Source organism: Delftia sp. BGA-UO-ETr-SB1, assembly GCF_059567865.1.
This window is the reverse complement of the sequence record NZ_JCAQOW010000005.1, coordinates 504046-614452: the sequence shown is the minus strand read 5'-3', so window position 1 is coordinate 614452 and position 110407 is coordinate 504046. Positions and strand designations below refer to the sequence as shown.

The 110407-nt window shown below is 68.1% G+C and carries 104 protein-coding genes and 3 tRNA genes (2 of these 107 running past the window's edge); 46 read left to right on the top strand and 61 right to left on the bottom strand.

Annotation, left to right across the window (positions count from 1 at the left end; translation table 11 throughout):
• The 5 genes from AC57B5_RS12900 to AC57B5_RS12880 all read left to right on the top strand — a co-directional run.
• Positions 1-39 carry the end of a DUF3311 domain-containing protein gene (locus AC57B5_RS12900; protein WP_012203908.1) on the top strand. Its footprint begins 168 nt before the window's first position, so the window shows 39 of its 207 coding nt (coding positions 169-207); its start codon lies beyond the left edge, outside the window; it ends in the stop codon at positions 37-39.
• Between the two features lie 13 nt (positions 40-52).
• Positions 53-1435 carry a sodium:solute symporter family protein gene (locus AC57B5_RS12895; protein WP_013803838.1) on the top strand — a complete coding sequence of 461 codons (1383 nt, stop codon included), beginning with the start codon at positions 53-55 and terminating at the stop codon, positions 1433-1435.
• Between the two features lie 13 nt (positions 1436-1448).
• Positions 1449-3113 (top strand): amidohydrolase, encoded by a 1665-nt coding sequence (locus AC57B5_RS12890; protein WP_496399681.1) that lies wholly within the window; start codon positions 1449-1451, stop codon positions 3111-3113.
• The gene (locus AC57B5_RS12885; RefSeq protein ID WP_496399680.1) at positions 3110-4120 is read left to right on the top strand and encodes a CobW family GTP-binding protein; all 1011 of its coding nucleotides are present in this window, start codon (positions 3110-3112) and stop codon (positions 4118-4120) included. The genes AC57B5_RS12890 and AC57B5_RS12885 overlap by 4 nt, the downstream gene beginning before the upstream one ends.
• 76 nt (positions 4121-4196) lie before the next feature.
• Positions 4197-4273, top strand: a tRNA-Gln gene (locus AC57B5_RS12880).
• Between the two features lie 46 nt (positions 4274-4319).
• Here the strand turns inward: AC57B5_RS12880 and AC57B5_RS12875 are convergent.
• Positions 4320-5306, bottom strand: a complete 987-nt coding sequence (locus AC57B5_RS12875) for an NAD-dependent epimerase/dehydratase family protein (RefSeq protein ID WP_496399679.1) — start codon at positions 5304-5306, stop codon at positions 4320-4322.
• 101 nt (positions 5307-5407) lie between these two features.
• Here AC57B5_RS12875 and AC57B5_RS12870 point away from each other — a divergent pair, with 101 nt between their 5' ends.
• Positions 5408-6301 carry a LysR family transcriptional regulator gene (locus tag AC57B5_RS12870; RefSeq protein ID WP_496399678.1) on the top strand — a complete coding sequence of 298 codons (894 nt, stop codon included), beginning with the start codon at positions 5408-5410 and terminating at the stop codon, positions 6299-6301.
• Positions 6302-6320: 19 nt separating this feature from the next.
• On the opposite strand, the gene AC57B5_RS12865 is transcribed toward AC57B5_RS12870, so the two are convergent.
• The 4 genes from AC57B5_RS12865 to xsc form a co-directional block, all read right to left on the bottom strand.
• Positions 6321-6530, bottom strand: a complete 210-nt coding sequence (locus AC57B5_RS12865) for a hypothetical protein (protein ID WP_012203914.1) — start codon at positions 6528-6530, stop codon at positions 6321-6323.
• A 242-nt stretch (positions 6531-6772) separates the two neighbouring features.
• Positions 6773-7819 (bottom strand): YeiH family protein, encoded by a 1047-nt coding sequence (locus AC57B5_RS12860; RefSeq protein ID WP_013803832.1) that lies wholly within the window; start codon positions 7817-7819, stop codon positions 6773-6775.
• Positions 7816-8790, bottom strand: a complete 975-nt coding sequence (locus AC57B5_RS12855; RefSeq protein WP_065346921.1) for a bifunctional enoyl-CoA hydratase/phosphate acetyltransferase — start codon at positions 8788-8790, stop codon at positions 7816-7818. Before AC57B5_RS12855 ends, AC57B5_RS12860 begins: the two co-directional genes overlap by 4 nt.
• A 224-nt stretch (positions 8791-9014) precedes the next feature.
• Positions 9015-10826, bottom strand: a complete 1812-nt coding sequence (xsc, locus tag AC57B5_RS12850; RefSeq protein WP_034390943.1) for a sulfoacetaldehyde acetyltransferase — start codon at positions 10824-10826, stop codon at positions 9015-9017.
• Positions 10827-10957: 131 nt separating this feature from the next.
• On the opposite strand from xsc, the gene AC57B5_RS12845 reads away from it, so the two are divergent.
• From AC57B5_RS12845 to AC57B5_RS12835, 3 genes are read left to right on the top strand one after another with little or no spacing between them, the layout of a single operon-like run.
• A complete protein-coding gene (locus AC57B5_RS12845) occupies positions 10958-11785 on the top strand; it encodes an IclR family transcriptional regulator (protein ID WP_012203918.1) in 828 nt (275 codons plus the stop codon).
• Positions 11778-12755: an AAA family ATPase gene (locus AC57B5_RS12840; protein ID WP_496399677.1), complete on the top strand. Its 978-nt coding sequence runs from the start codon at positions 11778-11780 to the stop codon at positions 12753-12755. Before AC57B5_RS12845 ends, AC57B5_RS12840 begins: the two co-directional genes overlap by 8 nt.
• On the top strand, positions 12745-14436 hold the full coding sequence (locus tag AC57B5_RS12835; protein WP_496399676.1) for a cobaltochelatase CobT-related protein: 1692 nt from the start codon (positions 12745-12747) through the stop codon (positions 14434-14436). Before AC57B5_RS12840 ends, AC57B5_RS12835 begins: the two co-directional genes overlap by 11 nt.
• 94 nt (positions 14437-14530) lie before the next feature.
• Here the strand turns inward: AC57B5_RS12835 and AC57B5_RS12830 are convergent, their stop codons facing one another.
• The gene (locus tag AC57B5_RS12830; RefSeq protein ID WP_496399675.1) at positions 14531-15295 is read right to left on the bottom strand and encodes an alpha/beta fold hydrolase; all 765 of its coding nucleotides are present in this window, start codon (positions 15293-15295) and stop codon (positions 14531-14533) included.
• Between the two features lie 103 nt (positions 15296-15398).
• Between AC57B5_RS12830 and AC57B5_RS12825 the strand changes: the two genes are divergently transcribed.
• The 4 genes from AC57B5_RS12825 (at position 15399) to AC57B5_RS12810 (ending at position 20575) form a co-directional block, all read left to right on the top strand.
• Positions 15399-15767, top strand: coding sequence for a DUF2946 family protein (locus AC57B5_RS12825; RefSeq protein WP_012203922.1), 369 nt, complete (start codon positions 15399-15401; stop codon positions 15765-15767).
• A gap of 124 nt (positions 15768-15891) precedes the next feature.
• Complete coding sequence (locus tag AC57B5_RS12820) at positions 15892-16557, top strand: SCO family protein (protein WP_496399674.1); 666 nt, start codon at positions 15892-15894, stop codon at positions 16555-16557.
• Positions 16554-18596, top strand: a complete 2043-nt coding sequence (locus AC57B5_RS12815) for a TonB-dependent receptor family protein (protein ID WP_496399673.1) — start codon at positions 16554-16556, stop codon at positions 18594-18596. Before AC57B5_RS12820 ends, AC57B5_RS12815 begins: the two co-directional genes overlap by 4 nt.
• A 140-nt stretch (positions 18597-18736) precedes the next feature.
• A complete protein-coding gene (locus AC57B5_RS12810) occupies positions 18737-20575 on the top strand; it encodes a sensor domain-containing diguanylate cyclase (protein ID WP_496399672.1) in 1839 nt (612 codons plus the stop codon).
• 181 nt (positions 20576-20756) lie between these two features.
• Here AC57B5_RS12810 and AC57B5_RS12805 read toward each other — a convergent pair whose 3' ends face one another.
• The 3 genes from AC57B5_RS12805 to AC57B5_RS12795 form a co-directional block, all read right to left on the bottom strand.
• Positions 20757-21353, bottom strand: a complete 597-nt coding sequence (locus tag AC57B5_RS12805; RefSeq protein WP_249320784.1) for a hypothetical protein — start codon at positions 21351-21353, stop codon at positions 20757-20759.
• A 348-nt stretch (positions 21354-21701) separates the two neighbouring features.
• A complete protein-coding gene (locus tag AC57B5_RS12800; protein ID WP_496399671.1) occupies positions 21702-22475 on the bottom strand; it encodes a hypothetical protein in 774 nt (257 codons plus the stop codon).
• Between the two features lie 16 nt (positions 22476-22491).
• A complete protein-coding gene (locus AC57B5_RS12795) occupies positions 22492-23019 on the bottom strand; it encodes an arsenate reductase/protein-tyrosine-phosphatase family protein (protein ID WP_492804770.1) in 528 nt (175 codons plus the stop codon).
• Between AC57B5_RS12795 and AC57B5_RS12790 the strand changes: the two genes are divergently transcribed.
• Both AC57B5_RS12790 and AC57B5_RS12785 read left to right on the top strand, forming a co-directional pair.
• Entirely contained in the window at positions 22955-23290 is a 336-nt protein-coding gene (locus AC57B5_RS12790) for a hypothetical protein (RefSeq protein ID WP_496400123.1), read from the top strand. The genes AC57B5_RS12795 and AC57B5_RS12790 overlap by 65 nt on opposite strands.
• 314 nt (positions 23291-23604) lie before the next feature.
• Positions 23605-24342, top strand: coding sequence for a hypothetical protein (locus tag AC57B5_RS12785; RefSeq protein ID WP_496399670.1), 738 nt, complete (start codon positions 23605-23607; stop codon positions 24340-24342).
• Positions 24343-24383: 41 nt separating this feature from the next.
• On the opposite strand, the gene nirD is transcribed toward AC57B5_RS12785, so the two are convergent.
• The 3 genes from nirD to AC57B5_RS12770 form a co-directional block, all read right to left on the bottom strand.
• Positions 24384-24725, bottom strand: a complete 342-nt coding sequence (gene nirD, locus AC57B5_RS12780; protein WP_013803814.1) for a nitrite reductase small subunit NirD — start codon at positions 24723-24725, stop codon at positions 24384-24386.
• A gap of 48 nt (positions 24726-24773) precedes the next feature.
• Entirely contained in the window at positions 24774-27290 is a 2517-nt protein-coding gene (gene nirB, locus AC57B5_RS12775; protein WP_496399669.1) for a nitrite reductase large subunit NirB, read from the bottom strand.
• Positions 27291-27541: 251 nt separating this feature from the next.
• Positions 27542-28549, bottom strand: coding sequence for an AraC family transcriptional regulator (locus AC57B5_RS12770; RefSeq protein WP_252653122.1), 1008 nt, complete (start codon positions 28547-28549; stop codon positions 27542-27544).
• A 162-nt stretch (positions 28550-28711) separates the two neighbouring features.
• Between AC57B5_RS12770 and AC57B5_RS12765 the strand changes: the two genes are divergently transcribed.
• The 5 genes from AC57B5_RS12765 to AC57B5_RS12745 are packed head-to-tail and all read left to right on the top strand — an operon-like array spanning position 28712 to position 33737.
• On the top strand, positions 28712-29560 hold the full coding sequence (locus tag AC57B5_RS12765) for a TauD/TfdA dioxygenase family protein (protein ID WP_016454322.1): 849 nt from the start codon (positions 28712-28714) through the stop codon (positions 29558-29560).
• A gap of 29 nt (positions 29561-29589) precedes the next feature.
• Entirely contained in the window at positions 29590-30648 is a 1059-nt protein-coding gene (locus AC57B5_RS12760) for a beta-keto acid cleavage family enzyme (RefSeq protein WP_012203932.1), read from the top strand.
• A gap of 14 nt (positions 30649-30662) precedes the next feature.
• A complete protein-coding gene (locus AC57B5_RS12755; RefSeq protein ID WP_496399668.1) occupies positions 30663-31631 on the top strand; it encodes a Bug family tripartite tricarboxylate transporter substrate binding protein in 969 nt (322 codons plus the stop codon).
• A gap of 39 nt (positions 31632-31670) precedes the next feature.
• Positions 31671-32642 carry a quinone oxidoreductase family protein gene (locus AC57B5_RS12750; protein WP_496399667.1) on the top strand — a complete coding sequence of 324 codons (972 nt, stop codon included), beginning with the start codon at positions 31671-31673 and terminating at the stop codon, positions 32640-32642.
• 12 nt (positions 32643-32654) lie between these two features.
• Positions 32655-33737: an AraC family transcriptional regulator gene (locus AC57B5_RS12745; protein ID WP_496399666.1), complete on the top strand. Its 1083-nt coding sequence runs from the start codon at positions 32655-32657 to the stop codon at positions 33735-33737.
• 4 nt (positions 33738-33741) lie between these two features.
• Here the strand turns inward: AC57B5_RS12745 and AC57B5_RS12740 are convergent, their stop codons facing one another.
• From AC57B5_RS12740 to AC57B5_RS12730, 3 genes are all read right to left on the bottom strand, one after another.
• The gene (locus tag AC57B5_RS12740; RefSeq protein ID WP_496399665.1) at positions 33742-34800 is read right to left on the bottom strand and encodes a beta-keto acid cleavage family enzyme; all 1059 of its coding nucleotides are present in this window, start codon (positions 34798-34800) and stop codon (positions 33742-33744) included.
• A 68-nt stretch (positions 34801-34868) separates the two neighbouring features.
• Positions 34869-35714 (bottom strand): TauD/TfdA dioxygenase family protein, encoded by an 846-nt coding sequence (locus AC57B5_RS12735; RefSeq protein ID WP_016450763.1) that lies wholly within the window; start codon positions 35712-35714, stop codon positions 34869-34871.
• Positions 35715-35734: 20 nt separating this feature from the next.
• The gene (locus tag AC57B5_RS12730; RefSeq protein WP_496399664.1) at positions 35735-36703 is read right to left on the bottom strand and encodes a Bug family tripartite tricarboxylate transporter substrate binding protein; all 969 of its coding nucleotides are present in this window, start codon (positions 36701-36703) and stop codon (positions 35735-35737) included.
• A 246-nt stretch (positions 36704-36949) separates the two neighbouring features.
• Here AC57B5_RS12730 and AC57B5_RS12725 point away from each other — a divergent pair, with 246 nt between their 5' ends.
• Both AC57B5_RS12725 and AC57B5_RS12720 read left to right on the top strand, forming a co-directional pair.
• Positions 36950-38170, top strand: coding sequence for a porin (locus AC57B5_RS12725; RefSeq protein ID WP_496399663.1), 1221 nt, complete (start codon positions 36950-36952; stop codon positions 38168-38170).
• 84 nt (positions 38171-38254) lie between these two features.
• Entirely contained in the window at positions 38255-40789 is a 2535-nt protein-coding gene (locus AC57B5_RS12720; RefSeq protein WP_496399662.1) for an ABC transporter permease, read from the top strand.
• A 422-nt stretch (positions 40790-41211) separates the two neighbouring features.
• Here the strand turns inward: AC57B5_RS12720 and AC57B5_RS12715 are convergent, their stop codons facing one another.
• Both AC57B5_RS12715 and AC57B5_RS12710 read right to left on the bottom strand, forming a co-directional pair.
• Entirely contained in the window at positions 41212-41520 is a 309-nt protein-coding gene (locus AC57B5_RS12715; RefSeq protein WP_496399661.1) for a hypothetical protein, read from the bottom strand.
• Between the two features lie 702 nt (positions 41521-42222).
• Complete coding sequence (locus AC57B5_RS12710; RefSeq protein ID WP_016450758.1) at positions 42223-43104, bottom strand: LysR family transcriptional regulator; 882 nt, start codon at positions 43102-43104, stop codon at positions 42223-42225.
• A 205-nt stretch (positions 43105-43309) separates the two neighbouring features.
• Between AC57B5_RS12710 and AC57B5_RS12705 the strand changes: the two genes are divergently transcribed.
• Positions 43310-44842 (top strand): MFS transporter, encoded by a 1533-nt coding sequence (locus tag AC57B5_RS12705; RefSeq protein WP_496400112.1) that lies wholly within the window; start codon positions 43310-43312, stop codon positions 44840-44842.
• Between the two features lie 39 nt (positions 44843-44881).
• Positions 44882-45283, top strand: coding sequence for a group II truncated hemoglobin (locus AC57B5_RS12700; RefSeq protein WP_047325961.1), 402 nt, complete (start codon positions 44882-44884; stop codon positions 45281-45283).
• Between the two features lie 80 nt (positions 45284-45363).
• On the opposite strand, the gene AC57B5_RS12695 is transcribed toward AC57B5_RS12700, so the two are convergent.
• Positions 45364-46791 (bottom strand): NAD(P)/FAD-dependent oxidoreductase, encoded by a 1428-nt coding sequence (locus AC57B5_RS12695; protein ID WP_496399660.1) that lies wholly within the window; start codon positions 46789-46791, stop codon positions 45364-45366.
• 335 nt (positions 46792-47126) lie between these two features.
• Here AC57B5_RS12695 and AC57B5_RS12690 point away from each other — a divergent pair, with 335 nt between their 5' ends.
• Entirely contained in the window at positions 47127-47525 is a 399-nt protein-coding gene (locus tag AC57B5_RS12690; protein WP_013803799.1) for a nuclear transport factor 2 family protein, read from the top strand.
• 124 nt (positions 47526-47649) lie between these two features.
• Positions 47650-49092, top strand: a complete 1443-nt coding sequence (locus tag AC57B5_RS12685) for an amino acid permease (RefSeq protein WP_012203946.1) — start codon at positions 47650-47652, stop codon at positions 49090-49092.
• Positions 49093-49138: 46 nt separating this feature from the next.
• Here AC57B5_RS12685 and pdxR read toward each other — a convergent pair whose 3' ends face one another.
• On the bottom strand, positions 49139-50668 hold the full coding sequence (gene pdxR, locus AC57B5_RS12680) for a MocR-like pyridoxine biosynthesis transcription factor PdxR (RefSeq protein WP_199962530.1): 1530 nt from the start codon (positions 50666-50668) through the stop codon (positions 49139-49141).
• 182 nt (positions 50669-50850) lie between these two features.
• On the opposite strand from pdxR, the gene AC57B5_RS12675 reads away from it, so the two are divergent.
• From AC57B5_RS12675 to greB, 3 genes are all read left to right on the top strand, one after another.
• Positions 50851-50927 (top strand) — tRNA-Arg (locus AC57B5_RS12675).
• A gap of 169 nt (positions 50928-51096) precedes the next feature.
• Positions 51097-51173 (top strand) — tRNA-Arg (locus AC57B5_RS12670).
• A 118-nt stretch (positions 51174-51291) separates the two neighbouring features.
• Positions 51292-51858: a transcription elongation factor GreB gene (greB, locus tag AC57B5_RS12665; RefSeq protein WP_013803797.1), complete on the top strand. Its 567-nt coding sequence runs from the start codon at positions 51292-51294 to the stop codon at positions 51856-51858.
• A 4-nt stretch (positions 51859-51862) separates the two neighbouring features.
• Here the strand turns inward: greB and AC57B5_RS12660 are convergent, their stop codons facing one another.
• Entirely contained in the window at positions 51863-53236 is a 1374-nt protein-coding gene (locus AC57B5_RS12660) for a lytic murein transglycosylase (protein WP_486302644.1), read from the bottom strand.
• 86 nt (positions 53237-53322) lie between these two features.
• Here AC57B5_RS12660 and AC57B5_RS12655 point away from each other — a divergent pair, with 86 nt between their 5' ends.
• Positions 53323-54189, top strand: a complete 867-nt coding sequence (locus AC57B5_RS12655) for an NAD-dependent protein deacetylase (RefSeq protein ID WP_496399659.1) — start codon at positions 53323-53325, stop codon at positions 54187-54189.
• A gap of 27 nt (positions 54190-54216) precedes the next feature.
• Here AC57B5_RS12655 and AC57B5_RS12650 read toward each other — a convergent pair whose 3' ends face one another.
• The 4 genes from AC57B5_RS12650 to AC57B5_RS12635 all read right to left on the bottom strand — a co-directional run bounded on the left by AC57B5_RS12650 (position 54217) and on the right by AC57B5_RS12635 (position 58375).
• On the bottom strand, positions 54217-56484 hold the full coding sequence (locus tag AC57B5_RS12650) for a RelA/SpoT family protein (RefSeq protein ID WP_207444592.1): 2268 nt from the start codon (positions 56482-56484) through the stop codon (positions 54217-54219).
• Positions 56485-56585: 101 nt separating this feature from the next.
• Positions 56586-56789 carry a DNA-directed RNA polymerase subunit omega gene (rpoZ, locus tag AC57B5_RS12645; RefSeq protein ID WP_012203952.1) on the bottom strand — a complete coding sequence of 68 codons (204 nt, stop codon included), beginning with the start codon at positions 56787-56789 and terminating at the stop codon, positions 56586-56588.
• 18 nt (positions 56790-56807) lie between these two features.
• A complete protein-coding gene (gene gmk / locus AC57B5_RS12640; protein ID WP_496399658.1) occupies positions 56808-57437 on the bottom strand; it encodes a guanylate kinase in 630 nt (209 codons plus the stop codon).
• Positions 57438-57481: 44 nt separating this feature from the next.
• Positions 57482-58375, bottom strand: coding sequence for a YicC/YloC family endoribonuclease (locus AC57B5_RS12635; protein ID WP_071954590.1), 894 nt, complete (start codon positions 58373-58375; stop codon positions 57482-57484).
• An 89-nt stretch (positions 58376-58464) separates the two neighbouring features.
• Here AC57B5_RS12635 and AC57B5_RS12630 point away from each other — a divergent pair, with 89 nt between their 5' ends.
• The 4 genes from AC57B5_RS12630 (at position 58465) to hemW (ending at position 62341) form a co-directional block, all read left to right on the top strand.
• The gene (locus AC57B5_RS12630; protein ID WP_012203955.1) at positions 58465-59496 is read left to right on the top strand and encodes a serine/threonine protein kinase; all 1032 of its coding nucleotides are present in this window, start codon (positions 58465-58467) and stop codon (positions 59494-59496) included.
• Positions 59493-60398 carry a PP2C family protein-serine/threonine phosphatase gene (locus AC57B5_RS12625; RefSeq protein WP_012203956.1) on the top strand — a complete coding sequence of 302 codons (906 nt, stop codon included), beginning with the start codon at positions 59493-59495 and terminating at the stop codon, positions 60396-60398. The genes AC57B5_RS12630 and AC57B5_RS12625 overlap by 4 nt, the downstream gene beginning before the upstream one ends.
• A 99-nt stretch (positions 60399-60497) precedes the next feature.
• Positions 60498-61100 carry a non-canonical purine NTP pyrophosphatase gene (locus tag AC57B5_RS12620; RefSeq protein ID WP_496399657.1) on the top strand — a complete coding sequence of 201 codons (603 nt, stop codon included), beginning with the start codon at positions 60498-60500 and terminating at the stop codon, positions 61098-61100.
• Positions 61097-62341, top strand: a complete 1245-nt coding sequence (gene hemW, locus AC57B5_RS12615; RefSeq protein ID WP_199138552.1) for a radical SAM family heme chaperone HemW — start codon at positions 61097-61099, stop codon at positions 62339-62341. Before AC57B5_RS12620 ends, hemW begins: the two co-directional genes overlap by 4 nt.
• Positions 62342-62417: 76 nt before the next feature.
• Here hemW and AC57B5_RS12610 read toward each other — a convergent pair whose 3' ends face one another.
• The 5 genes from AC57B5_RS12610 to AC57B5_RS12590 form a co-directional block, all read right to left on the bottom strand.
• Entirely contained in the window at positions 62418-62768 is a 351-nt protein-coding gene (locus tag AC57B5_RS12610) for an I78 family peptidase inhibitor (protein ID WP_013803790.1), read from the bottom strand.
• 151 nt (positions 62769-62919) lie between these two features.
• On the bottom strand, positions 62920-64500 hold the full coding sequence (locus AC57B5_RS12605) for an SPOR domain-containing protein (protein WP_496399656.1): 1581 nt from the start codon (positions 64498-64500) through the stop codon (positions 62920-62922).
• A 137-nt stretch (positions 64501-64637) separates the two neighbouring features.
• Entirely contained in the window at positions 64638-65954 is a 1317-nt protein-coding gene (fahA, locus tag AC57B5_RS12600; protein WP_496399655.1) for a fumarylacetoacetase, read from the bottom strand.
• Between the two features lie 74 nt (positions 65955-66028).
• Positions 66029-66847 carry a 3-hydroxybutyrate dehydrogenase gene (locus AC57B5_RS12595; protein WP_496399654.1) on the bottom strand — a complete coding sequence of 273 codons (819 nt, stop codon included), beginning with the start codon at positions 66845-66847 and terminating at the stop codon, positions 66029-66031.
• Positions 66844-67587, bottom strand: a complete 744-nt coding sequence (locus AC57B5_RS12590; RefSeq protein ID WP_012203963.1) for a GntR family transcriptional regulator — start codon at positions 67585-67587, stop codon at positions 66844-66846. The genes AC57B5_RS12595 and AC57B5_RS12590 overlap by 4 nt, the downstream gene beginning before the upstream one ends.
• Before the next feature lie 189 nt (positions 67588-67776).
• On the opposite strand from AC57B5_RS12590, the gene AC57B5_RS12585 reads away from it, so the two are divergent.
• Positions 67777-70014 (top strand): hypothetical protein, encoded by a 2238-nt coding sequence (locus AC57B5_RS12585; protein ID WP_496399653.1) that lies wholly within the window; start codon positions 67777-67779, stop codon positions 70012-70014.
• A 72-nt stretch (positions 70015-70086) separates the two neighbouring features.
• On the top strand, positions 70087-71202 hold the full coding sequence (locus tag AC57B5_RS12580; protein WP_043825515.1) for a 3-deoxy-7-phosphoheptulonate synthase: 1116 nt from the start codon (positions 70087-70089) through the stop codon (positions 71200-71202).
• Positions 71203-71551: 349 nt separating this feature from the next.
• Here the strand turns inward: AC57B5_RS12580 and AC57B5_RS12575 are convergent, their stop codons facing one another.
• Genes AC57B5_RS12575 through AC57B5_RS12565 form a run of 3 tightly spaced genes read right to left on the bottom strand, consistent with a single transcriptional unit; the run spans position 71552 to position 73399 of the window.
• Complete coding sequence (locus AC57B5_RS12575; RefSeq protein WP_046240527.1) at positions 71552-72007, bottom strand: PaaI family thioesterase; 456 nt, start codon at positions 72005-72007, stop codon at positions 71552-71554.
• The gene (locus AC57B5_RS12570) at positions 72000-72467 is read right to left on the bottom strand and encodes a MerR family transcriptional regulator (protein WP_496399652.1); all 468 of its coding nucleotides are present in this window, start codon (positions 72465-72467) and stop codon (positions 72000-72002) included. Before AC57B5_RS12570 ends, AC57B5_RS12575 begins: the two co-directional genes overlap by 8 nt.
• Positions 72468-72496: 29 nt before the next feature.
• The gene (locus tag AC57B5_RS12565; protein WP_496399651.1) at positions 72497-73399 is read right to left on the bottom strand and encodes a LysR substrate-binding domain-containing protein; all 903 of its coding nucleotides are present in this window, start codon (positions 73397-73399) and stop codon (positions 72497-72499) included.
• Between the two features lie 117 nt (positions 73400-73516).
• Between AC57B5_RS12565 and AC57B5_RS12560 the strand changes: the two genes are divergently transcribed.
• Positions 73517-74140 carry a glutathione S-transferase family protein gene (locus AC57B5_RS12560; RefSeq protein WP_207476045.1) on the top strand — a complete coding sequence of 208 codons (624 nt, stop codon included), beginning with the start codon at positions 73517-73519 and terminating at the stop codon, positions 74138-74140.
• Between the two features lie 98 nt (positions 74141-74238).
• A complete protein-coding gene (locus AC57B5_RS12555; protein WP_496399650.1) occupies positions 74239-75198 on the top strand; it encodes an LLM class oxidoreductase in 960 nt (319 codons plus the stop codon).
• A 62-nt stretch (positions 75199-75260) separates the two neighbouring features.
• Here the strand turns inward: AC57B5_RS12555 and AC57B5_RS12550 are convergent, their stop codons facing one another.
• On the bottom strand, positions 75261-76043 hold the full coding sequence (locus tag AC57B5_RS12550) for an SDR family NAD(P)-dependent oxidoreductase (protein WP_207476043.1): 783 nt from the start codon (positions 76041-76043) through the stop codon (positions 75261-75263).
• A 66-nt stretch (positions 76044-76109) separates the two neighbouring features.
• On the opposite strand from AC57B5_RS12550, the gene AC57B5_RS12545 reads away from it, so the two are divergent.
• Together AC57B5_RS12545 and AC57B5_RS12540 are read left to right on the top strand one after the other, a co-directional pair.
• The gene (locus AC57B5_RS12545) at positions 76110-77057 is read left to right on the top strand and encodes a LysR family transcriptional regulator (protein WP_496399649.1); all 948 of its coding nucleotides are present in this window, start codon (positions 76110-76112) and stop codon (positions 77055-77057) included.
• On the top strand, positions 77054-77491 hold the full coding sequence (locus tag AC57B5_RS12540; protein ID WP_496399648.1) for a hypothetical protein: 438 nt from the start codon (positions 77054-77056) through the stop codon (positions 77489-77491). Before AC57B5_RS12545 ends, AC57B5_RS12540 begins: the two co-directional genes overlap by 4 nt.
• Positions 77492-77727: 236 nt before the next feature.
• Here AC57B5_RS12540 and AC57B5_RS12535 read toward each other — a convergent pair whose 3' ends face one another.
• The 3 genes from AC57B5_RS12535 to AC57B5_RS12525 all read right to left on the bottom strand — a co-directional run bounded on the left by AC57B5_RS12535 (position 77728) and on the right by AC57B5_RS12525 (position 78962).
• Complete coding sequence (locus AC57B5_RS12535) at positions 77728-77928, bottom strand: hypothetical protein (RefSeq protein ID WP_269197240.1); 201 nt, start codon at positions 77926-77928, stop codon at positions 77728-77730.
• 75 nt (positions 77929-78003) lie between these two features.
• On the bottom strand, positions 78004-78441 hold the full coding sequence (locus AC57B5_RS12530) for a DUF4279 domain-containing protein (protein WP_496399647.1): 438 nt from the start codon (positions 78439-78441) through the stop codon (positions 78004-78006).
• Between the two features lie 14 nt (positions 78442-78455).
• Complete coding sequence (locus tag AC57B5_RS12525; protein WP_141441648.1) at positions 78456-78962, bottom strand: hypothetical protein; 507 nt, start codon at positions 78960-78962, stop codon at positions 78456-78458.
• Positions 78963-79535: 573 nt separating this feature from the next.
• Between AC57B5_RS12525 and AC57B5_RS12520 the strand changes: the two genes are divergently transcribed.
• The 4 genes from AC57B5_RS12520 (at position 79536) to AC57B5_RS12505 (ending at position 81338) form a co-directional block, all read left to right on the top strand.
• Positions 79536-79937: a hypothetical protein gene (locus tag AC57B5_RS12520; RefSeq protein WP_496400111.1), complete on the top strand. Its 402-nt coding sequence runs from the start codon at positions 79536-79538 to the stop codon at positions 79935-79937.
• 25 nt (positions 79938-79962) lie between these two features.
• The gene (locus AC57B5_RS12515; RefSeq protein WP_207476033.1) at positions 79963-80277 is read left to right on the top strand and encodes an ArsR/SmtB family transcription factor; all 315 of its coding nucleotides are present in this window, start codon (positions 79963-79965) and stop codon (positions 80275-80277) included.
• Positions 80274-80630: an SRPBCC family protein gene (locus AC57B5_RS12510; protein WP_496399646.1), complete on the top strand. Its 357-nt coding sequence runs from the start codon at positions 80274-80276 to the stop codon at positions 80628-80630. Before AC57B5_RS12515 ends, AC57B5_RS12510 begins: the two co-directional genes overlap by 4 nt.
• A gap of 102 nt (positions 80631-80732) precedes the next feature.
• On the top strand, positions 80733-81338 hold the full coding sequence (locus AC57B5_RS12505) for an ATP-dependent Clp protease proteolytic subunit (RefSeq protein ID WP_034369490.1): 606 nt from the start codon (positions 80733-80735) through the stop codon (positions 81336-81338).
• Between the two features lie 378 nt (positions 81339-81716).
• Here the strand turns inward: AC57B5_RS12505 and AC57B5_RS12500 are convergent, their stop codons facing one another.
• From AC57B5_RS12500 to AC57B5_RS12475, 6 genes are all read right to left on the bottom strand, one after another.
• Positions 81717-82691 (bottom strand): DNA/RNA non-specific endonuclease, encoded by a 975-nt coding sequence (locus AC57B5_RS12500; RefSeq protein WP_496399645.1) that lies wholly within the window; start codon positions 82689-82691, stop codon positions 81717-81719.
• Positions 82692-82831: 140 nt separating this feature from the next.
• A complete protein-coding gene (locus tag AC57B5_RS12495) occupies positions 82832-84043 on the bottom strand; it encodes an MFS transporter (protein WP_207476023.1) in 1212 nt (403 codons plus the stop codon).
• An 11-nt stretch (positions 84044-84054) separates the two neighbouring features.
• Complete coding sequence (locus tag AC57B5_RS12490) at positions 84055-84402, bottom strand: DMT family protein (RefSeq protein WP_012203978.1); 348 nt, start codon at positions 84400-84402, stop codon at positions 84055-84057.
• A 97-nt stretch (positions 84403-84499) separates the two neighbouring features.
• Positions 84500-85195 (bottom strand): hypothetical protein, encoded by a 696-nt coding sequence (locus AC57B5_RS12485; RefSeq protein ID WP_207476022.1) that lies wholly within the window; start codon positions 85193-85195, stop codon positions 84500-84502.
• 191 nt (positions 85196-85386) lie between these two features.
• Entirely contained in the window at positions 85387-86733 is a 1347-nt protein-coding gene (locus AC57B5_RS12480) for a sigma-54-dependent transcriptional regulator (RefSeq protein WP_207476021.1), read from the bottom strand.
• Complete coding sequence (locus AC57B5_RS12475) at positions 86718-88130, bottom strand: sensor histidine kinase (protein ID WP_496399644.1); 1413 nt, start codon at positions 88128-88130, stop codon at positions 86718-86720. Before AC57B5_RS12475 ends, AC57B5_RS12480 begins: the two co-directional genes overlap by 16 nt.
• Before the next feature lie 300 nt (positions 88131-88430).
• On the opposite strand from AC57B5_RS12475, the gene AC57B5_RS12470 reads away from it, so the two are divergent.
• Together AC57B5_RS12470 and AC57B5_RS12465 are read left to right on the top strand one after the other, a co-directional pair.
• Positions 88431-88994: a hypothetical protein gene (locus AC57B5_RS12470; protein WP_496399643.1), complete on the top strand. Its 564-nt coding sequence runs from the start codon at positions 88431-88433 to the stop codon at positions 88992-88994.
• 15 nt (positions 88995-89009) lie between these two features.
• Complete coding sequence (locus tag AC57B5_RS12465; RefSeq protein ID WP_496399642.1) at positions 89010-90449, top strand: EAL domain-containing protein; 1440 nt, start codon at positions 89010-89012, stop codon at positions 90447-90449.
• A gap of 87 nt (positions 90450-90536) precedes the next feature.
• Here the strand turns inward: AC57B5_RS12465 and AC57B5_RS12460 are convergent, their stop codons facing one another.
• From AC57B5_RS12460 to AC57B5_RS12370, 19 genes are all read right to left on the bottom strand, one after another.
• On the bottom strand, positions 90537-91793 hold the full coding sequence (locus AC57B5_RS12460) for a glycosyltransferase (protein WP_034391032.1): 1257 nt from the start codon (positions 91791-91793) through the stop codon (positions 90537-90539).
• 53 nt (positions 91794-91846) lie between these two features.
• On the bottom strand, positions 91847-93241 hold the full coding sequence (locus AC57B5_RS12455) for a sigma 54-interacting transcriptional regulator (protein ID WP_013803762.1): 1395 nt from the start codon (positions 93239-93241) through the stop codon (positions 91847-91849).
• 50 nt (positions 93242-93291) lie between these two features.
• A complete protein-coding gene (locus AC57B5_RS12450; RefSeq protein WP_496399641.1) occupies positions 93292-95568 on the bottom strand; it encodes a TadG family pilus assembly protein in 2277 nt (758 codons plus the stop codon).
• A gap of 16 nt (positions 95569-95584) precedes the next feature.
• A complete protein-coding gene (locus AC57B5_RS12445) occupies positions 95585-96103 on the bottom strand; it encodes a TadE/TadG family type IV pilus assembly protein (protein ID WP_230590726.1) in 519 nt (172 codons plus the stop codon).
• Between the two features lie 113 nt (positions 96104-96216).
• A complete protein-coding gene (locus AC57B5_RS12440) occupies positions 96217-96732 on the bottom strand; it encodes a TadE/TadG family type IV pilus assembly protein (RefSeq protein WP_313237446.1) in 516 nt (171 codons plus the stop codon).
• A gap of 33 nt (positions 96733-96765) precedes the next feature.
• Complete coding sequence (locus AC57B5_RS12435; RefSeq protein WP_047325933.1) at positions 96766-97206, bottom strand: DUF3613 domain-containing protein; 441 nt, start codon at positions 97204-97206, stop codon at positions 96766-96768.
• 10 nt (positions 97207-97216) lie between these two features.
• A complete protein-coding gene (locus AC57B5_RS12430) occupies positions 97217-98254 on the bottom strand; it encodes a tetratricopeptide repeat protein (RefSeq protein WP_496399640.1) in 1038 nt (345 codons plus the stop codon).
• A gap of 2 nt (positions 98255-98256) precedes the next feature.
• Entirely contained in the window at positions 98257-99261 is a 1005-nt protein-coding gene (locus tag AC57B5_RS12425) for a type II secretion system F family protein (RefSeq protein WP_047218965.1), read from the bottom strand.
• A 48-nt stretch (positions 99262-99309) separates the two neighbouring features.
• The gene (locus tag AC57B5_RS12420; RefSeq protein WP_013803755.1) at positions 99310-100272 is read right to left on the bottom strand and encodes a type II secretion system F family protein; all 963 of its coding nucleotides are present in this window, start codon (positions 100270-100272) and stop codon (positions 99310-99312) included.
• Positions 100269-101591 carry a TadA family conjugal transfer-associated ATPase gene (locus AC57B5_RS12415; RefSeq protein WP_012203993.1) on the bottom strand — a complete coding sequence of 441 codons (1323 nt, stop codon included), beginning with the start codon at positions 101589-101591 and terminating at the stop codon, positions 100269-100271. The genes AC57B5_RS12420 and AC57B5_RS12415 overlap by 4 nt, the downstream gene beginning before the upstream one ends.
• 7 nt (positions 101592-101598) lie before the next feature.
• Complete coding sequence (locus tag AC57B5_RS12410) at positions 101599-103125, bottom strand: CpaE/TadZ family protein (RefSeq protein ID WP_496399639.1); 1527 nt, start codon at positions 103123-103125, stop codon at positions 101599-101601.
• 4 nt (positions 103126-103129) lie between these two features.
• Entirely contained in the window at positions 103130-104635 is a 1506-nt protein-coding gene (locus AC57B5_RS12405; protein ID WP_496399638.1) for a type II and III secretion system protein family protein, read from the bottom strand.
• A 25-nt stretch (positions 104636-104660) separates the two neighbouring features.
• A complete protein-coding gene (gene cpaB, locus AC57B5_RS12400) occupies positions 104661-105707 on the bottom strand; it encodes a Flp pilus assembly protein CpaB (RefSeq protein WP_065347615.1) in 1047 nt (348 codons plus the stop codon).
• 192 nt (positions 105708-105899) lie between these two features.
• A complete protein-coding gene (locus AC57B5_RS12395; protein WP_013803751.1) occupies positions 105900-106469 on the bottom strand; it encodes an A24 family peptidase in 570 nt (189 codons plus the stop codon).
• Between the two features lie 2 nt (positions 106470-106471).
• On the bottom strand, positions 106472-106648 hold the full coding sequence (locus tag AC57B5_RS12390; RefSeq protein WP_013803750.1) for a Flp family type IVb pilin: 177 nt from the start codon (positions 106646-106648) through the stop codon (positions 106472-106474).
• A 91-nt stretch (positions 106649-106739) separates the two neighbouring features.
• Positions 106740-106916: a Flp family type IVb pilin gene (locus AC57B5_RS12385; RefSeq protein ID WP_013803749.1), complete on the bottom strand. Its 177-nt coding sequence runs from the start codon at positions 106914-106916 to the stop codon at positions 106740-106742.
• 105 nt (positions 106917-107021) lie between these two features.
• Entirely contained in the window at positions 107022-108782 is a 1761-nt protein-coding gene (locus tag AC57B5_RS12380) for a TolC family protein (protein WP_496399637.1), read from the bottom strand.
• Complete coding sequence (locus tag AC57B5_RS12375) at positions 108782-110158, bottom strand: HlyD family type I secretion periplasmic adaptor subunit (RefSeq protein ID WP_043823924.1); 1377 nt, start codon at positions 110156-110158, stop codon at positions 108782-108784. The genes AC57B5_RS12380 and AC57B5_RS12375 overlap by 1 nt, the downstream gene beginning before the upstream one ends.
• A protein-coding gene (locus AC57B5_RS12370; protein WP_496399636.1) for a peptidase domain-containing ABC transporter crosses the window boundary here: on the bottom strand, positions 110155-110407 show its 3' portion. Its footprint extends 1610 nt past the window's final position; 253 of the gene's 1863 nt are visible here — the last part of the coding sequence; its start codon lies off the right edge, out of view; its stop codon occupies positions 110155-110157. The genes AC57B5_RS12375 and AC57B5_RS12370 overlap by 4 nt, the downstream gene beginning before the upstream one ends.

Sequence of the window (110407 nt, the reverse complement as noted above, 5' to 3'; positions counted from 1 at the left end):
TTCGACCGCCACGAAGCCGACGACGTGCAGTCGGCCTGAAGGGAGCACCGCCATGACCACCGCAGTCTTCCTGGGCTTCATCGCACTGTCCCTGTACCTGGCCATCCGCTCGCGCACGGGCAAGGGTGCGCAAAGCGTGCATGACTTCTTCGTCGCCTCGCGCCAGTTCGGCGCCTACCTGGTGTTCTTCCTCGCCGCCGGCGAGATCTACAGCATCGGCACCATGGTCGGCTTTCCGGGCGGCATCTACGCCAAGGGGCCGACCTATGGCGTCTGGTTCCTGGGCTACATCCTGCTGGCCTATCCGCTGGGCTACTTCCTCGGCCCCATGATCTGGAAGGCCGGCCTGCGCCACAACGCCATCACGCTGCCGGACCTGTTCAAGGGCCACTTCGGCAGCCGTGCGCTGGAGCTGATCGTGGCCGGCTCGGCCATCCTGTTCCTGCTGCCCTGGGGCCAGCTGCAGTTCACGGGGCTGGTGGCGGCGCTCAAGGGGCTGGGCTGGAACTTCCAGCCGCTGCACCTGCTGCTGATCTCGGCGGGCCTGGCCTTCACCTACATCGCCATCTCGGGCGTGCGTGCCTCGGCCTATATCGCCATCCTGAAGGACATCCTCATGGTGGTGGCCATCATCGCCACGGGCGTGGCCGTGGGCTGGCATGCCGGGGTGGGCGATGTGTTCGCCGCCGCCAGTGCCAAGGTCAGCAACCACATGACCGATACGCAGCTGCGCTTTTCCATGAGCACCATGCTGTTCCAGGCGCTGGGCTTCTACATGATGCCGTTCGCCGTGCAGAACTTCTTCACGGCCAAGAGTTCGCACACCATCCGCCGCACGCAGATCGCCATGCCGCTGTACATGCTGATGTACCCGTTCCTGGTGCTGGCCTCGTACTACGCCATCAGCCAGAACCTGGAACTGGCATCGCCCAACGAGGCTTTCTTCGCCGCTGCCGTGCGCCTGCTGCCCGACTGGCTGCTGGGCCTGGTCGCCGCAGGCGCCGCGCTGTCGGGCCTGCTGGTGCTGGCGGGCATCTGCCTGGCCATCGGCCCCATCGTGGCGCGCAACCTGCTGCCCGGCCTGCCCGAGGCCAAGCAAAAGCAGGGCGCCAAGGTGGTGATCGTCATCTACCTGCTGCTGTCCATCGTGATGACGCTGCTCACCCCCAACCTGATGCTGACCCTGATCAACACCACCTACTACGGCGTGACGCAGTTCTTCCCGGGAATGATGGCCATCCTGTTTGGCTGGCGCATCCGGCCTCTGGCCATTGCCCTGGGCATCGTCTGCGGGCAGGCGCTGGCCATCGTGCTGTACCTGCAGCAACCGGACTTCGGCGGCATCAACCTGGGCTTCATCAGCCTGGCGCTGAACCTGCTGGTCACGGCCATCGTCCACTGCCTGCCGCGTGCGGCACACGTCAAGACCGCCTGAGGGAAACATCCCCATGAACCAAGAAACCAGCGAGCGCGTGCGCATCTTCGCGGCGCGCACCATCCTCACCATGAACCCGGCCCAGCCACAGGCCACCCATGTGGCCGTGCGGGGCAGCACGGTGCTGGCGGTGGGCGGGGAGGCCGACATGGCCGCCTGGCCCGATGCCGAGCGAATCGACCACCTGCGCGGCAAGGTGCTCATGCCCGGCCTGATCGAGGCCCACAGCCACCTGATGGAAGGCGCCATGTGGGATGCGGTCTACCTGGGCTACTTTGACCGCCGCGATCCCGACGGGCGGCTGTGGCCCGGCCTGCGCACGCTGGACGCCGTGCTGGCCCGCCTGGCCGAGGCCGAGCGTGCCCTGCCCGACGCGCAGGCCACGCTGCTGGCCTGGGGGTTCGATCCCATCCTCTTTGGCAGCAGCCGGCTGTCGGTGCGCGAGCTGGACCGTGTCTCCGCCACGCGGCCCATCGTCATCCTGCACGCCAGCGTGCACCTGATGAATGTGAACTCGGCCATGCTGGCGCTGGCCGGCATCGACGAGGACACCGATATCGACGGCATCCACAAGGACGCCGAGGGCCAGCCCACGGGCGAACTCCAGGAATTCGCCGCCATGTATCCGGTGCAGAAGGTGATCGGCAGCGCGCTGTCGCTGGCCGCCGCCGAGCAGCGCGAGGCGATCTGGAAGTTTGGCCGCGTGGCCCAGCTCGCGGGCGTGACCACGGCCACTGACCTGGTCAGCGATCTCTCGCCCCAGGGCCTGGCCGCGCTGCGCGAGGTGACGGGCGACGCAGCCTATCCGCTGCGCATCGTCCCGGCCTTTGCGCCGCAGCGAAACCCGGAAGGCGGCGCCGCGCGCGTGCACGCCGCTGCCGCATCGTCGGCCAGCGACAAGCTGCAGTTCGGCCCCATCAAGTTCATCGTGGATGGCTCCATCCAGGGCTTCACCGCGCGGCTGCGCGCTCCCGGCTACGCGGGCGGGCAGCCCAACGGCCTGTGGCTGATTCCGCCGTCGCAGCTGCCCGCGCTGTTCGAGCCCTTCCACCTGGCCGGGCTGCAACTGCACATCCACACCAACGGAGACGAGGCCACCGAGGTGGTGCTGGATGTGATCGAGGACCTGCTGGCCAGGCACCCGCGCGCCGACCATCGCCACACCCTGCAGCACTGCCAGCTGGCCAGCAGCGCCCAGCTGCAGCGCGCCGCGCGCCTGGGAATGTGCGTCAACTTCTTCTCCAACCACCTCTATTACTGGGGCGATGCGCACGCCGGGCAGACCGTGGGTATCGAGTGGGCGTCGCGCATGAATGCGGCGGGCACGGCACGGCGCCTGGGCATGGACTTTTCCATGCACTCCGATGCGCCCATCACCCCCATCAACCCCTTGTTCACCGCCTGGTGCGCCGTGCAGCGCGAAACCGCGTCAGGCCGCGTGCTGGGCGAGGCCGAGCGCCTGTCGGTGGACGATGCCTTGCACGCCATCACCATGGGCGCGGCCCATACCCTCAAGCTGGAGCAGCGCGTGGGCAGCATCGAGCCCGGCAAGCTGGCGGACTTCGCCGTGCTGGAAGACGATCCCCGCGCGGTGGCGCCCGCCGCCCTCAAGGACGTGAAGGTCTGGGGCACCGTGCTGGGCGGCCGCATCTTCCCCGCGCCCGGGTCAGCGCCATGAGCACGCCGGCCGCCGCGGCGCAGCGGGCGCCCATTCCCATGGTCGTCGTGGGCGGCTATCTGGGCGCGGGCAAGACCACCTTGCTCAACCGGCTGCTGGAGCGCGCCGATGGCCTGCGCGTGGCCGTGCTGGTCAACGACTTCGGCGAGATCAACATCGACGCCGCCTTGATCCGCACACGCAGCAGCGACGTGCTGCAGCTGGAAAACGGCTGCATCTGCTGCTCCATCGGCGGGCGGCTGGCCGAGGCCCTGGCCGCCGTGGGCGCGCGGCCCGACCGCCCGGACCTGCTGGTCATCGAGGCCAGCGGCGTCTCCGACCCCGTGCGCATCGCCCAGGTCGGCATGCTCGACCCCGCGCTGCAGCTCAACGCCATCCTGGTGGCGGTGGATGTCCAGGACGTCGATGAGCAACTGCGCGACCCGCTGGTCGGCGACATGGTCCGCCGCCAGATCGCCGGCGCGACGGCGCTGGTGCTGACCAAGGCCGACCTGGCCAGCGCGCCGATGACCGGCAAGGCAAGGCAGCGCCTGGCCGAGATCGCCCCGCACACCATGGTGCTGACCGCACAGTGCGGCGAGATTCCCCTGGCCGTCTTCCTGGACGCTGTGCCCCTGCCACGCCAACCGCAGCACCCGCAGCGCCTGCTGGGTGCGCTTGCGGGTGAAGGTGGCGCCTGGAAGAGGGCCGTGGATGGCACGGCAGGTCTTGCCGGGATGGCAGGAATCACCAGTTTCTCGTACACCACGCACCGGCAATTCGACAAGCAGCGCCTCAGGCAGGCACTGCGCACCCTGCCGGTGCCGCTGCTGCGGGCCAAGGGCATCGTGCGGCTGCGGGGGCAGCAGCCTTTGCAGGAAATCCATGTGGTGGGAGGCCGGCTGCGCGTGGCGGATCTGGGCGCGGCGCAGGTGGCCGGGTCCGCCTTTGTCTTCATTGGCTGCTTCACGGCGGCGGGGCAGCAGGCGATTCGTGGCCAACTGGATGCCGCGTTGGCGCCGGAATGATTGAAGAACGTTTTGGACCAAATTTTCTGAATTTTGGATTTCGGCCCAAAAAAACGTATTAGAATTTACGTCTTCTAGGGGAGTCGCCAAGTTGGTAAAGGCACCGGATTTTGATTCCGGCATGCGAGGGTTCGAGTCCTTCCTCCCCTGCCAGATAGACAAAAGCCCTGACAGTTCTGCTGTCAGGGCTTTTTTGTTTTCAGGCCGTGGCCTGCTGCGGGCTGGAGTTCACAGCTGAGCCCGCACCTGCCCTGGCGGCATCCAGCGTGGCGCGTATGCCCTGGGCGTAGGGGGTCTTGGCAATGGGGCCCAGCAGGGCGTGCAGGGCCGAGTCGTCCATGATCAGCGGATCGGTCAGCAGGTAGTGCATCTCGGCCAGTTCGCGCATCAAGGGGCTGAACAGGCCGGCCAGGCGCAGCGCGGTCTTGCCTGCAACGCGCAGTTTCAACGGCCTGCCGCTCAGGCGTTCGATCTCCGAGACGATGTCGCGCTGCGTGGTCGCCCCCGCGCCAGCCAGGTGCCAGACCCTGCCGAATGCCTGCGGCGTGTCGATGAGGCGCGCCACGACGGGGCCCACATCAGGCACATAGACAAACTCGTGCGGACGGTCCAGCGGGCCGATCATGTCGGCCCGGCCGCCGTGGGCCGCCGCCTCGAAGGCGCCGTGCAGCAGGCTGTTGTGCACTCCGGGGCCGTAGAAGTCGGGCAGGCGCAGCACGGTGGCCTCGATGCGGCCCTGTGCATGGGCTTGCAGCAGCAGGTCCTCCTGGGCTTTGCGCATGCGGCCCTTGAAGGTATGGGGCTCGCGCGGATGGTCTTCCGCCACGGGCAGGGTGCGGGCCTTTCCGTAGGGATAGACGGTGCCGATCAGCACGATGCGGCGCACGCCCGCGGCAATGGCGCCTTCCAGCGTCTTGCGCATCAGCTCGGGATGCAATTGAAACTGCCAGTAGTTCACGCCCACCAGGTAGATCAGCGTGTCCACGCCGTGGGCGGCAGCCTCGATGGAGCCGGCGACATCCGGGTTCCAGGTGGCGATCTCGGCCAGGGGATCGGCGCCGAAGGTCTGGCGCAGGCTGGCTGCGTTGCGGCCGACCACGCGATAGGCGCGGCCCTGTTGTCTGAGCGCGGCGGCCAGGCTCTGGCCGATGGCGCCTGCGGCGCCGAAAAGTGCAATGGATGGCATGGTGCGGGTCCTGTGGTGACCACGCCAGTGTCCGCAACACGCCGCAAAAGGAAAATTGCCTAGAATCTTCTGGTGTCCATGCATAAATGAATGGATCAGTGATGTCGGAACCCCATTGGGAGTGGTATCGCAGCTTTTTGCAGGTGCTGGAGTCCGGGTCGCTGTCAGCGGCGGGCCGGGCCATGGGCTTGGCACAGCCAACCGTGGGCCGGCACATCGACGGGCTGGAGTCGGCGCTGGGCCTGCAACTGTTCACCCGTTCGTCCGATGGCTTCGCACCCACCGAAGCGGCCTATGAATTGCAGCCCTATGCGGCCAGCATGGCCGCGACGGCTGCCGCGCTGCGCCGCGTGGCGGCCAGCCATGGCGCGGGCGTGCGCGGCACGGTGCGCCTGACGGCCGGCGAGGTCGTGGGCGTGGAGCTGCTGCCGCCCGTGCTGGCGCAATTGCGCGCGGCCCATCCTGAACTGCGCATCGAACTGGTGCTGTCCAACGCGGTCGATGACCTGCTGCGCCGCGAGGCCGATGTGGCCGTGCGCATGTTCCGGCCGCAGCAGGAGGCGCTGGTGGCCCGCCATATCGGCGCCATCGAACTGGGGCTGCACGCCCATGAGAGCTATCTGGCCAGGCATGGCGTGCCGGCTTCGCTGCAGGAGCTGGCCGGGCACTCGCTGATCGGCTTTGACCATGAGAACGCCTTCATCCGCAGGTTTCAGCAGCAGTTTCCGATGTTCACGCGCGAGGCCATGGCGCTGAGCTCGGACAGCGACCTGGCGCAGCTGGGCGCCATCCGCGCTGGCTTTGGCATCGGCATCTGCCAGTCGGCGCTGGCGGCCAGGGACGCGGGCCTGGTGCGGGTGCTGCCGCAGGCATTCTCATGGAAGCTCGATACCTGGGTGGCCATGCATGAGGACCTGCGCAAGAGCGAGCGCTGCGCCGTGGTCTTCAAGGCGGTCGCGCAGGCGCTGACGGCCTATGCCAGCAGCGGTGCCTGACGACCCGGGCGCCTGTGTTTCATTGGGCGTGCAGCAGGCAGCAGCGCGCGAGATGGCGCAGCATGGATTTCCTGCGCTGGGATGCAACAAACGCCTGGCAGTTGTGGGCGATATAGCCCGCCATGACCCCGGTCAGGCCGGCGACCGCCCACAGCGGGATGGGCACCAGGGAGTCCAGCAGCACGGCGCAGCCGGCCAGCAGCAGCAGGCACGGAAGCAGCCGCAGCAAGGCAGCTTGCAGGGGTTGTTGCCTGCGCAGGAGGGCGAGGACCTGGATGGCAGTGCGTCTGCGGAATCTGCCGGCTTGCTTGCGAAGAACGTTCACGGCTCGTGTCGGGCGTTGATTTGCGTCAAAAAATTGTGTGCAAATGTATCACCTCAATGCGCGAACATCAAATGCGCCGGTTCCATGAGAAATGAAAAGGGCCCGCGCATGGCGGGCCCTGGAAAACTGCCGTATTGCGCCTGCGTTCACCGCATCTCGAACTCGATGGCGATCAGCACGAAGGCCGCCATCCACAGCGTCTCCACCACCAGCAGTGCAAAAGGCCGCCAGCCGGCCTGCGCCAGTTGCTGGAACGAGGTCTTCAGGCCCAGGGCCGCAATGGCCAGCACCAGGCAGTTGCGCGACAGGTCGCTCAACTGGTGCTGCAGGCCCGGCGGCACCCAGCCCAGCGAGTTGATGGCCACCAGCGCGACGAACACCCACAGGAACCAGGGCACCAGGCCCGGCTTCTTGCCGTGGTGCTGCTCGGCCGCAGCCTCGCGCTGGCGCTTGAACAGGGCCGAGACCATGACCACCACCACGGCCAGCATGGACACGCGGAACAGCTTGACGATGGTGGCGTAGTCCCCTGTGGCCTGGTCGATGGTGTAGCCCGCGCCCACCACCTGGGCCACGTCGTGGATGGTGCCGCCGATGAACAGGCCCGCCAGCTCGGGCGGCAGGTGCAGGGCGCGCGCCACCAGCGGGTACAGCACCATGGCGGCCGTGGACAGCACCGTGACCGTGACCACCACGGTCAGCGTGAAGCGGTCGCTGTCCTTGTCGCGCGGCAGCACCGACGAGATGGCCAGCGCCGCCGAGGCGCCGCAGATGGCCACCGCGCCGCCCGATAGCACGCCCTGCGGCCGCGTTAGGCCCAGGCGCCGGCCCAGCAGCGTGCCGCACAGCAGCGTGGTGACCACGGCGGCGATGACGATCAGCGCCGTGGTCCAGCCCAGGCCCGCGATCTGCGTGGCCGTGATGCGCGCGCCCAGCAGGCCCACGCCCAGGCGCAGCACGCCGCGTGCGCAGAACTCGATGCCCGGCTTGGCGCGCGCGTCCTGGCTCAGGAAGTGGAAGGCCACGCCGAAGAAAAGCGCGAACAGCAGCTGCGGCCCGCCATGCAGCGTGGAGACGAAGGTGGCTGCCAGCGCAATCACGCCCGACAGGCCTGTGCCGGGCAGGAGCTTCAGCCATTGCAGCATGCGCGGCACGGGCGGCTGCGCTGCCAACGGGGCTTGAACCTGGCTCATGGCTGCTCCTTGCCGCCCGCCGCATCCGCCAGCACGGCCAGCGCGCAGGAGGCGATGCGGCTGGCCACCGAGTCCGAACGGCTGGTCAGCACGATGGGCACGCGCATGCCCAGCACCAGGCCCGCGCATTCGGCATCGGCCATGTAGACCAGCTGCTTGTAGATCATGTTGCCGGCCTCCAGGCTGGGCACCAGCAGCACGTCGGGCTGGCCGGCCACATCGGAGACGATGCCCTTGTGATGCGCCGAGCGCAGCGAGATGGCGTTGTCGTAGGCCAGCGGCCCGTCGAGGATGGCGCCGCTGATCTGCCCCCGGTCGGCCATCTTGCACAGCGCGGCCGCGTCGATGGTGCCGGGAATGGCGGGGTTGACCGTCTCCACCGCCGAGAGCACGGCCACGCGCGGTCGGGCAATGCCGATGGCACGGGCCAGGTCGATGGCGTTCTGCGCAATGTCGCGCTTGTCCATCAGCGTGGGGAAGATGTTGACCACGCAGTCGGTCATCAGCAGTGGGCGCTCGAAGCCCGGCAGGTCCATCACGAACACATGGCTGGCGCGGCGGCTGCCGCGCAGGCCGGCCTCGCGCGCCACGGCAGCGCCCAGCAACTCGTCGCTGTGCAGGCTGCCCTTCATCAGCGCGCGGGCCTGGCCGCTGCCGCACAGCGCCGCCGCCTGGGCCGCCGCCGCGCGTGGATCGTCGGCTGTGGAATGGATGGACGCGCCCGCCAGGTCCAGCCCGGCCGACTGGGCCGATGCCCGGATGCGTGCCTCGGGGCCCACCAGCAGCGGCGTGATCAGGCCCGCCTGCGCGGCCTGCATGGCGGCCTGCAGCGAGCCCGCATCACAGGGATAGGCCACGGCCACCGGAATGGGGCCTTGCGCCTTGGCCTGGTCGAGCAAGTGCTGGAGATGGGGGCGGTGCGTGGCGGGCGCATCGTCGGCGGCCACGGCGAGTGAAAGTGGGGGGACCATGAAAGCTCCTGCGGGAAAGTACAGGGCCCGGCGCGAGCAACGCAGGGAATCTGGGAATCGGCTTTCGAGGGCCTTGCGCTTCACCCAGGCGCATGAAACCGGCGCGGCCCATCCCAGAGACACCGAGGAAGGGCCGCCCCGCACCGAGGGTGTCGTCCCCCTCCCTAAGCGCAGCGGGTAGAGAGGGGGAAGGCGCGCAGCGCCTCAGGGGGTGTCAGACGGCGTCAGACAAAGTCTTTGTACTTTTCGAGGAAGCGCACGGGCTTGGCCAGCGCATCGCGGCGGAACGGGTCGCCCAGTTCGCGCGTGCACATCACCTCGATCACGCAGGTCTTGCCGTGGTTCATCTGCAGGTCGATGGCCTTTTGCAGCGCCGGGCCCACGTCCTCGATCTGGTCGACCACGATGCTCTCGGCGCCCATGGCGCTGGCAATCGCTGCGAAGCTTTCGCTTTCCAGCTCGCCGGCCACGAAGCGGCGGTTGTAGAAGTCCACCTGGTTCTTCTTCTCGGCGCCCCACTGGCGGTTGTGGAAGACCACGGCCGTGACGGGAATGTCATGGCGCACGGCGGTCATGATCTCCACCATGCTCATGCCCCAGGCGCCGTCGCCGGCGTAGGCAATGGCCGGACGGTCGGGCGCTGCGCACTTGGCACCGATGATGGTGGGCAGGGCATAGCCGCAGTTGCCGAAGCTCATAGGCGCGAAGAAGCTGCGCGGCTCGTCGAAGCGCAGGTAGCTGTTGGCCACGGAGTTGATGTTGCCGATGTCGGTGGAGACCATCACGCGCGGCGGCATGGCCTTTTCCAGCTCGCGCAGCACCTGGCGCGGGTGCAGGTACTTGCCGCCCGTGGGCGTGCGCTCGCCCTTGGCCTCTTCGATCATGTCCAGGCTGTAGGGGTCGCGCTCATGCGTCCACTCGTCCAGCTCCTTCTCCCAGGCGGCCTTCTCGGTGGCAATGGTGTCGGCGCGCGCGGCCTTGGTGGCGTCGCAGGCCAGGGTCTGGCCCTGCAGGCGGCGGCCCAGCTCGCGTGCCACGGCCTTGGCGTCGCCGTGGATGCCCACCGAGATCTTCTTGACCAGGCCCAGGTTGGTGTGGTCGGCCTCGACCTGGATGATCTTGGCGTTCTTGGGCCAGTAGTCCATGCCGTGCTGGGGCAGGGTGCCGAAGGGGCCCATGCGCGAGCCCAGCGCGATCACCACGTCGGCCTGGGCGATGAGCTTCATCGCGGCCTTGGAGCCCTGGTAGCCCAGCGGGCCGGCCCACAGCGGGTGCTTGGCGGGGAAGGCGTCATTGCGCAGGTAGCCCGTGACCACGGGGGCGCCCAGGCGCTCGGCCAGCTGCCTGCATTCCTCGACCGCATCGCCCATGACCACTCCGCCGCCGGCCAGGATCACGGGGAACTTGGCCGTGGCCAGCAGTTCCGTGGCGGCCTGCAGGCTGTTTTCGCCGCCCGAGCCGCGCTCTACGCGCATGGGCTTGGGGATTTCGCACTGCACTTCGCCGTAGAAATAGTCGCGGGGGATGTTCAGCTGGGTGGGACCCATCTCGGAGATGGCGCGGTCAAAGCAGCGGGCCGTGAACTCGGCCATGCGCTTGGGGTTGCAGACATGGCCCTGGTACTTGGTGAACTCCTGGAACATGGGCAGCTGGTTGGCTTCCTGGAAGCCCCCCAGGCCCATGCCCATGGTGCCGGTCTCGGGCGTGATCATGACCACGGGGCTGTGGGCCCAGTAGGCGGCGGCGATGGCGGTCACGCAGTTGCTGATGCCGGGGCCGTTCTGGCCGATCACCACGCCGTGGCGACCCGAGACGCGCGCATAGCCGTCGGCCATGTGGGCCGCGCCCTGCTCGTGCACCACGGGGATCAGGCGGATGCCGGCGGGCGCGAAGATGTCCATGGCATCCATGAAGGCCGAGCCCATGATGCCGAACATCTCCGTGACGCCGTTGGCCACGCAGGTCTCCACAAAGGCTTCGGAAGGGGTCATCTTCTGGACGCCTTCGACCACCGTACGATTGTTGGCTGCAGTCATGTTGTCTCCTTGAAAATGGAACTTAATGTTCCGAAAAAAGAAATTACGGCGCAAGTCTAGGACTGACTTCGCCTGGATGTCAAACAAATTTCTTTTTTCGGAACAAATTGACTCGAAAAATTGAAAAACATATGATGACCAACACCATGAACACCCGTGACCCCATCCCTGCCCGTATCGATGGCGACACGCCCAACCTGCGGCTGTTCGCCCTGCTGGAGGCCATTGCCCAGAAGAACGAGCCCTTCACGCTGCAGACCATGGTCGAGGAGACAGGCCTGCCCAAGCCCACCATGCACCGCATGCTCCAGCAGCTCGAAGGCGCGGGCATCCTGCAGCGCGAGGGCAATGGCCGGCACTACGGCACGGGCCGGCGCCTGATGCGGCTGGCCGAGAGCGTGCTGCTCAACAACACCACGCATGGCGCACGCCACGCGGTGCTGGCGCAACTGGTGCGCGATATCGGCGAGAGCTGCAACATCACCGCCTTCTCGGGCAGCGAGGTGCTCTACCTGGACCGGGTGGAGACGCCCGCGCCGCTGCGCTTTTATCTGCACCCGGGCTCGCGCGTGCCGGCCCATTGCTCGGCCACGGGCAAGCTGTTCCTGAGCCAGATGGCGCCCGCGCAGCGCAGGCGGCTGCTGTCGGCCGTGCCGCTGGAAGGCTTCACGGCCAACACGCTGACGGCCTTTGACGCGCTGGACGCCGAGCTGGACCAGGTGCGCGCCCAGGGCCATGCCTTCGACAACGAGGAATTCCTTCCCGGCCTGCTGTGCCTGGGCGTGCTCGTGCCCTCCATCCAGGGCGGCCCCTCGAACATGGGGCTGGCCGTGCAGGCGCCCATCATGCGTTTCACGCGCGAGCGGGCGCTGTCCTTTCTTCCCCAACTGCGCGCGGCGGCCGAGGCGATTGCGCGCATCAACGACGAAGTCCCCCCGGGAGCCCCTGACGATGACTGAGCTGACCCTGATGCATCCCACGCGCACGCTTGGCGTGCGCGAGACCTTCGGCCTGGACACCGACATGCAGGTGTCGGCCTTTGCCGAACGCAGCGAGCATGTGCCTGCCGTGGACCCGGCCTACCGCTTCAACCCGCAGGCCACGCTGGCCATCCTGGCCGGCTTTGCGCACAACCGGCGCGTGGTCATCCAGGGGCTGCACGGAACGGGCAAGTCCACCCATATCGAGCAGGTGGCGGCGCGGCTGAACTGGCCCTGCGTGCGCGTCAACCTCGACGGGCACATCAGCCGGCTGGACCTGGTGGGCAAGGACGCCATCGTGCTGCAGGAGGGCCGCCAGGTCACGCAGTTCCAGGAAGGCATCCTGCCCTGGGCACTGCAGCGGCCCGTGGCCCTGGTCTTCGATGAATACGACGCGGGCCGGCCCGACGTGATGTTCGTCATCCAGCGCGTGCTCGAACGCGAGGGCAGCTTCACCCTGCTGGACCAAAAGCGCGTGCTCCAGCCGCATGCGCAGTTCCGCCTCTTCGCCACCATGAACACCCTGGGCCAGGGCAACCTCAGCGGCCTGTACCACGGCACGCAGATGCTCAACCACGCCCAGCTCGACCGCTGGAACCTGGTCACCAGCCTGGACTACCTGGCACCGGCCGAGGAAGCCGCCATCGTGCTGGCGCGCGTGCCGCAGTTGGCCACGCCGCAGGGGCGCGAGCAGGTGGCCGCCATGGTGGCGCTGGCCGCGCTCACGCGCAAGGGCTTTGCGGTGGGCGACCTGTCGCTGCTGATGTCGCCGCGCACCGTCATCACCTGGGCCGAGAACGCGCAGATCTTCCACGACCTGCGGCTGGCCTTCGAGCTGTCCTTCCTCAACAAGTGCGAGCCGGCCGAGCGGGCCATCGTGGCCGAGTACTTCCAGCGCTGCTTCGGCCAGGAACTGGCGCTGCGCGACGAGCCCGCCCATGTCTGCTGAGGCATCCCCCTCGCTGGCGCGCATGGAGGCCTGGGGCGGCGCGCTGCTGCGCGCCATGGCGGGCGATGCCTCGCTGCAATGGAGCGGGCAGACGCTGTACCGGGGCACGGCGCCCGTGGCGCTGGCAGCGGCCCACCAATCCGATGTGCCGGCCCGATTGGCCGACCAGCGCGGCCTGCTCGACGGCGCCAGTTTGCGCCTGCGGCTGAGCGATGCCGGCCTGCACGCGCGCCACCTGCCCGGCGACCCGGTGGAGCGGCTGGTGTTCGAACTGCTGGAGCAGTTGCGCGTGGAAAGCCTGGCGCCCGAGGAATGGCCGGGCGCACGCGCCAACCTGCATGCGCGCTTTGTGCACTGGAGCCAGGCCTTTGCCGATTCGGGCCTGACCGAAAGCAGCCTGGGCATCCTGCTGTTCACCGTGGCGCTGACCGCCTGGAGCCGCCTGAGCGGACATGAGCCGCCCGATGCCCTGGCCGACCTGGCCGAGGCCACGCGCGCCGGCCTGTCGGCGCAACTGGGCGCGCAGTGGGCCCTGCTGCGCCGCCACCGGCAGGACCAGCAGGCCTTCATTGCGCCGGCCCTGGCCATCAGCCGCTGGGTGGGCCAGGCCGTGCGGTCAGCCCAGGAAGAGGCGCCGCGCGGCGCTGGCGGGCCGCGCCGGCGCGGCAGCTTCGCGCTGCCGCTGCACTTTGAATCGCAAAGCCTGGATGCGCCGCCCGTGGCGCTCAGCGGCGACAGCCGCGCCTGGGCCGGCTCGGCCCACAGCTACCGCGTGTTCACGCGCGCCTATGACCGCGAGGCGCAGGCGGCCGAGCTGATCCGCGCAGCGCAACTGGCCGAGTTCCGCGAGCAGATGGATGAGGAACTGGCGCGCAGCGGCTTGCACGCGGGCCGGCTGGCCCGCCACCTGCAGCAGCGCCTGGCCGTGCCGCGCCACGACGGCTGGCAGTTCGGCCTGGAGGATGGACACCTGGATGCAAGCCGGCTGGCGCAACTGGTCAGCGATCCGCAGCAGCGCGCCATCTTCAGGAACGAGCTGCCGCGCCCCGTCAGCGATGCGGCCGTGGCCCTCCTGCTGGACTGCTCGGGCTCGATGAAGGCGCATGCGCGCCCGCTGTCCCTGCTGGTGGACCTGCTGGGCCGCGCGCTGTCCATGGCCGGCGTGCCGGTGGACGTGCTGGGCTTTTCCACCCAGGCCTGGAACGGCGGCCGCGCCCGCCGCGACTGGCAGCGTGCGGGCCAGCCCCACATCCCGGGCCGGCTCAACGAGCGGCTGCACATCGTCTTCAAGGACGCCGCCAAACCCTGGCGCCACGCCCGCCACGGCATTGCCGCGCTGCGCAGGCCCGACCTGTTTCGCGAGGGCGTGGACGGCGAGGCCGTGGAATGGGCCTGCGAGCGGCTGCTGGCGCGGCCCGCGCAGCGCCGCATCCTGCTCGTCATCTCGGACGGCTGCCCCATGGACACGGCCACGCACCAGGCCAACGACGAGCACTACCTGGACCAGCACCTGCGCCAGGTCATCGCCCGGTACGAGCGCGCGGGCGACGTGCAGATCCGCGCGCTGGGCGTGGGGCTGGACCTGGGCGTGTTCTACCGGCGCAGGCTGGCGGTGGACCTGCGCGAGCAGATCGATGAAGCCCTGCTGATGGACGTGGCGGAGTTGATCTGCCGGCCGTGATGCCGGCCCTGGTGCTGGCCGTGGTGCCCTCCGTGATGTCCTCCACGATAGCGACTTCGCTCAGTCCCCATCCCGCCCGGGTGGGACTGCAGATCTAGCGGACCTGCGCGACAAAGTCGCTCACCAACTGCGCAAACTCCACGGGCATTTCCACGGCACTCAAATGCGCGGCGGGCAGCGACACCAGCTGCGCGCCCGGAATCTGCGCCTGCATGTCCTCGGACAGGGCAGGCGGCGTGGCCTCATCGCGACTGCCCGCAATGAGCAGCGCGGGGCAGGCGATGCGCCGATTGCTCTCGCGAAAATCGATGCCGCCCACGGCCGCACAGGCGGCCGCATAGGGCTTGGCCGCCAAAGCCTCCAGCCCAGCGCGCAAGGAGGCCACGCGGGCCGCCTGCCCGGTACGGAACTCGGGGGTGAACCAGCGCTGCATGGCGCCGTCGGCAATCACCGCCACGCCCTGGTCGTGCACGGTGGCAATGCGCGCCTGCCAGCCTGCGCGCGCGGCCTCGTCGTAGTAGCTGGCCGAATTGGCGATGGTGATGCTGCGCACCAGCGCCGGATGTCGCACGGCCAGGGCCTGGGCCGTCATGCCGCCCATGGACAGGCCCACGAAGTGCACCGGCCCCTGGCCCAGCGCCTCGATCACGCCGGCTGCGTCGTCTGCCAGGTCGTTCATGTCGAAAGCCTCGCCGATGGCGGGCGAGCGGCCGTGGCCCCGGTGGTCGTAGCGCACCACGGTGAAGCGGTCTTCCAGCGCCTGGGCAACGCCGTACCACATCTGGAGGTCACAACCGAGCGCGTGGCTCAGAACGAGGGCCGGGCCTTGGCCCTGCTGCACAACATGGAGTTTCGACATGGCGGTCACTGCTTGGGGAAAAGGCGATTATGGGATGGCCCATGCGGGCAGGCGGCTACGGATACCACGCATATCCGGCATCTCAGCCCCATAATCCCCAGCCATGCACGCCCTGCGCAACTCCGTCTCACTGGCCCGCCTGGTCATGGCGTGGTTCGCGTTGACGCTGGGCCTGGCGATTGCATCGCCCCTGGTGCACCCGCAGGCCATGGAGCTGGTCTGCACGGCTGGCGGCAGCGTCAAGCTGGTCGTGGTCAACGGTGAAGAAGGGCAGGCGGTGTCGGCCCAGCATTCGCTGGACTGCCCGCTGTGCCTGGCGGTGACGCCGCCGCCCGCGCATGTCTCCCCCTCCTGGGCGCAACCACAGCCGCTGGGCCGCGCGCTGCAGCCCATCGTCTCTGCCCGCATTGCCTCCCTGGTCGGCGCGCCGCTGCCCCCGCGCGGGCCTCCCTTGCTGCTGCTGATCGCCTGAGCCCTCGGCTGCTGTGCAGCGCTGTCCCGCGCTGTCTGGCCGCTGGCCTGTCTCAGAACATTGCCGCACCGGCCGGGCGCAGCCTTGGCGGTGCGGCTTCGCCAAGATTCCACGCAGGGAAGCCATGTTCCGTTCCGATTGCCATGCGGCGCCGCAGCGCGCCGCCGATTTTTCTTCGACCCTCCCATCCGTTGCTTGCGTTGCCCTGACTCGCCGCGCCTGCCTTGGCGGCGGCCTGGCCGCACTGGCGCTGCTGGCTGGCTGCAAGCCCGCCACCGTGCCGTTCAAGGGCATCGACCTGACCGGCGCGCAGTACGGCCGGGACTTCCGCCTGCGCGATGCCGATGGGCGCGAGCGCACGCTGGCCGACTTCAAGGGCCAGGCCCTGATGGTCTTTTTCGGCTTCACCCAATGCCCCGATGTCTGCCCCACGGCGCTGACGCGCGCGCTGGAAATACGCGAGCTTCTGGGTGCCGACGGTGCCCGCCTGGCCGTGGCCTTCATCACCATCGATCCCGAGCGCGATACGGCCCAGGTGCTCAAGGCCTATGTAGGCGCCTTCGACCCCGGCTTTGTCGCGCTGCGCGGCGACGAGGCGCAGACGGCCGAGGTCGCCAGGGAATTCAAGGTCTTCTACAAGAAGGTGCCCACGGGTGCGTCCTACACCATGGACCACTCGGCCATCACCTATGTCTTCGATCCCGAGGGCCGGCTGCGCGTGGCGTTCCGCCATGAGCAGGAAGCGCAGGACTGCGCGGCCGATCTGCGCCAGATCCTGGGGGCGGCATGAAGAGCTTTGCACTTTCTCTGGCCGGCGCCGCAGGCCTTTGCGCCGCATCCTCCGCCCTGGCCCAGGCAGAACCTGTTCTTGCGGATGTGGAGGTGCGCGCCCGCGGCGCCGCCACCACGCCCGAGGCCCGCGCCGCGCAGGCCGTGCAGGCTGCGCGCGATGAGCTGTCGCAGCGCGCAGGCGGCACGGCCGTCATCGATGCAGCCAGCTACGCGGCCGGGCGTGCCAGCACCGCCGCCGATGCACTGGCCTACGCGCCGGGCGTGCTCGCACAGACGCGCCACGGCCCGGAGACGCGGCTGTCCATCCGGGGCTCGGGCGTGCAGCGCGGCTATCTGATGCGCGGCATACAGCTCTACCAGGACGGCATACCGCTGAACCAGGCCGATGGCGCGGCGGACTTCCAGTCCATCGACCCCATGGCGGCCCAGCATGTCGAGGTCTGGCGTGGCGCCAATGCGCTGGAGTACGGCGCCAGCAGCCTGGGCGGCGCGATCAACTTTGTCTCGCCGACCGGCCTGACGGCGCCTGCCGCATCGCTGCGGCTGCAGGCCGGATCGTTCGGCCAGCGGCAGGCACAGGCCCAGCTGGCGGGCCGTGGCGAGCGGGTGGATGGCCTTCTGAACATCGGCCGCAGCGAGCAGGACGGCTGGCGCGAACAGTCGGCCTGGCGCACGCAGCGCCTGTCCGGCAATGTGGGCCTGCAGCTCACCGATACGCTGGAGCTGCGCGCCTTCCTGTCCCATGTGGATGCCGACATGCAAATGCCCGGCAGCCTCACGCGCGCGGCCATGCTGGCCAATCCGCGCCAGGCCGCGCCCGGCTATGTGGCGCAGGACGCCGGCAACAACTACCGCCAGACGCGCGGCGCCCTGCGCATGGACTGGCAGCCGCGCGAAGGCCTGCGCTGGACCACTTCGCTGTTCGCGGCGCAGCGCGACCGTTTCCACCCCATGACCATGGGCATCGTCCAGCAGGACATGCGCGACACGGGCCTGGACTCGCGCCTGGTGGCCGAGCTGGGGCAGGGCGGTGGCCTCACGCGCAGGCTGGTGCTGGGCTTTTCCAGCGCGCAGCTCGATGGCGATGAATGGCGCTACACCAATGCGGGCGGCGCGGCCGGCACGTCCACGGGGCGCACGCGCGTGAAGGCGCAGCAGGACGTGGTCTATGGCGAATACAGCCATGGCCTGAGCACCCGCTGGACGCTGCAGGCCGGCCTGCAGTTCGTGCGCGCCCAGCGCCGCCAGGACAATCTGCTGGCGCCCGCCGCCAGCTACGACGTGGATTTCAGCCACACCTCGCCCAAGTTGGGCCTGCTGTTCGCGGCCACGCCCACGTCGCAGTGGTACGCGAACATCAGCGGCAGCTTCGAGGCTCCGCCCATTGGCGAGCTGGTCTACCAGCCTTCGCTGCCGCTGGGGCGCGCGCAAAGCGCAACCACGGTGGAGGCCGGCTGGCGCGGCCACGGCGAGGCCCTGGCCTGGGACGCCGCCATCTACCACTCGCGCGTGCGCCGCGAACTGCTGGCGCTGACCGACGCCAGCGGCGCGGCCCTGGGCACCACCAATGCCGACCGCACCATCCACCAGGGGCTGGAGCTGTCCATGCAGGCACGGCTTGCGCCGCGCTGGTCGCTGCGCACCCAGTACCTCTACAGCGACCTGCGCTTTGACAACGACGCCGTCTACGGCCGCCGCCGCTTGGCCGGCATTCCACCGCACCTGTTGCGGGCCGAGCTGCAGTGGAAGGCCACGCAGCAGGTCACGGTCGCGCCCGGCCTGGAGTGGCTGCCCTCGCGCACCTGGGTGGACCATGCCAACACCGTGGCCTCCGATGGCTATGCGCTGCTCAACCTGCGCTTGAGCGGGGCGCTGGGCGACGGCTGGAGCTGGTTCGTCGAAGGCCGCAACCTGACCGACCGGCGCTATGCCGCGACCACGGCCGTACAGGCCAATGTGCGCGGCGTGGACGGTGCCTATTACTTTCCCGGAGATGGCCGGGCCGTGTACGCGGGCCTGAGCTGGCGCATGCCCTGAGGGGGGCCGGGCGCAGCGCCGAAAGGCGCCGCTGCCATGGCGTGCGACCTGGCATGGAGTGCTTTTGCCTTGTGCTAAAAATGGGCCGGTCCATCCACCCCGATGCCCATCCAGCAAGTAGGAAAGGGACACCTGGCGCCATGAAGAGGCTTCTTTCCGACAAGGTGCTCCTGCGCCTGGTGCTCGGCAACCTGCTGGTGGCCGGCCTGCTGGGCCTGGCCACCTGGTTGAGCCTGCGCGCCAACCACCAGGCCGACCTGGACCTGGGCGTGGCCGTCACCCGGAACCAGGCCCGCAGCCTGAGCCTGGAGCTGAACGCCGAGATGCGGCTGGTGGACAACGCCCTGGCCACCGTCGCGGGCCGCTACCGCAGCCGGAGTCTGGAAGGCGCGGACGTGGCGGCGCTGGCCCTCTATGAAATCCTGCAGGAGCAGCGCGCCCTCGTTCCCTTCGTCACGGCGCTGCGCGTCACCGACGCCAATGGCCAGGTCCTGCAGAGTGCGAACGAGGAGGAGCCGGCATTTTCCGTGGCCGAGCGAGGCTACTTCGACCGGGCGCGCAACACCGACCGCATGGTGGTCTCCGACCCGCTGGTCAGCCACTCCTTCAAGAAATGGGCCATCGTGCTGGCGCGGCGGCTGCAATCCGGCGACGGGGATTTCCAGGGCATCGTCTACGCGGTCGTCGCGGCCGAGCATTTCCAGTCGCTGTTCCGCCGCCAGGCCTTCGGGCCCGACAGCGCCATTGCGCTGCGTTCGGACAAGGATCTGCTGGTGGCCCGCTACGCGGCAGGCGACCCCCAGCCCATGGCCGGCATCGGCGGCTCGGAAGTCTCGGGCGAGTACCACCGGGCCCTGGCCGATGACCGGGAGCTTGGCTGGTACATCACGCCCACGCTGCTCGATGGCGTGGAGCGCATCACGGCCTACCAGCGCCTGGCCGGCTATCCGCTGACCGTCTTCACCGGCCTGGGCACGGAAAGCTACCTGGCGGGGTGGCGTGCATCGGCCTGGCGTGCCTGGGCGCTCACGGGCCTGAGCATCGCGCTGATCGCGCTGGGCTCGGTCAGCCTCTATCTGCTGCAGCAGCGCGAACGCGTGGCGCGCATCCGGCTTGCCGAGCTGCTGCGCCAGCAGGAACTGTTCATGGACAACGACCTCATCGGCATCGCCCGCCTGCGCGAGCGCCGGCTGCTGTGGACCAACCAGGCCCTGCAGCGCATGCTCAAGCGCCCGGCTGGCGAGCTGCTGGACCACTCGGCGCGCATCCTCTACCCGGACGAGGAAACCTACGAACGCTCCGGCGAACTGGCCTATGGCGCACTGCGCTCCAGCGGCAAATGCCACGCCCAGATGCAGCTGCAGACCAGCGATGGCAGCCTGCTCTGGGTCGATGTCAGCGGCGCAGGCCTGGCCGATGGCGAATCGATATGGGTCTTCGTGGACATCGACGCGCTCAAGCGCGGCGAGCAGGCGGCCCAGCACCAGGCATTGCACGACGTGCTGACCGGCCTGGCCAACCGTCGCGCGCTGCAGGCGCGGCTGCAGCGCGCGCTGGCCCAGGCCAGCGGCCCCGGCCAGCTGGCCGTCTGCTTCATGGACCTGGACGGCTTCAAGCAAGTCAACGACACCGAAGGCCACGACGCCGGCGATGAAGTGCTGCGCATCATCGCCCGCCGCCTCGCCACCCAGGCCCGCGAAACCGACTGCGTCGCCCGCCTGGGCGGAGACGAGTTCGTGCTGCTGCTGGACGAACTGGCCTCGGCCGACGACGCCCGGCAGATCATGCAGCGCTGCCTGGCCTCCATCCGCCAGCCCATCCGCCTGCACAGCGGCGCCACCGTGCAGGTCGGCGCCAGCATGGGCATCGCCCTCAATGCCTCCCGGGAAGATGCCACCCAGCTCCTGCAGCGCGCCGACGAGGCCATGTACGCGGCCAAGCGCGCGGGCAAGGGGAGGATTGTGCTGGCGGGCGGGTAGGGATTTTGGGGCTATGCCGCCGCTGTGATTGCGGCAGTTGTCCGGGCGAAGGGGGCCGTGGACTCAACAAGGCAAGGCCTTGAATGCCGAACCAGAAGTCACCGCCGGGGCGGTCACCAAAGGCCGGGCGGCAGACCCGGCCTTTTCTTTTCTTGCTTTCGCTTTTCGGCGCTCGGCCTCTTCAATCCATATCCGGATCCTCGTCGCAGCCCGAGCCATTGACGGAGCACATGGAACCTATCTTGATTTTCCGCATGGGCTGCTTGGCTAGCCTTTCACAGCGCGACATTTGCTCGGCATACATATCGTCCATGTGCGTGCCGTCAATCATGATCACCCCATTGCGAATGATGGGCTTTGCCTGACCATCGGCAAGGGCGAAGGCCATTTTCCTGAGAAGAAAACCGGCATGGTGGCAAGGGCCCAGGGCCATGGCAATCCTGGTCATTTCAGGATCAGGAACCCGATTTTTGGCCTGCGTCAGGCTGTCCATCTTTTCCATGAAAGCCCCATCGTTCTGCGCGATCTGCCCCACCAGCTTGGTCATGCCCGCCTGATTGCGCTTTTTCACAAGATCCGCGATCTGGTCCTCCAGGCGTCTTGCCGCAGCGGCATCACCGAATGCAGCCAGAGAGGCAGATAGTGCATCGTTCTCGGCCGCCGATACTCCGTTCGGCACACACAGTACAGCGCTCGCAGCCAGCAAGGCGGCCATGATCCGGCGAGTCCGGATTGCGCCTTGCGGCCGCAGGCGTCCTCCCAATGCAATGGTGTTCATGTTCTTTGAAGTTGGATTGAAATGAAAATCTCCATTGCGCAGACGCAGTGGAGAAGAAGGGCTTGGGCGGGAATGGCCAAGCCGCCGAACTCTATCTCAATATGCGAATGGATATCCAGGCATCTGCCAGTCAATTGCTTTGTCGCACCACCAGTTCATAACCCAGATCCAGGCTTGGCGATTCCCCGGCCTCTGCGCGCATCCATTGCAGCAGCATGCGCGCACCTTCGGTGCCCACGCGGCCAAGCGTTCGGGCAGGGGCGGATTGTGGTGGCGGGTGGGCAGGGCTATGGAGGCCGTGCCGCTGCTGTGATCGGGGCAGTTGCCGGGGCAGGTGGGGCCTTGGGCTCAACAAGGCAAGACCTCGAATGCCGAGCCAAAAGACGACGCAAGGCCGTTGATGGCCCGTGTGCACACGCGTGCCCGGTTGAATGCGATGTCGCACAGCAGCGCGATGGCAAAGGCCAGATAGGCCATGTAGGCCAGGCCGATGTAGCTGCCAAACACAATGGTGTGCAGCCAGTCCTGGGCGAACAGATACAGCGTGGCAGTCACCGCCGAGGCGGTCACCAGCACGATGGCGGGCAGTACCAGCTGCAGCCCCGCCCGCCTGCGTCGCGCCGTCACGCCGGTCAGGGCCAGAAACACCAGCGCATTGGACGCAGTGAAGATCCTGAACTCCCGCAGCAGGCTGGCCGTGGTCTGGTGGTAGGCCGACTCGATGAATTCCACCAGCCGGGCGCGCATCTGGATCAGCGATGCCAGCTGGGTGGCTTGGCGCTGCTGCGTGTAGACGGCATTGCGCTTGCGGCATTCGCAGTCAGCACGGCGCATGTCGGTCATGACCGAAGCCAGCTTGTCGGGGATGCCTGCCTCGATCTCGCGCCGCACTGCGGCGATCTCGCCATCGGTCCTGCCCAGCGCCTTCTGGGCCAGGCCCGCCATGCGCGAGCCTGAAAGCGCATCCAACTGGGTGCCCAGCCTGCGCTCGATCTCGATGCGGATGATCTCCTTGCCCAGGCTCTCGACCAGCAATGGCGAGGAAAACGACAGGGCGAAGGCTGCGCCGAACACAAGCGTGCCCAGGATGCCGAAGCAAAGAATGAGGGTTCGAATGCGCAAGCGGTGCCGTGGCTTTTCAACCCTTGCGCGGCGCCATGCCCAGCGTGGCCAGCAGCCCCGCGCAGGCGTCCTCCACCAGGTCCAGCACGTCCTCGAAACCCCGGTCGCCGCCGTAGTAGGGGTCGGGCACTTCGCGCGCGGTGTGCTCGGTGCAGAACTCCGTCAGCCGCTGTACGCGGTGCCATTCGGACTCGGGGCAGATCCTGCGCGCTGCAGATTCGTTGGCGCCATCCATCACCAGCACCTGATCGAATGCCGTGAAGTCCTCGGCCCGCAGTTGCCGCGCGCGCTGCTGCGAAAGGTCATAGCCGCGCCGCGCGGCATGGGCCTGGGAGCGGCGGTCGGGTGCCTCGCCCACGTGGTAGCCGTGCGTGCCTGCAGAGTCCACTTCGATGCGGTCAGCCAGGCCCGCGTCGGCCACCATTTTTTCAAGCACGCCGTGGGCCGTGGGGCTGCGGCAGATGTTCCCTGTGCAGACCATGAGGATTCTTTTCCTCTTTGTGGCTGGCCTGCTGCCAGCTGACTGTTCCCGAATCTGTTCCATAAACCTCCCTGTGGGTAACGGGCTTCACGACATCTGGATTGCCTGCGATGCCCAGGCGCTCGCCGGCATTTTCCACGCCCCGCACCTGATCTGCCAGGCCGCTTATGCTGCGCCCATGGTGGAACTGCTTTGTTTCTGGATGGCCCGGGTGGGTGCGGCCCTGCTGGAGTTGCGGTTGCTGCGCAGCAGCGACGGTGGCTTCAGGGTGATGCTCATCACGGCGGCCATCGTGGTCATCGTGTGCCTGGCGTTGCTGTCCTTCTACGCCTGAGCCCGCAGGGCGGGCGTTTTCGGGCGCCCTGTCAGGCGGATTTGATGGTGCTGCGCTGCCGGCATGGGACGTGGCTAAACTCAATGCAGCGCCATCTTGCACGCCAGTGCGGATTCTTCGATCACCGCGCAAAAGAGGCATCAAGCATGTGCCCCGACTTTTCCAGGCACGTAAAAGTGTATTGAACGCTCAAGGCATCAGCGCTTGCCAGTCATTAATTGACGGCATTTTTTTATTGAGCAAATCAATTGTTATCTCTGGAATTTTCAGAATATATTTTTGTCGTCTGTGCTTGAGTTAATAGATTTGGATAATTGCTTTATTCAGGCTGTTTTATTGTTTTTATTAAGTATCTGAAGGAAAAGTTGATGAAAATAAAAGCTCTTGCCGCCAGCGTGTGCCTTTCCTTCTCGGGCCTTGGCCTCGCATTGGCGGATACCCAGTACACCTATGTCGGCGTCAACTACAACGACGCCCATGCGCCTTACACCACAGCCATGAGCCTCAGCGGCTCGATGGTCCTGCCTGCGACCCTGCCGGCCAGTCAGACGGACATCGTCATCGGTCCGGGAACGTCCTATCCGATCAGCAGCTGGTCGTTCAGCGACGGCGTGAATACCTATACGCAGGCCAATGCGCAGATCCTGGCTGGTATTTCAATCGGTGATCCGCCGCGCTTCAAGGTTTCTACCGATGGCAGCGGCAATATCACTGCCTGGAACCTGGCGATGGTTTCACCCGCTGCGCCCCATGTCCAAGGCCAGCCGGTGGACGTTTTCAATATCGCCTCCGGCTCGGGGGACATCGCTGGTGACCATTCGGACACCACATGCGTCTTATTGAATGGCAATGTGTGCAGGCAGGTGCTTGCTGGTGGTACAGGATTCACTTTTTCGCCTGCCCAAGGCAGCTGGAGCATGCAACCCTTCATTCCCCCGCAGCCCGGCCCGGTGGCCGTGCCGCTGCTGGGATGGCCTGCGCTGCTGGCGCTGATGGGTGGCGTGGCCGTTCTTGCAGCGTGGCAACGGCGCAGGGATGGTATGGGAAGCTAGGCACGCAGGACTTTCCTGCGCGGCTGTGCTCCGCACGAATCTCAGTGCAGCGCCACCATCAACTGCCCATTCTCATTGCGCACCGCATGGGCGCGCACAGAGTGCTCGGGCGCCTCCAGGCATTCGCCGGTGGCCAGGTCGAAGTGGTGCTTGTAGATGGGCGAGGCGACGACGACGCGCTCGCCCAGGCTGCCGACCAGGCCGCGCGCGAGCACGCTGGCGCCGCAGCGCGGGTCCACGTTGTCTATGGCGTAGAAGCGGTCTTCGCCAAGGCGAAAGACCGCCACATGCCGGCCTTCGACCAGGGCGCAGACCCCCGTGTCGGGGACGATGTCGCGGGTGGCGCAGACGGGCATCCACTGTTCTTGGGCGGGGTGTGTCATGGCGGTGCCTTGTCGGTGGTGTGGGTGCGGGCCGGGATCAGGCCTGGATCAGACCAGGGCCTCGCTGCGCTCTTCGCTGCGCGCCGGGCGGATCTGGCCGCGCTCCTGCACGAAGACGATGTGCTCGTCGGGCTGGTCGCTGTTGATGAAGCTGCGAAAGCGCTGGCGCACTTCGGGCGTGGTGATGGCGGTCTTCCACTCGCACTGGTAGGTGTCCACCACATGCTGCATCTGGGCCTCGAGTTCGGCGCCCAGGCCCAGGCTGTCGTTGACCACCACGTCCTTGAGGTAGTCCAGGCCGCCTTCCAGGTTTTCGCGCCAGGTGCTGGTGCGCTGCAGGCGGTCGGCCGTGCGCACGTAGAACATCAGGAAGCGGTCGATGAGCTGCAGCAGCCTGTCCTTGGACAGGTCGGAGGCGATCAGCTCGGCATGGCGCGGCTTCATGCCGCCGTTGCCGCAGACGTAGAGGTTCCAGCCCTTGTCGGTGGCGATCACGCCCACGTCCTTGCCCTGGGCCTCGGCGCATTCGCGCGTGCAGCCCGAGACGCCGAACTTGATCTTGTGCGGGGCGCGCAGGCCCTTGTAGCGGTTTTCCAGCTGCACGGCCAGGCCCACGCTGTCGTCCACGCCGTAGCGGCACCAGGTGGAGCCCACGCAGCTTTTGACGGTGCGCAGCGACTTGCCGTAGGCATGGCCGGACTCGAAGCCGGCCGCGATCAGCTCCTCCCAGATCAGCGGCAGCTGCTCCACGCGGGCGCCGAACAGGTCCACGCGGGCGCCGCCCGTGAGCTTGGTGTACAGGCCGTATTTCTTGGCCACCTGGCCGACGGCGATCAGGCCGTCCGGCGTGACCTCGCCGCCGGGCATGCGCGGCACCACGGAGTAGCTGCCGTCCTTCTGGATATTGCCCAGGTAGTAGTCGTTGCTGTCCTGCAGGCTGGCGAGCTGCGGCTGCAGCACGAACTCGTTCCAGCACGAGGCCAGGATGCTGGCCGCCAGCGGCTTGCAGACATCGCAGCCCAGGCCCTTGCCATGGCGGTGCAGCAGCTCGTCGAAGGTCTTGATGCCGCCCACGCGCACCAGGTGGTACAGCTCCTGGCGCGAGTGCGGGAAATGCTCGCAGACATGGTTGTTGACGGCCATGCCGCGCCGGGCCATCTCGGCCTTCATGACCTGGGTGGCCAGGGGCACGCAGCCACCGCAGGTGGCGCCGGCCTGGGTGCAGGACTTGAGCTCGGCCATGGTGCAGGCGCCTTCGCCCACGGCTGCGCAGATCTGCGCCTTGGTGACGTTGTTGCACGAGCAGATCTGCGCCGTGTCGGGCAGTGCGTCCACGCCCAGGCCGGGCTTGGCCTTGCCGTCGCTGGAGGGCAGGATGAGGAACTCGGGCTCCTCGGGCAGGGCGATGCTGTTGAGCGTCATCTGCAGCAGCGTGCCGTACTCATCGGCATTGCCCACCAGCACGGCGCCCAGCAGCTGGCGGCCGTCCTCGCTGACCACGATCTTCTTGTAGACCTGCTTGCGCTCGTCGATGAACTGGTAGTTGCGGCTGCGCGGCGTCTTGCCTTGGGCGTCGCCGATGCTGGCCACATCCACGCCCATGAGCTTGAGCTTGGTGCTGAGATCGGCCCCGCCGAAGGCGGCCTCGGCCTCGCCCGCAATGTGGCGGGCCGCCACGCGCGCCATGTCGTAGCCGGGTGCCACCAGGCCGAAGGTCTGCTCGCGCCAGGAGGCGCATTCGCCAATGGCGTAGACGTTGCGGTCGCTGGTGCGGCAATGGTCGTCCACGGCCACGCCGCCGCGCGGGCCTATGGCCAGGGCGCATTGGCGGGCGATCTCGTCCCGCGGGCGGATGCCGGCGGAGAAGACGATCATGTCGGTCTCCAGGTGCGTGCCGTCGGCAAACACCATGCGGTGGCGTGCCGTGGCGCCGTCGGTGATCTCCAGCGTATTGCGGCCCGTGTGCACCTGCACGCCCAGGTCCTCGATCTTGCTGCGCAGCACGCGGCCGCCGCCGTCGTCCACCTGCACGGCCATCAGGCGCGGGGCGAACTCCACCACATGGGTCTCCAGGCCCAGGTCGCGCAGGGCCTTGGCGCATTCCAGGCCCAGCAGGCCGCCGCCCACCACCACGCCGGTCCTGGAGCGCGCGGCCGATGCCTGCATGGCCTCCAGGTCCTCGATGGTGCGGTAGACAAAGCAGTGCGGCCGGTCGCGCCCCGGCACGGGCGGCACGAAGGGCACCGAGCCTGTGGCCAGCACCAGCCGGTCGTAGGGGATGACTTCGCCATCGGCCGTGGTCACGGTGCGCTCGCGCCGCTCCACGGCTGCCGCCCTGGCCGCCAGGCGCAGCGTGAAGCCGCTGGCCTCGAAGAAGCCGGGCGCCACCAGGCTCAGGTCCTCGGCGCTCTTGCCGGAGAAGAATTCCGACAGGTGAACACGGTCGTAGGCGGCGCGCGGCTCCTCGCACAGCACGGTGACGTTCGCGTCTGCCACGCCCAGGGCATGCAGCTGCTCGAGAAATTTGTGGCCCACCATGCCGTGGCCGATCACAACGATGTTCATCTGGCGTCCTGCGTTGCGCATCCAGTGTTTTGCGGGCCGCAGGCCAGGGCCGGCGGGTCAGGGCAGCCAATGCAAGTGCCGTGCCAGCACCGCGGCGCGGTGCCTGCCCGTGGTGCACGCTGTCTGGTGCGCAGACAGCGTGCACCGCAATGCGCCCGCCGCACCGTGCAGGGGCGGGGTGCGCCGTGGTGGTGCGTCAAGTGCGATCAAGTGCGCCAGGTCCGCCAGGTCCGCCAGGAACGCCCGGTGCGTCAGGCGCGAGGCAGTCCCTGCGCGCGGCTGCGCCAGGCCTCGGGCGCGCAACCGAATTGCGCGGCGAACCAGCGCGTGAAGGCGCTGTGGCTGGCATAGCCGAGCATGGCCGCGACCTGGCCCACGCTGTAGTGGGGATGGTCCAGGTAGCGCAGGGCCAGCTCATGGCGCACTTCGGTCAGCAGCTCGCTGAAGCTCAGGCCCTCGCGGTCCAGTTCGCGCTGCAGCGTGCGCAGGCTGCGCCCCATGCCCTGCGCCACGCCTGCGCAGGTGGCGTTGCCCGAGGGCAGCAGCAGGTAGATGACCCGGCGCGCCTGGTGGCCCACGGAGGCGGCACGGTGGGCCGGCATGGCCTCCACCAGCCGCAGCGCATAGCGCGCCAGCGCGGGGTCGGCCAGCGGGTTGGGCTCGTCCAGGTCGGCGGCGCGGCAGGCGATGCCGTTGAACTCGGCGCCGAACGTGATGCGGCAGCGGAACATGCGGCGGTGTTCGGACAGGTCGGCCGGTGGCGCGTGGCTGAAGCTGACGCCCTGCGGCCGCCAGCGCTCGCGCAGCAATGCCTCGCACATGCGCCACAGCACGCCCATGGCCAGTTCCACGGACTGGCGCATGGCGCCGTGCAGGACGAAGTCCTCGCGCAGGATGACGATGCCCCCTGCATCCTCCAGGTGGATCAGCAGCGATTCGTTGACCAGGTGCATGTGCGCGACCAGCGTGTCCAGCGCATGGCGCAGCGTGGGCTGGTGCAGCAGCAGCAGGCTCACGGCGCCGAAGCTCGACAGCTGGCGGTGCCGGGCCATGCGCAGGCCCAGGGACTCGCAGCCCGTGGACTGGGCCGCGTCTTCCAGCAGGCGCGCGACGATGGCCACGTCGATCAGCTGGTCCTGCTCGCGCAGCAGCGCGGGCCGCAGGCCGGCCTGGCGCAGTGCCTTGTCGGGGTCGCCGCCCAGTTCGCGCATGACGTCCGAAAAATGGGTCAAGGCCGCCGCGCGCACCATGGTGACCATGCTTGCCCTCCTGTCAGTCCGTGGCCTGGTGGCACGAAATGCAAAGAGGATGGCATGGCTTGCATAGTCCGCGGAACCGGGTTTTCCTACATTGCAGAGACCGGCCCCACGCCGGGCGGACCGTGCCGCCACGGGCCTTCACAACAATGACAGGAGACAGGCATGCGCATAGAGCCCATGACATGCGCCATCGGCGCCGAATTGCTCGGCGTGCGGCTGGCCGACGCGGTGCGCGACGACGCGCTTTTCTCGGAGATCCGGGCGGCGCTGCTGCGCCACAAGGTGCTGTTCCTGCGCGACCAGGGCCTGGCGCGCGCCGAGCACGTGGCCTTTGCGCGGCGCTTCGGCGAGCTGGAGGACCATCCGGTGGCCGGCAGCGATCCCGAGCATCCGGGCCTGGTGCGCATCTACAGGACGCCCGAGCAGCCCAACGACCGCTACGAGAATTCCTGGCACTGCGACGCCACCTGGCGCGAGGCTCCGCCCATGGGCTGCGTGCTGCACTGCGTGGAATGCCCGCCCGTGGGCGGCGATACCCTGTGGGCCAACATGGCGCTGGCCTACGAACGCCTGCCGGACGCCGTCAAGGCGCTGATCGCGCCGCTGCGCGCGCGCCACAGCATCGAATGCACGTTCGGTGCGGCCATGCCCATCGAAAGGCGGCTGGCGCTCAAGGCCCAGTACCCCGATGCCGAGCATCCCGTGGTGCGCACCCATCCCGAGACCGGCGAGAAGGTGCTGTTCGTGAACGGCTTCACCACGCATTTCACCAATTTCCACACGCCCGCCAATGTGCGCGTGGGCCAGGACTTCACGCAGGGCGCCTCCGGCCTGCTGCAGTACCTGATCGGCCAGGCTGCCATACCCGAGTACCAGGTGCGCTGGCGCTGGCGGGCGGGCAGCGTGGCGATCTGGGACAACCGCGCCACCCAGCACTACGCGGCCATGGACTACCCGCCCAGCCACCGGAAGATGGAGCGCGCGGGCATCGTCGGCACGCCGACCTTCTGAACCACGATCACGACACAAGGAGACATGCCATGAACTTTCTCGACGGCCACCTGTTCCCCGAAAACCAGCAGCCCCTGATCATCACGGCCGCGCCCTATGCGCCCTCGTGGCTGCCCTCGGACTTTCCCGGCGAGATCGCCGTGACCATGGACGAGCAGATCCAGAAGGCCGTGGACTGCTACAACGCCGGCGCCACCGTGCTGCACCTGCATGTGCGCGAGCTGGATGGCAAAGGCAGCAAGCGTTTGTCGAAGTTCAACGAGCTGATCGCCGGCGTGCGTGCGCGCGTGCCCGAGATGATCATCCAGGTGGGCGGATCGATCAGCTTTGCTCCCGAGACGGACGGCGCGGCCGCCAAGTGGCTGTCCGACGACACGCGCCACATGCTGGCCGAGCTGGAGCCCGTGCCCGACCAGGTCACGGTGACCATCAATACCTCGCAGATGAATTTCCTGGAGCAGTTCGATGCGCGCGACATACGCGGCACCTCCATGGAGGACCCGGCCGTCTTCAATGCCTACAGGGAGATGACCGTGCCCGCCCAGCCCGGCTGGGCCGAGGAGCACATCCGGCGCCTGTCGGCCGCCGGCATCCAGAGCGCCTTCCAGTGCTACAACATCAACAGCTTCGAGTCCGTGGAGCGGCTCATGCGCCGGGGCATCTACAAGGGCCCGCTGGTGATGAACTGGGTGGCGATTGGCGGCGGCATGGATGCGCCCAGCATCTACAGCCTGGCCAACTTCGTGCGCGCCGTGCCCGACGGCGCCGTGCTCACGGTGGAAAGCTCGGTGCTCAACGTGCTGCCCGTGAACATGATGGGCATCGCCATGGGGCTGCATGTGCGCTGCGGCACGGAGGACAACCTCTGGAACCAGCGCCGCACGGCCAAGATGGGCACGGTGGCGCAGATCGAGCAGCTGGTGCGCATCGCAGGCGAGTTCGGCCGCCCCATCGCCACGGCGCAACAGGCGCGGGAAATCTGCCGGATCGGCCAGTTCTACGGCACCGTGGACGAGACGCTGGCGGCCAACGGCTTCGCACCCAACCGCAATGGCGCCCAGCAGGGATTTCTGCGCAAGGCCGCCTGAACCGGGAGCCCATGATGCAACGCATGCCCCCCTGGGCGGCCATCGCCCTGGCCGCCTCGCTGCTGGCCGGTGGCGCCCACGCCTTCGGCGACAAGCCGGTCCGGCTCATCGTGCCGGCGCCGCCCGGCGGCACCATCGATGTGTTCGCGCGCATCATCAGCGACCAGCTGGCGCAGGAGATACGCCAGCCCGTCATCGTCGAGAACCGGCCCGGTGCCGGTGGCGCCATCGCCGTCAAGCACATGCTGTCCCAGCCGGCCGACGGCAGCACGCTGCTGGTGACGGTGACCAACATCCTCACCGAGGTGCCCCATGTGCTCAAGGTCGGCTTCGACCCCATGAAGGACGTGCGGCCCGTGGCGCAGATGGCGCGCTCGGTGATGCTGTTCATCGCCTCGCCGCAGTTTCCCGCGCGCGACGGGGCCGAGGCCATCGCCTACGTGAAGGCCCACCCGGGCACGCTGTCGTTCGCCTCGTACAGCCAGGGCACGGCCTCGCAGTACGCGGGCGCCATCCTCAACAGAAGGGCCCACCTGGACATGGAGCATGTGGCCTTCCCGGGCTCGGCGCCCGCGCTGGCCCAGGTCATGGGCAACCAGATCCCGCTCATGTTCGACGGATCGGTCACCTCCAAGCCGCTGATCGCGGGCGGCAAGGTCAGGCTGCTGGCCGTGGCCTACAAGAGCCGGCTGCCCGACTACCCGCAGGTGCCCACGCTGGCCGAGCTGGGCTATCCCGAGGTGGATTTCAGCAACTGGAGCGGCGTGTTCGCCTCGGCGCAGACGCCGCGCCCGCTGCTGGAGAAGATCCACGGCGCGCTGGCCCGGGTCAACGCCCGCAAGGCCGTGCGCGAACGCTATGCGGGCACGGGCTTCGAGCCCGTCGAAGGCGATCGCTCGCTGGAGCAGATGTCCACCGACCTGCGCGCCGAGTTCGACCGCAATGCCGAGATCGTCCGGAACTTCGACATCCGGCTCAACTGATGCAGGGCGCCTCACGCAGGCGCTACACAAGGAGACTCCATGGCAAAGGCCATACGCTTTCATACCACCGGCGGCCCCGAGGTGCTCAGGCTGGAGCATGCCGAGGCCGGCGCGCCCGGACCCGGCCAGGCGCGCGTGCGCCACAGCTTCATCGCCGTCAACTTCATCGACATCTATTTCCGCACGGGCCGCTATCCGCTGGCGCTGCCCAACGGCCTGGGCTCGGACGCCGTGGGCGTGGTCGAGGCCGTGGGGGAGGGCGTGACCGAAGTGCGGCCCGGCGACCGCGTGGGCTACCTGATGGGCCCGCAGGGCGCCTACAGCGATGTGCGCGTGATGCCGGCCGAGGTGCTGATCCCGCTGCCCGACGGCATCAGCGACCACACGGCGGCCACGCTGATGATGAAGGGCATGACGGCGCAGTACCTGTTCCGCCAGGTCCATCCGTTGCAGGGGGGCGAGACCATCCTCTACCACGCGGCGGCCGGCGGCGTGGGGCTGATCGCCTGCCAGTGGGCGCGTGCCCTGGGCGTGACCATGATCGGCACGGTGAGCACCGACGAGAAGGCCGCCGCCGCGCGCGCCAACGGCTGCGCCCACGTCATCGTGACCTCGCGCGAGCGCATCGTGGACCGCGTGATGGAGATCACGGGCGGCAAGGGCGTGCCCGTGGTCTATGACTCGGTGGGCAAGGACACGCTCATGGATTCGCTGGACTGCCTGCAGCCGCGCGGCCGGCTGGTCAGCAACGGGACCTCGTCGGGCTCGGTGGTGGTGGACTCCCAGTTGCTGGCCGCCAAGGGTTCGATCTGGATGACGCGGCCCGCGATGGTGCACTACATCCAGCCGCGCGCCCACATGCTGGAGATGGCGCGCGAGCTGTTCGACCATGTGCTGGCCGGGCGCATCGCCAGCGAGCCCCAGCAAAGCTTTGCGCTGGCCGATGCGGCCCAGGCGCACCAGGCGCTGGAGTCGCGCCGCACCACGGGCGCGACGGTGCTGATTCCCTGAAATGGACCTGCCATGCAGACCCCTGCGCTCCATGCCATCGGCACCGTGGCCGCAGGCCGCAGGCCCGTCACCTGCGGCCTTATCCGCAGTGCCAGCCTGCATGGCTATGCCGACCTGGTGAAAAGCCTGGGCCATGATCCCGCCGTCCTTGTGCGCGCGGCGGGACTGTCGGCGCGCCTGCTCGACTACCCGGAGACGCTGATTCCCATCCATGCCGTGCGCGAGCTGCTGGAGGTGGCCGCGCGCACCACGGGAACGCAGGATTTCGCGCTGCGCCTGGCGGCGCGGCGCAGCCTGTCCCACCTGGGTCCCATCAGCCTTGTGCTGCAGCAAGAGCCCACGCCGCGCCAGGCGCTGGACACGCTGTGCCGCTACCTCAAGCTGCTGAGTGCGGGCATGTTCGTACGCATCGAGGACGCGGGCTCCGGGGTGCTGGTGCGCCAGGACCTGGTGCCCATCGCGGGCATGGCCATGCGCCAGTCCATGGAGCTGGCGGTGGGCGTGATGTTTCGCGTGCTGCGCGAGCTGATCGGTGCCCAGTGGCGCCCGCAGCAGGTCAGCTTCGTACACCGCGCACCGGCCGATGCATCGGCCCACCGTGCCTTCTTCGGCGTAACCCCTTTGTTTGACCAGCCTTTCAACGGCATGGTGTGCCGCCTGGCGGACCTGCAACTGCTGCGCGAATGCGGCCAGGGGCAGGGCTCGGGCGTTGCGCGCTTTGCGCGAAGCCATCTGGAGCAGGCGCTGCGCAGCCGGGGCGAAGGCATGCAGGCGGCCTGCAGGGAGCTGATCATTGCACTGCTGCCGGGCGGCCGCTGTACGGCCCAGCAGGTGGCACGCCAGCTGGGAATGGACCGCCGCACGCTGCACCGCCGCCTGCTTGCGGAGGGGCAGACTTTCTCGGCGCTGCTCGACACCCTCCGCAGGGAACTGGTGCTGCGCCATCTGCAAGACGGTGGCCAGCCCCTGGGCGAGGTGGCGGGCCTGCTGGGGTTTGCCGCGCCCAGCGGCTTTTGCCACTGGTTCCGGGCCGCTTTCGGCGCCAGCGTCTCGGACTGGCGCAGGCAGGGGCAGGGAAGGGTTGGCGAGGCCTAGTGCGTCAGGCGGTCTTGCGCAGAAATCCCTGGTTGCCGCCGTTGCGGTTGGGCGCGAAGCCGTTGGCCGCCAATGTCTCTTCGGCGGTGTCGTAGAACACGCCAATCTTGCTGATGGCGCGCGCCTGTTGCGCCGTGGCGATGGGGCGGCCGAACTCGCGCGCGATGCGCACCAGTTGTTCTATCTGGGAGACGGTGCTGGCCTTGGCGCTGCGCGACTGGTTCCACAGGCAGTCCTCGGTGCCGCAGCGCACGTGCAGGCCCATGGCGATGCCCATCATGTTCACGGGCAGCACGTTGCGCACATTGCTTTCCACGGTGAGCACGGCGCCGTCGGGCACGGCGCGCACGAAGTTGGCCAGGCTGTAGATGCTGGGCGCGTCCATGCCGCCGCCAATCGCCACCCAGTTCATCACCAGCGGGCCCTTGTAGATGCCGCGGCGCATGAGCCGCTCCACCGACTCGAAGCTGTTGATGTTGTAGCACTGGAAGGCGCTCTGGATGCCGGCGGCGGACAGGCGCCGGATGTGCTCCTCGGCCCAGCCGGGCTGGGCGGGCACGGTCATCTCCTTGTAGGCGTCGAAGATGGCGGGCTTCTCGCGCGAAGTGCCCCTGAAGTCCGCGTCCTCGGCCTGCTCCGTCACGTTCATCTGCGAGGTATTGACGGTCACCGTGACCTGGTCGGGCACGGGCTCCAGCTCGGCCAGCATGTGGCGCGTGTCGTCGGACAGCCACTTGGCGGCCGCGCCGTCCGTCTCGGGAGCAAAGCTGATCGATCCGCCCACCTGGATGATCATCTCGGGCACGCGCGCACGCACGCCGGCGATCAGCTCGTTGAACTTCGACAAACGCTTGCTGCCTTTGCCGTCGAGCTCGCGCACATGCAGGTGCAGCACGGTGGCGCCGGCGTTGTAGCAGTCCACGGCCTTCTGGATCTGCTCTTGCATGGTCACGGGAATGTCTTCGGGGAAATCGCCGGGCAACCAGCCCGGCGCATAGGGGGCTGCCGTGATGATCAGGGGCTGCTGGTTTTCGGGGAACAGGTGGCCGTCGAGAAAATTCATGGGACGCTCCGGTGGGTGGGGTGGGGGTGGGGGTGGGGGGTGGGTGTGGAAAGAGTCTGTGCAGGGCCTCAGCGCGGGATGTCGCCGACGATGCCCGCGCGCTCCATGCGGCGGGGCGCCGGGTAGTAGTCGTTGAGCGCGTAGTGCTGGGTGCTGCGGTTGTCCCAGACGGCCACGTCGCCGGGCTTCCAGGACCAGCGCACCTGGTATTCGGGAATCGTGGCGCGGCTGATCAGGTAGTTCATCAGCAGCGCGGCGCCGGGCGCCTTGTCTATGCCGTGGCGCACGTTCTCGGGCGTGCTGTAGTTGACGAAGTGGGTGCTGAAGCCAGCGCCCACGAACAGCAGCTTCTCGCCGGTCTCGGGGTGGGTGCGCACCACGGGATGCTCCACGGGCGGGTGCTCGCTGGCCAGCCGCGCGCGTGCCTCGGGCGCCATCACGGCGCCGAAGGTGTGCTCTATGCCGGCCTTGGCGCGCAGGCCGTCGATGCTGCGCTTGATGCTCTCGGGCAGCTCCTCGTAGGCCTTGACCATGTTGACCCAGATGGTGTCGCCGCCGATCGGCGGGCACTCTATGCAGCGCAGCACCGCGCCCATGGCCGGGTTGGGGCGCCACAGGCCATCGCAGTGCCAGGTGTTTTCGTAGCTGTGCGGATCGTCGCTGCGGTAGATGCGCACCAGGCCAGGGTGCTCGGGATCGCTGCCTGCCACGGGATGGTCCTCCAGTGGGCCGAAGCGGCTGGCAAAGGCCACATGTTCGGCGCGCGTGATGTCCTGGTCCCGGAAGAACAGCACGCGATGGGTCAGCAGCGCGGCGCGGATGTCCGCGAACAGTGCGGCGTCGCGTGCGGCATCGCCGAGATGGATGCCGGAGATTTCGGCGCCGATGGCGGGGGTGATCTGTCGGATCTGCATGGTCGGTGTTTCCCTGGAAGTCAGTTCGCGGTGATCTGGTATTTCTTCACGATGCCGGCGTTGCGCTCGGACATCTGGCGTGTCTCGCGCTGCAGCGCGGCGGTGTCGGTAAGCACCTCGGGCTCCAGCCCCACGTCGGAGAGTTTTTGCTGCACGGCCGGCGCGCTGGCCGCTTTCCCGATGGCGGCGCGCAGGCGTTCCATGGTTTCGGGCGGCAGGCGGGCCGGCGCGATCAGGCCCACCCAGCCGCGAAACTGCAGCTCGGGGTAGCCGAGTTCGGCGGTGGTCGGCACCTGGGGCAGGTGGCGCGAACGCCGGGGGCCGGAAAACGCGTAGGCACGCAGCTTGCCGGCCCTGATCAGGGGCACCGAGGTCAGCATGCCGTCGAACATGACGTCCACCTGGCCGCCCAGCAGGGCCTGCACGGCCGGCGGCGAGCCCGCGTAGCCCACATGCTGCAGGTCCAGGTCCGCCTTGTCGCTGAGGATCAGGCCGGCGTAGTGCGACACGGTGCCGGGGCTGTAGCTGGCAAAGCTGGTCTGGCCTTTGCGTGCCTTGAGCTGCGCGAGCAGCTCCTGCAAGTCCTGGGCGGGCTGGCTGGCCGCGGCCACCAGCACCACGCCCGAGCGGGCCAGCGAGGCCAGGGGCACCAGGTCCTTGAGCGGATCGAAGGGCATCTTGATCACATGGGGGATCTCGGCCAGCAGGTTGCTTGCGCCCACTAGCAGCGTCTGCCCATCGGCGGGCGCCTGCAGCAGGGTCTGCATGCCCAGCAGGCCGCCCGCGCCCGGGCGGTTGTCTATCACCACGGCCTGGCCTGTTTCAGACGCGAGCTGCTGGCCCACGACGCGCGCCACGATGTCCATGGTGCCGCCCGGCGGTGCGGGCACGATGAGCCTGAGCGGCTGGCGGCTCCAGGCCGTGCCGCCGATGGCGATGGCGATGGCGCAGCCCGCGAGCAGCGTGGCGAGGGCGTGGGGCAGTCTCATATCCATGTCTCCTTGTTCCGTGTTCTGGCATCCAGTATCGAAAGCCCGCTTTCCCGGGACTTGCCATTGGGGGACAGGCATTTGCCTTGTTGGGACAAATCCATGGCAACCCTGACCAGGGCAACCCGCGCATGTCGTGAATTGCAAAGCCGTTGGCATGAACTGCCAAGAAGCGGCGCGATGGCGTTCCTAGAGTCGATTCGTGGCGCAGGACCGCGCCAGCACCACGACGAACAGGAGACCCCCATGCCCCGACTTCACCCCCATCCCTGCGGCCTGCACGCGCTGGGCCTGCTGTGTCTGACAGGCGCGGCCGCCGCCCAGTCGCCCACCTCGGTCACGCTGTTCGGCGTGATGGACGCCGGCATCAGCCGCTACAGCGTGCGCAGCGATTCCTGGGACACGGGCCCCGCGCGCTCGGCGCGGCAAAGCACCTGGGCGCTGTCGCCCTCGGGCAACCTGGCCAGCCGCATCGGCATACGCGCCAGCGAAGACCTGGGCGGCGGCCTCATGGCCGGCCTGTGGCTGGAGGCGCCGGTGGCCAATGACACGGGCGGCGGCGCGCTCAACTTCGGGCGGCGCGCCACCATCAGCCTGTCCGGGCACCTGGGCGAGCTGCGCATGGGGCGCGACCACACGCCTTCGTTTCTGAACGACTGGGCCTTCGACCCTTTCACCGTCAACGGCGTGGGCACCAACCTGATCGCCGTGGTCAACAGCAACCTGGCCATCGCCCGCGCGCTGGCCACGGGCGGCCTGCTGGGCGGCGGGCTGTCGGCGGGCACGGACACCTATCTGCGCGCAGGCAACTCCATCGGTTATTTCCTGCCGCCGGGCCTGGGCGGCGTCTACGGGCAGGCCATGTACGCCTTCCCCGAGAACAGCTCCAAGCGGGGGCGCTACGCTGGTGCCCGCATCGGCTGGGCCATGGGGGCGGCCGATGTGGCGCTGGGCTATGGCGAGAACACCCTGGGCACCTCGGGCGCCGGCGCGGAAAAGATCCGCTCGCTGAACCTGGGCGGCTCCTATGACTTCGGCCCGGTCAAGCTGTTTGGCGAATGGTCCGGCGTGCGCAACGAGCGGCGCGACGCCGGCACGCTGGCCGCCATCAACGACCGCTACCTGGGCGTGCTGGCCGGCGTGAACATCCCCGTGGGCCAGGGGGCGCTGCGCGCCTCCTATGCGCGCGTGCAGTTCAGGAATGGCCAGGGCTTGGCCGATGGCGATTCCTTGGTGAACAAGCTCGCCCTGGGCTATGTGCACCCGCTGTCCAAACGCACGGCGCTGTACGCCACGGTGTCGCGCATCAGCGTGGCCAACGGGCGCAACAACCCGGGCGTGATGGGCGTGACGCCGCTGGTGGTCAGCAACCCGGCCATCCTTCCCCAGCCCGGCTACCTGACCACGGGCGGCATGCAGCCGGCCGGCGCGCTCGGGCTGGACCTGGGCCTGCGGCTGATGTTCTGAACGGCCGTGCCAATCGTTCTGAACGGCCGTGCCAATAGCCGTGGCGCCCGGGTGCCCATCTTCGCCTGCGCTAATCTGCGCGGCATGAATGGATCTTCTGCATGGACCCTGGGTTGGCGCACCCTGTGGCGCGACCTGCGCGCGGGCGAGTTGCGCCTGTTGATCGTCGCCGTGATGCTGGCCGTGGCCGCGCTCAGCTCGGTGGGCTTTTTTGCCGACCGGCTGCAGGCGGGGCTACAGCGCGATGCGCGCCAGCTGCTGGGCGGCGACGTGGTCGTGGTGGGCGACAACACCACGGCGCCGGCCTTTGCCGAGCGCGCACGCGCCGAAGGGCTGCAGGCCCTGGAGACATCCAGCTTCCCGACCATGGCGCGCGCCAGCGACGCGCAAGGCGGCATGAGCCGCCTGGTGGCGCTCAAGAGCGTGCCCGAAGGCTATCCGCTGCGCGGCAGCCTGCGCGTGGCCGATGCCCCCGGCGCGGCCGACCGGGCCACGCGCGAGATACCGGCGCGGGGCGAGGCCTGGGTCGATGCGCCGCTGCTGGAGTCGCTGGGCATAGGCGTGGGGGACATGCTGCTGCTGGGCGACGCCCAACTGCGCGTGGCGCGCATCATCTCCATCGAGCCCGACCGGGGCGCGGGCTTCATGAACTTTGCGCCGCGCGTGATGATCACCTCCGCCGACCTGGCCGCCACAGGCCTGGTGCAGCCGGCCAGCCGCATCACCTACCGCCTGGCCGTGGCCGGCGCGGGTGATGGCTCCGAGTCGGCCGTGCAGCGCTACCGCGTCTGGGCCGAGCAGCAGGCCAAGGCGCCCGGCGTGCATGGCGTGCGCGTGGAGTCGCTGGACAGCGGCCGCCCCGAGATGCGCCAGACGCTGGACCGCGCCGAGAAATTCCTGAGCCTGGTCGCCCTGCTGGCGGCGCTGCTGTCGGCCGTGGCCGTGGCCCTGGCTGCGCGCGGCTTTGCCAACAGCCACCTCGACGCCTCGGCCATGCTGCGCGTGCTGGGCCAGAGCCAGCGGCGCATCGCGGGCGCCTACACGGTGGAGTTCGTGCTGGTCGGACTGGCCTCCAGCGCCGCGGGCGTGCTGCTGGGCTGGGCCATCCACCATGTCTTCGTGCTGCTGCTGGCCGGGCTGGTGGAAACCGCCTTGCCCGCACCGGGCCTGTGGCCTGCGGCCTTCGGCGTGGGCATGGGGCTGACCCTGCTGCTGGCCTTTGGCCTGCCGCCCGTGCTGCAGCTGGCGCGCGTGCCGCCGCTGCGCGTCATGCGCCGCGACCTGGGCGCGCTCAAGCCTGCCTCGGTGGTGGTGCTGGCCGTGGGCGTGGCAGGCTTTGCGGCCTTGCTGCTGGCGGCCAGCCGCGACATCAAGCTGGGCCTGATCGCCGTGGGTGGTTTTGCCGTGGCCGTGCTGCTGTTCGCGGCCCTGGGCTGGCTGGCCGTGCAGGTGCTGCGCCGCCTGGTGCACGAGAGCACGGCGCCGCGCTGGCTGGTGCTGGCCACGCGCCAGATCGCCGCGCGCCCCGCCTATGCCGTGGTGCAGATCAGCAGCCTGGCCGTGGGGCTGCTGGCGCTCATGCTGCTGGTGCTGCTGCGCACCGACCTCATCGGCAGCTGGCGCCAGGCCACTCCGGCCAACGCGCCCAACCGCTTCGTCATCAACGTGCAGCCCGAGCAGGCCGACGGTTTCCGCGCGGCGCTGGACAAGGCTGGCGTCACCTCCTATGACTGGTTCCCCATGATCCGGGGGCGTCTGGTCACCGTCAACGGCAAGCCGGTCAGCCCCGACGACTTCAGCGAAGACCGCGCCAAGCGCCTGGTGGACCGGGAGTTCAACCTCTCCACCACGGCGCAGGCGCCCGCACACAACCTGATCACGGCGGGCACCTGGACGCCTGGCGCCAAGGGCGAGATCAGCGTGGAGGACGGCATTGCCGAGACCCTGGGCCTCAAGCTCGGCGACACGCTGGGCTTCGACGTGGGCGGCGTGCCCAGCGAGGCGCGCATCACCAGCCTGCGCAAGGTGGACTGGGGATCGATGCGTGCCAACTTCTTCGTGATCTATCCCGTGGACCACCTGGACGACGTGGCCGTCAGTTACCTGGCCGCCTACCGCGCGCCCGACGTGGCGGGCTTCGACAACGCCCTGGTGCGCGAGTTTCCCAACATCACCAACGTGGACCTGAGCACCACGCTGGCCCAGGTGCAGCGCGTGCTGGACCAGGTGATACGCGCGGTGGAATTCCTCTTCGGCTTCACCCTGGCCGCCGGCCTGGTCGTGCTCTTCGCCGCCGTCACCGCCACGCGCGAGGAGCGCGCCCGCGAGTACGCCATCATGCGCGCCGTCGGTGCCCAGGCGCGGCTGCTGGCGCAGGTGCAGCGGGCCGAGCTGGCCGGCGTGGGCCTGCTGGCGGGCTTCCTGGCCAGTTGCGCGGCGGCGGCCGTGGGCTGGGCCCTGGCGCGCTGGGTGTTCGAGTTCAACTGGACCGTGCCCTGGTGGGCTCCGCTGGCGGGGGCTGTTGCCGGGGCCTTGCTGGCCTGGATGGCGGGGTGGTGGGCGTTGCGGGAGGTGTTGAGGAGGCCTGTGATGGATACGTTGAGGCAGGTGGCTGAGTAGGTCTTTGTGTTCTGTTTTTTGCCCCTGCCGGGTGGTTGTTTTTCGAGGCCGGGGTTCGGCCCGGCGGCCGACCTACTTTCTTATCGCGCGATAAGAAAGTAGGCAAAGAAGCGCGCCCCAAACTGCCCACGACCCTTCGCTTCGCTGCGGGCGACCTGCGTTGGGCGGGATGCGGGGTGTGCCGCAGAACTCGCTGCGCGCTGGCGCGCTTCGCTCAAACAACTGCGGCAAGTCAGATGACGAAGCAAGCCTGTCCTTCGGCAGGCTCCCGCCCAACGCAGGCGTGGGCAGAAGGGGGGAGGCTGGGGCAGCCAACAGCCAACAGCCAACAGCCAACAGCCAACAGCCAACAGCCGGAAATGCAATACAGCCGATGCGCCATTGTTGCGCTCGGCTGTTTTTCGTGGGCTGAGGCTGATGCTTCAGACCTCGGGCTTGGCGGTGTTGCGCAGGAGATAGATCTCGTCTTCCACGTAGGTGGCCAGCCGCTCGGCGCTGTGCTGAATGGTGCGCAAGGCGTTGGTCACCACGTCCGTGTCGCGCAGGCCTTCGGGCGATAGCAGCCATGCCTGGGCGAGCTGGGAGATGGAGGAGACCTCGTTGCAGCCCATCTGGACCATTCGGTTCACCTCGGTGATGGAGAAGTTCAGCTGCGTGGTTCTTGCGCTGGTGGATCGTGTTTCCCGCTTCATGACCTTGCCCTGCAGGTGACGGTAACCAGGATGGGACATATGGCGTGCATGGTTTCGCTCTCCTCTGTGAGATGGAAGCCACCCGCTTTACGTTTTGAAGCGCGAAGAAGGTGGACGGGATGTTCAAAACACGTACAGAGCCGTGCGGACGCCCTTGCGGGTAGCCCCATCCCGTCCGTAACCGCAGGGACGTGGGCAGGCGCCCACGGTCCGATGATCCAGACGTGACAAGGCCTCGCTGACGGGGAGGCTGCACCGCTCTATAAAGGTGTTTTGAAGCACCAGCCCCTGAACAGGGGGCCGGTCGAAATGATAGATGCTTTGGACGACGAGCGCGCCCAAAAAATGGCCGAGCGAAGCAACGGCCCGCACCAACTTCCCGTATGTCAGCGCCTGCGGCGTGGTGGTTGCGGGGTTGCAGTCCTGCCGAAGGACAGGACTGCTTCGTGATCTGACTCGCTGCGGTTGTCTGAGCGGCGCGCGAAGCGCAAAGCGAGTTCCGCAGCGAACCCCGCAACCGCCACGACGCAGGTTGCCCGCAGCGAAGCGGAGGGTCGCGGACATCCGGGTCGCCTTCTTTGATCTGACCTTTCTTGGCGAATCAAGAAAGGGCAGTCGGCCGCCGGGCCGAGACCCGGCCTCGAAAAACAACCACCCGGCAGGGGCAGAAACGAGCAACACCAGGGGCAGAAACGAGCAACAGCAGGGACAAGAACGAGCAACAGCAGGGGACGGCCCCGTTCAAGACTCCTTGAACAGCCTCTCCCCCACAAAATCCACAAACGCCCTCACCTTAGGCGACAACTGCCGGCTCGACGCCCACAACGCCGAAAACTGCCCCGTGTGCGTCAGGTCCTCGGCCAACACCCGCTGCAGTTCGCCACGCCCCAGTGCATCGCGCGCCAGGAAGTCCGGCATATAGGCCAGCCCCATGCCCGCCACGGCCGCGCCCAGCATGGCTTCCATGTTGTTGCAGACCAGGGCGGCGGGCAGGTGGGGCGGCATGCCGGGCAGCACCCATTCCTCCAGCTTGCCGCTGCTCAGGAAGCGGTAGCGCAGGCAACTGTGCTGTGCGAGTTCGGCGGGGGATTGCGGTATGCCCCGTGCCGCCAGGTAGTCGGGCGAGCCGGCCAGGATGAAGCGGAACGGCCCCAGCCGGCGCGCGACCAGGCGCGAGTCGGCCAGTTCGCCGCTGCGGATGACCACGTCCAGGCCGGCCTCGACCACGTCCACCAGGTGGTCGTTGAAGTCCAGGTCCAGGTCAACCTCCGGGTACAGGGCCTGGAACTCGGGCAGCACGGGCAGCAGGAAGCGGTAGCCGATGGTGGGCAGGCTCACGCGCAGCCGTCCGCGCGGCGCCTCGGCGGCGGCCTGCATGGTGGCGCGCGCATCGTGCAGTTCATCCAGGATGCGGCGGCAGCGCTCGTGGAACAGCGCGCCTTCCTGCGTGAGGCGCACCTGGCGCGTGGTGCGCTGGAACAGGCGCAGGCCCAGTTGCTGTTCCAGCCGCGCCACGTTCTTGCCTACGGCCGAGGCCGAGATGCCCAGGGCGCGCCCGGCCTCGGCAAAGCTCAGCAGGTCGGCTGCACGCACAAAGGATTCGAGTCCGCTGAAGCTGTCCATGTCGATTGCCAACCTTGGGTTGGGAGTGTGGGGAGTCTGGCGCCTATTCTCACGGCATTGCAGCGCTTTTATCGTTCATGCATGCCTGGCCATGTGCGGCCGGGAAATTGCGAAAGCCTTGCCAACCATGTCCTCCTGCCTGACTTCTTCCCGCGCACCGGATGCGCTCCACGGTACAGCGCGACCGCGTGCATCCCCGGTCTGGGTGCTGTTGTCGGTGTGCCTTGCGGCGCTGGCGATGCCGCTGAGCTTTACCGGGCCGGCCGTGGCCCTGTCTGCGCTGCGCGAGGCGCTGGGCGGCGGGCCGCTGGCGCTCAACTGGGTGACGAATGCCTTCATGCTGAGCTTTGGCGCCACGCTGATGGCCGCCGGCGCGCTGGCCGATCTGCACGGGCGGCGGCGCGTTTTCCTGACCGGGCTGGGCGTGGTGCTGGCCAGTGCGCTGGCCCAGGCCTGCCTGGGCGGGCAGGGGGCCATTGTCGTGTTCAACCTGCTGCGTGCGCTGCAGGGCCTGGGCGCGGCCGCCGCGCTGGCGGGCGGCACGGCGGCGCTGGCCCAGGTGTTCGACGGGACGGTGCGCATGCGCGCCTTCAGTGGCGTGGGCACGTCGTTCGGCGTGGGCCTGGCCTTCGGGCCGTTGCTGTCGGGTTGGTTGCTGGGCGTGGCGGGCTGGCGCGGCGTGGTGCTTTGCGTGGCCGCCGTGGCGCTGGCCGCGCTGGTGCTGGGGCTGCGCTGCATGCCTCAGTCGCGCAATCCGAAGGCGCAGCGGCTGGACCGGGCCGGTGCGCTGCTGTTCACCGCAGCCCTGGCGCTGCTGACCTGGGGCGTGCTGCAGGGGCCGGAGGCGGGCTGGTCCAGCGGGGCGGCGCTGCTGCCGCTGGCCGGTGCCGCGCTGGCGCTGGCGGCCTTTGTGGCCGTGGAGCGGCGCGTGCAGCAGCGCACGGGGCAGCCCATGCTGGACCTGTCGCTGTTTCGCTATCCGCGTTTCGTGGGCGTGCAGTTGCTGGCGGGTGCGCCGGCCTATGCCTTCGTGGTGCTGCTGGTGCTGCTGCCGGTGCGCTTCATCGGCGTGGAGGGCATGGCGCCGCTGCAGGCGGGGCAGCTGATGTTTGTGCTGTCCCTGCCCATGCTGTTCGTGCCGTTGCTGGCGGGCTGGCTCACGCGCTGGGTTTCGGCCGCGCTGCTGTGCCTGGCGGGGCTGCTGGTGTGCGCGGCGGGCCTGCTGTGGCTGGGCGGGTGCGCGCCGGGCACGGCCTTTGCGCAGATGGCGCCCCCGCTGCTGCTGATCGGCCTGGGCATCGGGCTGCCCTGGGGCTTGATGGATGGCCTGGCTGTGAGCGTGGTGCCCAGCGAGCGCGCCGGCATGGCCACGGGCATTTTCAGCACGGTGCGCGTGGCGGGCGAGGGCATGGCGCTGGCGCTGGTGGGCGCGGGGCTGGCCGCATTGCTGGCATGGCGCCTATCGGCCCTGGCAGCTCAGGCGCCCCAGGCGGTGCAGGCGGTGCATGCCACCGGCCGCGCGGCGCAGTTGCTGGTGACGGGGAACATCGCCGAGGCCATGGCCCTGCTGCCCGGCCTGTCTGCACCCGCCGTGCTGGCGGCCTATGGCCAGGCCTTTGGCATCTTGCTGGATGTGCTGGCGGGCATCACGGTGCTCACGGCGCTGGCGGTGTACGGGTTCCTGCGTGCCGGGGCCCCCACGGATACCGGTACGGGCACGGACATGGCACATGCCTGACAATCGCGGGTTTCACTCAGCCGCCAGCCGCTTTTCGCCATGTCAGAGGAATCCCAGAACAACGCCCCCCAGACCCCCTATGAATGGATCGGCGGCGAGCCCAGGGTGCAGGCCCTGGTGGACCGTTTCTACGATCTCATGGACCTGGAGCCCGGCTATGCCGAACTGCGTGCCGCCCACGGCAGCACGCTGGCCGATGCGCGCCAGAAGCTGTTCTGGTTCCTGTGCGGCTGGCTGGGCGGCCCCGACCATTACCAGGACCGCTTCGGCCACCCGCGCCTGCGCATGCGCCACATGCCGTTTTCCATCGGCATCCTGGAGCGCGACCAGTGGGTGGCCTGCATGGACCAGGCCATGGGCGAGACCGGCGTGCCCGAAGAGCTGCGCGTGCGCCTCAAGGCCAGCTTCATGAACACGGCCGACTGGATGCGGAACCGGTAGCAGGTGGCTGCCCCCGGCGCTGCTGAAAAAAAGGGCCGGCCCCCTGCAGGAGGCCGGCCCAAGCAGCAATCTGTTGGGGTTCAGAGCTTTTCGTCGCGCATGTAGTACCAGTGGTACAGGAACCGCTGCCCCAGCCGGCGAAACGGCGCAAACGCGGGTGAGCGCACCATGTTGAAGACGTTCGGATACTCCAGCTCCGAGTTGTAGATGGGCAGCTCGAAGGTCTTGCTCTGGCGCCCCGCGATGCGCTCGGCCATGCGCCGGCCCGCGTGGGCCGAGAAGGAGACGCCGTTGCCGCCATAGCCCACGGCGTAGAAGATGCTCTGGGCAGGATCGGGCTGGAAGACGCGCGGCATCATGTCGTGGCTCACATCGACCCAGCCCCACCATGAGTAGTCGATGGTGATGCCCTTGAGCGCCGGGAACTTGCGGTGCAGGCCGTCCACCAGCTTGGCCATGTGGATGGGGTTGGGCGCATCGGCACCCGTGACGGCGCTGCGGCTGCCGATCTGCACGCGGTTGTCGGGCAGGCGGCGGTAGTAAAAGCGCAGCGTGCGCGTGTCGGTGATGACCTGGGTGGTCTTGAAGCCCGTGGCCTCCAGTTCCTGCTCGGTCAGCGGTCGCGTGACCAGCGAGTTCGAGAGGATGGGCATGATCTTGGAGCGCAGGCTGCCATGCAGGGCGTTGCTGGTGTAGCCGCCCGTGGCAAAGCCCACGGCGCGCGCCCGCACGGTGCCGCCGGGCGTGCGCAGGTGGTGCACGCCGTTGCGCGTCTCGACGTCCAGCACCGGGCTGGCCGGGTGCACCTTGACGCCCAGCTCCCGCGCCTTGCGCAGGTAGCCGAAGGCCAGCTTGAGCGGGTGCACGCCGATGCCGTCGGGCTCGTGCATGGCGCCGTGGCTGTCGGCATCGTTCACATAGTCGCGGCGCAGCTCCTCGGGGCTGAGCATGCGGGCGTCATAGCCGAAGACCTCGCGCATGATCTGGGTCTCGTTGCGCAGGAAATCCAGCTTCTTTTCGCGGTGGGCGATGTAGAGGTGGCCGCCGGGCTGGGGCTCGCACTCGGGGAATTCGGCCACCAGGTCCTTGAAGGTCTGGAAGCCCTCGCGGATCTCGGCGTCGAGCTTGAGCGCCACGTCCTTGCCCCAGCGCGCAATCCACTGCGAGCGGTACAGGCGCCCGCTGGCGTTCTGCCCCTGGCCGCCGTTGCGGCTGGTGCAACCCCAGGCGGTCTGGTTGGCGTCCAGCACCACGGCGCGTATGCCGTGCTCGCGCGCCAGGAACAGGGCCGTGGCCAGGCCCGTGAAGCCCGAGCCGACGATGGCCACGTCCACGTCCACGTCCATGTCGCCGCTGACGGGGCCGTCATCGTCTGGCGGGCGTCCCGCCGTGCCGACCCAGTAAGTGGGCGCATAGCCCGTGCCGTGGCCCGGGTTGGCGGCCACCAGCGGGTCGTACTGAGGGTCGTAGGGACGCAGGTGGCTGGGGCGGATGTCCTCGGCTTTCATGGCGGATGTCTCCTGGTGCGGCGGCTTGGGATCTGCCGCTTTTTGCTATGGATTCGGTGGAATGGGGCCAATGCCGGCAAGCCCTGCAAGGCGGTGCGCCGACGATGGAATCAGCATAGCCAGCAGGCCATGGAGCCAGTTAGCGCCACAGCCCAGCTTTCGATAGAGCCAGTGGCGGCCGGTGCGCGCGCCTGGACCTAACGATTGATGGCATCTGGTTCTAACGGGTCCGTGTGCCTGCTACCTACCATGGCCCATCGACATTTCGATGACGCGGCGCGGCGGCCCTGCCCGGGGCCCGGCGCCGTGGTACCCACCACAGACAAGGAGACAGCATGAGCGCAGACACCAACCCTCCGGATGCCCAGTTCCTGGCCCGCTTCGCCGAGGCCTGGAACCGCCACGACATCGAGGCCCTGATGGGCTTCATGGCCGATGAATGCGAGTTCCACGCCGTGGCCGGGCCCGATCTCATGGGCCGCAGCTTCGTCGGCCGCCAGGCGGTGCGCGAGGGTTTCCAGATGGCCTGGCAGGCCTTCCCCGACGCGGCCTGGCTCGATGGAGACCATTTCGTGCAGGGCGACCGTGGCGTGTCCGAGAGCACCTTCAAGGGCACCAAGGCCGACGGCCTGCGCGTGGAAGCGCGCATGGTGGATGTCTTCACCTTCAAGGACGGAAAGATCGCCGTGAAGAACGCCTTCCGCAAGGACCGCCCGCCGGTGGCGGCCGCCTGACGGCGCGGGGCCTTGCGGCCCCGTGCCACCGGGAACACCGGATACGCCACGGCAAGGCGCGCACCTGCGCAGCCACCACAACAGAGCATCAGCCGTGGCGCCTGAACGCAACAGGAGACAAGACATGATCGGACATCAGCAAGCCTCTTCGCCGGGGCTTTCACACGGGCTCAAACAGCGGCACATGACCATGATCGCCCTGGGCGGCGTCATCGGCGCCGGGCTGTTCGTGGGCAGCGGCGTCGTCATCAAGTCGGCCGGGCCGGCCGCGATTCTTTCCTTCCTCATCACGGGCCTGCTCGTGGTGCTGGTCATGCGCATGCTGGGCGAGCTGGCCTGCTCCATGCCCGGCGGAGGGTCCTTCTACGAATATGCGCGAGAGGCCTGGCGCGACCGCCCCGGCGTGGGCCGGCTGGCAGGCTTTCTGACGGGCTGGATGTACTGGTACTTCTGGGTCATCGTCGTGGCGCTGGAGGCCGTGGCCGGTGCCGACCTGGTGCGCTACTGGCTGCCCGATGTCCCCAACTGGAGCATCAGCCTGGTGCTGCTGGTGATGCTGACGCTGACCAACCTGGTCTCGGTGAAGTCCTTTGGCGAGTTCGAGTTCTGGTTCGCCTCCATCAAGGTGGCGGCCATCGTGGTCTTCCTGTTCGTGGCCGGCGTCTACGTGCTGGGCCTGACGCCTGCGTCGCAGGGCATGCACTTCGGCAACCTCACCGGCAATGGCGGCTTCATGCCCAACGGCATCGTGCCGGTGCTGACCGGGGCCGTGGCGGCCACGGGCTTTTACTTCGGCGCCGAGATCGTGACCATTGCGGCGGCTGAAACGGCCGAGCCGCAGAAGGCCGTGGCCAAGGCCACCAGCTCGGTGATCACGCGCGTGCTGGTGTTCTATGTGGGCTCCATCTTCCTGGTGGCCTGCCTGGTGCCCTGGAATGCGGTTGGCATCGCCACGCCGTATGTGAGCGCACTGAACACCATGGGCGTGCCCGCTGCCGCGCAGATCATGAACGCCATCGTGCTGACGGCCGTGCTGTCGGCGCTGAACTCGGGGCTGTATGCATCCTCGCGCATGCTGTTCGCGCTGACGCGGCGCGGCGATGCGCCCCAGGCGCTGGCCAAGGTCAGCCGCAACGGCGTGCCCACGCGCGCCATCCTGGTGGCCACGGTGTTCGGCTACGGCGCCGTGGTGATGTCCTATGTGTCGCCCGACAAGGTGTTCGCCTTCCTGGTCAATTCCTACGGCACGGTGGCGATCTTCGTCTACATCCTGATCGCCATCTCGCAGCTGCGCCTGCGCTCCCGCCTGGAGCGTGAGGCGCCGCACCTGCTCAAGGTGCGCATGTGGTGCTATCCGTACCTGACCTGGTTCGCCATCTTCGGCATGCTGTCCATCGTCATCGCCATGGCCTTCATTCCCGAGCAGCGCACACCGCTGGCGCTGGGCGTGGCCAGCCTGTGCATCCTGCTGCTGGCCTATGGCGTGCGGCAGTTCCTGCAGCGTGGCGTGGCGCCGGTGGTGTCCTCGCTGTCCGAGGCCGCGCAGCCCGAACCGCAGAAGTACTGACTCAGGGCGACGGGACCGGCAGGGCCGGTTCCGGCCACTCCTTGCGTTACTTCTCGGGCTGCTCCTCACGGATCGCATCGGCCAGGGCCTTCACGCCCTGGCCGATGTCGTTGGCGGGTATGGACTGGTAGCCCATGCGCATGTAGCTGCCGGGCGTGCCCGGGCGTGCGAAGAACACATCGCCGGGCTCGATGAGCACGCCGTGCGCTGCGGCGCGCTGCGCCAGGGCTTCGACAGGAATGTGGTCGGGCAACTGCACCCAGCACGAGCCGCCGCCGCGCACGGGCGTGATGCGGCAGCCGGGGGCATGCTCGGCCATGGCGGCCGTCAGCGCCGCGTGCCGCTCCTTCTGCGCCTGGGCCAGGCGCCGCTGCTGGGCCTCGTAGTGGCCCAGGGAGATGAACATGGCCAGCGTGCGCTGCACGAAGGTGGCGGGGTGGCGGATCATGAGCCGGCGCAGCGCGCGCAGCTCGCGTATCAGCTCGGGCGCAGCCACGATGTAGCCCACGCGCAGGCCCGGCGCCAGGCTCTTGGACAGGCTGCCCACGTAGATCACGCGGTTGCTGCGGTCCAGGCTCTTGAGCGCCGGAATGGGCTGGCCGTCGAAGCTGCTCTCGCTCTCGTAGTCGTCCTCGATGAGGATGATGTCGTGCGCCTCGGCCATCTCCAGCAGCGCCTCACGCCGCGCCAGCGGCATGGTCACGCCCGTGGGGCATTGGTGGCTGGGGGTCACGTAGAGGTAGTCGAGCTGGCGCAGCAGCGGCGTGACCGGCAGGCCCTGGCCGTCCACCGGCAGCGGGATGACCTGTGAAGTGCGGCTGCTGAAGATGTTGCGCGCGTCGGGGTAGCCGGGCTCCTCGATGCCCACGGCCGTGCCCTCGCGCATCAGCAGGTCGGCCACCATGTAGAGGGCGTGCTGCGCACCCACGGTAATGATCAGCTCGTCGGCCGAGGCCCAGACGCCGCGCCTGGGCAGGATCTTGGTCTGCACCTGCTGGATCAGCATCTCGTCGTCGCGCGCGATCTGGTCGGGCGCCCACTGGCGTATGTCCAGCACGCCCAGGGCCTTGAGGCAGCATTCGCGCCAGGCGGCCGTGGGAAACAGCTCCTTGTCGAACTGGCCGTACAGGAAGGGATAGGGGTAGCGCTGCCAGTCCTCTTCCTTGACGATGCTGCGCTGCTGGCTGGGCAGCAGCCACAGGCGCCGCGACCAGTCGGTGCGGCGGCCTTCGCCAGGCGTGCTGCTGGCCGCAGCGCCGCCCGGCGTGCGCCCCTTGAGTACGTCGGGATGGATGAAGTGGCCCTTGCGCTGGCGGCTCAGCAAAAAGGCTTCCTCGGCCAGTTGCTGGTAGGCCAGCACGACGGTGATGCGTGCCACGCCCAGGTGGCGCGCCAGCTCGCGGCTGGAGGGAATGGATTCGCCGGGTGCGAGGATGCCCGAGAGGATGGCATCGACCAGCATCTCGCGGATCTGGCCCTGCAGGCTCAGGGAGGGGCGGGCGCTGCGGCGAAACAGCTGCCCCCACATGGCGCCCTCGGGCGGTTGCGGCTGCATGGCCGCGCGCTTGTCTGTCATGTCTTGTCGTTCCCGCCGCTGCGGCGGGCCGCTCGCTGTGTTTGTCTCCCGCGCAGGTGCAGGGCAGGGCCTGCATCCGCGACCGGCCAATATAGGCCAGCCGGTGCGCCACGGGGCCCGGAGTTTGCGATGGTTGCAATTTTTGCGGAGAGGCCGGAAATTGATATACAATCGTTGTCTTGGCGGCTGTAGCTCAGCTGGATAGAGTACTTGGCTACGAACCAAGGGGTCGTGGGTTCGATTCCTGCCAGCCGCACCAAAACGACAAGCCTCAGAACTGCAAAGTTCTGAGGCTTTTTCGTTTCAGGCGCCCGCACAAGCCCGCACAGAGGCCGTGGCAATGGTTCAGGCGCTGGGCAACGGTTATTTTTCGATATTTTCATGGTTTTCCGTAAGCGTTCAAAAAGCACGCTATAATTCGAAGCTTGGCGGCTGTAGCTCAGCTGGATAGAGTACTTGGCTACGAACCAAGGGGTCGTGGGTTCGATTCCTGCCAGCCGCACCAAAGCGACAAGCCTCAGAACTGCAAAGTTCTGAGGCTTTTTCGTTTGTGCCGCCGTTGGTGTCGAGGTTTGTGCGGCGTCTTCGCCTGCTGCGGTGATCTGTGTGAAGATCGGCTCCCTATGAGCAAGGCTTTCACCAAGGAATCCGACGGCGACGACGATGATGAAGTCGGCCTGCCGCCCTTGCCGCCGGGCGGCAAGAACTACATCACGCCCCAGGGCTTCGCGCGGCTGAAGACGGAGCTGCTGGACCTGATCGACAACGAGCGCCCGCGCATCGTGGAAATCGTGCACTGGGCGGCCAGCAATGGCGACCGCTCCGAGAACGGCGACTATCTCTACGGCAAGAAGCGCCTGCGCGAGATCGATAGGCGCATCCGCTTTCTGACCAAGCGGCTGGAGATCGCCGAGGTGGTCGATCCCTCCGTGCATGCCGGCAGCGAGCAGATCTACTTCGGCGCCACCGTCACCTATGTCGATGACGAGGGCGAAGAGCGCACCATCACCATCATGGGCATCGACGAGGCCGACAGCGCACGCCAGCAGGTCAGTTGGATCGCACCCGTCTCGCGCGCCCTGCTCAAGGCCCGTGTGGGCGACGAGGTGGCCCTGCCCACACCCGCAGGTGTGCGCACGCTGGAAGTGCTGGAAGTCACCTACCCGGAGCCGGGCAGCGCCGCCGGGTGAGCGTTCAGGGCTGCAGTTTCTGCAGCAGCTCCAGCGTGGGATAGCCGTCGGCCACCAGGCCCTGGCTTTGCTGGAACTGGCGCAGGCCCGCGCGCGTGGCCGGGCCCATCACGCCATCGGCCGTGCCGGCCGAAAATCCCCGTTCGTTGAGCGCGGCCTGCAAGGCGCGCAACTGCTCGCGCGACAGCGGTGCCAGATCGCGCGGCCAGGCCGCCTGCACGCCCGGGCCGCCGGCCAGTTGCTGCGACAGCAGGCCCACGCCCAACGCGTAATTCACGGAGTTGTTGTAGCGCAGGATGGTGCGGAAATTGGCACCCACCATGAAGGCCGGCCCGCGCGCGCCGGCCGGTGCGATCACGCTGGCATCGGCCATGGCGGGCAGGGCGGAGCCGTCCACGGCCTGCACGCCCTCGGCCGCCCATTGCGCGCTGTCCTGGCGCACGCTGGTCTCGGCGCGTGCATGGTCAAAGCCTGCCGGCAGGCGCACTTCCACGCCCCAGGGCTCGCCCGTCTTCCAGCCCGAATGGGCCAGGTAGTTCGCCGTGGAGGCCGTCACATCGGGCAGGCTGCCCCAGATGTCGCGGCGGCCATCGCCATCGGCATCCACCGCATAGGCCAGGAACACGGAGGGCAGGAACTGCGTGTGGCCCATGGCACCCGCCCAGGAGCCGATCATGTGGGCCGCATCGATATCGCCGTTGTCGATGATGCGCAGGGCTGCGAGCAGCTCCTTTTGCGCCCAGGCGGCGCGCCGGCCGTCGAAGGCCAGCGTGGCCAGCGCATCGACCGTGGGGAAGTTGCCGAAGTTGCCGCCGAAATTGCTTTCCATGCCCCAGATGGCGGCGATCACCTCGGCCGGCACGCCATAGCGCTGGCTGGCCGACTGCAGCGGTGCAGCCGCTTCGCGCAGCTTGGCACGGCCCTGGGCAATGCGCTGGGCGGATACGGCGCTGTCCAGGTACTGCCAGGGCGTGCGCGTGAACTCGGGCTGCGAGCGGTCCAGCTGCACCGCGCGGCGCTGCAGCCGGGCAGGCTCCAGTGCGCTGCGCACGGTTTTCTCCGAGATGCCGGCGTCCAGCGCCTTGCGCGCGAAATCCCGCTTCCATGCTTCGAAGCTGGTGGCCTCGGCCTGCTGGGCGGCGTCCGGCGCGGTGGCCGGTTCGGGCTGCACGGGCGCGACAGGCGCCGTGGGGGCGGGCATGGAGGGCGGCACCGTGACCGGCGCAGGCGCCGGCCGGGACGCGCAGCCGGCCAGCAGCACGGCGGCCAGGGCGGTGGCCAGGGCGGCACGGTTGAGCGCGGCGGGATGGCGGGCGGTGGGAAAAGCTTGGGCAGTGGCGTGTGCGGCGGCTTGGGCGGTGGCGTGTGCGTGGTGCATCCGGCCATTGTCTCCGCTGCGCCCCGGCTCGGAGTGCAACACGGTGTTTCTGCATTGGGCGTGCGGGGCCGCTATGCTGTGCGGCCATGACCGCCATCGCTCCGCCGCCATCACCGTCCCCGGTTCTGCACGATGCCGCGCTGGCCCTGCGCGCCTTGCTGCCGCCCGGCCGGCGCTGGCTGGTGCTGACGGGCGCGGGCTGCAGCACGGGCTCCGGCATTCCGGACTACCGGGATCTGGAAGGCCAGTGGAAGCGCCCCCAGCCGGTGACGCTGCAGGCCTTCATGGGCAGCCATGCCACGCGCCAGCGCTATTGGGCGCGCAGCCTTCTGGGCTGGCCCGTGATGGCGCAGGCCAGGCCCGGCCAGGCCCACGCGGCACTGGCGCAGTTGCAGCGGCGCGGATGGATCGAAGGCCTGGTCACCCAGAATGTGGACGGCCTGCATACGGCCGCGGGCAGCGATGGCGTCATCGACCTGCACGGCCGCATCGCCGCCGTGCGCTGCATGGGCTGCGGCGCCGGCATGGAGCGCGCCGTGCTGCAGGCCATGCTGCTGGAGCGCAACCCCGGCTGGGCCGGCCTGAGCGCCCAGGCCGCGCCCGACGGCGATGCCGATCTGGAGGGGCGCGACTTCAGCCGCTTCGACGTGCCGGCCTGCCCGCACTGCGGCGGCGTGCTCAAGCCCGATGTGGTGTTCTACGGGGAAGGTGTGCCCAGCCAGCGGGTGCAGGCCGTGCGCGCCATGCTGCAGCAGGCCGGCGGGCTGCTGGTCGCCGGTTCTTCGCTGATGGTGTATTCAGGCCTGCGCTTTGTGCATGAGGCCGTGGCCCAGGGCAAGCCGGTGGCCGCCATCAACCAGGGCCGCATGCGCTCCGAGGATTTGCTGGCCCTCAAGATCGAGCAGGACTGCGGCCCGTTGCTGCAGCAGCTGGCCCAGGACCTGGCGCAATGAAAAAGCCCCGCAGGAGCGGGGCAGTGTTCAGGGGATGACGCGCGATGCGCGCACCACCGAGTGCACGCGGCGCAGGTTGCGCAGCGCGGACTCCACCTGCTGGTTGTCGTGCACCGAGATCACGAAGCACAGGTCCGTGGTGCTCATGGCCGCCTCGTCGGCCATGTCCACGCGCAGGATGTCCACCTCGGCGCCGGCCAGCTCGGCCGCCACGCGCGCGAGCACGCCCTTGCCGTTGTTGACGGTGACCACGATGCGAGCCTCGAACAGGCGCGCGGCATCCATCTCATCGGCCCACTCGACCACGATGAAGCGGTCCCTGTCCTTTTCCTGCAGGCGCTGCGCGATCTTGCACTGCGCATGGTGGACGATCAGGCCTTCGCCACTGCCCAGGTAGCCCACGATGGGGTCGCCCGGCACGGGGCGGCAGCATTGCGCGTAGTGGATGGAGCCCTGGTTGGAGCCGTCCAGCAGCACGGCACCCTGGAAGGGGCGGTTGCTGGAGTTGAAGCGTTCGCGTGTGAGCAGCAGGGCGTCGGGCCGGTGGCCGTGGCGCGCCATCAGCGCCGTCAGGCGCGAGGCCACCAGCGACGCAATGCGCCGGCCCATGCCGATGTCCACCATCAGGTCGGCGCGGCTGCGGCTGCCGGCCATGCGCAGCACCTCGTCCCACAGTGCCTGGTTGGCCTCGTCGGCCGGCGGCACGGCATCCATGCCTTCGGCACGCATGGCCTGGGCCAGCAGGTTCTCGCCCAGGCGGGCCGATTCGCTTTGCGCGGCCGACTTCAGGTAGTGGCGGATCTTGGAGCGCGCGCGGCCCGTCTTCACGAAGCCCAGCCAGGCCGGGTTGGGCGTGGCGTCCTCGGAGGTGACGATCTGCACCACGTCGCCGCTCTTGAGTTCGGTGCGCAGCGGCACTTCCTCGTTGTTGATGCGCGCGGCCGTCATGTGGTTGCCGACCTTGCTGTGGATGGCGTAGGCGAAGTCCACCACGGTGGCGCCGCGCGGCATGGCCATGATCTCGCTCTTGGGCGTGAACACGTAGACGGCGTCGGGGAACAGGTCCACCTTGACGTGGTCCCAGAACTCGGCCGCATCGCGCGTCTCGTTCTGTATGTCCAGCAGCGACTGCAGCCACTGCGTGCCCAGCTGCTCGGAATCGTGGCCGGGCTGGGCCTTGTACAGCCAGTGCGCGGCGACGCCGGCTTCGGCGACGATGTGCATTTCCTCGGTGCGGATCTGGAACTCGATGTTCACGCCCGAGGGGCCCACCAGCGTGGTGTGCAGCGACTGGTAGCCATTGTTCTTGGCAATGGCGATGTAGTCCTTGAAGCGGCCCGGCATGGGCTTGTACATCTGGTGCAGCACGCCCAGCGCGGTGTAGCAGTCGATCACGCGCGGCAGGATGACGCGAAACCCGTAGACGTCCGTCACCTTGGCAAAGCTCAGCTGGTTCTTCTCCATGCGCAGATAGAGCGAATACAGCGTGCTTTCGCGCCCTGCCAGGCGTGCCTGCAGGCCTGCGCCGGCGAACTCCGCATTGACCTCGTCCTGCACGCGCTGGACCAGGTCGCGGCGGCGCTTGCGCGAGCGGGCGATGGCCTTTTCCAGCGTGGCATAGCGCCAGGGATGCAGGTGGCGGAAGGCCAGGTCCTGCAGCTCGCGGTAGGTCTGGTTCAGGCCCAGGCGGTGGGCGATGGGTGCGTAGATCTCCAGCGTCTCCGACGAGATGCGGCCCCACTTGTTGCGCGGCATGTCGCCCATGGTGCGCATGTTGTGGGTGCGGTCGGCCAGCTTGATCAGGATGACGCGCACATCGCGCGCCATGGCCAGCAGCATCTTGCGGAAGGACTCGGCCTGGTTTTCCTCACGCGTGTTGAACTGCAACTTGTCCAGCTTGGTGAGGCCGTCGACCAGCTCGGCCACGTCCTGGCCGAAGCGCTGGGCGAGGTCGGCCTTGGTGACGCCGCAGTCTTCCATCGCATCGTGCAGCAGCGCGGCCATCAGGGCCGGGGCGTCGAGCTTCCAGCTCGCGCACAGCGCGGTGACGGCAATGGGATGGGTGATGTAGGGTTCGCCGCTGCTGCGCCACTGGTCGCTGTGGGCCAGGTCGGCAAAGGCATAGGCTTCGCGCACCTGCTCGATGCTGGTGGCATCCAGGTAACCCAGGTGCTCCATCAGTCCGGCAAAGGCATTGGCCGACACGCTCGCTGCCTGCTCTGCAGACATGCGCTCGGGCCGGGGTGTCGGTACGGGATCAGAGGGGGCTGTGAACGAAGTCAAGGCCGCTTTCATGACTTAAATGTAGCGTGCATGCGGGTTTGTGCAGGCTTCATGTAAAAAAAGCACCGCTGTGCGGTGCTCTTTGTGGGGCCATTGTGTTGCTTTGCAGCAAATCAGCCCGGAACCTTCTTCAGCATCTCCAGGCCGACCTTGCCTTCGGCGATCTCGCGCAGGGCGGTGACACCGGGCTTGTTCTTGGTTTCGATCCTGGGCGTGTGGCCCTGGCTCAGCATGCGGGCGCGGTAGGTAGCGGCCAACACGAGCTGGAAGCGGTTAGGGATCTGCTCCAGGCAGTCTTCAACAGTGATGCGTGCCATCAGGATCTCCGGGAAACGTCAGTTGGATACAGAAATATTGAGAGACTCGAAGGTCTCTGCGCGGCGGCTGCGCTGAGCCGCATACTTGAGGCGCTGGGCGTGGATGATCGTCTTGAGATCAAACAGTGCGCTCTCGAACAATTCGTTGATTATAACGAAGTCGAATTTCGCCACCTGGGCCATCTCCTCGGCCGCGTTCGTCAGGCGCAGTTCGATCACCTCGGGCGCATCCTCGCCCCGGTTTTCCAGGCGTGCGCGAAGCTCGTCCCAGCTGGGCGGCAGGATGAAGATCAGAACGGCGTTCGGAAACGCTTCCTTGACCTGCAGCGCGCCCTGGTAGTCGATCTCCAGCAGCACGTCGGTGCCGACCTGGATGCGCTCTTCCAGCGCCTTCTTGGCCGTGCCGTAGCGGCGGCTGTGCACATTCGCCCATTCGACGAAGGCGTTGTTCGACACCATGGTGTCGAATTCCTGGTCGGAGACGAAGTAGTACTCGCGGCCGTGCTTTTCCTGCCCACGCGGCGCGCGGGTGGTGTGGGAGACGGAGGGCGAGACGCGCGCATCGAACTCGCGCAGGGCTCGCACCAGGCTGGACTTGCCGGCCCCGCTGGGGGCCGAGACGACAAAGAGGTTTCCGGGGTAATCCATGGATTTGTGCGCAGTTTGGTTACGCATGGGCATCTGTGATGGGCTTATTCGATGTTCTGCACCTGCTCGCGCATCTGCTCGATCAGCACCTTCATGTCCACGCTGATGCGGGTCAGCTCCAGCGTGGCGGACTTGGAGCCCAGCGTGTTGGCTTCGCGGTGCAGTTCCTGGATCAGGAAATCCAGGCGCTTGCCGATCTCGCCGCCCTTCTTGAGCAGGCTCTGGATCTCGTCCAGGTGCGAGTCCAGGCGGGTGACTTCTTCCGCCACGTCGATGCGGATGGCAAAGGCCGTGGCCTCGGTCAGGGCGCGGTCCTGGGCGGCTTCGGGCGCCACGGCGCCTTCGGCCAGGGCCATCGCTTCCTTCCAGCGCTCCATGAAGCGCAGGCGCTGCTGCTCCACAAGCTGGGGCACCAGGGGCGTGGCGTCTGCCGCGAGCTTGCGCAGCTGGGCGATGCGGTCCAGCAGCATGGTGGCCAGGCGCTTGCCTTCGCGGGCGCGGGCCTCCAGCAGTTCGGTCAGGGCCTGCTCTGCCAGCGTGGGCAGCATGCTGCTCCAGTCGATGGCCGAGTTGGCGCCGCTGCTGGCCAGGCGCAGTGCGTCGGAGACGGACAGGCTGCGAGCGTCGGGCAGCCATGACTGGACGGTGTCCTGGAGCATGGCCAGGCGCTGCAGCATGGCGGTGGAGGGATCGGGCAGGGAGTTGCCGTCGTCGTTGTCGATGGCGGCGCGCACTTCGACCTTGCCGCGCTTGAGGCGGGCGGTCAGAAGGGCCCGCAGGGCCGGCTCATGGGCGCGCAACTCGTCGGGCAGGCGGAACGAAAGATCCAGGAAGCGGCTGTTGACCGAGCGGATCTCCAGACCGAGCCGGCTGTTGCGGCCCGACGCTCCACCATCTTCTGCGGACGCGCCGTGCTGGGCACTGGCGTATCCGGTCATGCTGTAAACTGGCATTGGACTTTTGATGGATGCTTGCAATTGCCCGATTATCCGGGTTTCGCCTCATCCCTGAGACTCACCGGAGAAAAATGTCTTCCAAGATCAAGCCGGCGCCATTGCCGCCAGGCAGCACGATCGGCGGCTATCGGGTGGTGCGCAGGCTTGCTTCCGGCGGTTTCGGCGTCGTTTACCTGGCCTTGGATGCAGAGGGCAAGCAGGTTGCGATCAAGGAATACCTGCCCGCATCGCTGGCCACCCGTGCCCCCGGAGAGTTGCAGCCCGCCGTGGCTCCCGAAAAGCTTTCACTGTACCGCCTGGGCCTCAAGAGCTTCTTCGAGGAAGGGCGTTCCCTTGCACAGATCTCGCACGCTTCCGTGGTCAGCGTGCTCAACTTCTTTCGCGAGAACGAAACCGTCTACATGGTGATGAACTACCTGGAGGGTGCCACCCTGCAGGACTTCGTTGTCACCGCGCGCGAGCTCAAGGCCGAGAAGGTGTTCCGCGAATCGACCATCCGCTCGCTGTTCGATGAGGTGCTGCGCGGCCTGCGCATCGTGCACCAGCACAAGATGCTGCACCTGGACATCAAGCCGGCCAACATCTTCATCACCAATGACGACCGCGCCGTGATGATCGACTTCGGCGCGGCGCGCGAAGTGCTGTCCAAGGAAGGCAACTTCATCCGCCCCATGTACACGCCGGGCTTTGCTGCGCCTGAGATGTACCGCCGCGATGCGTCGCTCGGCCCCTGGACCGACATCTACGCGATTGGCGCCTGCATCTATGCCTGCATGCAGGGCTTTCCGCCCAACGAGGCGCCGCAGCGCCAGGACAAGGACCGGCTCACGCTGGCGCTGACCAAGCTGCGCGGCGTGTACTCGGACAACCTCATCGAAGTCGTCGAGTGGTGCATGGCCATGGACCCGGGCTCGCGCCCGCAGTCGGTGTTTGCGCTGCAAAAGGAATTGAGCCGCGAGGGTGAGCGCCGCTACACCAAGCTCAGTGTCTCCGAGCGCATGCGCCTGCAACTGGACACGCTGGTGACCGACGCCAAGAAGAACATGCAGAAGATCAGCGGCGCGGCAGGCCTGCCGGCCGTCGGCCAGGAGCGCAAGCCATGAGGTTTTCGGTATTTCAGCTGAGCCGCCGCGGCGGCCGGGCGCTCAATGAAGACCGCATGGGCTACTGCTACACGCGGGAGGCCGTGCTCTTCGTGCTGGCCGACGGCATGGGCGGCCATCCCGAAGGCGAGGTCGCCGCGCAGCTGGCGCTGCAGGTGATGTCCGTGCATTTCCAGCGCCAGGCCAAGCCGCTGCTGGACGATCCGCAGGGCTTTCTGGTCGATGCGCTGCTGCATGCGCACCGGCAGATCCTGCGCTACGCCAGCGCCAAGGGCATGATCGATACGCCGCGCACCACGCTGGTGGCGGCCGTCATCCAGAAGGGCAAGATCACCTGGATCCACTGCGGCGACTCGCGCCTGTACCTGGTGCGCGGTGGCGAGCTGCTGGTGCGCACGCGTGACCACTCCTATCTGGAGATGGGCGAGATCGCCGCGCAGCTCAAGACATCCAGCCGCAATGTGCTGTTCACCTGCCTGGGCTCGCCGTCCAAGCCCATCTACGACGTAACCGAGCCGCGCCGGCTGGAGCAGGGCGACAAGCTGCTGCTGTGCTCCGACGGCCTGTGGGGCAGCGTGGACGAAGGGCACCTGATGCGCACCCTGCACGGCCGCACCGTGTCCCAGGCCATCCCCCAGCTGGTGGAAACGGCGCTGCGCAACGCGGGCGATGCCAGCGACAACGTCACGGCCATCGCCATGGAGTGGGAGACGCCCGACGCCTTCGAGTCCACCATGGGCATCTCCACCCAGGACATCGAGAACGACGCGTTTGAATCCACGATCCAGGGGGGGCCAATCGAAGACCTGGAAGATGAGCTGGATGACGCCGCCATCGAGCGCTCCATCGCCGAGATCAACGAGGCGATACGCCGCTCGGCCGAGCGCCAGTTCAAGCGCTGAACGCCGCTGCCGGCCCGCAGCAGCGGTGCCGGTGGCGCGCATGGACTACCGAACCTATTGACGACAAAGGGCGCACGGGCGCCCGACTGGATTTCTACGATGAAGATTGTGTTGGCCTCCAACAACCGCGGCAAGCTCGCCGAGCTGCAAGCCATGTTCGCCCCGCTGGGCGTTGAACTGATTCGCCAGGGCGACCTGTTCGAGGGCGAGGCGCCCGAGCCGCATTGCACCTTCGTGGAGAACGCGCTGTCCAAGGCCCGCTTCGCGGCCGAGCGCACGGGCCTGCCCGCCATTGCCGACGACGCCGGCATGTGCGTCTCGCACTTCGGCGGCCTGCCGGGCGTGGACACGGCCTACTACTGCACGCAGTTCGGCTACGAGAAAAGCGACGACAACAACGTGCGCGCCCTGCTGGAGCAGATGCAGGGCGTGGCCGACCGCCGCGCCGCCATGGTCAGCACCCTGGTGGGCGTGCGCAGCGCCAGGGACCCCGAACCGCTGATCGCCATGGGCCGTGTGCTCGGCGAGATCACCACCGAGCGCCGTGGCACGCAGGGCTTCGGCTTCGACCCCGTGATGTACATCCCCGAGCTGGGCCAGACCTTTGCCGAGATAGACCCGGCCGTGAAGCACGCGCACAGCCACCGCGGCCGCGCCACGCTGCAGATGATCGAACTCGTGCGCGAGCGCTGGGTACGATGATTCCCATCCAGCCCCAGGATTCGGCCTCCGGCGCCCAGGCCGCCGTGCAGCGCGACATCCAGCACTACATGCGCCCCGGCACGCTGCAGCTGGGCAGCCTGCCGCCGCTGTCGCTGTATGTGCACCTGCCCTGGTGCATTCGCAAGTGCCCGTACTGCGACTTCAACTCGCACGAGCATGGCCGCGACGGCCCCGAGCTGCCCGAAGACCGCTACATCGACGCCCTGGTCGCCGACCTGGAGAGCGCGCTGCCGCTGATCTGGGGCCGCACCGTGCACAGCATCTTCATCGGTGGCGGCACGCCCAGCCTGTTCGCGCCCGAGTCCATCGACCGGCTGCTGGCCGCCATCCGCGCGCGCCTGCGCATGGAGGCCGACTGCGAGATCACCATGGAGGCCAACCCCGGCACCTTCGAGACCGACCGCTTCCGCGCCTTCCGCGCGGCCGGTGTCACGCGGCTGTCCATTGGCGTGCAGAGCTTTGACGACCGCCTGCTGCAGGCCGTGGGCCGCGTGCACGACGGCGCCCAGGCGCGTGCGGCCGTGCGCGAGGCGGCCGACAGCTTCGAGACCTTCAACATCGACCTGATGTACGCGCTGCCCGGCCAGACCGAACTGGACCTGGCGCGGGACCTGGATGTGGCCATGTCCTTCGCCCCGCCGCACCTGTCGGTCTATCACCTGACCATCGAGCCCAATACGTATTTCGCCAAGTTTCCGCCGGCCATCCCCGAGGACGACCTGGCCTACGACATGCTGGACCGCATCACCGCGCGCACCGCTGCCGCGGGCATGCAGCGCTACGAGATCTCGGCCTATGCGCGTGAGGGCCACCAGTGCTGGCACAACCGCAACTACTGGCAGTTCGGCGACTACCTGGGCATAGGCGCGGGCGCGCACAGCAAGCTCAGTTTTGCGCACCGCATCGTGCGCCAGGTGCGCTTTCGCGATCCCGCGCGCTACATGGACCAGGCCCTGGCCGGCGCGCCGCTGGCGCAGGACGGCGAGGTGCGCCGTGCCGACCTGCCCTTCGAGTACATGCTCAACGCGCTGCGCCTGCGCGAAGGCTTTGCGCTGCAGGAGTTCATGGAGCGCACGGGCCTGCCGCTGTCCTCCATCGCCAAGGGGCTGGACGCCGCACAGGCCAAGGGCCTGATCACGCGCGACCTGGGACGGGTGGTGCCCACGGAGCGGGGCTTTGATTTCCTCAGCGATCTGCAGGAGTTGTTCCTGGCGGAGTGAGCGGGCCAACGACCATTGAAAAAGGACGCCTCGGCGTCCTTTTTTCATCCAGCGCCACAGCGCAATCGGTCGGCGATCAGCCGCAGCGCACGGCCACGATGCGGCCTGTGCCGTCGACCACCAGGTTCAGGCGTTCCTGGTTGAACTCCATCGTCGTTGGCTGGCCTTCGCGCAGCACGCGGGCCATGTAGGCGCCCGACTGCTTGCGGGCGGCCTCCAGCGTGGCCGAGGTATTGCTCTTGCCCACGAAGGACTGCGCCGATGCCGCATTGCAGACCTGCACGGGGCGCGGGGCCGGTTGCGCCGCGCCGCCGCCGCTGCCACCAAAAGGATTGCTCATGCCGGCGCAGCCTGCCACCAGGGTGGTGGCGCCCAGCAGGGCCAGGGCGGCAAGACGGCGTTGGAGGGCGGGGGCGGTCATCGGCATGGTCTGTCTCCTCGATTCATGGGGTGTTGCTGCGCAGTATCAGGGCAGCCGCGGGCGCGCTGCCTCGGACAATGCCGCATACCTTAGCCGGGCTGAGCCGGGCCAAGGCGAAGCCGAAGGCATGCGGAAGTAACAGGTGGCAGCAAAGGCTTCAGCGCCGCGCGCTGCGGCCTTCCGCGGGGGCGTGGTGGAAGACCGTGGCCTCCATGCCCATGGCGCGTATCTTGGCGGCCGCCTGATCGGCGCTGCGCTGCTTGGCAAAGGGGCCTGAGCGCACGCGCACGATCTCGCCCTTGTTGCTGTGCAGGGTCTGGCTGAGCGTGGGCAGCTTGGCTTTCTCCAGCCGCTCCACCACGCGCCCGGCATTGCCAGCTTCAGAGAACACGCCGATGTTGATGTAGTAGTTGCCCGGCTCCAGAGCCGCCGAGGCGGCCTTGGCAGGTGCCGGGGCCTTTGCGACGGGTTCGGCGGGCTTGGCTGGTTTGGTTTCAGCCGCCACCTTGGAGGGCTTGGCGGGCGTTGGCGCAGGCGTAGGTGCAGGTGCTTTGGCTGGCACCAACGCGGCCTTGACGGGAATGGCTGCCGCTGCAGTGGCCGCGACGGCACCCGCGGCGCCGGCCGCTGCCACGACGGGCATGGGTTCGACCGTGCCGGAGACGGTGCTGCCGGCAGCGGGCAAGGGCGCTTGCGGATCAGGGCGCGCCTCGGTCTGGGTAGCCGGCTCTTGCGGCTGGGGTATGGGGGAGGGAGTGGGGGCGGGAGTAGGGGCGGGTGTGGGCGCCGGTTCCGTCCTTGGCGTTTCAACGGCGGGTACGGCTGCGGCGGGCGTTGGCGCCACGGCTGGTGCAGCTGGCGAAACTGGTGCAGCGGCCGGTATGGATTCGGACGGAGTCACCTCGGACGGGATCACCTCGGTCTGTGCCGCCATGAAATGTGGCATGCCCGACAGCGCCCAGATGCCTGCACCGGCAGCGGCGGCAAGCACCGCACCGGCCGCCACGGCCAGCCGCTTGCGCAGGGGCGTGGCCGCGCGGCGGGCCAGGCGTTCGTGCGCTGCGGCCATGTTGGGGGCCTCGCCAATGGCTTGCAGCGTGTGGCGGCGCACATGGTGCCAGTACAGGGCATTGGCGCCCAGGCCGGGAATGGCAACGGCCAGCAGGATCAGCGTGGCATCGATGCCGTGGGCAATCGCCGGGGGCAGGCCCAGCGCGGGGCGCAGCAGCAGGCCCCAGACCAGGCCCGTGCCGCCGGCGGCCAGCGCATAGAGGCCGCCCTCTTGCCACAGCCCGCGCAGCCCGCACCAGGGCAGGGTGAACAGGCCTGCGGCCAGGTTCCAGGTAGGCAAGGGCTTGCCCAGCGCATCGAAGCGCTCGAACAGGCGCAGGTAGTAGTCGCGTGAGGGCTCGCCAATCAGGCTGGCGTACAGGCCCGGCATCAGGCCGGTGCCCTGTCCGCCCGTAAAGCTGGTGGCGCCGGAATGTGCGCCGGCGCCTGCCCGCTCGTTGGGGGCAGTGCCGTCATCGCCGTGCTGCAGCGCGTAGGCTGCGGCGGCGAAGGCGCTGGCTATCGAGGGCGGCAGTTTGCTGGGGCTCTTGGGAGAGTCGGCCGTGTCGGGCCTGCTGGCACTGCCGGGCTCGGCAAAGGCGGGCTCCTGCCGGGCAGGGGCCGCCTGCCTTCCGAAGTCGATGGTGGCGGGAGGTGCTGAGATGGCGTCTTCCGATGGGGCGGGCATGTCAGCAATTGTGTCATGCACTCATGGCTGTCGGAATCACGACATTCGGGCGGATCGATCGGGTGAATCAATCGGTCAGACCAATCGCGCAGATCAATCGCGCAGATCAATCGACCCCGATCGATCTGCCTTTGCCATCAGGCCTGGCGCGCGGGCAGCACGGTGGCGCGGCACTCGCCGAAGCCGATGCGCGCGGCGCCCGGCTTCTCGCACCAGCCGCGCAGGATCACGGCATCGCCATCCTGCAGGAAGGTGCGGCTCTCGCCATTGGCCAGGGCCACGGGCTTCTTGCCGCCTTCGGTCAGCTCCAGCAGCGCACCGGCCTCGCTGGAGGTGGGGCCGGACAGCGTGCCCGTGCCCAGCAGGTCGCCGGGCTGCAGGTCGCAGCCGTTGACGCTGTGGTGGGCCACCAGCTGGGCCATGGTCCAGTAGGCGTGGCGGTAGCTGGTGTGGGTGATTTGCTGGGCGGCCTGGCCTTCGGCGCGCATGCGGCCGGTCTCCAGCGCCACGCTCAGCTGCACGTCGAACGCGCCGCGCTCGGAGTTGGCGGCCGAACTCAGGTAGGGCAGGGGCTGGGGATCGGCGGCGGGCCGCGTGAACGCCGTGCGGTAGGGCTCCAGCGCCTCCAGCGTCACGATCCAGGGCGAGACCGTGGTGGCGAAGTTCTTCGACAGGAAGGGGCCCAGCGGCTGGTACTCCCAGGCCTGGATGTCGCGCGCCGACCAGTCGTTGAGCAGGCACAGGCCGAAGATGTGGTTCTCTGCCTCGTCCATGGAAATCGCCTCGCCCCAGGCGTTGCCGGCGCCGGTGTAGATGCCCATCTCCAGCTCATAGTCCAGGCGTGCGCAGGGCTTGAGCGCGGGCGCGGCGGCGTCGGGTGCCTTCAGCTGGCCCATGGGGCGGCGGAAGTCCACGCCCGACACGCGCAGGCTGGACGCACGGCCGTGGTAGCCGATGGGCACCCACTTGTAGTTCTCCATCAGCGGGTTGTCCGGGCGGAACAGCTTGCCGACGTTGGTGGCGTGGTGCACCGAGGTATAGAAGTCCGTGTAGTCGCCGACCTGGGCCGGCACCGTGTATTCCACGTCGGACTGGGCCACCAGGCAATCCTGCAGGGCCGCTTGCGCGGCAGCGCCTTCGCGCAGCGCGCGCGACAGCGCCAGGCGCAGGGTCGACCAGGCGGCCGGTCCCATGGCCATGAAGCCGTTCAGGTGCTGTTGCGAAGCGGCTTCCAGCTGCGGCTGCACGGCATCGCCCAGGGCCTTGAGGGCGCTGGCGCGCGCCAGGTCCAGCACCTGGTCGCCAATGGCCACGCCGCCGCGCCAGGCCTCCTGGCTGCCTGCGCGGCGGAACACCGCAAACGGCAGGTTCTGGATAGGGAAGTCGCTGGCGCCGGTATTGGCCGAGGCCACCCAGCTGCGCAGGCCTGCGTCATGGGTTTCGTTCAAGGACATCTGTCTCTCCTGGTTGGGTTTGTCTGTCGTTGGTATGAAAAGGGGTTTGGCGGGGCAGGGCGAGCGTGGCGGGGTCAGGCAGCGGCAAAGCCGCCATCCATGTTCCAGTGTGCGCCGCGCACCTGGGCGGCCTGCTCGCTGGCCAGGAAACCGGCCAGCGCCGCCACCTGCTCCACGGTCACGAAGGCCTGGGAGGGCTGCTTGGCGCCCAGCAGCTGGCGCGCCGCCGCGTCGGCATCCAGCCCCTCGCGCGCGGCCAGCGCATCGATCTGTCGTTGCACCAGCGGCGTCAGCACCCAGCCGGGGCAGATGGCGTTGCAGGTCACGGGCGTGGTGGCGAACTCCAGCGCCACCGACTTGGTCAGCCCGATCAGCCCGTGCTTGCTGGCCACATAGGCCGGCTTGCGCGCCACGCCCACCAGCCCACTGACCGAGGCGATATTGATGATGCGGCCCCAGCCGCGCTCCAGCATCTGCGGCGCGCAGGCCTGGATGGCGTGGAAGGGCGCCGAGAGATTGACGGCCAGCAGCTCATCCCACTTGCCGGCCGGGAATTCGAGCAGCGCGCTCACATGCTGCATGCCTGCGTTGTTGACCAGGATGTCGATGGGCCCCAGCTCGGCCGCAATGCGCTGCGCCAGCGGTGCGATGGCGCTGCCGTCGCGCAGGTCCAGGCCGTAGTGGCGCACCGGCACGCCATGCGTTTGGGCGATCTCGCGCACCAGCGCATCGGTCTCGGCAGAAGCGGCGGCCTGGCCATGCAGCGCGATGGCTGCGCCCTCGCTGGCCAGATGGCGCGCCACGGCCAGGCCGATGCCGCTGGTCGAGCCGGTGATCCAGGCCACGCGGCCCGCATGCGGGCGGCAAGCCGGGGAGGAGGGGGTGGGGTTCATTTCAGAAGATCCATTTCCATATGCACGTACTCGCTGAGAAAGCGGACCCTCGCCCAGTAGATCAGCAGCCCATCGGCGTTGCAGGCCCAGCGCAGCGCCTGCATCAGCGGCGTGCCCAGGGCCACGCCCAGGTGCTCGGCGGCCAGTTCGTCGGCCGGTGCCACGCTCAGGTGCTGGCGCGCCACGGCAATGCGCGAGGGGTCGCTGCTCAGGGCCACGGCCAGGGAGCTGCGCTCCAGCTGGGCCTCGATCTCGGGGAACAGTTCCTGCTCCAGGTACAGCTGCGACAGGCAGAACCGCGCCGCGTCATGGTCGTACACGCGCAGCAGGTGCACGTAGGCGGGGGCCATGCGGCCCACGTCGGGGAAGCCTTCGGGAATCGGCGGCAGGCAGTCGCGCCCGGTGTGCAGGGTGATCTGGCCGATGTGGGCGCCAAAGGCCACCAGCTCCTTCCAGCTGGTGGGCAGCAGAAAGGACGGCGGCTTGTAGGGCGCCGCGATCACCCGCGTGCCGCCGCGCTTGCGCGTGAGCAGCAGGCCCTCTGCCACCAGGGCGCCCAGTGCCATGCGCACCGTGGTGCGCGACACGCCATGCAGCGCCTCCAGCTCCTGCACCGTGGGAATGGCGCTGCCTACGGGCCAGGCGCCCGTGGACACCTTGCTGCGGAACAGCCGCGCCAGCTGCAGGTGCAGCTTGTCCCGGCCTTGTTGAGGGGCCGACGCGGTGGAGTTGGAGGGCATGGAGGCAATAAAGTATCTATTCAGTGCTTTTATTTTCACACAAAGCGTCAGCCCTGACAGCCTGTGCTGACGCCCATCGTTGACAAATGTCTTCAATTGAGCAGGCCGAATGACTTTTAAACTGCGGCCCTTTTTCGGTTTTTCGTTTTCGTTTTTTGAATGTTGGCCAGAGCGGCCGTTGGGTATTTCATGCAGCAGCAACATGCTTGGGAGTTTTTTCGCGCCGGTGGAGTGGACCAGGTGGTCATCCGCACCGGGCAGGACATTGCGCACATCGGCGAGCTGGACCAGAAGCTGTGGGTGGCCCTGGCCTGCCCCACGCGCGGCATCGAGTTCGACAGCGACACGCTGGACCTGATCGACGAGGACAAGGACGGCCGCATCCGCCCGCCCGAACTGATTGCCGCCTGCCAATGGGCCGTGGCGCGCGTGCGTGATCCCCAGGTGCTGGCCGATGGCGGCGACGTGCTGCAACTGTCCAGCCTGGAGCGCGACAGCGAGCAGGGCGCCCTGCTGCATGCCGAGGCCGAGCGCATGCTGGCCCTGTCCGGCCAGGCCGGCGGCTCCGCGCTAAGCCTGGCCCAGGTGCGCGAGCGCCTGGCCTCCCTGGCGGCCATGCGCTTCAATGGCGACGGCATCGTCAGCCCCGCCACCGCCGGGGACGACAAGGCGCTGGCCGCGCTGGTCGAGCGCATCGGCAAGGCCTATGGCACGGCGGCGGGCGCCGATGGCGTGGCCGGCATCGCACGCAAGCAGGCCGAGTCCTTCTATGCCGACCTGCGTTCCCTGCGCGACTGGCATGCAGGCGCCGAGGCCCTGGGCTGCGGCATTGCCGAGCGCGACCAGGCCCTGGCCGCCGCCCGCGCCGTGGACGCGGTGCAGGCCAAGGTGGACGACTTCTTCGCACGCACGCGGCTGGCCGCCTTCGACACACGCGCGCAGGACCCGCTCAACCCCTCCATCGAAGGCTATGCCGCCCTGGGCCGCGAAGTGCTGGACAGCGGCGCCCAGGCCATTGCCGCCCTGCCGCTGGCCGCCGTGGCGGCCGACCGAGCGCTGCCGCTGGCCCAGGGCGTCAACCCCGCCTGGGCCGGCGCGCTGCAGGCCCTGCGCGAGCAGGCCGTGCAGCCCGTGCTGGGCGAAGACCTGCAGGAGATCACCGCCGCGCAGTGGGAGCAGGTCAAGGCCGCCCTGCAGCCCTGCCGCCAATGGCTGGCGGCCCGGCCCGCCACGCCGCTCGATGCCCTGTCGCAACAGGAGGTGCAGGCGCTGCTGGACGGCGGGCAGGAAGCCGCGCTGCTGGACCTCATCGCCCAGGACGAGTCCGAGAAGGAACACAGCCTGCAGGCCGTGGCGCTGGAAAAGCTCATCCGCCTGCAGCGCGACCTGCTGGTGCTGCTCAACAACTTCGTCTCGTTCAGCCTCTTTTACCGGCGCGAGGGCGCGGCCTTCCAGGCCGGCACGCTCTACCTGGATGCGCGCAGCTGCGACCTGACCGTGGAAGTGAGCGACACGGCCGCCCACGCCGCGCTGGCCGGCCGTGCCAAGACCTGCCTGGCCTACTGCGAGCTGCGGCGCGAGGGCAAGAAGAAAGCCATCGTCGCGGCCTTCACGGCGGGCGATGTGGACTTTCTCTTCGTGGGCCGCAACGGCGTGTTCTATGACCGCGCGGGCAACGACTGGGACGCCACCATCGTCAAGCTCATCGAGAACCCCACCAGCATCGGCCAGGCCTTCTTCCTGCCCTACAAGAAATTCCTGCGCATGGTGGAGGAACAGGTGGCCAAGCGCGCCTCGGCCAAGGAAGAGGGCGTGACCGCCAGCCTGGGCACGCAGGCCGGCCAGCTGGTCACGGCGCCCGGCACCGCTGCGGCCAACGCCACAGCCGCCACGGCTGCGGCCGCATCGCGCAAGACCGATGTGGGCACCGTGGCCGCCCTGGGCGTGGCCCTGGGCTCCATCAGCGCCGTGCTGGTGGGCATCTTCGGCAAGTTCATCGACCTGGGACCCTGGATTCCCGTGGCCCTGGTCGGCCTCATCGCCGCCATCTCAGGGCCCAGCATGATGATTGCCTGGCTCAAGCTGCGCCAGCGCAGCCTGGGGCCCATCCTGGACGCCAGCGGCTGGGCCATCAACGGCCGCATGCGCATCAACCTGCCGCTGGGCCGCAGCCTGTCGCAGACCGCCAAGGTGCCGGTGGGCGCACGGCGCACGGCGGGCGACCCCTATGCGGAGGGCAACGGCCTGCGCAACACCCTGGTGGCGCTGGCCGTGGTGGCCTTGCTGGCGCTGATGGCCTGGCGCCTGCACTGGGTCGATGGCCTGCTGCCCGCCGGCTGGCAGTACGGCGCGGCACCGGCCGCTGTGCCGGCTGCGCCAGAGTCCGCACCTGCGCCTGCGCCAGCAGCGGCAGCGGCGGCTCAGTAAGTCGATGCCAAGGGGCGGGCAAGCCACTTGCCCCGCCCCGGTCGGGAAACCTCAAGGCGCGACAATAGCGCCATGACCACCCCCACCCACGTACAACGCAGTGCCGTGCCCCTGAGCACGCACGACACCACCCGCATCGACGACCTGCGCATCAAGGCCGTGCGCCCCCTGATCACCCCGGCCCTGCTGCAGGAATGGCTGCCCGCGCCCGAGGCCGCGCAGCAACTGGTGGAAACCAGCCGCGCCGCCATCTCGGACGTGCTGCAGGGCCGGGACGACCGGCTCATCGTCGTCGTCGGACCCTGCTCCATCCACGACCACGACCAGGCCATGGACTATGCGCGCCAGCTCAAGGCCCAGGCCGACGCCCTGGCCGGCGAGCTGCTCGTGGTCATGCGCGTCTACTTCGAGAAGCCCCGCACCACCGTAGGCTGGAAGGGCTACATCAACGACCCGCACCTGGACGGCAGCTTCGCCATCAACGAAGGCCTGGAAATGGCTCGCGCCCTGCTGCTGGACGTGCTGGCCCTGGGCCTGCCCGTGGGCACGGAATTCCTGGACCTGCTGTCGCCGCAATTCATCAGCGACCTGGTCAGCTGGGGCGCCATCGGCGCGCGCACCACGGAAAGCCAGAGCCACCGCCAGCTGGCCAGTGGCCTGTCCTGCCCCGTGGGCTTCAAGAACGGCACGGACGGCGGCGTCAAGGTGGCCAGCGATGCCATCCAGGCGGCCAGCGCGCCCCACGCCTTCATGGGCATGACCAAGATGGGCCAGTCCGCCATCTTCGAGACCCGCGGCAATGGCGACTGCCACGTCATCCTGCGCGGCGGCAAGCAGCCCAACTACGGCGCCGAGCATGTGCAGGCCGCCTGCGCCCTGCTGGAAGGCGCAGGCCTGCGCCCGCAGGTCATGATCGATGTCTCCCACGCCAACAGCAGCAAGCAGCACCGCCGCCAGATCGACGTGGCGGCCGACGTGGCCCAGCAGATTGCCGGTGGCGATGCCCGCATTACGGGGCTGATGATCGAAAGCCACCTGCAGGAAGGGCGGCAGGACATCGTGGACGGCCAGCCGCTGGCGCATGGCGTGTCCGTGACCGATGCCTGCATCAGCCTGGAGCAGACCGTGCCTGTGCTGGAGCAGCTGGCTGCGGCGGTGAAGGCGCGGCGGGCGAAGCTGCGGGGGTGAGCTTTTAAAGAGGGGGGTCCGCCTGGGGGCTGTTTTTTGACCCTGCCGGGCGGTTCCTTTTCGAGGCCGGGTCTCGGCCCGGCAGCCGACTGCCCTTTCTTGATTCGCCAAGAAAGGTCAGATCAAAGAAGGCGACCCGGATGTCCGCGACCCTCCGCTTCGCTGCGGGCAACCTGCGTCGTGGCGGCTGCGGGGTTTGCCGCAGAACTCGCTTTGCGCTTCGCGCGCCGCTCAAACAACTGCGGCAAGTCAGATCACGAAACAGTCCTGTCCTTCGGCAGGACTGCAACCCCGCAACCGCCACGACGCAGGCGCTGACATACGGGGTGGGGAGACCGGGGGATCGTTCTCAGGCCCGCACGGGCCTCGGCTCCAGATTGCGCGCCGTGCCCAGCCAGGTGGCGCAATGCGTTTCATGCCCATCCTCGGCCACCGCGTACAGGTCGGCTGCGCAGATGCTGAGCACGCGGCCGGCATCCACCACGCGGCCGCGCGCCCGCAGGTGGGTGCCGCGTGCGGGGGCGAAGAGCTTGACGCTGCCGTCCACCGTGGCATTGGCCCAGCCTGGCGGTAGCACAGAGCCTGCGGCCGACACCGCCGCAAAGTCGCCCAGCGCAAAGATCGCCGTGGCCTGCAACTGGCCCGGCTGAAAGCACAGGGCATCGGCAATGGGCATCTCCAGCTCGGTGGCGCCGGGCTCGGCCCGCACGAAGCGCAGGCCCAGGGTGCGCGCCATGGGCATGGCCAGCACGGCCTTCTGCAGCGCCTGGGTGGATGGGGTGGGGTGGGTGGTCGGCTCAGTCATGGCTTGTCTCCTTCGTGGTGGGTGAAGCGGCACGGCGCACGCGCGGCCAGGGCGCGGCGGGTTTGTCGGGGGTGCTGGCTGGGGCCGGTGCCGTCTGCGCCAGATCCCGCTCGGCCTGGCGGGCGCGCAGCCACTGCACATGGTCCAGGGCCTGGGCGCGCTGGGCCTGCAGCGCGGCGATCTGTTCATCGATCTCCTGCACGCGCTGCTGCACGGCATCGGCCAGGTCACCGGGGCCTATGCGCCCCGCACGCCAGGCGCGCAGGTTCTCCGCAATGCGCGGCAGCCCGAATCCCAGCGCGCGGGACATGGCGATGAACGCCACCTCGCGCCGGGCCGAGCGCGGATAGTCGCGGTAGCCATTGGGCAGGCGCCGTGGCTTGAGCAGGCCCGCGCGCTCGTAGTGCCGCAGCGCGTGGATGGAGACGCCCGTGAGCTGGGCGAGTTCGGAGATCAGCATGTGCCAAGGCTAGCAAGGCTCGTGTTGGGCTAGGGTTGGGGAGGTGACAGGTTTTTTCCCGCCTCGTCGCGAATCCAGTCCAGGAACGCGCGCACTTCGGGGCGGTCGGCCGCCCCGGGCCGCGTCACCGCGTAGTAGGCAAATCGTGCGGGCCATGGCTTGTCCAGCACCTGGATGAGCCGGCCCGCCGCGATTTCTTCCTGGGCATAGGCCTGCGGCACCAGCGCCAGGCCCTGGCCAGCCTCTGCCGCACGGATCAGCAGGAAGTCATCGTCAAAGGCACTGCCGCGCTCCGCGCGCAGGTCGCCCGCCACGCCATGCGCTTTCAGCCAGAGCGGCCAGTCTGCGCGGTCGCCGTCATGCAGGAGGGGGTAGCTGAGGCAATCGCCGGCCTCATGGATCACTGCCCCTTGCGCCTTCAGGAATCCTGGCGAGGCGACGGGCGTCAGAACCGGCGCCATGAGGGGGAGAACCTCCAGCCCCGGATAGTCTCCCAGCCCATGGCGCAAGGCCACGTCCACCCGGTCGCGCCGCAGGTCCACCAGTTCCGACGTGGCCTCCACGCGGATTTCGATGTCCGGGTGCAATTGCTTGAAACGCCCCAGCCGGGGCACCAGCCAGGAGGCTGCAAACGTGGCGACCGTGCTGACGGTCAGGCTCCGTCTTGCCTTGGTGCTTTCCAGGTCGTGCATAACCTGGTCGATTTGAAGAAACGCTTCGCGCAGCCTGGGGAACACGCTGGCGCCTGCCTCGGTCAGCCGCATGCCAAGGCGCTCACGCTCCAGCAACACCACTCCCAGGCGGTCTTCCAGCACGCGGATCTGCTGGCTGACGGCGCCGGGCGTGACGTGCAGGGCCTGCGCCGCAGCCTTGACGCTTTTGCGCTGCCCCACTTCCACGAAAGTGCGCAGCGCCTGCAATGGATAGGTCATCTTATTTTTAGATTTACTAAATTCATGGAGCAGAAATCATCGCTTTTAACTAGATGTATATCTGTTGAGAATAAGTCTTTCCAGTGATTCTATGAATTCAGTTTATCTAAAATTCAAATGCTCCATCTCTATTCAGACAGCTCCCCCAATGGCTTCAAGGTGACCATTGCGCTTGAAGAGCTTTCGCTGCCTTACCAGCTGCACCATGTGCGCATCGATGAAGGCGAGCACCGGCAGCCGGCCTTTCTGGCGCTGAATCCCCATGGCCGCATTCCCGTGCTCACGGACACCGAGACGGGGGTGGTGTTGTTTGAGTCAGCGGCCATTCTTCTGTACCTGGCCGACAGGACCGGACAGCTGCTGCCAGAGGACCTGCAGGCCCGCTGGGAGGCGATCAAATGGCTGCAATTCCATGCGTCCAGTGTCGGGCCGCTGCTGGGCCAGCGCGTGCACTTCGAGCTGTTCGCGGACAGCCCAGTTCCTGCCGCAATCGAACGCTACCGGCGCCTGACGGAGGAGGCGTTCACGGTGCTGGACCACGCGTTGCAAGGCAGCCCCTACCTGGCGGGCGACTGCTACTCCATTGCAGACATTGCCCATTTCGGCTGGATGCACATCGCGCGAATCATCCACTTCGACTTCAGCCGGCACCGCCATCTGAGCGCATGGCATGAGCGGGTCGCGGCCCGACCTGCGGTGCGCAAGGGCATCACGCTGCCGGCACCGGCAACCGGCGCATGAACACGAGTCAGGTCCAGACAATGAACGCAACTCCTGTCTCCCCGCGCACGGGTGGGGCTTCCTATGCCTCGTTCTACGCACACCCTGGCTATCGGCGCATGTTTGCACCAGACCGGCTGACCGTGGGCATCTTCCTGCCGCTGCGCAGCTACAAGGGCGACATGTCGGTGCTGCGCGGGCAGGCCGATCTGGTCAACCGCATCGACCAGCATGGCTTTGCCGCCGTGTGGGTGCGCGATGTCCCCTTGTTCGATCCCTCGTTCGGGGACGCAGGGCAGGTGTTCGACCCCTTCACCTACCTGTCCTTCCTGGCTGCCCGTACCCGCAAGATCGCCTTGGCCACGGGCAGCGCCATCGTCTCCCTGCGCCATCCGATCGACCTGGCCAAGGCCGCCACAAGCATTGACCAGCTCTCCGGCGGCCGGCTGGTGATGGGCTTGGCCTCTGGCGACAGGCCGATGGAGTTTCCCGCCTACGGACTGGAACACGCGGCCCGGGCACAGCGCTTTTCCCAGGCCGTGGCCTATATGCGCCAGCTCATGCCGCCTGGGCTCCTGGACATCGATTCCCCGCTGGGGCGCCTGGAAGGTGCCGAGTTTCTCCCCCAGCCCGTTGCAGGGAGCATTCCGCTGATGGTGACGGGATCGTCAGGCCAATCGCTGCCATGGATTGCAGAGCATGCAGATGGCTGGCTGACCTACCCCGGTGCCACCCATACCCCCCGGGGGCCTCAGCACCTGGCGGAAAAAATCCGTGCCTGGCGTGACCTGATCCCTGGAGGCGCATTCCGCCCGCACATGACGAATGAGTGGATCGACCTGGTCGATGACCCCGGCCATCCCCCAACCCCGTTGCATGGGGGCTATGTCCTGCGCACCGGGCGCAAGGGACTGGTGGCATTGCTCGAACAGTGGCAGGCGGCGGGGGTGAACCACGCGGCGCTGGGCATCCAGTGGTCACAGCGCCCGCCCGCCGAGGTGCTGGAGGAACTGGCCCAGGAGGTGCTGCCGCACTTTCCCTCTCACGAAGGGCTGACGGCAGTGGCGGCTGACTGGTGAACGCAGGCCGGGGCAGGAATGGCCGGGCCGCGGCAAGCTTGCATCCCTGAGACCGGGGGCATTCAAGCCGGCTGCGCTGCAGGCCTCATCACGCGCGCCGTGAACCGGGCCATGAACTCGCGTGTGGCAACGCGGGCGACCAGGGCCGTCAGGTAGTTGGCGCAACCGTGCACCACCGAGGCGCGGTTGTCGTCGAAGGCTTTCAGTCCGAGGCGAACCACGTCTTCGCTGGACGCTTTTTTCCCGAAGGATGCGGCCTCGCCGGCGCGGGCGAAGAACGCCGTGTCGGTAGCGCCCGGGCACAACGCCAGCACGCGCACGCCGCGCGGCCGGTACTCGGCCCAGAGCGCTTCGCTGAACGAAAGGACAAAGGCCTTGGTCGCGGCGTAGACAGCCATGTACGGGACCGGCTGAAACGCTGCCGTGGAGGCGATGTTGATGACGCCGCCCTGGCGCTGCTCCAGTGCGGGGAGCAACAGGTGCGTCAGCTCCACCAGGGCGCCCACATTCAGGTCGATGGCCTCCCGCTGCATGGCCAGCGCCAGTTCATCAAACCTGCCATGGGTGCCGAAGCCTGCGTTGTTCACCAGCAGATCCGGCAGCAGGCCCCTGGCGCTGACGGCCTCGAAAACCCGCCGGGCCGCCCCGGGTGTCGCCAGGTCCTCGACCAGGAATTCGGCGCCGGGCAATTCGTGGGCGAGCTTTTCGAGCCTGTCGCGGCTGCGCGCGATCAGCACGACTTTGGCGCCACGGCGGGCAAGCTCCCTGGCAAATACTTCGCCGATGCCCATGGAGGCACCGGTCACCAGGACGGTTTTCTGGGAGAAATCAAAAGGGGTTTTCATGCACTCGAGTATTGCGACGGGGTGCCCGCCTGGGAATGGGCAGCGCTGGTAAGCTGATTTGCATTCATGAAAAACCAACCGCCCACCACCTGGGATGACCTGCGCGTGCTCCTGGCGCTTCACCGCCACCAAAGCCTGCTTGCCGCAGGCGCTGCCCTGGGCCTGTCCACCTCGACCGTCGCGCGGCGCATCGAGGCGCTGGAGCAATCCCTGGGCCGCGCCCTGGTACACCGCAGCAGCGCAGGGACGACGGTCGAGCCCGATGCAATGGAACTGGTGGAGCTGGCTGAGCAATTCGAGCTGGGACTGGGCGGCATCAAGCGCGACGACCGGCCCGATGAGAAGGCCCATGCGCTGACCGGCACCATCCGCGTCAGCATGGGCGAGGGCTTCGTGAAGCCCGTGACCGCCGTGCTCTCGCAGTTGAGAAGCGCGCACCCTGGACTGCATATTGAAGTGGCCGTGGAGTCGCGCTTCACGGATGTCGGGCGGCGCGAAGTGGATGTGGCGCTCCGGGTCGGGCGCTCCAGCTCGGCCGTGGTGGTGGAGAAATGGGCGGGGCAACTGACGTTTGGCCTGTACGCCTCGCACGGCTATGTCGAGCAGCGCCTGCCGGGTCGCCACCTGCGCGTGCAGGACTTCGCCTGCCACGATTTCGTGGGACAGGACCTCGCCACCGGCCGGCAGGACGCCTCCAACCTGTGGCTGACCAGCCGGGGCGCCACCCGGTTCGTCTTTCGATCCGGCTCCGACCTGGCCCGCCAGGAGGCCACGCAGCAAGGCCAGGGCATCTGCCTGCTGCCCGACGCCATGGCCCATGCCGTGCCCGGCCTGGCACGGCTGGAGGTGGACGCGCCACTGCCGTCCTGCCCGGTGTACCTGGCCTATCACCGCGACCGCCGCAACGTGCCGGGCGTGCGGGCGGTCATTGACGCGCTGGGTGTGGCGCTGGCCGATGGGCTGCAACTGCAAGCAGAAAAGGCGAAGGCGGCCAGCCCCGCCGCGAAGCCATGACAGGCACGGTCTTTCCAGATCTTCTGGTCTTGCACGTCGATGAGCCGGGCGACGAAGCTGCGTCCGTTACGCTGGCCAGCGACCAGGCGACCGTCACCGTGTTCTGCCACCCCTGCACCTTGAGCGCCGGACAGAGGGTTCGCAATCGTCTCAGTGCATTGGACGTCCGGCTGCTCCAATCACCGTATGGCTTCGATTGGCCGCAGGACGAGCGAGAAAAGCTGGGGCGCGACAGACTGATAAGGACCGGACATTACACGTACAGCGGCACGGGGAGGGTTATCGATGCAGGCCGTGGACAGGTGCTGGTTCACGGATTCCTCGTCGATTTTGGGAAAGTTCCAGACGTCGATCACGTTGAATTCGATGTCGTGAGGCTGGATTGCGACGAGGATGCCGTCGATGAAGAGACCAGCGCCATCGATGGTCGTTGATCGTTGATCTTGACGGGAAAAAACGGGGCCTTGGCTGGCGTAGAACGACGGTGGATTCAACCGTTGTGAATTCAACCAGTCGATGCAGCACCATGTCCGCCTCTGGCCGGAAATCCAAGCGCCACGCCAATAAGAAAATGATGAACTCAAATATATGGATTATGGTCGCTTGAGCCCCGGTCAGCCCGATGGCGAGAATTTCGCAAGCTGACCCTCAACGGAACTGCGGCAAAATATCAGCCGCAGGAGTCAGTCAGCCATTCTTCGTATTCATCGAGCGACAAGAGCGTCGCCTGATAACGAACAAGGCGGTCTGCATGATATTCCAGGACGTTGCTGCCTTTCAGATGTTTCAGCTGCTCTACCGCGTATGCAGATATTTTTATTTCCCCCGCCAGCCAACTCCTGAGCGTCATATTTTCGACTGTCATTTTCATTTGTAGAACCTGCTTCTGCACTACGTGCGATTGCAGCATACTCTCTCAGAGCGCTGCTGATTCCGGACCCGAAAACTAAGATGCATCTTCGTAGTAAAAGCAAATTTCTATTTCTGCTTCATGCCCGGCAAGAAGCGCCAAAGTTTCGCTTGTAATAAATGGGCCACCTCCCGTTCCATTTCCGCTCCAGAAGACTGAAAAATAATATTTATAACCCATTGATTTCAGATCGCCAAGGCTTCTTTCATTATTCAGGCAGCTTAGCAAGGATTTAATGTGATCCTCTATGCTTGTACTGAGAACCGTACCGTTCGTGTCTAAAACCCACCCATACCTAGGCAGATCGGGTCGCCTTCGGATTCCAGCAGCGTCTAGTCGTCTTCGCGTCTGGCGTCGCTCTGGAGATTCTTCATCTGTAAAATCGAACTTCTCCAGTGAAGATTGCGAAAATATTTCCGAAGGAAGTTCTGAGCGATCATCGGATCGAATAAATAGTGTGCAATAGCATGTCATTGAGAAACCGCACATTATGGTTCATAACTCAGTATTGCACGGGCAACCGCTCTGTTACATTCTGGGTCTCCAGCAAATTCACTGAGCGCACGGGCAAACGGGGCGTTATCAACCCTCTTTATTTCTTGCAATTCCGCTGGTGAAAGTTGGTCATTTCTCCCTGTTCGAATTTCACGGTTCATCTTATCTCTCAGGCGTTGAGTTCTAGGGGATGCATAGTAAGCGATGACGTCCCGTGCCTCGGAGCCAGACACATACCTTCGCGCGAATGGCAGAGCAGCATCATTAATTAATTTGTTCGAAATAAATGACAACTTGGGGCAGAGGGCAATGTAGGCTGCTGTCCTAGATAAATTATTATCAGGAAGACACCCTCTGGCTAGACTCGCTTTCGCGATTTCCGCATATCCCATAACTTCAAGCATCTGCGCCCAAGGTTGCTGTTGCTCATTGTCCGCTGCGCTTAAGCTGCCTGTAATGGTTGTAATAACGAAAAATGCAATGATTCGCAATTTTTTCATGAGTGGCTCTCGATAGGAATTTTGATCACTGCGGAAAACCATGCCCCCATGCATGCAATGGTGGAAAAAATAGACAGCAGGTTTTGTGGTTACAGGCGTTGGATTTTAAACCAAAGGCATTTGGGCACGACCTTCGATGCTCAACTCCAATTCAGCAAGATATTTCAGCATGTGTCTGCTCCTGGCCGTTTGCCGTCGTCTGAGAAGGCCGCCTCTTTGACGATATCGATACGCAGCCAGCAATCTCTTCCCGCCCAATCCTGCCGACATCCCGTCATAGCGGCTGCCCAGGCGTTCACCCCTACCGCCCAGCCACCAACCCCAACACAGCTTTTTTCGCCTGCGCCCGACCGCCGCGAGCAAGCTTGCTCCACGCCAGGATCACTTCAGCAAGATCATCGTCCTCGCAGTAAAGATAGGTAGTCGGCACTCCGAGGATTTGCGCAATCCGGTGAGACATTTCCACGGGTGGCCGCCATCTTCGTATCCAAGCCGAAGACAACCATCCTGGCTCGCCTTCCGTTCTACGAATTCCGTAGAGACGCCCCTCGCCGATTCAACGAGCATCGCAGGATGCCTCATCATCCCGATCCTTCAACGGCTGCTTCTGCCACGCCTCGGCTCGACGACCTCGCCATCGACGCCGTCCTGCACATGGGCGCCGCGCTGGATGTGCTGGACCTGCACGCTCGCCACAACATCACTGCCATCAATTGCGTCTGCCGGGACCTGCTGCGCATCTACTACGTGAAGGCCGATCAGGCGCAGTCGCTGGAGCCGCAGGACAAGGAATTGCTGGGCCTGCTGCACGACACGGCGGTGAATCTGGGCTATGCCATCGAGGTGGTGGACCATCTGAATGGGGATGAAGCCGACGACTCCATTCTTTATGCCGTGAGCTATCTGCTCAAGGCGGCCAAGCGGTTTGCGGATGAGGGCGTGGCGGCGGGATTGGCGTGCGGGGCTTGCGTTTGAAATAAGTGGTTGCTAAAGTGTCGCCATGCCCGAGAACGACATCTTCAAGGCCCTGGCCGACCCTACGCGCCGCTCCATCTTCGAGAAGCTGGCCGCTGGCAGCATGCATGCCAGCGCGCTGCGCGAGGGAATGGATATCAGCCAGTCGGCCATGTCCCAGCATCTGGCCGTGCTGCGCAATGCGGGGCTGGTGAGCGAGCAGCGCCAGGGGCGCTTCATGCATTACGAGGTCGACCCCGACGGGCTGGCGCAGATTGCGGGTTGGCTGGCGAAGTACCGCGCCTACTGGCCGCAGCGCGTGGATGCACTCAAGGGCCTGCTCAAGGACATGGACCAATGAACAAGATGAGCGATATGGACACCGGCGATGCGGCCCGCGAGCTGGTGCAGGAGTACGCGCTGGACGCTCCGCCCGAGAAGGTCTGGCGCGCGCTGAGCATTCCCGAGCTGCGCGCGCAGTGGCTGCCGGGCACCGAGCATGCCGAGCCTTTGCAGCAGGTGCCGCAGCAGGAACTGCGCCTGCGGCTGCGCGAGGCGGAGCCGCCCTTTCTTGAAAGCACGGTGGACCTGCAGATCAGCCCCGCAGCGGATGGAGGCACGCTGCTGCGCATCGTCCATGTGCTGACCGATGCGCGGCTGCAGCCCGCCAGGGAAGCGGCCAACGACGGCGGCTTCCTGATGTACGCAACCTGATGTACGCAACCTGATGCACGTGACCTGAGGGCCCCGGCAACGGGGCATGCGGCGCAGGGCCGCAGCCATTTCTTTTTCACCACCACACACAGGAGTTCGCCCATGCGCGAATCGATGATGCTCGTCCCCATGGTTGTCGAACAGTCGGCGCGCGGAGAGCGGTCCTTCGACATCTACTCGCGCCTGCTGCGCGACCGCGTGATCTTTCTCAACGGCGAGGTCAACGATGCGGTCTCTGCCCTGGTCTGCGCGCAACTGCTGTTCCTGGAGGCGGAGAACCCGGACAAGCCCATCCACCTCTACATCAACTCGCCGGGCGGGGTGATCACCAGCGGGCTGGCCATGTACGACACCATGCAGTTCATCAAGTCACCCGTGCACACGCTGTGCATGGGCACGGCGCGCTCCATGGGCTCCTTCCTGCTCATGGCCGGCGAGCCCGGCCACCGCATGGCCCTGCCCAACGCCAGCCTGCACGTGCACCAGCCGCTGGGCGGCGTGCAGGGCCAGGCCTCGGACATCCGCATCCATGCCGAGGAAATGCTGCGCACCAAGGACCGCGTGACACGCCTGTACGCCCAGCACTGCGGCCGCAGCTACGAAGAGGTGGAACGCGACCTGGACCGCGACCGCTTCATGACCGCAGAAGAAGCCCGCGAATGGGGCCTGATAGACAAGGTTCTGGACCGGCGCACAGTAACCCTCTGAGCCGCAGCGCCAGCGCCAGCAGCGCGCAGCGCACCGCGCGCCCCCCTTCTCCCCACCCCCGTATGTCAGCGCCTGCGTCGTGGCGGTTGCGGGGTTGCAGTCCTGCCGAAGGACAGGACTGCTTCGTCATCTGACTCGCCGTGATGTTTGAACGTAGCGCGCAGCGCGAAGAGAGTTTCACGGCGAACCCCGCAACCGCCACGACGCAGGTTGCCCGTAGCGAAGCGAAGGGGTCGCGGACATTCGGGTCGTCTTTCTTTGGCCTACGTTTCTTTGACGAATCAAAGAAAGGTAGGTCGGCCGCCGGGCCGAGACCCGGCCTCGAAAAACAACCCCCCGGCAGGGGCAAGAAACAGGCCCCTGGCCCACGACAGAAGGCTAACCCCGCCCCCTCATCACCCCCGCCAACAACGGCATCCCCGTCCTCCGAGTGAACTCCTCATAACTGATCGGCGCACTCATCCGCGTATCCGGGCTATTGGCCTGCCAGTGCGCCCAGGCACGCCCCGTGCTCGCGTCGTAGACCAGCTTGAAAATGTGGCTGGGCACATGGACCTTGCCCGGCCCGATGGTCAGCGGCTGGCCGTCGAACACCGGCCCGGTGAACACATAGACATCGCCCTGGGCGCGCTGGGCGTAGCGGCGCGTGTCCTGCTCGACCTTGCTCCAGACGCCGCCGTTGTGGGTCTGGTCCTGCGGAACCATGTTGGCCAGGCTGAAGCTCTGGGCCATGGCTTCGGGCGAGTACATGTCGCCGGCCGGCGCCATGTGTCCGCGCGAGTAGCCGGAGCGGCGGTAGTCGTCCAGCTCGGCGCGCTCGGCGCGGGGCAGGCGGGCATCGGCATAGAACTTGTCGCTGCGCTTGAGGCCCTGGCCCTGGTCCAGCAGTTTGCGGTTCAGGCGCTCCACCACGAAGACGGGCGTCTTGGTCTGGCCGCTGTGCAGCACGGCGAAGGCGCTGAAGCACAGCTCGCGCTGCTGGGGCTGGATCTGCAGGGCAGGGGGCTCGCCACCGGGGAAGAAATCGCGGCAGTGCGAAAAGCCCGTGGCCATGCTGCCGGCAGGCGGGCTGCCGCCACCGGAGGCCGTGCCCGAACCTGTCTCCGGCTGCTTGCGCAGGTGCTCCAGCCCGGGGATGGGCAGGGTGGACAGGAAGGGCGGCTCGGGAAGCTTGGGGTGCCAGTTCGGGTCCAGGCTGCAACTGGCGATCTGGAAGGTGCCCGCTGCCGCCACAAGGGCGGCGAGCATGGAGCGCCACAGTCCGCTGCGGCCGCTGCGGCTGGAGGCTTTCTTCTTGGAGGCGGGGGAGGAACTGCGCTTGCGCGCGGAAGGCTTCTTGTTCTTGACAGTCATTCGGGGGCGGCAGGCGCTGGCCGCTGGGAGGCAAGTCCGCGATGGCGCGGGTTCTGATTCGGGTCCTAGGAATTCTCCTATGTTTCCAGGCCCCCAAATGTGTCCAGATGCCCTGAAAGCGGGCCGCGCATGGCCTGATGTCAGGTCTTGGGCTGGAGGTGGGCAGCCCTTGGTTCGGCAGGCGCGCCGAACCAGCACAGCGCCAGGGCCAGCACCGCGATGCCGCCCAGCGAAAGAAAGGCCGCATCAAAGCCGAAGCGCTGCGCAATCCAGCCCGCCAGTGCCGGGCTGGCGGCCGCGCCCAGGCCCTGCAGCGTCATCACGGCGCCCAGGCCTGCGTTGACGTGGCCGGTGCCGCGCAGCGTCTGCGCGACCAGGCCTGGCAGGGCAACGCCCAGCAGCCCGGCGCCCACGCCGTCGAGCACCTGCACGGGAATCAGCGCCCAGTCCGAATCCCAGGTGGCGGCGACCAGGCCGCGCAGCGGCAGCGACAGCAGGGCCGCCTTGACCAGCAGCCAGTAGCCGCTGCGCTGGGCGTGGCGCCCGGCGAGCAGGGCCATGGGGATCATGACCAGTTGCGCCACGATGATGGTCAGCGCCGTGAAGCCGCTGGGATTGGCATGGCCGCGCGCCACGGCGGCCTGGCCCAGCAGCGGCAGCATGGCGGCATTGCCCAGGTGAAACAGCAGCATGGCCGCGGCCAGCACCCGCAGCGCCGGCGTGCCCGTGAGCACGTGCAGCAGGCCGGGGGCGCAAGGCCCGGCCTGCTCTTGGGGCGGCGTGCCTTGCGGGGTTTCATCCAGCCGCATCAGCGCCAGGCAGCCCAGCGAGGCGCAGCCCATCAGGGCCATGAGCACGAAGACGGAGGGCAGTCCCCAGCGCAGGCCCATGGCCCCCGCCAGTGCGGCCGTGGCCACGTTGCCTGCGTGGTTCCAGGCTTCGTTGATGCCCAGTTGCCGGGGCAGGTCCGCATGGCCGGTGATCTGCAGCGTGATGCCCAGCAGGCAGGGCGCGATCAGGGCCGCGACCACGCCGGTGATGACCTGCGATGCCGCCGTCACGGCCAGCGATGGTGCGATCCAGATGGCCAGGTTGCCCGCCAGCAGCAGGGCGATGGCCGCTGCCAGCAGCCTGCGCTTGCGGCGCGAGGCATCGACCAGCGCGCCCAGCGGCGTGGTGGCCAGCATGCCCGCGATGCCACCCAGGGCCATGACGTAGCCGATATCGTCCAGCCGCCAGCCCTGGGCGAGCAGGAACACGCCCAGGAACGGTCCCAGGCCGTCGCGCACATCGGCCAGGAAGAAGTTGAGCCCCGGCAGCCAGCGCCGCGCATGGTGGTGTGTGCGGTGCATGGAGGCTTCCTTCAGCGCAGGGGGCCCTTGAACACGAAGAAGGCGCCCAGGCAGATGAAGCCGAAGCCCACCAGGTGGTTGAGGGTGAGCTTCTCGCCCAGGTAGAGCACGGAAAAGACGGCGAACACCACCAGCGTGATCACCTCCTGGATGGTCTTGAGCTCGGCCGCGCTGTAGACCTCATGGCCGAGCCGGTTGGCGGGCACGGCAAAGCAGTACTCGGCCAGCGCGATCAGCCAGCTCACCAGGATGACGAGGTACAGCGGCCGGTTCTCGAACTTCAGGTGCCCGTACCAGGCGAAGGTCATGAAGACGTTGGAGATCAGCAGCAGCAGGACGGGGGCGATCTTGGGGGACATGGTGGGGTTCGGTGAAGGCGGGAAAGCAGGAAAGCAGGAAAGCAGAACAGCAGGAAGGGGCAGGAGCCCGCCCGGCCCCGGGGACCGGGCGGTGGTGTCAGCGCGCGCGGTCGTACAGCGGCTGCAGGTCCGACAGGCTGGCACCCATGCTGGTGGCCTCCAGCGAGGTGCCGTGCGCGTTGCGCGTGCCCAGGCCCGAGGCGGCAAACAGCTGCCCCGGCTGCAGCGGCTGCTGCAGCGCATGGGGGGCAAAGCGCACGATGGCACCGTCGGACAGGATGACGCCGTTGGCATCGCCGCGCGGGCCGGTGAGGACCACGTCAATGCGGCCCTGGGCCTGCTGCGTCTGCAGGCCGGCCATGCGCAGGTGCGGCGGCATGGGGCGCGTGCCGTCGCGGGCGGGCGGCTGGTCGTACACGGTCTGGCCGCTGGCCGAGTTCACGATGGCATCCGCCTTGACCGCACCACCGGCTTCGCTGCGGCCGATGATGCGCACCGTGTCGCCCACCTTCACGGCTGCCGTGAGCGCGTCGGACATATGCGGCGGGAACCGGACCACCGTGCCGTCGGTCAGGCGCAGGCCGTCCACCTCTCCATACGGATTGGTCAGCAGCCGGGCGACGGCGCTTTCAAGCACGGCCTGTGCGTGCGGCGCGCCAGGCCCTGCAGGGGCTGAAGGGGCTGAAGGGGCTGCAGGGCCTGAAGAGGCGAAGCCGCCGGGCGGCACGGCATGCGCATTCAATGCGCTGGAACCCAGCCACAGAACGGCGGAGGAAAGAACAAATCGGGACATGAGGGCTCCTTGGTTGGCGATGGACACGCATCCGTCAATGCAAGTGCCATGCCATCAGGAATCTTCATGAAATCAAGGGCTTGCAGTGGATGCTGCGGGCCCGGTGTCCGATGCGGAGACAGCAGGTGTCACCGTATCGGACACATGCGGTGCCGTCCGTGCGTCCGCGCGTCCGTGCGCCCATTGCTGCCTCAGCCCAGCCCGAACTCCGCCAGCTTGCGGTACAGCTGCTGGCGCGACAGTCCCAGGCGGCGCGCAGCCTCGGCACGGTTGCCCGTGGCGGCGGCCAGGGCACGCGTGACCATTTCTCGCTCCAGCTGGGCGACGGCGGCGGCCAGCGGGCCGTTCCAGTCGATGGCGGGCCCGTGCGCCGCGGCAGGCTGCAGGCCGATGTGCTCGGCCCCGATGACCGGCCCGGGGCACAGCAGGGCCGCGCGCTCCATGGCGTTGCGCAGCTCGCGCACGTTGCCGGGCCAGTCGTGCGCCAGCAGCAGGCGCGCGGCGTCGGCACCCAAGCGTTTGGGCGAGGTGCCGCCGCCTTGGCGCAGGAAATGCTCGGCCAGCAGCAGCACGTCGCCCAGGCGCTCGCGCAGCGGCGGCAGGTGCACGGGCACGACCTGGAGCCGGTACCAGAGATCCTCGCGAAAGCGCCCCTGCCTGACGGCGTCCGGCAGGTCGCGGTGCGTGGCCGCGATGATGCGTACGTTCACGGGCAGCGCCCGGCTGGCGCCCACGGGCGTGATCTCGCGCTCCTGCAGCGCCCGGAGGATCTTGGCCTGCGTGGGCAGCGGCATGTCGCCCACTTCATCGAGGAACAGCGTGCCGCCCTGCGCCTCGCGAAAGCGCCCGGCGCGGTCGCTGGCGGCGCCCGTGAAGGCGCCCTTCACATGGCCGAAGAGTTCGCTTTCCATCAGGTCTGCCGGAATGGCCGCGCAGTTGACGGCCACGAAGGGGCGCTCCGCCCGGGCGCTGTTGCGGTGCAGGGCGCGCGCCACCAGTTCCTTGCCCGTGCCGGTCTCGCCCAGCACCAGCACGGTGGCGTCGCTGTCCGCCGCCAGGCCGATGCGCTTGAAGACCTGCCGCATGGCCTCGCTGCCGCTGACCAGCTCGGCTTCATCGCCATCCTGCTCCGGGTTCTGCGCCGGATTCTGTGCGGCGTTCTCGGGGCTGCCGGCCTGGCCGGCACTGAGCAAGGCGCGCTCCAGCACCTCGACCAGCGAGGTTCTGGCAATGGGCTTGGTCAGGTGGTCGAAGGCGCCCAGGCGCATGGCCTCGATGGTGTTGCTGCCGCTGGCATAGGCCGTCAGCATGATGCAGGGCGCCCGCGAGAGGCCGCGGGCCTTGCGCAGGAAGGCCAGCCCGTCCTCGCCGGGCATGCGCAGGTCGACGATGGCCACATCCACCGAACCGCCCTGCAGCACCTGCAGCCCCGTCGCCACCGTGGGCGCCGCGCTGACCGCGTGGCCCAGGTCGCCCAGCATCTCGGCCAGGCTTTCGCGGAAGGCCGTGTCATCGTCAACGATCAGGATGTGGGCCATGGAAATTCCATTTCTATGCGGGTGCCTTGTGTTGTCTTGCCCAGCGCGATGCGGCCGCCATGGGCCAGCACGATTTCGCGCACCAGCGCCAATCCCAGCCCGGTGCCGCCGGGGCGCGCGGTGGTGAAGGGCTCGAACAGCGTGTCGCGCAGCTCGGGCGCAATGCCCGTGCCGTCATCGGCCACCCACAGTTGCAGCGGGCTGTTGCGGTGGGCGCTCCGGTCCGCGCCCAGTTCCACCCGGCCGCCGGCCGCCGTGTGCGCCAGAGCGTTGAGCAGCAGATTGTCCAGCGCCCTGGCCATCTGCACGGGGTCCAGCAGCGGGCGGCGCCCATCCTGCAGGTCCCGGGCAAGGCCCGCGGACACTGCCGTTGCCAGTTGCACACCCCTGGCCTGGACCAGCTCGGCATGTGCCTGCAGCCTTTCGTCCAGCAGCTGCTGCAGGTCCACCGGCTCCGGTTGCACCCGGAAGGGCTGGGTCAAGGCCAGCAGGCTCGATACCAGGTCTTCCAGGCGCGCGGTCTGGGCCAGCACGGCCTCCAGCGCGCCCTGGCTGCGCGCTTCGCGCAGTGGCGCGGGCGCTGCCAGCGCGGTCTCGGCCTTCATGCGCATGGTGCCCAGCGGGTTGCGGATCTCGTGCGCCAGGCCTGCGGACAGCCGGCCCAGGGTGGCCAGCCGTTCGGCGCTGAGCAGTTGCTGCTCCATCTGTGCCGACTGCCGCTGCCAGCGCCGGAGCATTCTGCCCAGCCACAGGCCCGAGACCAGGACCATGCCCAGCAGCAGGCTGACGGCAAGGATGAGGGGGTTGACCACGTCGGCGCTGATCAGGGGAACGCGCATCAGCGTCCAGGCCACCAGCCCGGGTGCGTCCGCCTGGGCCGGGCAGGCCGCAAAGACCACCGCCTCGCGCAGGCCGGGGCGCAGGTCGGTCACCAGGCCTGCGCTGTCCCGCGCGCGCTGGGCGGTGGAGGCGATGCGCTCCATCTCCGCACTGGGCGCATCGCGTTTGATGCCCGAGCCGTCATAGGTGGGAAACGCATAGGCCACCACGCCGGGGCCCTCGCGCCAGAAGCCGCCTTCCATGCCGGGGCGCTCGCGCAGCGCCAGGTCCAGCACGGCCTGCGCGGCGGACCGGGCCTGTGCGCTGGGCGTGTCCGCCATCAGCCCCGCCAGCCCCATGCGCGCGGCCCCGGCCTGCAGTGCGCTGCAGCTGACGCCTGCGGCGTCGCGGGCGCGGGCAACCTGCTGGTCGGTGCCCTGCCGTGTCAGCAGCAGCAGCAACCACGCCAGCACCAGGGCGACGGCCGAGATGGTGAGCCAGAGGATCACCAGATCCCGTTGGATGGACTTTTGCGGGGACAGGGCCGGCTCCTGAAAGTGATGCGCTGGAACATACACCGAAAGGGGGCCCGCGCCTGGCAGCCAGGGCCGCGTCGCCCTGCGCGGCCGCTGCGAAAGTAACGCCGTGGCGTGCCGGCGTTACGTGACATCGCCCGTAACGCCGCGAGGTGACATGGCGGCGGCTGTGCTTGGCTGTTCAAATAAATCAATAGGTTACAGATGGCTTTGCGTTGGATGAAGACGTCCGGGCCCATGGCACGCTTGTTGCAACAGGATGCAAAAAGCTTGTCGCAGTGTCTGGAAAACCGGGTGCTGCGCCACGCACCCCATCGATCGCTGTCTTTCGGAGGAGAAACCATGGCCGCTGTCTCGTTGTCGTTTGCAGGCGTGCCCCTGCCGCGACTGCGCGCCCACCCGGACAGGGCGCGCAGCAAGCCGTTGAACGTGCCCGCCTCGTTTGCGTCTGCCGCCGTGCCGCGCACCCCTGCGCGGGAGGCGGGCGACGGAAGCCTTCATGCGCAGACGGCGCAGACGGCGCAGGCGGCGCCGGTGGCGCTGCTCACGCGCGTGAGCGAGGGCGTGCGCATCGTGCGGCGCAACGATGTGATCGCGGCCCAGGCCGGCGCCGTGCTGCAGCAGGGCGACCGCGTCATCGTGCCCCAGCAGGGCGGCGCGCAGGCCGTGTTCCAGGAGCAGGACGGGCAGGCGCTGCTGGGCAGCTTCGCAGGTGGCACGGACGCCACGCTGGCGTATTTCAGCCGCAAGGCGGATGCCTGCTCGGTGGTCTTTGACCTGGTGGCCGGCCATGTGGACCTGGCGCTGTCGGCCGTGGATGCCGGCGTGCTCGGCGGCGGGCCGTCCGGCCGGGGGCGCAGGGCGATCGGATTTCACTGCTATTCACAACCCATTGCAGGCCGTTGAATGAAGGAGCACACCATGCACGACGACATCATCGAAGCTCCGCCCGGCGACACCCCCGTGGACCTGGCCATCTGGCTGTCGCCCCTGCAGACCTGGCGCAGCGTCTACGGCAACGGCTTCTGCGACGAGGCCATGCGGGTCTGCGTGGAGCGGCTCACGGGCCTGGGCATCGATGCCGAATCGTTGGAGCGTGCGGGCGACACGGTGCTGGTTCGGGGGTTCGATCCCCGCACGATGGCTGACACGGTGCTGCCCGGCAATCAGGCCCGGCATGGCTGGATGCATGCGCTGGAGTCCGCCCTGGTGCGCGACCCGGTGGTGGACGGCGCGCGCCAGGCCTATCTGCGCGCCGAGGTGCAGGCGCTGGGCTGCGTCTCCCTGACGGGCCCGCACGAGATACGCGGCAAGGGCCACGCCACGGCGGGCATCCAGGACATGGCGGTGCGCAGGATGCACCCCAGGCTGATCAAGGCCTACCAGGCCGACATGCAGTTGGCGGGCCGCCTGCTGGACGATCTGCGGCTGGGCCACCTGGCGCTGGCATTCCAGCCCGTGACGCTGCTGGAGCCCGCAGGCATGGCAGGCGGGGGCAGTGGGGCCGGCGCGGGCCGCACGCTCTACCACGAGTGCCTGCTGCGCCGCAGCGTGTTCTCTGCCTACGACAACTATGCCGTGCCCCATGCCATCGAGGCGCTGGAGCGCCTGGGCCTGGCCGCGCGGCTGGACCGCAGCGTGCTGTGGTCGGTGATAGGCGCGCTGGAGATGAAGACCGGCCACAGCCTGGGCTGCAATCTGTCGGCCGCCTCGTTCTGCGACGACGCCTGGTGGGATGGCGTGTTCGACTACCTGGAGGACCGGCCCGAGATCGCCCAGCGCCTGGTGCTGGAGATCACCGAGACCGGCGCCTTCCCCTGCGAGAAGGCCGCGCTGGGCCTGGTGCGGCACCTGCAGATCCTGGGCGTGCGCGTGGCTCTGGACGACATCGTGCCCCGGCGCGGCGGCCTGGACATTCTGGGCAAGCTGCGCGCCAACATCGTCAAGATCGACAAGTCCGTGCTGGACCAGAGCCTGCAGGCCCGGCCTTCGGCCCGGATGATGCAGGGCCTGGTCAGCCTGTGTGCCGACCGGGGCGCCTGCGTGATCGTGGAAGGCATCGAGTCCGCCCAGGGCCTGGAGGCCGTGGCGCTGGCGGGCGCCCATGGCGCGCAGGGCTTCTTCATCGCCCGGCCCTCGCTGCATGGCCTGCTGGACCAGGTGGTGCGCGTGGAAGACGTGCTGGAGGTGCTGGAGGCGACCGAGGTGCAGGACGGCGACGAGCTGGACATGGCCCTGAGCTGGAGCGGCATGGAGCGCATGTCTGCTCTTGTGGCGGCCTCCACTGTGTCTGGTGGAGCCGAGGTGTCGGCCGCCGAGACCGGCATGGGCACGGGATTTTTCCTGCAGGCGCGGGCCTGAGGCCTGGACCGATCCCGGCCCTGGGCCGCGCCTGGGTCGCCCCTGGCCCGTGCCTGGCCCGCGCCTGGCCCGGGCCGGTGCGGCACCTCACTCCAGCATCAGCGGGGCGGCCTTGCGCCGCGCCATGGCCAGGCGGAACAGGTCCATGAAGCGCGGGGCCACGTTGGAGATGTGAAAGCGCTTGCCCGTCTCGCGCGCGGCCCGGCCGTAGCGCTGGCGCCGGGCCGGGTCGTCGCGCAGCTGGCGGATGGCGCCTATCCAGGCGTCGTCGCTGTCGGGCAGCAGCAGGCCGTTGACATCGTTTTGCACCAGCTCCGGCACAAAGCCCCAGTTCGATCCGATCACGCAGCCGCCGCGCGCCAGGATCTCCATCAATCCCCAGTTGGCCACGCCGTAGCGCAGCGGGTATAGGAACAGGTCCACCGAGGCCAGCGTGCGCGCGAACTCGTCATACGGCAGCTTGCCCGGGAACTCCACCACCTGGGCGGCCGGGTGGATCTGCAGAAGATGGTCGCGAAAGCTGGCCACCTTGCCCTGGTAGCGGCGCTCCACCCATTGCTGTTCGTAACCGTAGGTCACGGCCGTGGGGTCGCCCAGGGCGATGAAGCGCATCTGCTGGCCATCGCCCTCGCGCACCAGTCGGTCGACCAGGCGCATGAAGGTCTCGAAGCCCTTGGAGCTGGACAGGTCGCGCGATGAGAAGGCCACGGTGAAGCGCGTGTCCTGGCGCGGCGGCGGCTCGGCCTGCTCGTCGGGCGCCTGGATGTCGAAGCCCTCGAACTGCACGGCCACGCGCTCCTGCAGCAGCGGCGGGAACAGCGAGCGTGCATGGGCGCTGGGCGTGATGGTCAGGTCGCTGCACAGCACCTGGTGGTAGTGCAGCATTTCCATGTTGCGGTCGGCCAGGCGCTGGGACAGGTCGGGCGGGTAGTCGGGCTCGTTGCCGTGCACGCGGTAGCTGGGGAATTCGATGTAGCTGACGATGGCGGCATCGATCTCGCCGTACAGCAGGTTGGGCGCGGCCCACAGCGAGTGGGCGACCACCACGTCGATGCGCTTGCCCTTTTCCTTCTCGAAGGCCTGCAGGCCCTGCAGCAGGCCGCGGCCTATGCGTGCCGAGCGCTCCACCTTGCTGGAGTAGTAGTAGCTTTGCGGGCCGACGATGTCGCCATCGGGCCGGAACGACAGCAGGTGGTCGCACTGGCTGGCGTAGTTCTCGGCATGGCCGGGCATGGTCATGAACCAGCTGTCGGCCGCGCCGCTGGCGCGAAGGTGGCTGCACAGCAGGCTGTACTGGCTGGGGTAGACGGCGCTGACGAAGATGATGACCGGCTTGTCCTGCATGTTCGTGGAAGTCTCCATGGCGTGGGGGGAAGGGGATGTGTCGGAGGGCGTGCTCAGCCCGGCACGGGCACTTCGGGCTCGCCGTCGCTGATCTGGTACTTGCGCATCTTTTCCCAGAGCACCTTGCGGCTGATGCCCAGGTGCTGGGCCGTGTTCTGGCGCTTCCAGTCGTTGGTGTTGAGCGCCGCGATGATGCGGTTGCGCTCGTCCATGTCCCAGTTGCTGCGGTCGGCCAGCAGGGGCTCGGCGGCGCCCGCGTCCGGCGGGAAGGTGGTGGCCGACAGGGCCTGGGCGTGCTGCAGGATGCGCTGCGTGGCGCCGTCGGCGTTCCAGTCGCGCGTCTGGCGGGCGGCCACGCCGATGCGCTCGGCCAGGTTGCGCAGCTCGCGCACATTGCCGGGGAAGTACATCTGGGCCACGGCGTCGAGGATGAAGAAGGGCGCCTCGCCCAGCTCCTTCATCGTGGCCTCGCCCACCACCTTGCGCAGGATGGCGTGGAAGATGGCCAGCTTGTCGGCCTCGCCGCGCTCCTCCAGGCTGGGAATCTGCAGCTCGATCACGGCCAGGCGGAAGAACAGGTCGGCCCGGAAGCGCCCCTCGCGCACCAGCCCGCGCAGCGGCTTGTTGGTGGCCGCCACCAGCCGGAAGTCCAGCCGCACGGCGGCGGCCGAGCCCAGCCGCGTGATGGCGCGCTCTTCCAGCACGCGCAGCAGCTTGACCTGCTGGTACAGCGGCAGGTCGGCGATCTCGTCCAGGAACAGCGTGCCGCCGTTGGCCTGCTCCAGATAGCCCTTGTGGGCATTCACCGCGCCCGTGAACGAGCCCTTGGCGTGGCCGAAGAACAGGGACTCGAACAGCCCGTCCGGGATGGCGCCGCAGTTGACCACCACGAAGGGGCCCTGGCCGTAGCGGTTGTTGCGCTCGTGCAGCCGCTCGGCAATGCGCTCCTTGCCCACGCCGGTCTCGCCGATGATGAGCACGCTGTGCTCGCAGTCGGCAAAGGTGTCCACGTCGCGCAGCAGGCGCTGCATGCAGTCGGCCACGGCGATGATGTCCTCCGAGCGCTGCACCTGGCGCTGGTTGCTCTGCATGCGCCGCAGGATGCGCACCAGCATGGCCCGCAGCTCGGCCCCCGTGAAGTCGAAGGGCAGCACATGCGAGTACTCCATGGCATAGGTGCCGGCGTTGGCGTCGCGCTGCTTGGCGCTGACCCACAGCACGGGCATGCCGAAGGTGCCCTCCACGCCCTGGCGCGTGAAGCGCGCGCCCTCCAGCACCGAGACGCTGACCACGGCGATCGCATTGCCCAGCTCGCTGGTGTCGGCGGGCAGGGTCAGCCCGTCGGCGCGCACCACGTCCACGCCCAGGTTGAGCACGCAGCGCTCCACCCGCTCGGCGATATCGGCCTGGCCTTCCCAGACATAGATGACGAGCTCGTCCAGATTCACGTTGCATTCCCTCGTTGTCGATTCATGGATTGGATGGCCTTGCCTGCCGTTCAGAAAACCAGTTGCGCCGTGTCGCAGCCGATGGACAGGGCCTTGATGTCGGTGCGGCCCACCTCCAGCCCCAGCGTGTCCTTGAGCACGCTGGTCAGCAGCGTGCCCACGCCGTTGAGGATGGGCTTGAGCACGGTGGTGACCAGCGGCTTGAGCAGGGTGCACAGGGCGCCGGTGCAGGTGAGGTTGTTGTCGCGGTTGAGCAGGGACTGGATCTCGGGGCTGTTCGGGTTGATCGTGTACAGGTACTGCGGGTGCGAGGTCAGCAGCTTGGTCACGTTGTTCTTGACGCAGCCATTCCAGTTGAGCAGCGAGCTGAGCAGGCCCGCGCAACTCTGGTAGCCGTTGTCGTAGGTGGAGATGCCCAGCACATCCAGCAGGCCGCCGGGCACGCTGGTGTAGGAGTTGAGGGCGGCCGAGAACGTGCCGCTGTTCCAGGTGGAGGACGGGCAGGCCACCAGCAGGCAGGACTTGGCGATGGCGTTGTTGAACGTGAAGTTGGACGTGAGCAGCGGCGGCATGTAGTCCTTGTCGCCGGCCACGCCGCGCCCGCTGAGCAGCAGGTTGGTGAGGCTGGTCACGTTGTAGAGCCCGTTCACCATGGATGCGTCCAGGTAGGAGCCCAGCAGGCGCGTGGTGATATCGGTGGGCGTGCTGTTCGGTGGCTGCAGCAGGCCGCTGAGCAGGTTGAGCAGTCCCGTGACGATGTTGTTGACCGTGTCGCCCAGCGCCAGCTGGTTCACCTGCGTGGAGCGGTTGGTCTTGGACCAGTTGGGGTCGGCCGGATCTTCGTAGCCCGGCTCCATGCCCAGGCCCGTGGTGGAGTCCGTGTACTCCAGCGCCGGCACCCACAGCTTGCCGTTCAGCACGGGCAGGTGCAGCAGGGTGATGAGCTGCTCATTTTGCAGGCCCTTCTCGCAGCTTTGCTTGTTGTTGGGGTCCATCTTGCCCACGCAGGCGTTGAGGATGGAGGACTTGACCGACAGGTCCATGGTCTGCGGGCTGGCGCTGCACTGCAGCGCGGTCAGCGTGCCGGTGGCGTTGGTGATGTCCACGGCAATGGGCAGCTTGACCTGGGTGCCCAGGATGTCCTTGACCAGCCATTTGAGTGCGCCGCCCAGCAGCTGGTCCGTGTCCACGTTCAGGTTCAGGCGGATCTGCGCGCTGTAGCCCTGCGTGCCGACGGGGCCCACGGCAATGGTGGGCGGCTGCACGATGGTCAGCTGGCCCTTGATGAGCCCGGCCACATCCAGCTGGTTGGCCTGCAGCGCATGGCCGTTGGCGCCGATGGCAATGGCCGTCTTCAGCAGGTCGCCAATGCCCAGCTGCACGTCCATGGCCGCGTTCAGCGGATCGGTGCGGCCGGCGCCCAGGAAGGCGAACAGGCCCTTCTGGTCATCCAGGCTGCCCAGCGGGATCTTGATGGTGCTCAGGCCCGCGTTGATGATCTGGGTCTTGAGCGCGTTGAGCTGCACGGCCAGCGCGTTGTCGGTGATGGCGCTGATGGAGGCGTCGATCACGTTCAGCAGGGTGACGCTGGCGATGTTGGCCAGGCCCTCGGGCGACAGCGCGCGCAGCTGCTCTATGCCCAGGTTCACGCCCAGGGCCTTGAGCAGGCCGGCCGGGCTGATCTTGGCATCGGCCAGGCCCTTGGAGTCCAGCAGGGTCAGCATGCCCACGTCCAGCCCCACCAGGCCCAGCAGCCCGCCCAGCGGCGTGTCCTTGTTGAAGCGCAGCAGCTGCGAGCCCACCTGGAAGGACGCCACCGAGTCGTTGCGCATGGCAATGGCCTCGGCCACCACGGCACGGCTCCAGGGACCGGGGAAGATGGTGGGCGAGGTGCCGCCCACCGTCACGCGCGCCGCGTTCAGCGGGCCGGAGCTGGCGTCGAAGAAGCGGCCGCCGCTCGATTGGCGCGCCGGGTCCGCCGGGTTCCAGTTGCCGCAGCTGACCACGGTCTGGCTGCTGTTGCGGGTCAGTGGAACCGGCCAGTTGGCCGTGATGCTGTCCTCGCCCGCCGTCACGCAGGCAGCGCGGTTGCTGCGCTCGGCATTTATGGCCTGGGCCGCCTGGGTGGCCGCCAGATCGGCAATGCGCTGCAGGTCGCGCTTGGCGTAGTACATGTAGCCCAGGTCCACGACGCCGAGCAACAGGAACAGCACCGAGCCCAGCAGGGCGAACTGCACGAGCAGGCTGCCGCCTTGCCGGCGCCCTTGTCGGCGCCCTTGCCGGCGCGTTCGGGGGCGGTGTACGGATGCGGGGAGGTGGGTGAGCATGCTCTGGTCCTCCTGTCTAGCTGCCGGGCGCAAGCCTGATCAGGCTGCGGGACTCCAGGCGCGTGGGTTCGCCCAAGGTCTGGCTGCCCACCTGCAGGCCCTGGCCCAGCACGGGGGGAAGCATGTAGACCACGCTCAGCGTGGCCTGGGAAGTGCCCCAGTTGATCTGTATCTGGGTGGGCGCCGTGCCCGCTGGAATGCCGCTGGCCGCCAGGCTCTGGTTCACCACATCGCTGGTGGCCTGCAGGATGTTGGCGCGTTCGGCCGGCTTGGCCGGGTTGTAGCCCGCCATCCCGCCAAACGCCAGATGCTGGACCATGCGCGCACCATCGCCCGTGGCACGCGCCAGCGACTGCTGTGCCTGCAGCACGCGCCAGTACACGAACATGCCCATCAGCAGCATCACCATCACCCCGGCGATCAACGCGAACTCCACCGCCGCCACGCCGCGCTGCCGCCTGTGCAGCCCTGCCGCGAAGGTATCGCCGGTGTCTTGCATGAACTCGGCCGATGCAGCAGGGCGTGCCCCACGCATGGCATGCCCCAACCCAGGGACACCGAGCAAGGGCCTAAGCCGGCCGTGCCGCCCCGCAGCGAGGGTGTCGTCCCCCTTCAAGGGGGAAGCGGCGCAGCCGCTCAGGGGGTATCTCATAGCCCCCCCCTGTCCACCATGATGTTGGCGCTGGCCGTCAACGTGGTGGGCATGACCAGGCCGAAGCCCGGCAGGGCGGGCGCTATCGGGCTGGTTCCATAAGGGATGGTGAAGCCCACGCGCACCATGCAGCGTTCGGCAACCAGCACGCCGCAGGTCAGCGTGGCCGAGCACAGTTCGCTGTTCTGCAGCCTGCAGATGCGAACGTCGATGCTGCCAGCCGTGGGCCGAAGGTCGGCCGGCAGCCAGTCGAGCCGCTGCTGCACCAGGCTGCGGGCCGCGTCCAGGCGGGCGCTGCGGCTGGTCTGGTAGCGCAGCGTAGCCCGCGCGGCGTCTTCGGCGGCGGCCTGCATGGATTCGCGCACCAGGAACGCCAGCCCGTAGCTGATGCAGGCATACAGCAGGGCAAAGAACACCGGGAAGATGATGGCCCACTCCAGCGCATACACCCCCCGCTGCCGCAGGCTGGCAGATCGGTGGGAGCGGTGAGCGCGGGGGTGGCGCCGGGTCATGGTCGTTCCTGCAAGCCGTGGCCGGGGCCGGCCTCAGTTCTTGCCGCCGGCTTCGACGCCGGTCTTGTACAGGGCGGGGATTTCCGTCTCGAAGCTCTTGAGGTAGCGCGCATAGCTGCGCCGCGCCTGCTCGCCCGCGATGGGTCGTGCACGCTGGCCCGGCTGGCTGTGCTGCATTTCCAGCAGCCGCAGGGTGCCCCCGCCGATGTCGATCTCGCGCCGGGGCAGGTACATCACGGTTCCATCGGGGTTGGTGTAGAGCGTGTAGCCGACCAGGATGGAGTCGGTGGAGGGCTCGGCGAACACATGGGGCCGTGCATCCACCTGCTCGGGCGGGCTCTGCACTTCGCCGAAGGCCTGGGCATGCAGCGTGGCCGCGGGAAGCAGGGCCAGGCCGGCGGCCAGCAGCCAGGGGGCCAGAGCGTTGGCGACTGCAGTGCGGCGCGGCGGGTCCATGCGGTGTGTGTCTGGCATGTCGTGCTCCTCAAAGTGGCGAGGCCGGTGCTGCGCCTGCGGCGCCGGGCGGCTCGGAAAGAAGAATGCGCCGGGTGATGCCGGCCGGCAGGGTCTCGGGCAGGGCCTCGGTGGCGCGTGCTTCGGGGCGGGTGCCCAGGGTCGGCACAGGGGGCGGTGCAGGGGGCAGCACAGAAGGCAGCACAGGGGCGCTGGACACAGCGGCACCGGCACCGGCACCGGCACTGGCCTCTGCGGGCAGGCTGTCGCCGCGCAGGCGCACGGCATCGCGCACGCTGGTCAGCTGTGCCTGCAGGGTCTGCAGCGAGGTCTGGTCGATCATGGGCAGGGCGCCCTTGGCCTGGGGCTGGGCCAGCTGGCGCAGCAGCTGCGACGCCTGGGCCTGGTTGCCGCTGGCCAGCCAGAACAGCGCCATGTTCAGCTGCACCCGTGCGTTGGCCGGGGCGAGTTGCGAGGCCTGCATGATGGGCATCTGCGCGGCGGCCAGCCGGCCGTCGAGCATGTGGGCGTAGGCCAGGTCACTGAGCACGTTGGCGTCGATGGGGTTGAGCTGGCGCGCCTTGTCCAGCTGCTCCACGGCCTGGCCATACTGGCCCTGGCTTGCGTACAGCAGGCCCAGGCCGCGCCGCGCCCGCGCCGTGGTGGCGCCCTGCAGCAGCGCCAGGTAGGCCTGCCGGGCCTGCTCGACCTGGCCGGTGTTGCGCAGCGCGTCGGCCCGCATCAGGCGCGACTCCGGGTTCACGCCGTACTGCTGCTCGAAGGCTTCGGTGTGCGCCAGCGAGGCATACCACTGGCCCGCCTGCTGCATCTGCGTGATCAGGTCCAGATAGGTCTGGGCGTTGTCCACCTGGGTGGCCTGCTGGGCGTTCTGCAATTGCTGCTGGGCCTGGGCGGCGGTTTCCTGCTGCGCGGAAGGGGCGCCGTAGCCCTGCGGCCCCTTGCTGGCGCAGCCGGCCAGGGCCAAGGCCAGGGTCGCCAGGGCTGCCAGGGTTGCAAGGGGTGCCGGCGCTGGCGTCCGCCCTGCGCGGGTGTTTTCCTGGTGTCGCATGCCTAGCGTCCTCCCATGGTGGTCAATGCCCTGATCACGGCCAGGAAGCCGGGGCCCGCCGTGATGACGAGCAGGGCGGGCAGCAGCGTGAGGACCATGACGCCCGTCATCTTGACGGTGATGGAACCTATCTTTTCCTTGAAGCTGGCCTGGCGCTTTTCGCGCAGCCGGATGCTGAATTCCCGCAGCGGCTCCTGCACGGCGCCGCCATGCTTGTCCACCTGCACCAGCAGGTTGACGATGGCGCTCATGTCGTCGTCGGCGCTCATGTTGACCATGCGCTGGAAGGATTGCTCGCGCGTGCGCCCGGTGTTGTAGAGCTGGTTGGCCAGGGCCAGCTCGCCGCTGATGACGCGCAGCACGCTCTTGAATTCCGAGGCCAGGATCTGCAGGCTCTGATCCACGCTCAGGCCCACGCCCTGCAGCAGCCGCAGCAGGTCCACGAACAGCGGCAGTTCCTCGACCACCTGCTCGCGCCGGCCCTTGGCCCGCGAGCGCAGAAACCATTTGGGAAGCATGAGCCCCAGGCTCACCCCGAGAAAGCCGTAGATCAGCGCCGCGTTCTCGCCGGGGCGCAGCACACCCAGCGCCAGCAGGGGCAGGACCACGCACAGCACCATGCGGCTGGCCACATAGGCCATGCTGCCGTTGCGCGTGCCCACGCCGGCCTGGTCCAGCAGCTTGCGGTCCTCATCGGCCAGCAAGGCCTTGGCCACGCCCCATTGCAGCCAGGCCGGGGGCGGGAGGTTGGCGGCCACCGCCTGTGGCGAATCGGAGGAGCGCACGTTGATGGACAGCGGGTTGAGCAGCTGCGCGTCGTTGGCCTGCAGGGCGCTCTTCGTGGCGGCCTTCGGGGTCGATGCGGTATCGCGCGCCTGCAATATCCTGGCGACCTGGCTGGAGGCACGGGCAGAGCGCCACAGCTTCCACACCAGGGCGCAGGCCCACAGCACCAGTCCCAGCGCGCCCAGGCTGATGCTGGCGATCCACAGTTGCTGCGTGGTCATGCGTGGCTCCTTGCGCAGACGGATGGGTGGGCCTGTGCTGTCATGGGTTCACCTCAGCTTGGCCAGCCGGTAGAGAAGAAAGGCGCCCAGGGCCTCCAGGGCGGCGGCGACCAGGACCATGGTCTGGCCGCTGTCGTCGTTCCACATGCGCATGAAGTAGCCGCGGTTGATCACCATGATCAGCGCCCCCACCACCAGGGGCAGCAGGGCCAGCACCCAGGCCGACATGCGGATCTCGGAGGACAGCGCATGCAGCTCGCGCTCGGCGGACTGGCGGTCGCGGATGTAGGCCGAGACACGCTCCAGCACCAGGTCGGCGCGGCCGCCATAGCGCACGCTCATGCGGAACACGGCGGCCAGCAGGCCGAATTCGGGCAGGCGCCAGTTGCGCTCCAGCTGGCCCATGGCCTGCCCCAGGTCGGGCGATGCGCTGAGCATGGCCGCCGCCTGCTGCAGCGCGTCGCCCAGCGGATCGGGGACGTTGTTCAGCGCCATCTGGAAGGCCGCATGGGGCGAGTTGCCGATGGAGATCAGGCGGACCATGTTGTCCAGGAAGCCGGGCAGTTGCTGCAGCAGTCTTTCGCGGCGCTTGGCCTGCCGCCGCCAGATGCCGAAGGCCAGCACCACGGCATACAACACGGCCACCACCAGCCCCGCGGCAGCGCCTGCCTGGCTGGTCGCCAGCAAGGCCAGCACCAGGCCGGTGATGGCGAACAGGGCCAGGGTGTTGGACGAGATTCCCCAGGACTGGACGCCCAGCCGCTGGGCCAGCCACTGCACGGCAGCGGGTGAGGGCGCGGGCTGCGCCGCGGGGGCGCGGAAGGCGGGCTCGGCCATGGGCGGGGAGGGCGAGATCACCTCCCGGTGGCCGTCCACGCTGCGCTTCATGTGCAGGTTGATCGACTGCTCATGCTCCTTGCGGCGCCCGCGCATGATCACCCACAGCGCCAGTGCCAGCAGCAGGCAGGCCAGCGCGCCGAGGATGAGGACGGCGGGTGCCAGGCCTGTCATCGCACGCCTCCGTGGCCGGTCTGCTGCTGCATGCGCCACCAGCTCAGCAGCTTGGGCGAGTGCGGCGAGATGCCCAGCGACACCCACTGGTCGATCTCCTGCCCGTCAGGGCCCACCTGGGGCTCGTAGCGGTACAGCTCCTGCATGGAGATCATGTTGTCCGTCATGCCCGTGACCTCGGTCAGCGACAGCAGGCGGCGGCGGCCGTTGGACAGGCGGCCGATCTGCACGATGAAGTCCACGGCATTGGCGATCTGGCGGCGCAGGCTGACCTCGCTGCCCTGAAAGCCCGCGAAGCCGGCCAGCATTTCGGCGCGGTACAGGCATTCGCGCGGCGAGCTGGCGTGGATGGTGCCCATGGAGCCGTCGTGGCCGGTGTTCATGGCCTGCAGCAGCTCCAGCACCTCGCCGCCGCGCACCTCGCCGACGATGATGCGGTCGGGCCGCATGCGCAGGCTGTTGCGCAGCAGGTCGCGGATGCTGACGTGGCCCGAGCCGTCAAAGCCGCCGGGGCGGCTTTCCAGCCGCACCACGTGGTTGTGGTTGAGGGCCAGCTCGGCCGTGTCCTCGATGGAGACGATGCGCTCGCTTCCCGGGATGAAGCTGGCCAGCGCATTGAGCAGGGATGTCTTGCCCGAGCTGGTGCCGCCGCTGACCAGGATGTTGCAGCGCGCCTGCACTGCCATCTCCAGGATGCGGCAGATGTCCTGGTTGAAGGTGCCCAGCTGCACCAGTTCGGGCGGTGTCAGCGGGTCCTTGCGGAACTTGCGGATGGAGACCGAGGGGCCGTCGATGGACAGCGGCTCGATGATGACGTTGATGCGCCCGCCATCGGGCAGGCGGGCATCGACCATGGGGCTGGACTCGTCCAGGCGCCGGCCCAGCGGCGCCAGGATGCGGCGCACGATGCGCAGCACATGCTCGTCGTCCTTGAAGTGCAGCGTCTCGCGCTGCAGCACGCCGCCGCGCGAGACGTAGATGTTGCCGTGGCCGTTGATGAGGATGTCCTCGACCAGCGGGTCTTCCAGCAGCGGCTGCAGCGGCCCCAGTCCCGTGAGCTCGCGCGTGAGGGCGCGCGCCACCTGCAGCGCCTCCTGCTCGTTGACGGGCACGGAGTGCAGGCGGATGAAGCTGTCCAGCTCCATGAGCACGAACTGCGCGATGGCGGCCTGCGACCAACGGCCGAACTCGGCACCCAGCTCCTCGATGCGGCTGAGCAGGTGCTCGTGCGTGCGGTTCTTCAGGTCGAGGAACAGCGCGCTTCGCTCGAACTCGCTGGCCTGGGCGTCGGCCAGATGGGAATAAGCCGTGGTCGTCATGGTGCGTTCAGCTTCTTGTTCGGTGGAAGAAACGGTTCAGGCCCCGGGCGGGCGCGGCCTGATCGCCCGCATGGGCCTGGTGGTGGGTGGTGATCAGCAAGGTGGCGAGCTTGTCCACGGCCTGCACATAGGGCTCGCGCTGCAGCCGGCTGGGCAGCAGCTGGCCCTGGTTGACGGCCTGGACCAGTTCGCGCCGGCGCTCGGGAATGGTGGCCAGCAGCGGCAGCTGCAGTTGCCTGGCGATCTGCGGGGCCTCCAGCTCCAGCTGGCTGTCGTGCCGGCTGACGATGAGCTGCACGCGCTCGCGATCGACCTTTTGCTCGTCGAGCTGGCGCAGCAGCTCGGTGGTGGAGACCACGCTGGCCACGCTCTGGTCGCAGACCACCCAGATCTGGCTGGCGCGCAGCGCCACGCGCATGGCCAGCTGCGTGGGCACAACGGCCCCCAGGTCGGCCACGATGTGGCGGAAGTACTGGCGCAGGCGCAGCAGCAGCGCGTCGGCATCGGCATAGGAGACGTCACGCAGTCGGGCGGGCTGGCGCGGCAGCGTGAGCAGGCGCAGGCCGCTTTCATGGCGGGCCAGTCCCGTCGATGCCAGGCGCCGGTCGAAGCGGCGCAGGTTGTTGACGGCCTCGATGAAGTCGAAGTCGCCCAGCGTGCCCAGGTACAGCCCGCAGTCGCCGCTGGGAAAGCCCAGGTCGATGAGCAGGCCGTCCAGCGTCTCGTTGCTGATCTCGCGGGGCGTGGCGTCCTTGCCCGGCACGGCCGTCGTGCCATGCAGGCGCTTTTGCAGGTACCAGGCCAGGTGCGAGGCCATGAGGCTGCTGCCCAGGCCGGCGCGGGCCGACATGATGGCGGTCAGCGGCGCGTTGGGCATGCCCGAGGCCGACGGGGGCACGCGCTTGATCAGATCGATCACCGTCTGGTGCGCGGCCTGCACGGGGCCGTCCACGTCGAGGAAGTCCTGCACCCCGGCGCGCAGCGCGGCCAGCATGCACTGCGGGTACTTGGTGCGGCCCACGGCCAGGCAGGGCAGGTGGGGGTGGGAGATGTGCAGCTGGGAGGCCAGGTGGGCCGCCTCGTCGGTGGACAGCGGGTCGAAATGCACGAGCACGGCATGCGGCATGTAGCGCTGCACCTGCTCGGTGACGTTGTCCTGGAACCGCGCCACATGCAGCCGTGCGCCGTCCAGCATGTGCTGCAGCCAGGCCTGGGCCAGCGAGCTTTCGGGGGTGCCTGCGTGGATGAAGAGCAGCTCCACCTGCAGGTCGTTGTCGAGCGGCTGCGGCGTCGGGCGGGGCGCGGCGGGCGTGGTCATCCTGTCCAGCGGTGACTTGTCCTGCGCGAGCGGTGATCTGTCCTGCGCGAGCGGTGACTTGTCCTGCGCAAGCGCATCGGTGCCGGGCTGCGGCTTGCCGGCCAGCGAGGCCGAGGAACGCAGCCCCAGCAGGGTCTCCAGCGAGGTGGGTGAGCCGATGGCCGGCGAGCCTGTGGCGTCCACAGGCGAATCGGTTGCGGTGGGCTTGCTTGTCATGTCGTCAGTACGAGAAGCCGGGTACGGCAGTCTGGGTGCTCATTCCGCCGGCGAGGTAGGGCAGCCAGACCTTGCCGGCGTTGCGCTGCTCGGATTGCGCACCGGGCAGCAGGGCTTCGAGATTGGTGCTGGCGGGAAGCGGGTGGACCAGGCGCGGGGTGACGATGATCACCAGCTCGGACTCTTCCTGCGTGTAGTTGAGGTTCTTGAAGAAGGTGCCCAGGATGGGCAGATCGCCCAGCACCGGCACCTTGCTGACGTTGGAGGTGGTGGCACGGCTGACCAGCCCGCCGATGACGAAGCTCTCGCCATCGGCCAGCTCCACCGAGGTGTCGGCGCGGCGCGTGCGGATGGCGGGCACGGTGACGCCGCTGATGGTCACGCCGCTGTTGAAGTCCAGGTCGCTGGCCTCGGGCGAGACCTTCAGGGCGATGCGATCGTCCGACAGGATGGTGGGCGTCAGCTGCAGCTTGATGCCGAATTCCTTGTACTGGATGGCGATGTTGCCGTCGCGCGCGGGCACCGGGATCGGCAGCTCGCCGCCGGCCAGGAAGCTGGCGTTCTGGCCGGTCTGGGCCAGCAGGGTAGGCCGGGCCAGCACGCGCGCCATGCCATTGCCTTCGAGGATGCTCAGCTGCGTGACGATGCCGGCGCCGCTGAAGGCCTTGCCGAAGGTCATCACCAGGCTCATGGCGCTGGCAATGGCCGACGAGGTGTTGTTGGACACGCCGCCCGAGCCCGTGCCTCCCGTGCCGCCCGAGCCGGTATTGCCCGTTCCCGTTCCTGTCCCCGTGCCGTTGGTATTGGTGCTGATGCTGCCCACCACGCCGGGGCTGAAGCTGCCGAAGCTGAAGCCCTGGTTGTTGCGCCCGCCGCTGTAGATGTTGACGCCGATGCGCTTCATCGCGGATTTCTTGAACTCCACCACCTGCACGTCCACCTGGACGGTGTTGCTCTTGACGTCGATCTGCGAGTTGTCCACCAGCAGCGTCTGGGCGGGCGCGTACTGGCGCAGTTCGGCCACGGCCTGGGCATGTTCTGGAACCGAGGTCAGGCGCTTTTCCAGCAGCAGGTGCTGGCCGCGGACCTGGACCTCCCAGCGCTGGGGTGCGCCACCTTTCTGGGGCCACACCACCAACGTGGTGCTGCCCTGGGCCTTGGGCGTGAGCAGCAGCTCGGTGCCGCCGGAGCCGGAGCCGGAGCCGGCACTCGCGCCGGAGCCCGGCGTGGCGCGCAGCAGTTTCACGTCCAGCACATTGGGGTCGCCCACGGCGATGCGGCCCGGAATACTGGCCAGCGGCATCAGGTGCTGGCGTCCGGCCACCAGCTGCAGGGAGTCGCCAGAGGGCATGTCCCCGGCGCCGGGGTTGTGCATGCCTTGGACGGCAGCGGTGTCCGCAGGCGCCGACACCGCTGGCGGCAATGCCAGCAAGGCCATGCTGCCGCACAGTGTCCAGACCGCGCGCTGCAGCGGTGTTGCTCCGGCCGTCGAGATGTTCTTGCACTTCATGGCATCTCCCTCTTGTTGTGTGTTCTCAGTAGTTCACCATCTGCACCGCGGCTCCGTTGTGCAGCTCCACGGTGCGTTCGCGCGGGGCCCGCTGCGGCGGCGGCCGCACGGCGGGTGCGAAGGCCGTCATGGGCTGGGCGGCAGGCTTGCGGATGTTCTTGGCGTCGGCGCCGGTGGCCAGGTCCTGCATGCGCAGGCCGGCGAAGGCGCGGTCCGCACCTTCCAGTGCCTGGTCTTTCCGGAGGCGGCCCGCCACCGGCTGCAGTGCGCCGGGCAGGGCGGCGAAGAGCTTGGGATCGGGCACGGACAGGTCGTCCGGGTTGCGCAGCGCCAGGGTGAGCTGGCCGAATTTCTCGGCCAGCGTGAGGCGCTCCACATCGTCCAGCGGCACGGCCAGCACGGCCGATTGCACGTTCTCAGGGCGCTGGCCGGTCTGATCCGCAGCGCTGGCGCGGCGCAGCGACGAGCCTGCCGATTCCTTGTCCTGCTGCGCCTGGCGCTGGACGGCCGGCATGGGCGGGCGTTCCACGCTGCCGGAGCCGTAGGCCAGCACGCGGCTGCGCGCCAGCAGCAGCCGGGTCTGCGCGTCCACGGGGGCCTGGTCGGACTTGCCGTCCAGCGTGAAGTAGACATCCACGAAGTCGCCGGGGCGCACATGGTGGCCCGCGGCCATCTGTTCCCGGATGGCGATCGCCAGGGCGCGCTGTCCCGGCTCCAGCTGCAGCGCCAGGCCGCTGAGCAGTTGCTGCTCGAACAGCGGGGTGCCCGGGGTGAGCGCCATCAGCGTGGTGCGGCCCAGCACGTCGTCGGTCGCGGCAAAGCTGCCGGGTACGGGGGCGGGCAGCTGGGCCAGCTTCACATCCTCGCTGCCGATGCGCTGGCCTGCGGCAATGGCCTGGGCCACGACCACGACGGCATGCTGCGGCACGGGCTCGGGGGCCGGCTGCGCCGAGGCGGCCGGTGAGGGCTGGGCCACGGGGCGTGCGGGCTGGCTGCCCAGCAGCCAGGCAAGGCCTGCGAGCACGATGGCCAGCCCCACCAGCAGTCCGGCAAGAATCTTGGTGAGGTTCATGGCTGGGGCTCCTGGTGCAAGTGGGTGGCGACGGTGTTCAGGCATGGGGGCTGCCCTGGCGCTTTCCTGCCATGGCGCAGAGGGTCCGCCAGGGCAGGAAAGCGTCCGGATAGCGCACAGCGGCGGCTTGCGGCGGGGCCGGGCCGTGTGGTGCGTGGCGAGGGGAAAGCGATCTGCATGGGCATCTCCCGTTCAGGCAAGCGGCTGGCTGTGGCGCCAGGCCAGGGCGATGGCCGCAATGGCCATGTAGCCGGCATAGGGAATGGAGCGCTGGGGCTGGCGCGGTCCATCGGTGGCGCCTGCGGGCTGAGACGCAGCGCCCAGCGGTGCCAGGCGGGCCGCCCAGGCCAGGGGCAGCCGGGCCTGCAGCCACAGGCCGGTGGGGCTGTGGCTCAGGTGGCGCAATGACAGCACCAGCAGGCCGTGCAGGCCGGCCAGCAGGCTGCCGCCAGTCCAGATCAGCAGCAGGTCGAAGCTCAGCCCGAACCACAGCCCTGCGACCGCGCCGAACTTGACGTCGCCCGCTCCCATCCAGCGCAGTGCATAGAAAGGAAGCAGCACGACAAACCCCGCCAGCAGTCCGGCCAGCGCGTTCCAGGCCGAGACCTGGAACGGCTGCGCCCCACTGGCCAGTGCCGCCGCGCCTGTGGCCAGGCCGAGCAGCACCATCCAGTTGCGCACGCGCCGGATGCGCAGATCCATGACCGCAATCGTTGCGAGCCATGTGATGCAGACGCACAGCCATAGCGAGGCCCACTCCATCTTCAGGGGGCAAGTCCGTTGAGCTTGGTGGCAAGCCGGCTGAACAGTCCGTTCAGATCGGTACCCAGCGCGGTGGCGCCCACGACGATGCCCACGGCAATCAGGCCGGCGATCAGCCCGTATTCGATGGCGGTGGCGCCTTCCTCGTCTTTCCAGAAGTTCTTGATCATTTCGGTCATGGCATGGTCCTTTCGGTTTGCAAAATGCCTTGGCGCCGGGGGCGGAGGCAAGCACCGCCCGAGCCCGGCCAGATCGCGCCGGAGCCGGCGCTCAGGGAACGAAGCCGGTGAGCTTGGTGGCGATCCGGGTGAACAGCCCATTCAGATTGGTGCCGAGCGCGGTGGCGCCCACCACGATCCCCACGGCGATGAGGCCGGCGATCAAGCCGTACTCGATGGCGGTGGCGCCTTCTTCGTCTTTCCAGAAGTTCTTGATGATGTCGGTCATGGCATCGTCCTTTCGGTTGCAAAAGCCCATCGTTGTCGATGGCGGCGGCTGGCGATGGGCAGAAGCCGGCCGCTGCACGGGAAACCTCACCTGCCGCTTCTCACTTCACCACTGCTGTCGCGAGGCGGTGGTTGGAAAAGCGTCTGAAACGGGGCGCAACTGCTGCTCAAGGCGCAGCTGTATTCGTTGGGGCATGGCGCTGGCGGACAGGGTGGCCACGGCAGCGTCCTGGGGTTCGGGGCGGCTGCGCGAGGGCGCAGGGCCGGGTTGGATGTCGGGCGCAGGGCCGGGTGCGTTCCCGGGCTCGTCCATGGGGGCAGTGCCTGGCGCGCCACCACCTGCCGGAATCGGTTTTTGCGGGGTGAACAGCGCGTTCAGCCAATGGTCGGGCGGGTCCTGGGGCAGGAGGCGGCCGGTGGTGCGTGCCAGGCGCAGTTCGTTGATGCGCTGGTCGTAGATGGCGTCGGCCTCGTCCAGCAGCAGGCGCTGCATGTCCAGCTGGGCGTCCAGCACCTGGGCCAGGCTGCCGCGGCCGACTTCGAGCAGGCGGCGGCGCCCCTCGAAGGCGGCGCGCGCCTCGCGCACGGCGTCGGCCAGCTGGCTTTCGCGCTGGCGTCCGGACTGGGTGCGGCCCCAGGCGGCGGAGGCGGTTTCGCGCACCTGGCGGCGCACGGTTTCCTGCTGCGCTTCCTGGGCCTGCAGTTCGTTGATGGCCTTGAGGATGCGGTCGCGCAGCTCGAAGCCGTTGCCGAAGTTCCAGCTCAGCTCCACGCCGTAGCGCGTGCCCTCGGCATAGAGCACGCCGCTGGGGTCGCGCGTGTGGGCCACCACGGCGGCCAGCGTGGGAAAGCGCTGGGACTTGCTGCGGTCCACTTCGGCGCGGGCCTTCTCGATCTGCTGCTCCATCTCCTGCAGCTCGGGGCTGACGGCTTCGGAGGCCTGCAGGGCCGAGTCCTCGTTGGCCGGCATCCATTGCACGGGCACGTTGAGCTGGGGCAGCCAGCCGGGCTGGGGCGTGAAGCCGAAGTAGCGCGTGAAGCGGGCCTGCGCATCCATGCGCTGCGACTCCAGCGCGTGCTGCTGGGCCAGGGCACCGGCCTGGCGCGAGGCGGCCTGGCGCAGGTCGTTGCGGCCCACGGCGCCCAGTTCGGCGCGGCGCTCCTCGATGCGCGCGAGCTGGCCGATGATGCGCGCCGACTCGGCCGCCACGCGCGCCTTGTCCTCGAAGCGGTGCAGCTCCAGCAGGGCGGTCAGCGCCTCCAGCAGCACGTTCTGGCGCGTGCCGTAGAGCACGCTGCCCTGGGCCGCCTCCTGCGATTCGGCCGAGCGGATGCCCGCGCCGATGGCGCCGCCGTCCAGCAGGGCCATGCGCACTTCGGCGTTGACGGCGGTGTAGGACTCGCGGCCCCGGCGCAGCTTGGCATCGCCCGTGTTGGTGCCCACCTTGAAGGTGGGCCAGCGCGCGCCGCGCGCGGTGTTCACGTCATGCCCGGCCGATTCCAGCGCGGCGCGGGCCTTGCGCACGTCGGGGTATTCGTCGATCAGGGCGTAGAGGGCATCGAGCAGGCGGCGCTGCCCGCCGTCGCTGGCCAGGGTGCCGGGCGTGAGGTGCTGGGCCAGGCGCAGGACCACGGGGTCCGGTGCGGCTGCGGCCGTGTTTGCGGATGTGGATGCGGGTGCGGGTGCGGCTGCGGCAACCATGCCGATGTCCGTATCAAGGTCCCTGTCCGCCGCAGCCACGGGCGCGGCAGCGGCCTGCAGCGCCTGCAGTGCGGACAGGCAGCAGGCAGCGGCCAGCAGCTGGCGCAGCCGGGCGTGGCAGCGGGCGTGCCAGCCCATGGAAGGGGAGGTCGGGCGGCCTGGCATCAGGGCTCCCGGAAGGCTTCGCTCTGGATGCGCAGCACGGGCCGCAGCAAATACCAGATAAAGGGTTCGTGGCCCAGCAGCAGGTCGAGTTCGGCCTGCATGCCGGTGGTGATGCGGTTGTCGGTGCGGCCCACCCAGGGCTGCTCCAGGCTGGCCTGGATGCGGAAGTACGAGGGCGAGTCGGCCAGGTTGGGATCGCGGTCGGCATCGGCCGCCACCAGGGTGACCTGGCCGGGCACCGAGCCGTAGCGCAGGAAGTCGTAGGCCGAGATCTTCACCCGGGTGGCCTGGCCGGGGTGCACATAGCCACGGTCGGCGGGGCTCAGGCGCGCCTCGACGATGACTTCGTCCTTGTCCGGAACGATTTCGAGGATGGGCTCGCCGGGCTTGACCACCCAGCCTGCGCCCGAGCTGCGCAGGCCCTTGACGAAGCCGCTGGTGGGCGCCAGCACGGCCGTGCGCGTGCGCTGGGTGCGGGCGCGGACCAGGTCTTCGTTGAGGCTGGCCAGCTCGCGTTCGGTCTGGGCCAGCTCGTCGGAGGCGCGGCGGCGGAAGGCGCCCTGGGTCTCCTGCAGCTTGGCCTGGGCCTGCTCGATCTTGGCGCGGTTGCTGAAAAGCGTCTGGCGCGAGGCAGCCAGCTCGGCCCGCACCTGCTCCAGCGCCCGCTGCTTGTCCAGCACTTCCAGCTGGCCTATCAGCTGCTCGGAGGCGAGCTGGCCGGCAATGGAGGCTTCCTGCTGGTGCAGGCGCAGATTGGTCTCCAGCCCCTCGATGCGCGCCTGCACCTGGGCCACGTCGCCGCGCGCCTGCTGCAGCTGGGCCTGGGCTGCGGCAAGGCTGCCCTGGTGCTCCAGCGCGCGTGCCGAGAAGGCGCCCAGTTCGGCCTGGACCACCTGCGCGTCCAGGTCGGCGGGGAAGGCGGTGCGCTGCAGCGGCCGGCCCTGGCTTTCCGCGCCCAGACGCGCCTTGACGGCCTGGGCCGTGGCCATGCGGGCGGTGAGCTGTTCGAGGTTGAGGCTGTTGCTGCCCAGGTCGATTTCCAGCAGCGGCTGGCCCTGGGTCACGGCCTGGCCTTCGCGCACATGGACGGCGGTGACGATGCCGCCTTCCAGATGCTGCACGGTCTGCACGCGGTCGGAAGGGATGACCTGGCCGCTGGCGACCACCACGTTCTCCACCGGATAGAACAGGCCGGTGACCACCAGGGCGGCGACGGGAATGACGAGCAGCCACTTGCCCCGCGCCAGGGCGGTTCGGCCAGGGGTGGGGGGCGTTGCGCCGGACGCGTCCGCAGGCGGCTGGCCGTGCACGGCCGCCTGCGCTTCGCTCGACTGGCGCAGCACCAGGGGGAGGTCGTCGTAGCGCCCGGCCCTCATGAGGCAAGCTCCTGCGCCACGGCGGGGTGATCGGCATGCGGGGCCGGGTCGGCCGGCGTTGCGGGGGCTGTGGACGCAGCGGGTGCTGCGGGAGCCGCAGGCTCGCGCGCCGAGCCGAACAGCTGGGGCAGCAGCAGCTGGGGCGAGCCATGCTCGATGCCGCCGTCGCCGCGCACATGGTAGAGGTGCTGGGCCATGGAGGCCACGCGCAGCGAGTGCGTGACGACGATGACCGTGTGCTTGAGCGCA

What these genes read in the sequence shown, in the direction of transcription:
- AC57B5_RS12575 (WP_046240527.1), bottom strand. Translation starts at nt 72,007, where the DNA reads ATGACTGAGCCGACCACCCACCCCACCCCATCCACCCAGGCGCTGCAG.
- hemW (WP_199138552.1), top strand. Translation starts at nt 61,097, where the DNA reads ATGATTCCCATCCAGCCCCAGGATTCGGCCTCCGGCGCCCAGGCCGCC.
- AC57B5_RS12715 (WP_496399661.1), bottom strand. Translation starts at nt 41,520, where the DNA reads ATGTCCCATCCTGGTTACCGTCACCTGCAGGGCAAGGTCATGAAGCGG.
- AC57B5_RS12825 (WP_012203922.1), top strand. Translation starts at nt 15,399, where the DNA reads ATGCACGCCCTGCGCAACTCCGTCTCACTGGCCCGCCTGGTCATGGCG.
- AC57B5_RS12655 (WP_496399659.1), top strand. Translation starts at nt 53,323, where the DNA reads ATGACCGCCATCGCTCCGCCGCCATCACCGTCCCCGGTTCTGCACGAT.
- AC57B5_RS12450 (WP_496399641.1), bottom strand. Translation starts at nt 95,568, where the DNA reads ATGCTCACCCACCTCCCCGCATCCGTACACCGCCCCCGAACGCGCCGG.
- AC57B5_RS12815 (WP_496399673.1), top strand. Translation starts at nt 16,554, where the DNA reads ATGAAGAGCTTTGCACTTTCTCTGGCCGGCGCCGCAGGCCTTTGCGCC.
- AC57B5_RS12760 (WP_012203932.1), top strand. Translation starts at nt 29,590, where the DNA reads ATGAACTTTCTCGACGGCCACCTGTTCCCCGAAAACCAGCAGCCCCTG.
- AC57B5_RS12620 (WP_496399657.1), top strand. Translation starts at nt 60,498, where the DNA reads ATGAAGATTGTGTTGGCCTCCAACAACCGCGGCAAGCTCGCCGAGCTG.
- AC57B5_RS12445 (WP_230590726.1), bottom strand. Translation starts at nt 96,103, where the DNA reads ATGCGTGGGGCACGCCCTGCTGCATCGGCCGAGTTCATGCAAGACACC.
- AC57B5_RS12560 (WP_207476045.1), top strand. Translation starts at nt 73,517, where the DNA reads ATGCTCCATCTCTATTCAGACAGCTCCCCCAATGGCTTCAAGGTGACC.
- AC57B5_RS12795 (WP_492804770.1), bottom strand. Translation starts at nt 23,019, where the DNA reads ATGGAACAGATTCGGGAACAGTCAGCTGGCAGCAGGCCAGCCACAAAG.
- AC57B5_RS12540 (WP_496399648.1), top strand. Translation starts at nt 77,054, where the DNA reads ATGACAGGCACGGTCTTTCCAGATCTTCTGGTCTTGCACGTCGATGAG.
- AC57B5_RS12405 (WP_496399638.1), bottom strand. Translation starts at nt 104,635, where the DNA reads ATGAAGTGCAAGAACATCTCGACGGCCGGAGCAACACCGCTGCAGCGC.
- AC57B5_RS12605 (WP_496399656.1), bottom strand. Translation starts at nt 64,500, where the DNA reads ATGCCCGCCCCATCGGAAGACGCCATCTCAGCACCTCCCGCCACCATC.
- AC57B5_RS12835 (WP_496399676.1), top strand. Translation starts at nt 12,745, where the DNA reads ATGTCTGCTGAGGCATCCCCCTCGCTGGCGCGCATGGAGGCCTGGGGC.
- AC57B5_RS12375 (WP_043823924.1), bottom strand. Translation starts at nt 110,158, where the DNA reads ATGAGGGCCGGGCGCTACGACGACCTCCCCCTGGTGCTGCGCCAGTCG.
- AC57B5_RS12840 (WP_496399677.1), top strand. Translation starts at nt 11,778, where the DNA reads ATGACTGAGCTGACCCTGATGCATCCCACGCGCACGCTTGGCGTGCGC.
- AC57B5_RS12515 (WP_207476033.1), top strand. Translation starts at nt 79,963, where the DNA reads ATGCCCGAGAACGACATCTTCAAGGCCCTGGCCGACCCTACGCGCCGC.
- AC57B5_RS12555 (WP_496399650.1), top strand. Translation starts at nt 74,239, where the DNA reads ATGTTTGCACCAGACCGGCTGACCGTGGGCATCTTCCTGCCGCTGCGC.
- AC57B5_RS12535 (WP_269197240.1), bottom strand. Translation starts at nt 77,928, where the DNA reads ATGAAAATGACAGTCGAAAATATGACGCTCAGGAGTTGGCTGGCGGGG.
- AC57B5_RS12810 (WP_496399672.1), top strand. Translation starts at nt 18,737, where the DNA reads ATGAAGAGGCTTCTTTCCGACAAGGTGCTCCTGCGCCTGGTGCTCGGC.
- AC57B5_RS12590 (WP_012203963.1), bottom strand. Translation starts at nt 67,587, where the DNA reads ATGCCCTCCAACTCCACCGCGTCGGCCCCTCAACAAGGCCGGGACAAG.
- AC57B5_RS12565 (WP_496399651.1), bottom strand. Translation starts at nt 73,399, where the DNA reads ATGACCTATCCATTGCAGGCGCTGCGCACTTTCGTGGAAGTGGGGCAG.
- AC57B5_RS12385 (WP_013803749.1), bottom strand. Translation starts at nt 106,916, where the DNA reads ATGACCGACATCATCAAGAACTTCTGGAAAGACGAAGAAGGCGCCACC.
- AC57B5_RS12380 (WP_496399637.1), bottom strand. Translation starts at nt 108,782, where the DNA reads ATGCCAGGCCGCCCGACCTCCCCTTCCATGGGCTGGCACGCCCGCTGC.
- AC57B5_RS12545 (WP_496399649.1), top strand. Translation starts at nt 76,110, where the DNA reads ATGAAAAACCAACCGCCCACCACCTGGGATGACCTGCGCGTGCTCCTG.
- AC57B5_RS12635 (WP_071954590.1), bottom strand. Translation starts at nt 58,375, where the DNA reads ATGACCGGATACGCCAGTGCCCAGCACGGCGCGTCCGCAGAAGATGGT.
- AC57B5_RS12650 (WP_207444592.1), bottom strand. Translation starts at nt 56,484, where the DNA reads ATGAAAGCGGCCTTGACTTCGTTCACAGCCCCCTCTGATCCCGTACCG.
- AC57B5_RS12390 (WP_013803750.1), bottom strand. Translation starts at nt 106,648, where the DNA reads ATGACCGAAATGATCAAGAACTTCTGGAAAGACGAGGAAGGCGCCACC.
- AC57B5_RS12740 (WP_496399665.1), bottom strand. Translation starts at nt 34,800, where the DNA reads ATGAATTTTCTCGACGGCCACCTGTTCCCCGAAAACCAGCAGCCCCTG.
- AC57B5_RS12700 (WP_047325961.1), top strand. Translation starts at nt 44,882, where the DNA reads ATGTCAGAGGAATCCCAGAACAACGCCCCCCAGACCCCCTATGAATGG.
- AC57B5_RS12720 (WP_496399662.1), top strand. Translation starts at nt 38,255, where the DNA reads ATGAATGGATCTTCTGCATGGACCCTGGGTTGGCGCACCCTGTGGCGC.
- AC57B5_RS12510 (WP_496399646.1), top strand. Translation starts at nt 80,274, where the DNA reads ATGAACAAGATGAGCGATATGGACACCGGCGATGCGGCCCGCGAGCTG.
- AC57B5_RS12525 (WP_141441648.1), bottom strand. Translation starts at nt 78,962, where the DNA reads ATGAAAAAATTGCGAATCATTGCATTTTTCGTTATTACAACCATTACA.
- nirB (WP_496399669.1), bottom strand. Translation starts at nt 27,290, where the DNA reads ATGAACATCGTTGTGATCGGCCACGGCATGGTGGGCCACAAATTTCTC.
- AC57B5_RS12465 (WP_496399642.1), top strand. Translation starts at nt 89,010, where the DNA reads ATGCACGACGACATCATCGAAGCTCCGCCCGGCGACACCCCCGTGGAC.
- AC57B5_RS12710 (WP_016450758.1), bottom strand. Translation starts at nt 43,104, where the DNA reads ATGGACAGCTTCAGCGGACTCGAATCCTTTGTGCGTGCAGCCGACCTG.
- AC57B5_RS12890 (WP_496399681.1), top strand. Translation starts at nt 1,449, where the DNA reads ATGAACCAAGAAACCAGCGAGCGCGTGCGCATCTTCGCGGCGCGCACC.
- pdxR (WP_199962530.1), bottom strand. Translation starts at nt 50,668, where the DNA reads ATGACAGACAAGCGCGCGGCCATGCAGCCGCAACCGCCCGAGGGCGCC.
- AC57B5_RS12765 (WP_016454322.1), top strand. Translation starts at nt 28,712, where the DNA reads ATGCGCATAGAGCCCATGACATGCGCCATCGGCGCCGAATTGCTCGGC.
- AC57B5_RS12570 (WP_496399652.1), bottom strand. Translation starts at nt 72,467, where the DNA reads ATGCTGATCTCCGAACTCGCCCAGCTCACGGGCGTCTCCATCCACGCG.
- AC57B5_RS12485 (WP_207476022.1), bottom strand. Translation starts at nt 85,195, where the DNA reads ATGTCCCGATTTGTTCTTTCCTCCGCCGTTCTGTGGCTGGGTTCCAGC.
- AC57B5_RS12870 (WP_496399678.1), top strand. Translation starts at nt 5,408, where the DNA reads ATGTCGGAACCCCATTGGGAGTGGTATCGCAGCTTTTTGCAGGTGCTG.
- AC57B5_RS12685 (WP_012203946.1), top strand. Translation starts at nt 47,650, where the DNA reads ATGATCGGACATCAGCAAGCCTCTTCGCCGGGGCTTTCACACGGGCTC.
- AC57B5_RS12505 (WP_034369490.1), top strand. Translation starts at nt 80,733, where the DNA reads ATGCGCGAATCGATGATGCTCGTCCCCATGGTTGTCGAACAGTCGGCG.
- AC57B5_RS12860 (WP_013803832.1), bottom strand. Translation starts at nt 7,819, where the DNA reads ATGAGCCAGGTTCAAGCCCCGTTGGCAGCGCAGCCGCCCGTGCCGCGC.
- AC57B5_RS12460 (WP_034391032.1), bottom strand. Translation starts at nt 91,793, where the DNA reads ATGCAGGACAAGCCGGTCATCATCTTCGTCAGCGCCGTCTACCCCAGC.
- rpoZ (WP_012203952.1), bottom strand. Translation starts at nt 56,789, where the DNA reads ATGGCACGCATCACTGTTGAAGACTGCCTGGAGCAGATCCCTAACCGC.
- AC57B5_RS12550 (WP_207476043.1), bottom strand. Translation starts at nt 76,043, where the DNA reads ATGAAAACCCCTTTTGATTTCTCCCAGAAAACCGTCCTGGTGACCGGT.
- AC57B5_RS12735 (WP_016450763.1), bottom strand. Translation starts at nt 35,714, where the DNA reads ATGCAGATCCGACAGATCACCCCCGCCATCGGCGCCGAAATCTCCGGC.
- AC57B5_RS12435 (WP_047325933.1), bottom strand. Translation starts at nt 97,206, where the DNA reads ATGCCAGACACACACCGCATGGACCCGCCGCGCCGCACTGCAGTCGCC.
- cpaB (WP_065347615.1), bottom strand. Translation starts at nt 105,707, where the DNA reads ATGAACCTCACCAAGATTCTTGCCGGACTGCTGGTGGGGCTGGCCATC.
- AC57B5_RS12770 (WP_252653122.1), bottom strand. Translation starts at nt 28,549, where the DNA reads ATGGTCACCATGGTGCGCGCGGCGGCCTTGACCCATTTTTCGGACGTC.
- AC57B5_RS12895 (WP_013803838.1), top strand. Translation starts at nt 53, where the DNA reads ATGACCACCGCAGTCTTCCTGGGCTTCATCGCACTGTCCCTGTACCTG.
- AC57B5_RS12855 (WP_065346921.1), bottom strand. Translation starts at nt 8,790, where the DNA reads ATGGTCCCCCCACTTTCACTCGCCGTGGCCGCCGACGATGCGCCCGCC.
- AC57B5_RS12495 (WP_207476023.1), bottom strand. Translation starts at nt 84,043, where the DNA reads ATGCACCGCACACACCACCATGCGCGGCGCTGGCTGCCGGGGCTCAAC.
- AC57B5_RS12690 (WP_013803799.1), top strand. Translation starts at nt 47,127, where the DNA reads ATGAGCGCAGACACCAACCCTCCGGATGCCCAGTTCCTGGCCCGCTTC.
- AC57B5_RS12745 (WP_496399666.1), top strand. Translation starts at nt 32,655, where the DNA reads ATGCAGACCCCTGCGCTCCATGCCATCGGCACCGTGGCCGCAGGCCGC.
- AC57B5_RS12630 (WP_012203955.1), top strand. Translation starts at nt 58,465, where the DNA reads ATGTCTTCCAAGATCAAGCCGGCGCCATTGCCGCCAGGCAGCACGATC.
- AC57B5_RS12415 (WP_012203993.1), bottom strand. Translation starts at nt 101,591, where the DNA reads ATGACGACCACGGCTTATTCCCATCTGGCCGACGCCCAGGCCAGCGAG.
- AC57B5_RS12490 (WP_012203978.1), bottom strand. Translation starts at nt 84,402, where the DNA reads ATGTCCCCCAAGATCGCCCCCGTCCTGCTGCTGCTGATCTCCAACGTC.
- AC57B5_RS12660 (WP_486302644.1), bottom strand. Translation starts at nt 53,236, where the DNA reads ATGCACCACGCACACGCCACCGCCCAAGCCGCCGCACACGCCACTGCC.
- AC57B5_RS12430 (WP_496399640.1), bottom strand. Translation starts at nt 98,254, where the DNA reads ATGCGACACCAGGAAAACACCCGCGCAGGGCGGACGCCAGCGCCGGCA.
- AC57B5_RS12830 (WP_496399675.1), bottom strand. Translation starts at nt 15,295, where the DNA reads ATGTCGAAACTCCATGTTGTGCAGCAGGGCCAAGGCCCGGCCCTCGTT.
- greB (WP_013803797.1), top strand. Translation starts at nt 51,292, where the DNA reads ATGAGCAAGGCTTTCACCAAGGAATCCGACGGCGACGACGATGATGAA.
- AC57B5_RS12470 (WP_496399643.1), top strand. Translation starts at nt 88,431, where the DNA reads ATGGCCGCTGTCTCGTTGTCGTTTGCAGGCGTGCCCCTGCCGCGACTG.
- AC57B5_RS12790 (WP_496400123.1), top strand. Translation starts at nt 22,955, where the DNA reads ATGAGGATTCTTTTCCTCTTTGTGGCTGGCCTGCTGCCAGCTGACTGT.
- AC57B5_RS12695 (WP_496399660.1), bottom strand. Translation starts at nt 46,791, where the DNA reads ATGAAAGCCGAGGACATCCGCCCCAGCCACCTGCGTCCCTACGACCCT.
- AC57B5_RS12580 (WP_043825515.1), top strand. Translation starts at nt 70,087, where the DNA reads ATGACCACCCCCACCCACGTACAACGCAGTGCCGTGCCCCTGAGCACG.
- AC57B5_RS12885 (WP_496399680.1), top strand. Translation starts at nt 3,110, where the DNA reads ATGAGCACGCCGGCCGCCGCGGCGCAGCGGGCGCCCATTCCCATGGTC.
- AC57B5_RS12820 (WP_496399674.1), top strand. Translation starts at nt 15,892, where the DNA reads ATGTTCCGTTCCGATTGCCATGCGGCGCCGCAGCGCGCCGCCGATTTT.
- AC57B5_RS12805 (WP_249320784.1), bottom strand. Translation starts at nt 21,353, where the DNA reads ATGAACACCATTGCATTGGGAGGACGCCTGCGGCCGCAAGGCGCAATC.
- AC57B5_RS12500 (WP_496399645.1), bottom strand. Translation starts at nt 82,691, where the DNA reads ATGACTGTCAAGAACAAGAAGCCTTCCGCGCGCAAGCGCAGTTCCTCC.
- AC57B5_RS12730 (WP_496399664.1), bottom strand. Translation starts at nt 36,703, where the DNA reads ATGAGACTGCCCCACGCCCTCGCCACGCTGCTCGCGGGCTGCGCCATC.
- AC57B5_RS12585 (WP_496399653.1), top strand. Translation starts at nt 67,777, where the DNA reads ATGCAGCAGCAACATGCTTGGGAGTTTTTTCGCGCCGGTGGAGTGGAC.
- AC57B5_RS12425 (WP_047218965.1), bottom strand. Translation starts at nt 99,261, where the DNA reads ATGACCACGCAGCAACTGTGGATCGCCAGCATCAGCCTGGGCGCGCTG.
- AC57B5_RS12845 (WP_012203918.1), top strand. Translation starts at nt 10,958, where the DNA reads ATGATGACCAACACCATGAACACCCGTGACCCCATCCCTGCCCGTATC.
- AC57B5_RS12530 (WP_496399647.1), bottom strand. Translation starts at nt 78,441, where the DNA reads ATGACATGCTATTGCACACTATTTATTCGATCCGATGATCGCTCAGAA.
- fahA (WP_496399655.1), bottom strand. Translation starts at nt 65,954, where the DNA reads ATGTCCTTGAACGAAACCCATGACGCAGGCCTGCGCAGCTGGGTGGCC.
- AC57B5_RS12480 (WP_207476021.1), bottom strand. Translation starts at nt 86,733, where the DNA reads ATGGCCCACATCCTGATCGTTGACGATGACACGGCCTTCCGCGAAAGC.
- xsc (WP_034390943.1), bottom strand. Translation starts at nt 10,826, where the DNA reads ATGACTGCAGCCAACAATCGTACGGTGGTCGAAGGCGTCCAGAAGATG.
- AC57B5_RS12755 (WP_496399668.1), top strand. Translation starts at nt 30,663, where the DNA reads ATGCAACGCATGCCCCCCTGGGCGGCCATCGCCCTGGCCGCCTCGCTG.
- AC57B5_RS12725 (WP_496399663.1), top strand. Translation starts at nt 36,950, where the DNA reads ATGCCCCGACTTCACCCCCATCCCTGCGGCCTGCACGCGCTGGGCCTG.
- AC57B5_RS12595 (WP_496399654.1), bottom strand. Translation starts at nt 66,847, where the DNA reads ATGAACCCCACCCCCTCCTCCCCGGCTTGCCGCCCGCATGCGGGCCGC.
- AC57B5_RS12610 (WP_013803790.1), bottom strand. Translation starts at nt 62,768, where the DNA reads ATGCCGATGACCGCCCCCGCCCTCCAACGCCGTCTTGCCGCCCTGGCC.
- AC57B5_RS12410 (WP_496399639.1), bottom strand. Translation starts at nt 103,125, where the DNA reads ATGACAAGCAAGCCCACCGCAACCGATTCGCCTGTGGACGCCACAGGC.
- AC57B5_RS12520 (WP_496400111.1), top strand. Translation starts at nt 79,536, where the DNA reads ATGCCTCATCATCCCGATCCTTCAACGGCTGCTTCTGCCACGCCTCGG.
- AC57B5_RS12875 (WP_496399679.1), bottom strand. Translation starts at nt 5,306, where the DNA reads ATGCCATCCATTGCACTTTTCGGCGCCGCAGGCGCCATCGGCCAGAGC.
- nirD (WP_013803814.1), bottom strand. Translation starts at nt 24,725, where the DNA reads ATGACACACCCCGCCCAAGAACAGTGGATGCCCGTCTGCGCCACCCGC.
- gmk (WP_496399658.1), bottom strand. Translation starts at nt 57,437, where the DNA reads ATGGATTACCCCGGAAACCTCTTTGTCGTCTCGGCCCCCAGCGGGGCC.
- AC57B5_RS12440 (WP_313237446.1), bottom strand. Translation starts at nt 96,732, where the DNA reads ATGACCCGGCGCCACCCCCGCGCTCACCGCTCCCACCGATCTGCCAGC.
- AC57B5_RS12395 (WP_013803751.1), bottom strand. Translation starts at nt 106,469, where the DNA reads ATGGAGTGGGCCTCGCTATGGCTGTGCGTCTGCATCACATGGCTCGCA.
- AC57B5_RS12625 (WP_012203956.1), top strand. Translation starts at nt 59,493, where the DNA reads ATGAGGTTTTCGGTATTTCAGCTGAGCCGCCGCGGCGGCCGGGCGCTC.
- AC57B5_RS12420 (WP_013803755.1), bottom strand. Translation starts at nt 100,272, where the DNA reads ATGACAGGCCTGGCACCCGCCGTCCTCATCCTCGGCGCGCTGGCCTGC.
- AC57B5_RS12750 (WP_496399667.1), top strand. Translation starts at nt 31,671, where the DNA reads ATGGCAAAGGCCATACGCTTTCATACCACCGGCGGCCCCGAGGTGCTC.